We start from the raw sequence: 111768 nt of genomic DNA on the forward strand, positions 1-111768 counted from the left end.
TCTGTTACGCCGTATCTTTGCCGAAGGCGCGTTTTCGCAGGCCTTCGTGCCGATCCTGGCCGAATACAAAAGCCAGCAGGGCGACGAGGCGACACGCACGTTTATCGCCTATGTCTCCGGGCTGCTGACGCTGGTGCTGGCGGTGGTGACGGTACTGGGGATGTTGGCCGCGCCCTGGGTTATCTATCTCACCGCGCCGGGCTTTACCGATACGCCCGACAAGTTTGCCCTGACGTCGGCGCTGCTGCGCATCACATTCCCCTATATTCTGTTGATCTCGCTGGCGTCGCTGGTGGGGGCGATCCTCAATACCTGGAACCGCTTCTCGATCCCGGCCTTTGCGCCAACGCTGCTTAACGTCAGCATGATTGGCTTCGCGCTGTTCGCCGCGCCGTATTTCCACCCGCCGGTGCTGGCGCTGGCCTGGGCGGTGGTGGTAGGCGGCGTGCTGCAACTGGGCTACCAGCTGCCGCACCTGCGCAAGATCGGCATGCTGGTGCTGCCGCGCCTCAAATTGGGCGATGCCGGAGTCTGGCGGGTAATGCGTCAGATGGGGCCGGCGATCCTTGGGGTGTCGGTCAGCCAAATATCGCTGATCATCAACACTATCTTCGCATCGTTCCTGGTATCCGGCTCGGTGTCCTGGATGTACTACGCCGACCGCCTGATGGAATTTCCTTCTGGCGTGTTGGGTGTGGCATTAGGCACCATCCTGCTGCCGTCGCTGGCCAAAAGCTTCTCAAGCGGCAACCACGACGAGTATTCGCGCCTGATGGATTGGGGGCTGCGCCTGTGTTTTCTGCTGGCGTTGCCGAGCGCCATCGCGCTGGGCATTTTGGCCAAACCGTTGACCGTCTCGCTGTTCCAGTACGGCAAGTTCAGCGCCTTTGACGCGGCGATGACGCAACGCGCGCTGGTGGCTTACTCGGTGGGGCTGATGGGGCTGATCGTGGTTAAAGTGCTGGCGCCGGGCTTCTATTCGCGGCAGGACATCAAAACGCCGGTCAAGATCGCTATCATCACGCTGATCATGACGCAGGTGATGAACCTGGCGTTTATTGGTCCGCTGAAGCATGCCGGCCTGGCGCTGTCGATCGGCTTGGCGGCTTGCCTGAACGCCTCGCTGCTGTATTGGCAGCTGCGCAAGCAGAAGATTTTCCAGCCACAGCCGGGTTGGGCGCTGTTCCTCACTAAGCTGGTGATCGCCGTGCTGGCGATGTCGGCGGTGCTGATTGGCGTGATGTGGCTGATGCCGGCTTGGGATCAGGGCAATATGCTGGAACGTTTGCTGCGTTTGGCTGCGGTGGTGGTGGCCGGTGTGGTGGCCTACTTTGGCGTGCTGGCCGGGTTGGGCTTCCGCCCGCGTGATTTTGCGCGCCGCGTCGCCTGAGTCGAATGCAAGAACAAAAAAAGGTCGCCTTGGCGACCTTTTTACTTTCCGCGCGGTGCGGCTTACATGCGTTCGACGGTTTCGATGCCCAGCGTATCCAGGCCGGTTTTCAGCGTTTTAGAGGTCAGCAGCGCCAGCTTCAGGCGGCTCTGACGGGTTTCTTCGCTGTCGGCGTTCAGGATCTGGCAGTGCTCGTAGAAGCTGGAGAACAAGCCGGCCAGATCATACAGGTAGCTGCACATGACGTGAGGCGTGCCTTCACGTGCAACGGTGGTGAGCACCTCTTCGAACTGCAGCAAGCGGGTAGCCAGCGCAATTTCACGCTCTTCGGTCAGCGTCAGCGGCAGTGTCAGGCTGCTTTCGTCGATCCCGGCGCGCTTGAATACCGATGCCACACGGGTATAGGCGTATTGCATATAAGGCGCGGTATTGCCCTCGAAGGCCAGCATGTTGTCCCAGTCGAAGACATAGTCGGTGGTGCGGCTTTTCGACAGATCGGCGTATTTCACCGCGCCGATGCCGACCACGCGGGCCACGGTCTTCATTTCATCTTGCGGCATGTCCGGGTTTTTGCCGGCGATCAGCTGTTCGGCGCGTTCGATGGCTTCATCCAGCAGATCGGAGAGCTTCACCGTGCCGCCCGAGCGGGTTTTGAACGGCTTACCGTCTTTGCCCAGCATCATGCCGAACATGTGGTGCTCCAGCGAGACGGACTCCGGCACGTAACCGGCCTTGCGCACGATGGTCCAGGCCTGCATCAGGTGCTGATGCTGGCGGGAGTCAATGTAATACAGAACGCGGTTGGCGCCCAGAGTTTCGTAGCGATACTTGGCGCAGGCGATATCGGTGGTGGTGTAGAGGTAGCCGCCATCCTTTTTCTGGATGATGACGCCCATCGGGTCACCGTCCTTGTTCTGGTATTCGTCGAGGAACACCACGGTGGCGCCTTCGCTTTCCACCGCCAGCCCTTTGGCTTTCAGATCGGCGACGATGCCCGGCAGCATCGCGTTATACAGGCTTTCGCCCATCACGTCGTCTTCGGTCAGCGTGACGTTCAGGCGGTTATAGGTCAGCTGGTTTTGCGCCATGGTGATGTCGACCAGCTTGCGCCACATTTTCAGGCAGTACTGATCGCCGCCCTGCAGCTTCACGACGTAAGCGCGCGCGCGCTCGGCGAACTCGGCGTCTTCGTCGTAGTGTTTCTTGGCTTCGCGATAGAACTGTTCCAAATCGGACAGACCCATATCGCTGGCATTTTCGTTCTGCATTTTTTCCAGGTAGGCAATCAACATGCCGAACTGAGTGCCCCAGTCGCCGACATGGTTGGCGCGAATCACTTTATGGCCCAAAAACTCCTGGGTACGCGCCGCGGCGTCGCCGATGATGGTGGAGCGCAGGTGGCCGACGTGCATCTCTTTCGCCACGTTCGGCGCGGAATAGTCGATAACGATGGTTTGCGGTTCAACCGGCGCAATGCCCAGCTTCGGTGCGTTCAGCACCTGATCGGCCTGGCGGGCGACCCAATCGCTGTTCAGGAAAATGTTGATAAAGCCGGGACCGGCGATTTCCACTTTACCGGCGACGTCGCCGAGATCCAGCAGTTGCACCACTTTTTCCGCCAGCTGACGGGGCGGCATGCCCAGCTTTTTGGCGACTGACATCACGCCGTTGGCCTGGTAATCGCCAAACTGCGCCTTGGCGGAAGGGCGGACCTGCGCTTCGCAATCGGCTGGCGCGCCAGCGGCGATCAGCGCCTGGCTGACTTTATCTGAAAGAAGAACCTGAATATTCACCGGGTTACCTTAATGACGAACGAGGGGCTGAAGCCAGCCCCTGCGGGATTCAACGGTGGCGGGCGCGATGGGCGACCGCCACAAAACAGCCTGTAATTGTAACCGATCTGACGAAGCCCGTCAGCAGTTGGCGCGGCCGCTGCGATGAAACAGTTGTCGGGTGCGGCGCGTTGATTGCCGGAAGGTGAAAGCAGAATGACCTGAACAGAATGTACGAAGGGGAGAGTTGCGAAGCTAGCGTTTTTTATTGCGGCGACCGGCATCCAGCGTGTTGACGCTGCGTGATTTGAAATGACGGTAGATGGCGTATACGGCGATAATTATCAACACCAAGGATATCGTCAGCAATAACATAATGATCATCTCGAATTTAAATTTCCTCCAAAGTAGCGGAGTTGTCTTGGTGAATCAATTGTCTGGGGGTAAATTAAGATAATCCTTAGCTTCCCATCAATTAATGGGGTTTATTTTCTTTTTTTACAATAGGTTGTGCTTATGGTTTTATGTGACTTCGATAAGTGAATCAGGTTTGATTAAACCAGACTATTCAATCGACTTGACCAATGGAGTGCAGAGAGTTTTGTGCAAAATAACTTAAATCATAACGTCATGAAGAGAAGGTATAATGGCTTGCGAAAAATCTTATTTTTTATTTTTCTGTTGCTTTAATAAGCTGTCATCTTAATAAGAAACTGGTTTTTATTCTCCCCGTCCGCAACCAAAAGTCATTCTGAACCGCCGCCGAAAAACGTCGCCACGGTGGCGAGCGCTGCCGCCACCGTGTAAATTACGGCGTTTAACTTTGCGCTCCGTTGTTTTGAGGTTTCTATGACCACTCCCTTGCAGACCGTTGCCGAGCTTGACGATCTGACGCTCGATTTGCCGCGTTTCGAGCAGGCGCTGTATCAATTTGCCGCCAAATTGCGGCTTGATCTGGCCGCGTTCACCGCCGATCACATCTCCCTGCGCTGTCACCAGAATGCCACCGCTGAACGTTGGCGCCAGGGGCTGATGCAGTGCGGGACACTGCTATCCGAATCGATGATCAACGGGCGGCCTATCTGTCTGTTCGATTTGTCTCAGCCGCTGGCCGTAGGGCCGTGGCGGATAGACTGCATCGAGCTGCCGTATCCTGGGGAGAAGCGTTATCCGCACGAAGGCTGGGAACACGTCGAATTAGTGCTCAGTGGCGATCCTCAGACGCTGTACGCTCGGGCGTTGAGCCACCTTGCCGATGAGGCATTGTTGGCGCCGGGGATCAAGCTGAAGCAAAGCTCGCCAAAAGGCGAGGGCGAGCGGCTACCGAACCCGACGCTGGCCATCACCGACGGAACGGTCACGATCAAGTTTCATCCGTATTCCATTCGAGACATCGTCGCCAGCGAACAAGGTTAGCCAGGCAGCGCCGCACAGGCTCGCGCCATGCGATCGAGCGCTTCATCGAGCAGGGCCCATCGGCAACCAAAGTTAAGCCGCACAAAGCGCCGATCGCCGAAATCCAAACCGGCGCTTAATCCAACGCCCGCGCGCTCGAAGAACTGATGCGGATTGTCCACCGGCAACGCGCCGCAGTCGATCCAGGCCAAATAGGTGGCTTCAATCGGCAACAACTTCAATCCCGGCATGGCGTTGATGCGTTCTGTCACCCGATCGCGATTGGCGCGCAGATAAATCAACTGCTCGTCCAGCCAGGGTTGCCCATATTGATAGGCCGCCTGGGCGGCGACCAGCGCCAGCAGATTGACCTCCGGCACGATGCCGCTGCGCGCGCGTTTCAGCTTTTGTCGCAGCGCCTCATTAGGGACGATCGCCATCGAGGCGCCGAGCCCGGCGAGATTAAACGTCTTTGACGGTGACATCAGCGTCACGCTGCGTTGGGCCGCGTCTTCATTCAGGGTGGCGAAGGGGATATGGCGCGCGCCGGGCTCAAGCAGCAGTTCGCAGTGAATTTCATCCGAACAGACGATTAAATCGTGTTCGCGAGCGAACCGGTGGTGCTGCAACAGCTCCTCTCGGCGATACACGGTGCCACCGGGGTTCTGCGGGTTGCACAGCAACAGGAGTTTTTCGTTGCCGTTGAGCCGATCATGCATCGAGGAAAAATCCAGCCCCCAACGCTGGTTGACCGCTGTTAGCGATACCGAAAGGTGTTTACGCCCGGCGAATTTGGCCGCTTTGCGAAACGGCGGATAAATGAGCGAGGGGGCCAGCGTGCTCTGATGTTCTTCGGTGCAGGCTCGCACGCACAGGTTCAGGCCGCACACCAGGCCAGGCAGGAAAATGATCCATTCAGGCTTGATGTGCCAATCGTAGCGCTCTACCATGCGGCGGGTAAAAACCTCAATAAGATCAGGGGATGGGTGGGTGTAGCCGAATACGCCGTGTGCTACGCGGCGCTGCAAGGCTTCGATCACCGCCGGCGGTGAGGTGAAATCGCTGTCGGCGACCCAAAGCGGGATGATGTCGCTACCGCGATATTTATCCCACTTAACGCTGTCACTGTGACTGCGGTCTACCCATTGATCAAAATTGAATGCCATAGTGATAACCCTGAGCCGGTTTATGCCTATGCATGAGCCTACGTGAGAAATGAAGAAATGAACAATTGCCGCCGTATGTTGGCCGTTATCTGGGGGTGACAATGATAAAACTGGAAGTTTGTTGCTTTAGCGTCGACTGTGCGCTGACGGCCGAACGGGCGGGCGCCGATCGCATCGAGTTGTGCGCCAGCCAGAGCGAAGGGGGATTGACGCCGAGCTATGGCACGCTGCGTCTGGCGCGGGAGCGGGTTTCGATCCCGGTGCATCCGATCGTTCGCCCGCGCGGTGGCGATTTCTGTTACGGCGCGGTGGATTTCGAAGTGATCAAACAAGACATCGGCCAAATTCGCGAGATGGGGTTCCCCGGTGTGGTGGTTGGCATGCTGGACGACGAAGGGCACATCGATCTGCCGCGCATGCGCGAAGTGATGAGGCTGTGCGAAGGCATGGCGGTGACGTTCCATCGCGCGTTCGATATGTGCCAGAATCCGATGGTGGCGCTGGAGCAACTGACCGAGCTGGGTGTGGCGCGCATTCTGACCTCCGGCCAGCAGCAGAGCGCCGAACTTGGCCTGCCGTTGCTGCGCGATTTGCGCCAGGCCAGCCAAGGCCCGGTGATCATGGCGGGTGCCGGCGTGCGCCTCAGCAATCTGCATAAGTTTGTCGATATCGGCCTGCATGAACTGCACAGCTCTTCCGGCCATCTGGTGCCGTCGACCATGCGTTATCGCAAGGCGGGCGTCACCATGTGCTCCGATAACGAGTTTGACGAATTTAGCCATTATTGCGTGGATGGCGAAATGGTGGAGGCGATGAAAAACGCGCTGGCCTTGGTTGATCCTCTGGCGCAAAGCGCATAAACACGCAGTTAGCCGCGTTTGACAACCGGTTTCCGGGCCGTAAGACCCCTTTGCGTGTCACTGAGTCCTCGGCGATCACGCAAGTACCAGGCCCCGGCGTTTTGCCGGGGCTTTTTTTATGTTTTGTAAAGACCATTAGCCTGTTTCAACGCGGTATCTCGGTCGACCAACCCCCCATTTCTTCTTGCGAACGTCATGCCCTGCTGATAAGTTTGTGAATTAAAATCCTTTAAATATCATAATATTAAATGATTTTTTGATATGCATTGATGCAGTGAATTATTGGCGCCATGCCTCTCAATGCTGCGTCTGCATTTTCATGTCCGAACACGGCTTGGCTGATGGCCGGAACATCACAGCATCAATGAGGAGAGCCGTCAGCTCGACTGCAGAGCGCGTTGGCGGCGGACTTAACAAGGAGATAATGATAATGACCCGAACGGCACACTGTTGGACCGCTGCGCTTTTACTGACCTTGGCCCTGACCGGCTGCCAGACCGCCAAGCGGCCCGTTTCTACATTGAGTAAGCCGCCCAGCGCAGAAGAAGTTGCGGAGCAGGATAAGCGGCAGCGTGAGGCCGAGCGCATGCAGCAGTGCCAACGCGAACTGGATGCCATGCGCGGCATGGATAACGAGAAATATCAGAAATTCAAACGCGAGTTCGATACCTTGATGAGCGGTGCGGCGCAGTATGCCGGCGTGCGCCAGCGGATCAATACGGGCACGCAGGAAACCGTTGACGCCCTGTATCGTTATCGCACCAGCCGTCTGTGCGCAGACATCAGTTCTGCCATGATGACCGGTCTGGCTGAGCGCGGAGAACGCGCCCAATGATCCCTCGTGCGAGAAAGGCACTGCTGAGCCTGATGATATCGCTGGCGCTTGCGCCAACGCTGGCCGTGGCGGATGACGATGTGCCTGCATTATTGCAGTTTGCCGAGCGCTACCAGCAACAGGATGCACCGGCGGCTGACGCCGCAGTTACCTCGCCCCGGGAAATCCAAAAGCCGGCGTCCCGGCCGGTTCAACTTCGTGAAACGGCTGCGCAGAGAAAGCAACTGACGCAGTTGCAAAAGGCGCTGCGTGAGAAAGAGACTCGGCTGGAACAACAGCAAGCCGCTATTCAATCACTGCAGCAGGAGCTGACCGCGCTGCGCGTTGCGTCATCCCTGACGGTTGCCGATAAACCGGCACCGGCTCCCGATCTGAGCGCGTTGAGCGACTTCGCCAGCGGCGTGCGACAGGCGCTGAACCTGACGCCGCAGGAGCGCAAGGCTCAGGCGCAGATCGCCGAGGCGCAAGCCGCGTTGGCGCGGCAAAAGCAACAAACCGCGGAGCGAGATCGGCGCATTGCCTTGCTGGAACAACGGCTGGCGGCCTTGCCCAAACAGGCGGAAAACGTTCGGCAGCAGGTTTGGGAGGAGAAGCTGGCGGCGGCGCAAACCGCCAATGATAAAGCGCGTCAGCGTTATGAGCAGGACAAAAAAGCGGCCGCCGCTGAGCTGGAACGACAAAAGGTCGAGGCCGCCAAGTTGACGGATGAACTGCAGCGGCAGCTGACGCAGCTGCAGAAAGAACAGGGCGTCCAACGACAGCAGGGGGGGCAACAAGAGAAAAGCCTGAAGAGGGCGCTGGAACAACAAAAAGCCGAAGCCGCCAAGGCGGTGGGCGAGCTTCAACAGCGGCTGGCGCAGCTGCAGAAAGAGCGTGATGACCAACGTCGGCAGGCCGAGCAACAAGAGAAAAGCCTGCAGGCGTCGTTGGCAAAGCAGGCGATAGAAGCCGCCAAAGCGACGGAGGAACTGCAGCGGCAGTTGGCGCAACTGCAGGAAAAAAACAAAGCGCAAACCGAGCAGGCCAAAATGCTGGAACAACGTCTGGCGGCGGTGACGGCGGAAAGCGCGCAGGCAGCGCAGAAGAGGGATGAAGCGACGCAACGGGCGGATAAAACGGCAGCGGAGCTGGCTGCCGCCCATCAGGCTCAGCAAGCTTTGCAAGACGAACTGAGCGGGCTGAGATCGCGGGCCAAATGGTTGCCGGAAGTGAAAACGCTGAAGAAAAAACCGGAGCAACAGAGCTATGCTGCCGGCGTCGCCTTGGGGCGCGATATCCAAACGATGCTGGCTGAGCGTAAAAATTGGGGCATCACACCCGATAAAACCATGTTGCTGGCCGGCGTGATCGATACCTTCAACGGCCATTACCAGTTGAGCGATGCGCAGTTGACCCGCGCGCTGGCGGAGTCGGAAAAAGCGGTGAGTGACGCCAGAAACCAGGCGGCGAAGACGCAGACCAGCAAGGGTGAGGCGTTCGTTGCCGAGTTCAAAAAGAAGAAGGGCACGCAGAAATCGCCTTCCGGCTTCTGGTATCGCATCGATTATACGGGTGATGAAACCATTGCGGAAAACGCGCGGGTAGACATCGTGGTGAAAGAGAGCTTAACCGACGGCAGCGTGATTCAGGATATGGATCGCAGTGGAAAGGTGATGTCTCAGCCGCTCTCCGCCTATCCACCGTTGTTCCGCGAGGCGATCGGTCATCTGAAAAATCACGGTTCGCTGACGATGGTGGTGCCGCCGGCGTTGGCGTACGGTGAAACGGGCTATGCGCCGCAGATCCCGCCGAACGCGACGATGGTCTATGAGCTGCGGATTGTCGATGCCAGCAACGGGTAACTGGGGGCCGGCGCAGGCCGGCCCGATTAAGCGAGCGCTAGGGTTTTTTTGCAGTCAGCACGGCGCGCAGGGGCGCCGGATAGCCTTCCACCGTTTTGCTGCGATCGTTCGGATCGAGGAATTCGGCCAGTGATTCGCTGGTCATCCAGTCGGTGCGGCGCTGCTCTTCGAGACTGGTGACGCACATATCGGCAATCTTCACGTCGACGAAACCGCACTTCTCCAGCCAGCATTTCAGCGCCTCGGCGGAAGGAATGAAATACACGTTGCGCATCTGCGCATAACGATCGCCCGGCACCAGCACCTGGTGGCGATCGCCTTCCACCACCAGCGTTTCCAGCACCAGTTCGCCTTCAGCTACCAGCTGATTTTTCAGTTGATACAGATGATCGAGCGGCGAGCGGCGGTGATACAGCACCCCCATTGAGAACACGGTGTCGAACGCCGCCAAATCCGGCAATTGCTCGATGCCGAGCGGCAGCAGGTGGGCGCGCTGATCGCCGCCCAACAGCTTGCGCACCGCTTCGAACTGGCACAGGAACAGTTGCATCGGATCGATGCCTACGGCGAGATGTGCGCCGGCGCCGATCATGCGCCACAGGTGATAACCGCTACCGCAGCCGACATCGAGAATGGTGCGTCCGGCCAGCGGAGAAATGTGCGGCAGCACGCGATCCCATTTCCAGTCGGAATGCCATTCGGTATCGATATCGATGCCATACAGCGAGAACGGCCCTTTACGCCACGGCATCAGGGTGCGCAGCATTTTCTCGACGCCTTCAAGCTGGCCCGGCGACAGGCCGGGCTCCATCTCAGCGCGCACGCCGTGCAGCAGATCGAGACGGGTGGGGGTCAGCGTCGGCAAATGTTCCACCGAGTTGAACCACTGCTTGAATTTGCCGTGCAGCGATTCGCGTTGCCAGGCGCTCAGCTGTGCGGGCAGCGTATCCAGCCAGTGGCTGAGAGGGCTCTTGGCAATGCGCTGATAGAAATCACCGAATTCGATCATTGCGCATCCCCCGCTTTCAGGGCGATCAGTGAACCGAAGTTGAAGCACTGGAACCACACCTCAGCATGCTCGAATCCGGCCTGTTGCAGACGCGCTTTGTGCGCTTCCACTGAATCGGTCAGCATCACGTTTTCCAGCATGCTGCGTTTTTGGCTGATCTCCAGCTCGCTGTATCCGTTGGCGCGTTTGAAATCGTGGTGCATGTTGAACAGCAGCTCGCCGACTTCGGCGTCTTCAAAGCTGAATTTTTCCGACAACACCAGCGCACCGCCCGGGCGCAGGCCACGATAGATTTTCTCCAGCAGGCGCAGGCGATCGGCCGGCTCGAGGAACTGCAGCGTAAAGTTCAGTACCACCATCGAGGCGTCTTCGATGTCGATGTCGCGAATGTCGGCTTCGATGACGTCAACCGGCGTGTCGGCGCGGAAGGCGTCAATATGGCGGCGGCAACGTTCCACCATCGCCGGCGAATTGTCGACGGCGATGATAGTGCAACCGGGCACCTTGATATTTCGCCGCATTGACAGCGTCGCTGCGCCCAGCGAGCAGCCCAGGTCATACACCCGGCTGTCGGGGTGCACAAAGCGTTCGGCCAGCATGCCGATCATCGAGATGATGTTGGAATAGCCGGGAACCGAGCGTTGGATCATGTCGGGAAACACTTCGGCGACGCGTTCGTCGAAGGTCCAGTCGCCCAGTTTGGCGATGGGGGCGGAGAAAAGGGTATCGCGGTTTGGCATAGCGGCAAATCAGTTCAGAATTCGAAGCTGCGTAGTCTAACAGAAAAGCGCAAAAAAGCGGAGCGGAAGCAGGCGGCGCGGCCGCCTGATGATAAAACGGGATCAGTGCAGGCTGAAAATCAGATCCCAAGGCAGATAGAAGATATTTGCCAGAACCATCAACAACAAAGAGATATAGGTCGCGGCCATGCCGGAACGGCGCCAGCGAACCTCACGGTTGCGTAAACCGTAGTAATGCACCAGCCGCCCGGCCATCAGCATCAGGCCGCAGAGGTGAATCATCCAGATTTCCGCGCCGTTCATTTCCATGATCACCAGCAATACGGCAGCGATAGGAATGTATTCAACGGCGTTGCCATGCACGCGTATGGCGGTCTGCAATTCGTAGAAACCGCCGTCGCCGTAGGCTACGCGGTACTGCATCCTTAATCTGACTACGTCATAAGAGAGTTTGATCAACAACAATGCGCCGAGCACCACATAAAGCGCGCTTACCATTTTTAACTCCGTTCCCTAACCAAAACTGGCAGTCAGCATCATAGCCGTCATTGTATTCACTGTCGCGGGGAAATATTTGATGTTATTGGTCAGATTAATAGGTCAAAACAGTGCATCTTGTTCTGGCCAGTCTGGCGGCGCAGGCAAATCAGGGATCGCCAGGCGCAACTGCTGCCAAATTTTTTGCGCCTGCTGGGGCGAATCGCCGTTGTCCGGCGTATGAATAAACAGATAGGGCTGATGCTGTTGCTGCCACTGCGGCAGTTTTTGCTGCCAGGCTTCGAACCAGCGCAGGTTATCGGCCAACTGGTCACCGCCGATAAAGCGCACCAACGGTTGGTCGGCGGTGACCAGCGCGTGTACCGGCAGCTTCGGTTTTTTCTGCTGGGCATCGCGTACGGCAGCGGTGTTGGGGGCGGCGTAATGCACCGGGCGGCTGTCGAGGATCACCCGATTGATGCCGCGCTGGTGCAACCCCTGATTCAACGCGCGCTCTTCCTCGCCCTTGGCGAAAAACGCCGGATGACGCACTTCTACGCCGTAGGTGAATTCCTGCGGCAGGCTTTCGAAGAACTGCCACATGCGCGGCAGCTCATCGGGGCCGAAGGCGGCGGGCAGCTGCAGCCACAACTGGCCGATGCGCTGATGCACCGGGCTCAGACAGTGGTAAAACGCCTGCAGCTCGGCGGCGCAGTTGCGCAGGGCGGCCTTGTGGCTGATGTCCGACGGGAATTTGAAGCAGAAGCGAAAATCGTCGCCGGTCATGTCGCGCCAGCGCTGCACGATGTCCAGTTTCGGCAGCGCGTAGAAGGTGGTGTTGCCTTCCACGCAGTTGAAGTAGCGGCTGTAATCCGCCAAATCACGCAGCCCGATACGGTTCCAGGCTGCATGTTGCCACTGCGGCAGTCCGATGTAGATCACGGCGTCGTCTTCCTTTACTTGTGCTTGGATTATCAGGCTACAACTTAACGTTACCGGTCGAGCGCGGCAAGAATTTCGCCGGTGTCGCGCACCCGCGCCAAACGCGGGAAGATGTGTTCGAACGCGAAACGGTGCATTTCCGCGTTCTGCGCGCTGCAGACGTCTTCGGCGATCACCAGCTCATAGCCGTGTTCCCAGGCGGCGCGGGCGGTGGACTCCACGCCGATATTGGTGGATATGCCGCCCAAGACTACGGATTTGATGCCGCGACGGCGCAGCTGCAAGTCCAGATCGGTGCCGTAGAAGGCGCCCCATTGGCGCTTGGTGATCAAAATATCGTTATCGCAGACCGCCAGCGGCGCGGGGAACTCCCACCAGGTGGCCGGCAAACCGCCGGCGGGCGCGGGAGCCGGTTTATCCACCGGTTGTTTCAGCGCCTCGGCGAAGGAGTCTGACCAACCGACGCGCACCAACAGCACCGGCGCGCCCAGCATGCGAAAACGCGCGGCCAGCAGGGCGGCGTTCGCCACCACCTGGTCGGCGCCGTGCGGGCCGCCGGCGTAGGGCAGAATACCGTTTTGCAAATCGATCAGCACCAGAGCGGTGGTTTGGGCGTCAAGTTTCAGCATGGATTTCATCTCGTTGCGAAGTGGATAAAAACTGTTCGGCGCGTCGGACGAGCTGCGTTCGGCGCAAAACCGGGGGAGAATCAGGCTACGTGAAAAAACTGTCGCAGGTTAATGGGAAATTTGTTAACCGATGTGTTGATTCGGACAAAAACGCGCCATTTAGTGCAGTAACAATGCTGTGTTCGCACTTATCGGGCGGATGAATTTCCTTTATAATGACTCCCTTTTTTCAACACTCTTTAATCCAACGACCTATGCCGATTTATGAATATGCATGTGGTGCTTGCAACCATCGGTTAGAGAAATTGCAAAAATTTTCCGATGCGCCGCTGGCAGACTGCCCGGCGTGTGGGCAGCCCGCGTTGACCAAGTTGATCTCATCCTCCGGCTTCCAGCTTAAGGGCACCGGCTGGTATGCGACGGATTTTAAACCGGGTAACAAGTAGAATTTATCAGATAACAGCCGCGCGACAGGGGCGCAGTAGCCCGGCGCGGCATCGGCTGTGTAAAAGGATAGCGTATGCGTACTGAATATTGCGGGCAGTTGAATCTGTCCCACGTGGGCCAGGAAGTCACTCTGTGTGGTTGGGTCAATCGTCGTCGCGATCTGGGCGGCCTGATCTTTATTGATATGCGCGACCGCGAAGGCATCGTGCAGGTGTTCTTCGATCCGGACCAGAAAGTGGCGTTCGACAAGGCCTACGACCTGCGCAATGAGTTCTGCATCCAGATCGTCGGCACCGTGCGTGCGCGTCCGGACAGCCAGATCAATAAAGATATGGCCACCGGCGAAGTGGAAGTGTTTGCCCACGCGCTTGAGATCATCAACCGCTCCGAGCCGCTGCCGCTGGACTCCAACCAGGTCAACAGCGAAGAAGCGCGCCTGAAATACCGTTACCTCGATCTGCGTCGCCCGGAAATGGCCGAGCGTCTGAAGACTCGCGCCAAAATCACCAGCTTCGTGCGTCGCTTCATGGACAGCCACGGCTTCCTCGACATCGAAACGCCGATGCTGACCAAGGCGACGCCGGAAGGCGCCCGCGATTACCTGGTGCCGAGCCGCGTGCACAAGGGCAAATTCTACGCGCTGCCGCAGTCTCCGCAGCTGTTTAAACAGCTGCTGATGATGTCCGGCTTCGATCGTTACTACCAGATCGTCAAATGCTTCCGCGATGAAGATCTGCGTGCGGATCGTCAGCCTGAATTCACCCAGATCGACGTCGAAACCTCCTTCATGACCGCCGAGCAGGTGCGTGAAGTGATGGAGAAACTGGCGCGTGAACTGTGGCTGGACGTGAAGGGCGTGGATCTGGGCGATTTCCCGGTCATGACCTTCGCCGAAGCGATGCGTCGCTTTGGTTCCGACAAGCCGGACCTGCGTAACCCGCTGGAGCTGGTGGACGTGGCCGACCTGGTCAAGGACGTCGAGTTCAAAGTGTTCTCCGGCCCGGCCAACGACGCCAAAGGCCGCGTGGCGGCGATCCGCGTACCGGGCGGCGCACAGCTGACCCGCAAGCAGATCGATGAGTACGGCGCTTTCGTCAACATCTACGGCGCCAAAGGCCTGGCCTGGCTGAAGGTCAACGACCGCGCCGCCGGCATGGAAGGCGTGCAAAGCCCGATCGCCAAATTCCTCAGCGCGGAAGTGCTGGAAGCTGTCCTGGCGCGCACCGACGCGCAGACCGGCGACATCCTGTTCTTCGGCGCAGACAGTTTCAAGATTGTCACCGATGCGATGGGCGCGCTGCGCCTGAAGCTGGGACGCGATCTGGGGCTGACCCAACTCGACAGCTGGGCGCCGCTGTGGGTGGTCGACTTCCCGATGTTCGAAGAAGACGAAGAGGGCGGCCTGGCGGCGATGCACCACCCGTTCACCTCGCCGCGCGACATGAGCCCGGAAGAGCTGGCCGCCGCGCCGGTCAACGCTATCGCCAACGCTTATGACATGGTGATCAACGGTTACGAAGTGGGCGGCGGTTCGGTGCGTATTCACCGCAGCGAAATGCAGCAGACGGTATTCAGCATTCTGGGCATCGACGAACACGAACAGCGCGAGAAGTTCGGCTTCCTGCTGGACGCGCTGAAGTACGGCACGCCGCCGCACGCCGGCCTGGCCTTCGGCCTGGACCGTCTGGTGATGCTGCTGACCGGCACCGACAATATCCGCGACGTGATCGCCTTCCCGAAAACCACCGCGGCGGCCTGTCTGATGACCGACGCCCCGAGCTTCGCCAACCCGGCGTCGCTGCAGGAGCTGGCGATCAGTGTGGTAAAGAAAGCCGGTGCGGAACAAGAGAGCGAGTGATGAGTTACAAGCGCCCTGAATCTATCCTGGTAGTGATTTACGCGAAATCCAGTGGTCGGGTGCTGATGTTACAGCGGCGCGACGATACCGAGTTCTGGCAGTCGGTCACCGGCAGCCTGGAACAGGATGAGTCGCCGCCGCATGCCGCACGGCGTGAGGTCATGGAAGAAGTGGGCATCGATATCGAAGCAGAGCACCTGCCGTTGTTCGATTGCCAGCGCTGCGTGGAGTTTGAACTCTTTGTCCATTTGCGACATCGCTATGCGCCGGGAACCACGCGCAATAAAGAGCACTGGTTCTGTCTGGCGTTGCCCGAGGAGCGCGATCCGGTAATTACCGAGCATCACGCTTACCAATGGCTTGAGGCGGCCGAGGCCGTGAAGTTGACCAAGTCGTGGAGCAATCAGCAGGCGATTGAAGAGTTCGTGATCAATTCAGTCCAGTAGTTTTTTTCGGAGATTTTTTATGGCAGGTCATAGTAAGTGGGCCAACACAAAGCACCGTAAAGCGGCGCAGGACGCCAAGCGCGGTAAAATTTTCACCAAGATTATTCGTGAGCTGGTCACCGCCGCGAAGCTGGGCGGCGGCGATCCGGATTCCAACCCGCGTCTGCGCGCGGCGATGGACAAGGCGCTGTCGAACAACATGACGCGCGACACCATGAACCGCGCGATCGCGCGCGGCGTGGGCGGCGATGATGATACCAATATGGAAACCATCATCTATGAAGGTTACGGCCCTGGCGGCACCGCCGTCATGATCGAATGCCTGAGCGACAACCGCAACCGCACCGTGGCGGAAGTGCGTCACGCCTTTACCAAATGCGGCGGTAACCTGGGTACCGACGGTTCCGTGGCTTATCTGTTCACCAAGAAGGGCGTGATCACCTACGCACCGGGCCTGGATGAAGACAGCGTAATGGAAGCGGCGCTGGAAGCCGGTGCGGAAGACATCGTGACCTATGACGATGGCGCCATCGACGTGTTCACCGCCTGGGAAAGCCTGGGCGCGGTGAAAGACGCGCTGACCGCGGCGGGCTTCGAAGCTGAAGCGGCGGAAGTGTCGATGATCCCATCGACCAAGGCCGACATGGACGCGGAAACCGCGCCTAAGCTGCTGCGCCTGATCGATATGCTGGAAGACTGCGACGACGTGCAGGAAGTTTACCATAACGGTGAAATCTCCGACGAAGTGGCGGCGACGCTGTAATCCGGTAAAACGGGCGCCGCCGTTCGGCGGCGCCGTGCATGCAAGGTGGATGTAGATATGGCGATCATACTCGGTATCGATCCCGGCTCGCGCGTCACCGGCTATGGCCTTATCCGCCAGCAGGGGCGTCAGTTGAGCTATATCGCCAGCGGCTGCATCCGCACGGTGGTGGACGACATGCCGACGCGGCTGAAGCTGATTTACGCCGGCGTCAGCGAGATCATCACCCAGTTTCAGCCCGATTTCTTCGCCATCGAACAGGTATTTATGGCCAAGAACCCGGATTCGGCGCTCAAGCTCGGTCAGGCGCGCGGCGTTGCGATTGTCGCGGCGGTGAATCAGAATCTGGAAGTGTTCGAATATGCGGCGCGGCAGGTCAAACAAACCGTGGTCGGCACCGGCGCAGCCGAAAAGGCGCAGGTGCAGCACATGGTGCGTTCGCTGCTCAAACTCTCGGCCAACCCGCAGGCGGATGCCGCGGATGCCCTGGCCATCGCCATCACCCATTGCCATCTCAGCCAGAACGTGCTGCGGATGAGCGAAGGGCGGTTGAACCTGGCGCGCGGGCGTTTGCGCTGACGCGAAGCGATGATTGCTCAGGCTGGATATTCATCCAGCCTTTTTTATGTTATAAGCTTTACCAGCAACGGCATGGCAGGGCGCCATGCCCGGTCATTCTGCAGGAGGGTAAATGATAGGTCGTCTCAGAGGAAATATTCTGGAAAAGCAGCCACCGCTGGTGTTACTGGAGGCGAACGGTGTGGGTTATGAAGTGCACATGCCGATGACCTGCTTTTACGAGCTGCCGGAACTGGGGCAAGAGGCCATCGTGTTTACCCACTTCGTGGTGCGTGAAGATGCGCAGCTGCTGTACGGTTTCAACGACAAGCAGGAGCGCGCGCTGTTCCGCGAGCTGATCAAGGTCAACGGCGTCGGGCCGAAACTGGCGCTCGCCATCCTGTCAGGCATGTCCGCGCAGCAGTTCGTCAGTGCGGTGGAGCGCGAAGAGATCACCGCGCTGGTCAAGCTGCCGGGCGTAGGCAAGAAAACCGCCGAGCGCCTGGTGGTAGAGATGAAAGACCGCTTCAAAGGGCTGAACGGCGATCTGTTCAACAGCAGCAGCGAGATCAGCCTGCCGTCCGCCGCGGAGAAAGCGCCTGAGGCTGACGCGGAGGCCGAAGCGGTCTCGGCGCTGGTAGCGCTGGGCTATAAGCCGCAGGAAGCCAGCCGCATGGTCAGCAAAATTGCCAAGCCGGGTGCCGACTGCGAGACCCTGATCCGTGACGCGTTGCGCGCTGCTTTGTAAGGCCGCTAAGAGGTAGATAATGATTGAAGCCGATCGCCTGATCTCCGCCGAACCGATCAATGAGGAAGAAGTCCTCGATCGCGCCATTCGTCCCAAGCTGCTGACCGAATACGTGGGTCAGCCGCACGTACGCGAGCAGATGGAGATCTTCATCCAGGCGGCCAAGCAGCGCGGCGACGCGCTCGACCACCTGCTGATCTTCGGCCCGCCGGGGCTGGGGAAAACCACCCTGGCCAACATCGTGGCCAACGAAATGGGCGTGAATCTGCGCACCACTTCCGGCCCGGTGCTGGAGAAGGCGGGCGATCTGGCGGCGATGCTGACCAACCTCGAACCGCACGACGTGTTGTTCATCGACGAAATTCACCGTTTGTCACCGGTGGTGGAAGAAGTATTGTATCCGGCGATGGAAGACTATCAGCTGGATATCATGATCGGTGAAGGGCCGGCGGCGCGTTCGATTAAGCTCGATCTGCCGCCGTTCACGTTGGTGGGAGCCACCACCCGTGCCGGTTCGCTGACCTCGCCGTTGCGCGATCGCTTCGGCATTGTCCAGCGGCTGGAGTTTTATCAGGTGGCGGATCTGCAGCACATCGTCTCGCGCAGCGCCGGGTGCCTGGGGCTGGAGCTGTCCGACGAGGGCGCCCATGAAGTGGCCCGCCGCGCGCGCGGCACGCCGCGTATCGCCAACCGCCTGTTGCGCCGGGTGCGTGATTTCGCTGAAGTGCGCGCCAACGGCGTGATCAGCGGTTCGGTGGCGGCGCAGGCGCTTGATATGCTCAACGTCGATGCCGAAGGCTTCGACTATATGGATCGCAAACTGCTGCTGGCGATTATCGACAAGTTTACCGGCGGCCCGGTCGGGTTGGACAACCTGGCGGCGGCGATCGGTGAAGAGCGCGAAACCATCGAAGACGTGATTGAACCGTTCCTGATCCAGCAGGGCTTTATCCAGCGCACGCCGCGCGGCCGCCTGGCGACGCAGCATGCCTACCGGCACTTTGGTCTCGAACGCGAAGAGTAAATTTTTAATCCGCCAATAAGAAAGGGCCGCAGATGCGGCCCTTGTCATATCCCGGCTTTAATCAAGCCTGCTGTTTTTTAAACAGGCTCAGCGTGAACAGCACGGCGGCGCAGAGCACCACCGAAGGGCCGGCAGGCGTATCGTAAAACGCCGAGAAGGTCAGGCCACCGGTAACCGCCACCATCCCGAGCAGCACCGCGACGCCCGCCATCTGCTCCGGCGTGCGCGCGAAGCGGCGAGCGGTGGCTGCAGGGATGATCAGCAGCGAGGTGATGATCAGCGCGCCGACGAATTTCATCGCCAGACCGATGGTCAAGGCGGTGACCAGCATCAGCACGGTGCGTGCCCGCGCCAGATTGACGCCGTCGACGTGCGCCAGCTCAGGGCTGATGGTCATCGACAGCAGATCGCGCCACTGCCACCACAGCACCAACAGCACCACGGCGACGCCGCCGGCGATCATCACGATGTCGCTCAGCGTGACCGACAGCAGATCGCCGAACAGATAGGCCATCAGATCGACCCGCACGTTGGACATCAACGCCACCACCACCAGCCCCAGCGACAGGGCGCTGTGGGCCAGAATGCCGAGCAGCGTATCCACCGAGAGCTGCGGGCGACGTTCCAGCCACACCAGGGCCAAAGACAACAGCAGCGTAATGGCGATCACCGCATAGAAGGGATTGATGTCCAGCAGCAGACCAAAGGCGACGCCGAGCAGCGAGGCGTGCGCCAGGGTGTCGCCGAAGTAGGACATGCGGCGCCAGACCACGAAGGAACCCAGCGGCCCGGCGGCGCTAGCCAACAACACGCCGGCCAGCCAGCCGGGAAGTAACAGTTCAATCATGCTTCGCGGCTCCCGGTTTTCTTCAAGACAATTCTTCCCTGCAGATCGTGGCGGTGATTGTGATGGTGGCGATACACCGCCAGTTGCTCTGCGCCGCGGTTGCCGAACATGGCGATGAATTCAGGATGCATCGACACCACCTCCGGCGCGCCGGAGCAGCAGATGTGCTGATTGAGGCACAGTACTTCGTCGGTTTTCGCCATCACCAGATGCAGATCGTGCGACACCATCAGCACGGCGCAGCCCAGCTCTTTACGCAGCTGATCGATCAGATCGTACAGTGCCAGCTGGCCGTTGACGTCCACCCCTTGCGTGGGTTCGTCCAGCACCAGCAGCTGCGGTTTGTTCAGCAGCGCTCGCGCCAGCAGCACGCGCTGGTTTTCACCGCCGGAGAGCTTTTGCATTGGCTGGTCGAGCAGGTGGGCGGCGTGCACGCGCTTGAGCGCCGGCAAAATGTCGGCTTTCTTTACGCCAGGTTTAAGACGCATAAAACGGCTGACGGTCAGCGGCAGGGTGGCGTCGAGGTGCAGCTTTTGCGGCACATAGCCGATGCGCAGATCGGGCTCACACTCCAGCGTGCCGGCGGTCGGTTTGACCAATCCCAGCACCACGCGCACCAGCGTGGATTTGCCCGCGCCGTTCGGGCCAAGCAGCGTGAGAATACGGCCGGGTTGCAGGCTGAGGGAAATGTTCGACAGCACCTTGCGGCTGCCGAAGGCGACGGAGATATTTTTTAGCGTTATCAGTGTAGACATCTCGAGATTACAGGTTGCAGAACGAAGCGAATGTTATAATATCACGCCTTGTTGATGAAAACGATGGGATTACTGATGATGGCAAAGAAAAATAAATGGCTGCAGCGTACGCTGTTGGCCAGCGCACTGTTGATGGCCGGCCCGCTGAGCAGCGCTTCCGCTGCGGTGGTGACCTCGATTCGCCCATTAGGCTTTATCGCTTCGGCCATCGCCGACGGCGTGACGCCGACCGAAGTGTTGCTGCCGGACGGCGCTTCGCCGCACGATTTTGCGTTGCGTCCTTCGGATATCCAACGCTTGCGTTCCGCTGATCTGGTGCTATGGGTTGGGCCGGACATGGAAGCGTTCCTGAACAAGGCGCTGGTGCCTATCTCGGCGACCCGAAAGCTGGCTGTCAGCGAACTGCCGGCGGTGAAGCCGTTGCTGATGAAAGGCGAAGATGACGACGATCATGATCATGCAGGCGAAGCGCATAACCATGCCGATGACGATCATGGGCATCATCACGGCGAGTACAATATGCACGTTTGGCTGTCGCCGGAGATAGCAAAAGTGACCGCGATCGCGATTCACGACAGATTGTTGGAACTTATGCCGCAAAATAAGGACAAATTAGACGCAAACCTGCGCCAGTTCGAGAATCTGCTGACGCAAACTGACAAAAATGTTGGTAACATGCTTACGCCTGTGCAAGGTAAGGGTTATTTTGTTTTTCATGATGCTTACGGCTACTTTGAGAAACACTACGGTTTGAGTCCACTGGGCCATTTCACCGTCAATCCCGAAATTCAGCCTGGAGCACAGCGCCTACACCAAATTCGAACACAGTTGGTTGAGCAGAAAGCGGTATGCGTTTTTGCTGAGCCACAATTCAGGCCGGCCGTAATCAATGCCGTCGCCAAGGGTACCAAAGTGCGTTCCGGAACGCTGGACCCGCTGGGCACCGGCATCGCGCTGGGGAAGGACAGCTACGGGAAATTCCTGGCTCAGCTGTCAAACCAGTACGTGAGCTGCCTGAAGTAAAGCTTATGAGGATAATATCGAGTGCAGCAGATAGTCCGAACTATCGCTCTGGCGTATAACAACCTGCCACGGCCCCACCGCGTCATGCTGGGGTCGCTGACAGTCGTCACATTGGCCGTCGCTGTTTGGCGGCCTTTTGTTTACCACCCAGAACACAACCCCATCGCCAAGAGCGTCGAGTTAGAATCCAGCCAGATGCGGTCATTGCTCCCCGAAGCCAGTGAACCGATAGATGCCGACCAACCCACCCCCGATGACGAAATCCCGCAGGATGAGCTGGATCAGAAAGATGCCGGCGACGACGGCGTGCATGAATATGTGGTTTCCACCGGTGACACCCTTGGCAGCATTCTGACGCAGTACGGCATCGATATGTCGGATGTCACCTTGCTGGCTTCGCAAAACCGCGATCTGCGTAATCTGAAGATCGGCCAACAGCTGTCGTGGACCGTGAACGATGCGGGCGATCTGCAGCAGTTGACCTGGGAAGTTTCGCGCCGCGAAACCCGCACCTATGACCGCGTCGGCAATAGCTTCAAAGAGTCTAAAGAGGCGCAGCAGGGCGAATGGCGCAACAACGTGATCAGCGGCCGGGTCAACGGCAGCTTCGTCAGCAGCGCCGGCGACGCCGGGCTGAGCCGTAACGAAATCAATGCGGTGATCAAGGCGTTGCAGTGGCAGCTCGATTTCCGCAAGCTGCGCAAAGGCGACCAGTTCTCCGTGCTGATGTCGCGTGAGCATTTCGACGGTAAGAAATCGCAAAGCCAGCTGTTGGGCGTGCGTCTGCGCACCGGCGGCAAGGATTACTATGCGATCCGCGCCGAAGACGGCAAATTCTACGATCGCCAGGGCTCTGGCCTGGCGCGCGGCTTCATGCGTTTCCCGACCATGAAGCAGTTCCGCATCTCCTCCAACTTCAACCCGCGCCGCGTGAACCCGGTGACCGGCCGCGTGGCGCCGCACAAGGGCGTCGATTTCGCCATGCCGGTCGGCACGCCGGTGCTGGCGGTCGGCGACGGTGAAGTGGTGATCGCCAAGCGCAGCGGCGCAGCGGGCAACTATGTGGCGATCCGCCACGGTCGCCAGTACACCACGCGTTATATGCACCTGAAAAAACTGCTGGTGAAACCAGGGCAGAAGGTGAAACGCGGCGATCGCATTGCGCTCTCCGGCAACACCGGCCGCTCCACCGGGCCGCACCTGCACTTTGAACTGTGGACCGGCCAACAGGCGGTGAACCCGCTGACGGCCAAGCTGCCGCGTTCTGAAGGGCTGGGCGGCAAAGACCGCAGCGATTATCTGGCGCAGGTGAAGGAAGTGGTTCCTCAGCTGCAACTGGATTAACGTCCCCCTTTTTCCGGCGCTTCGGCGCCGCTAATTTCATCGGCCTGATTGCGGGCCGATGCTGTTTTATCTGGGCGGTTCGCGGTTGTTAATTGCAAAATCGGTGCTGGCAATTATGATTAGCCGAATCGCTAAGCCAAGAGCATGTGCATGCAAAACGAGAAGAAATCGAACGTAGAGTTCATCCCGCAGTTTCAAAAAGCCTTTTTATACCCGCGCTACTGGGGCGTGTGGTTGGGAACCGGCCTGATGGCCGGCGTTTCGCTGGTGCCTGCGCGTCTGCGCGATCCGGTGCTGGGGGCGGTCGGCAAACTGGCCGGCAAGCTGGCGAAAGGAGCGCGCCGTCGTGCCCGCATCAACCTGCTGTATTGCTTGCCGGAATTGCCGGAAAGCGACCGTGAGCACATCATCGACCAGATGTTTGCCTGCGCGCCGCAGTCGATGGTGCTGATGGCGGAATTGGCCTGTACCAAGCCCGAGAAAGTGCTCAAGCGCGTGCGTTGGCACGGTGAAGAGGTGTTGGACAAGATCCGGGCTGAAGGGCGCAACGTGATTTTTCTGGTGCCTCATGGCTGGGCGGTAGATGTGCCGGCGATGTTGATGGCCGCGCGCGGCCAACCGATGGCGGCGATGTTCCACAACCAGCGCAATCAGCTGATCGACTACCTGTGGAATGCCGTGCGTCGTAAATTCGGCGGCCGCATGCACGCGCGCAATGACGGCATCAAACCGTTTATCAGTTCGGTTCGGCAGGGATATTGGGGTTACTATCTGCCCGATCAGGATCACGGCGCTGAGCACAGTGAGTTTGTCGACTTCTTCGCCACCTATAAGGCGACGTTGCCGGCGGTCGGGCGGCTGATGAAGGTATGCCGTGCGGCGATCGTGCCGCTGTTCCCGGTGTACGACGGCAAAACCAGCATGCTGGATATCTATATTCGCGAGCCGATGGACGATCTGGCCGACGCTGATGACCCACGGATTGCCCGCCGTATGAATGAAGAAGTGGAAAACCTGGTGGGCCCGAATCCGGAGCAGTACACCTGGATCCTCAAACTGCTGAAGACGCGCAAGGAAGGGGAGATTGAACCCTACTCGCGCGACGATCTGTATCGTTAATCCTTTCTACCGCTAACGCCGGTCGGGCTACACCCCGGCCGGCGTCACTTCAGATGTGCACCATACAGCCGCGAGCCCGCAGGATCTCAATGACGTTGGGCGTGTGGGTGAAATCATTCCAGCGCAGATCCAGCTTGCGCAGCCGGCTCAGTTCGCCGAGACTTTCCGGCAGGTCGCTCAGGCGGTTGGCGCGCAGATCCAGGCTTCTCAGCGCCGTCAGCTCACCGATATTTTTCGGCAGGCGCGTCAGCTGATTGAAACGCAGGTTCAGCTCGCTCAACCGCGGCAGCCGGCAGAAGGCTTCCGGCAGTTCGGCGATGGCGTTGTTGGCCGCGTCGAGTATCTCAAGCTCGCCGAGCAAAGCCATTTCCGCCGGCAGCGTGGTCAGGGCATTTTTCATGATATGCAACTCGCGCAGCGCGCGCAGTTGCCCGATTTCGTCGGGCAGGCTGCGGATGCGATTGTTGTATAAACGCAGCTCCTGCAATGCCGCCAGCCTCGGTATTGCCTGCGGCAAGGCGGTCAGCTGGTTATCGGTCGCGTTGAGGTAAACCAACTGCTGTAGCTGCGCCAGCGAGTGCGGCAGATCGCTAAAGCCGTTGTCGCTCAGATAGAGGTATTTCAACCGGTGCAACTGCCCCAGTTCCTCGGGGAGTTCGCTTGCGCGATTGTGGCCAAAGTCGAACATCTCAAGCTGTTGCAACTGGCCAATCTCCGGCGGCAGGCGGTCGAGCTGATTGCAGGAGATGTTCAACACCTGTAGATTGCGGTGCCGGAAGAGGGGGGCGGGGATGGCCGCCAACTGATTATCATACAGGCTTACCTTGCGCAGCGCGTGGCCGGCTAACTGTGACGCGTCGAGCTGTGTCAGGCCGTGGCCATCGAGATCGAGCTCATCACCGCTCGCTGCGGGATTGCGTTGGTGGAGCATGGTGTTCTCCGTCGTTTATGGCGGTACCGGGGCAAAAAAAATGCCGGCCAACGTGAGCCGGCCGGCATGTCGTCTGCGGTGTGGATTACTCGACGCGCAGAATACGGCTGGTATTGGTGGTGCCGACGGTTTCCATCACGTCGCCCTGGGTGACGATCACCAGATCGCCGGAGACCAGGAAGCCTTTGTCGCGCAGGCGATTGACCGCTTCATTGGCGGCGATCACGCCGTCTTTGTGGCTGTCGAAATACACCGGTGTCACGCCGCGATACAGCGCAGTCAGGTTCAGCGTGTGCTCATGGCGCGACATGGCGAAGATCGGCAGGCCGGAGCTGATGCGCGACATCATCAGCGCAGTGCGGCCGGATTCGGTCATGGCGATCAGCGCGGTGACGCCTTTCAGGTGGTTGGCGGCATACATCGAAGACATGGCTATCGCCTCTTCGATGTTGTCGAACTGTACGTCCAGGCGGTGTTTGGAAACGTTGATGCTCGGGATCTTCTCGGCGCCCAGACAAACGCGCGCCATCGCCGCCACGGTTTCCGCCGGGTATTGGCCAGCGGCGGTTTCCGCCGACAGCATGACGGCGTCGGTGCCGTCCAGCACGGCGTTCGCCACGTCCATGACTTCGGCGCGGGTCGGCATCGGGTTGGTGATCATCGACTCCATCATCTGGGTCGCGGTGATCACCGCGCGGTTCAGAGTGCGGGCGCGGCGGATCAGTTTCTTCTGAATGCCGACCAGTTCCGGATCGCCGATTTCGACGCCCAGGTCGCCACGGGCAACCATCACCACGTCGGAGGCCAGAATAATGTCGTCCATCGCTTCGTCGGTGCAAACCGCTTCGGCGCGCTCAACCTTGGACACGATCTTGGCGTTGCAGCCCGCATCGCGCGCCAGGCGGCGGGCATAGTTCAGGTCTTCACCGGTACGCGGGAAGGAGACCGCCAGGTAGTCGACGCCAATCTTGGCGGCGGTCACGATGTCCGCCTTGTCTTTTTCGGTCAGGGCTTCGGCCGACAGGCCACCTCCGAGTTTGTTGATGCCCTTGTTGTTGGACAGCGGGCCGCCGACGGTCACTTCGGTAAACACTTTCATGCCCTGAACTTCGAGCACTTTCAGCTGAACGCGGCCGTCATCGAGCAGCAGGACGTCGCCCGGCACCACGTCGGCTGGCAGGCCTTTATAGTCGATACCGACTTTTTCTTTATCGCCTTCGCCTTTTGACAGGTTGGCGTCCAGCAGGAATTTATCGCCCACGTTGAGGAAGATTTTGCCTTCCTTGAAAGTGGAAACGCGAATTTTCGGCCCTTGCAGATCGCCGAGGATAGCGACGTGACGCCCCAGTTTGGCAGCGATTTCGCGCACTTTGTCAGCGCGAGCCTGGTGATCTTCCGGGCTGCCGTGGGAGAAGTTAAGCCGAACTACGTTGGCGCCGGCGGCAATGATCTTTTCCAGATTATTGTCGCGGTCTGTAGCCGGACCCAGGGTGGTAACGATTTTGGTTCTTCTGAGCCGTCTGGACATGTATTACTCCGTTGACTGGTGAAGCAAATATTGGTGTTGCGATAACGTCGGATAACGAAACCAGGCGTGAAATGTAATTTTACAACACTGATATTTCACCCGGGTTACCCGCATGAGCATGTTAACAGGGTACCGCCTCTGATGCCGTCATTCAAATGTCTGTTGAACGGCGATTTTTTCTTCGTCGGGTCACGAATCAAAACTGTTGGGAATGACCACGCCTTTATCAAAGCGCGATTCTTTGAGCGCTTCTTTGACCCGCTTCAAGTTATCTCTGAATTTAGCCCCTCGGCGCAAGGTAAATCCGGTGGCGAGCACGTCAATGAGCGTTAATTGCGCGATCCGCGACACCATCGGCATGTAAACGTCGGTGTCTTCGGGCACGTCGAGCAGCAGGGCCAGGGTCGCCGCCTGGGCGAGCGGGGTGTCGCGCGAGGTGATAGCCAGTACCGTGGCGTCGTTCTCCCGCGCCAGGTGGGCCATCTCCACCAGATTCTTGGTGCGGCCGGTGTGTGAGATCAGCACCACCACGTCGCCTTCGCCGGAGTTCATGCAGCTCATGCGCTGCATGACGATGTCATCGAAGTAGACCACCGGAATGTTGAAGCGGAAAAATTTGTTCATCGCATCGTGCGCCACCGCCGCGGAGGCGCCCAGCCCGAAGAAAGAGATCTTTTTTGCCTGGGTGAGCAGGTCAACCGCACGATTGATTGCGGCAATATCCAAATTTGCCTTTACTGTATCCAGGCTGGCCATTACCGATTCGAAGATCTTGCTGGTATAGGAATCGACGCTGTCATCTTCCTCAACGTTACGGTTTACGTAGGGCGTGCCGTTAGCCAGGCTTTGGGCGAGATGCAGTTTGAAATCGGGAAAGCCTTTGGTATCAAGGCGGCGGCAAAAGCGGTTGACGGTAGGTTCGCTGACGTCGGCCATGCGCGCCAGCGTGGCGATGCTGGAGTGAATGGCGGTCTGCGGGGAGGCCAGGATCACCTCGGCGACTTTCCTTTCAGATTTGCTCAGGCGTTCCAGATGGCTCTGGATTTTGTCCAGCGTATTCATATAACGAGAGTCACTCATGGTTTTATCCCTGTGGCTTTCAAGCAACAGCGTCGAATTTCGCCCGTGTTCGCCGTGCAAGCAGACGCCAAACGAGCGGCTGTAACCTGGAATCGATAGGGTATGTCGATTTCAAACAAAGGAGAAATCAATGCCGGTTTAGTGAAAATATACTACGTGCTGGTAACCGTTGGCAGTCTCGACACGGCGTATGCAGGGTTTTTTCACCAGAATATGACCTGTGTCTAACTTTCATAATGGTAACAGAGCGTCAAAAAAGACGAAAAATTACAGTTTTGCCCGTGGTGAGGGCGTTGGCGTAGATTGGCGCTTTCCACTGGAATCTTGAGGCCTTTTTTTCTGCTTTGCTCCGGGTTTGCTGGCCGTAGTCAAACAGAGTACATTAGTAATGTAAGAAAATTACAAATATCCTGCAACGAGGAGATGAACATGGCGGTAACCTCTACAGCCCAGGCGTGTGACCTGGTTATTTTCGGCGCGAAAGGTGATTTGGCGCGCCGTAAGCTGCTGCCTTCCCTGTACCAGTTAGAGAAAGCCGGACACATCCACCCGGATACGCGGATCATCGGCGTCGGCCGCGCGGAGTGGGATAAACAAGCCTATACCGAAGTGGTCAAGGAAGCGCTTGGCACCTTCATGAAGGAAAAACTGGATGATGAACTCTGGGCCACGCTAAGCGCGCGCCTGGACTTCTGCAACCTGGACGTCAACGACAGCAAGAACTTTACCAAATTGGGTAAAATGCTGGATCAGAAGCACCGCACCACCATCAACTACTTCGCCATGCCGCCAAGCACCTTTGGCGCCATCTGCAAAGGGCTGGGCGAAGCCAAGCTGAACCATGAGCCGGCGCGCGTGGTGATGGAGAAACCGTTGGGCACCGATCTGGCGTCCTCCCGCGTGATCAACGATCAGGTGGCGGAGTTCTTCAATGAGTCCCAGGTCTACCGCATCGACCACTACCTCGGCAAAGAGACGGTGCTGAACCTGTTGGCGCTGCGTTTTGCCAACTCGCTGTTCGCATCCAACTGGGATAACCGCACCATCGATTCGGTGCAGATCACCGTGGCGGAAGAGGTGGGCATTGAAGGGCGCTGGGGCTATTTCGACCAGGCCGGCCAGATGCGCGACATGATCCAAAACCACCTGCTGCAGATCCTGACCATGATCGCCATGTCGCCGCCGGCGGATCTGACGACCGACCGCATCCGCGACGAGAAGGTCAAGGTGCTGCGCTCACTGCGCCGCATCGATCAGACCAATGTCCGGGAAACCACCGTGCGCGGTCAGTACACCGCCGGCTTCGTCCAGGGCAAGAAAGTGCCGGGTTATCTGGAAGAGGAAGGGGCGAACAAGAGCAGCAGCACCGAAACCTTCGTCTCTATCCGCGTGGATATCGACAACTGGCAGTGGGCCGGAGTGCCGTTCTACCTGCGTACCGGTAAACGTCTGCCGACCAAATGTTCGGAAGTGGTGGTGTACTTCAAAAACCCGCCGCTGAACCTGTTCAGCGATTCTTACCAGCAGTTGCCGCAGAACAAGCTGACCATCCGTCTGCAGCCGGATGAAGGCATCGAAATTCAGGTGCTGAACAAGGTGCCGGGGCTGGATCACAAGCACCGTCTGCAGACCACCAAGCTGGACCTGAGCTTCTCGGAAACCTTCAACCAGGAGCACGTGGCGGACGCCTACGAGCGCCTGCTGCTGGAGACCATGCGCGGCATTCAGGCGCTGTTCGTGCGCCGCGATGAAGTGGAAGAAGCCTGGAAGTGGGTCGACTCCATCATGGACGCATGGAAAGCCGACAACGAGGCGCCTAAGCCTTATCAGGCGGGCACCTGGGGGCCGGTGGCCTCGGTGGCGATGATCACCCGTGACGGCCGCTCCTGGAACGAGTTCGAATAATACGTAATGCCGGCGGCCTGTCTGCCGGCTTTTTTTTGCCTGCGATCTGCGCGTGGGCCACATCACTTACGGTACGGCCGGACGTCCGCGCATGCGGAGCCCTGTGGCAGGGGCGTGCCATTGTTAACCGCGAGTAATGGAGAAATAACGATGAAAAACTGGAAAACCAGCGCCGAGCAGATCCTGACGGCGGGGCCGGTGGTGCCTGTTATCGTGATCAACAAGCTGGAGCAGGCGGTGCCGCTGGCGAAAGCGCTGGTTGCCGGCGGCGTGCGGGTATTGGAGGTGACGTTGCGCACCGCCTGCGGGCTGGAGTCTATCCGCGCTATCGCCAAAGAGGTGCCGGAGGCGATCATTGGCGCCGGTACGGTGATCAACCCGCAGCAACTGCGGCAGGTGACCGAAGCGGGGGCGCAGTTCGCCATCAGCCCGGGGCTGACCGAAGCCTTGCTGCAGGCGGCGACGGCGGGGTCAATCCCGTTGATCCCGGGCATCAGCACCGTATCTGAACTGATGCTGGGCATGGATTACGGCCTGCGCGAATTCAAATTCTTCCCGGCGGAAGCCAACGGCGGCGTGAAGGCGCTGCAGGCGATCGGCGGCCCGTTCCCGCAGGTGCGCTTTTGCCCGACCGGCGGCATTACGCCGAACAATTACCGCGATTATCTGGCGCTGAAAAGCGTGCTTTGCATCGGCGGTTCCTGGCTGGTGCCGGCGGACGCGCTCGAAAAAGGCGACTATGCGCGCATCACTGAACTGGCGCGCAGCGCCGTCAGCGGAGCCGCGTTGTAACCCGCACCAGGCCTGGGGTTGGCGCTTATTTGCGCACCCGCGAATACCGCAAGGCTCAACGCTCCGTTGGGCCTTTTTTAATTTTTATCGTGATTAACTTTCTTATTTTTAACCCGTTTTTTTCTGCTTTTTTATGAAAACGGCAGTTTGCTTTCTTATTTTGGCTGTGGTAAAAATATCTCAGTTGAAAATTTTACTTTTATGAGGATATTGGGCAAATCGCACGGTGTGCGGCTGATAATAGAGAACTATTATGATGACTATTAACGGAACTACCCTCAGAACCTCTACGTGCCAACTCTTCCTGTCTGCGATCCTTGCCAGTGAGCATCACTGGTGCAGCGAACTATAGCGTCTTTCTCCCTTAACCGGTGCTGGTAGCGGGCTTACGCCTTCGCTCTACCGTTCAGCCGGGCAAACATTCTTTTTGCGTTTGGGTCAGTTTATCCCCAGGGATCTCTGCGTCTTGCGCGCCGTACTGCGGCCGTTCGACGAGATAAATCGGGATAAATATGCCTTGGCGCGCGTTATTCGCCGTTTGGGAGAAAAATTATGATTTATTGGATCTTTTTAGGTTTGGCCATCATGACCGAGATCATCGGCACCTTGTCGATGAAATACGCCAGTGTCAATGGCGGCATGATCGGGCATATCGTGATGTACGTGATGATCACCGCGTCTTATGTGTTGCTGTCGGTGGCGGTAAAACGCGTGGCGTTGGGCGTGGCTTATGCGCTGTGGGAAGGCATCGGCATTCTGTTCATTACCCTGTTCAGCGTGCTGTGGTTCGACGAGCCCATTTCGGCGCTGAAGGTACTGGGTCTGGCTACGCTGATCGCCGGCATCATGCTGGTGAAATCCGGCACTCGCAAAGAGCGAAAACAGGTCAGCCCGCGAGGTGACAACCATGCAACAGTTTGAGTTGTACCACATTGGGTTCCTGGGATTGGCCATCGTGCTGGAAATCATCGCCAACATCTTCCTGAAGATGTCGGACGGTTTCCGTAAAATTTGGCTGGGATTGCTGTCGCTGCTGTCGGTGCTCGGTGCGTTCAGCGCCCTGGCGCAGGCGGTGAAGGGCATCGATCTGTCAATCGCTTACGCGTTGTGGGGCGGTTTCGGCATCGCCGCCACCATCGCCGCAGGCTGGATCATGTTCGGCCAGCGGTTGAACGCCAAAGGCTGGATTGGCCTGGCGCTGCTGTTGACGGGGATGGTGATCCTCAAACTGTCCTGATAGCGGGCAATAAAAAACCGCAGGCGTTGCCGTCTGCGGTTTTTTTTCGTCTGCGCGTGGCTTACAGCGCGGCGATGATTTTGATTTCCACCTTGTACTTCGGATTCATCAGCTGCGCCTGCACGGTGCAGCGTACCGGCGCGCTGCCGGCAACGACCCAGGCGTCCCAGGCGGCGTTCATCGCGGCGAAGTCGGCGGTATTGGCCAGGAAAATGGTGGCATCCAGAATACGGCTTTTGTCCGAGCCTACGCGCGCCAGCAGCACGTCGATGGCGGCGAGGGCGTTGGCGGTCTGCGCGGTCGCGTCATCATCCAGGTTCTCCGGCACGCTGGTGTAGTAAACGGTTTCGTTGTGCACCACGGCTTCGGACCAGCGCTGATCGGGATCAATTCTTTCGATATTCATTTGCTTATCTCCATATCATAGTCCCGTTAAGGGTAGCACAGCCGGTGATGAAAAAGCGCGGCGATAAAGTGGGTGGTAGCCGGGCGGCAGGCTTGGCATAATCACCGCTGAATGACACCGGCAGAGAGACAGCGTGACAGACGATTTTGCAACAGACGGCGCATTGGCGCAGGCTATCAAGGGATTCAAACCGCGTGAGCCGCAGCGGCAGATGGCGCAAGCCGTCACCGAGGCGATCAATTTCAAGCAGGAACTGGTGGTGGAAGCCGGCACCGGCACCGGCAAAACCTTCGCTTATCTGGCGCCGGCGCTGCGCGCCGATCGCAAAGTGATCATCTCGACCGGTTCGAAAGCGTTGCAGGATCAGCTGTATGCGCGCGATCTGCCCACCGTCGCCAAGGCGTTGAAGTACAAAGGCAAGCTGGCGCTGCTGAAGGGGCGCTCCAACTACCTGTGCCTGGAACGGCTGGAGCAGCAGTCGATGGCCGGCGGCGAACTGGCGGGGCAGACGTTGATCGATTTGGTGCAGCTGCGCAAGTGGTCGTCACAGACCAAAGAAGGCGACATCAGCACCTGCAGCGAAGTGGCGGAAGACAGTTTCGTTTGGCCATTGGTGACCAGCACCAATGACAACTGCCTGGGCAGCGATTGCCCGCTGTATCAGGATTGCTTCGTGGTCAAGGCGCGCCGCCGTGCGATGGATGCGGATGTGGTGGTGGTGAACCATCACCTGTTCCTGGCGGATATGGTGGTGAAAGAGGGTGGTTTCGCCGAGCTGATCCCGGAAGCCGAGGTGATGATTTTCGACGAGGCGCACCAAATCCCCGACATTGCCAGCCAGTATTTCGGCCAGCAGCTCACCAGCCGCCAGCTGTTGGATCTGGCGAAGGATATCACCATCGCCTACCGCACCGAGGTGCGCGATGCCGCTCAACTGCAAAAAAGCGCCGACCGTCTCAGCCTGAGTACGCAAGATTTTCGCCTGAATCTGGGAGAGCCGGGGTTCCGCGGCAATCTGCGTGACGTGCTCGGCGAACCCAACGTGCAGCGCGCTCTGTTGCTGCTCGATGATGCGCTGGAGCTGTGTTATGACGTGATGAAGCTGTCGCTGGGGCGTTCGGCGCTGTTGGACGCCGCCTTTGAGCGCGCCACGCTGTACCGCGCGCGCCTCAAACGCCTCAAGGCGGTGACGGAACCGGGCTACAGCTATTGGTATGAGTGCAATTCGCGCCACTTCGTGCTGGCGCTGACGCCGTTGACGGTGGCCGACCGGTTCCGTGAAATGCTGGACGAGAAGCCGGGCAGCTGGATCTTTACCTCGGCCACGCTGTCGGTCAACGATCAGCTGGGCCACTTCACCGAACGGCTGGGGCTGACCAAGGCCAAAACGCTGCTGCTGCCGAGCCCGTTCGACTATGCCAAACAGGCGTTGCTGTGCGTGCCGCGCTTTTTGCCTTCGCCGAATCAGCCCGGCGGGGCGCGCCAGCTGGCGCGCATGCTGCGGCCATTAATCGAAGCCAACAACGGCCGCTGCTTCTTCTTATGCACCTCGCACCAGATGATGCGCGAGTTGGCGGAAGAGTTCCGCGCCACGATGACGCTGCCGGTGCTGTTGCAAGGGGAAACCAGCAAAGGGCAACTGCTCGCGCAGTTCGTTGCCGCCGGTAACGCGCTGCTGGTGGCGACCAGCAGCTTTTGGGAAGGGGTGGACGTGCGTGGCGATGCGCTGTCCTGCGTCATCATCGATAAGCTGCCGTTCACTTCACCGGACGATCCGCTGCTGAAGGCGCGCATTGAAGATTGCCGCCTGCGCGGCGGCGACCCGTTCAATGACGTGCAGTTGCCGGATGCGGTCATCACCCTGAAACAGGGCGTCGGCCGTTTGATCCGCGACACCGACGATCGCGGCGTGCTGGTGATTTGCGATAACCGTCTGGTGATGCGTCCTTACGGCGAGGTGTTCCTCAATAGCCTGCCGCCCACGCCGCGTACCCGCGATCTGAAGCAGGCCATCGCCTTCCTGCAGGCCGCCGATGCGTCGGCCACGTGAAAGATGAAGGGCTTACGGGGCTGTGCTACAATGCGCGCCCTGTATGAAAAACCCAGTTTTATTCCCGCCAGAGGTTGGCATGTCCACGCGAATTTTAGCGATCGATACCGCGACGGAAGCCTGTTCCGTCGCCGTCTGGAATCAAGGCGAAACCCACGCCCTGTTTGAGCTGTGCCCACGTGAGCATACGCAACGAATTTTACCTATGGTGCAGCAGGTGCTGGCGGAAACCGGTCTGGCGCTCAACCAGCTCGATGCGCTGGCCTTCGGTCGCGGCCCCGGCAGCTTTACCGGGGTGCGCATCGGTATCGGCATCGCTCAAGGCCTGGCGCTGGGCGCCGATCTGCCGATGATAGGCGTTTCCACGCTGCAAACCATGGCGCAGGGCGCCTGGCGCGTCAGCGGCGCGGAGCGCGTGCTGGCGGCGATCGATGCGCGCATGGGTGAAGTTTACTGGGGGCAGTTCGAGCGCCAGGCGGACGGCAGCTGGTTGGAAAGCGAAGGCGAGGCCGTGCTGTCGCCGGCGCAGGCGCTGGAGCGTGCGCAGCGCCTGCAGGGCGAATGGGCCCATGTTGGCACCGGGTGGCAAACCTACCCCGACTTGGTCAAGGGTTCCGCGTTGAGCCTACGTGACGGCCAAATGCTGTTGCCGCAGGCGCAAGACATGCTGCCGCTGGCGCTGCAAGCCTGGCAAGAAGGGCTGGCGGTAGCGGTGGAAAACGCCGAGCCGACCTATCTGCGCAATGAAGTCACCTGGAAAAAACTGCCGGGCCGCGACTGATCGCGGCGTATTGTGCTGATGTTGATGCCGGGCGATGAGGGGCTGCAACTTGAACGATGAAACGCGGTCAAAGTTACAGCCATTTCAGGAGATTGCGACCATGTTAATCCGCACTGCAAGTAAAAAGCTGTCGCTGCTGGCCGTCGCCTGCGGCGCGCTGGTTTTATCCGGGTGCGTCACCGTACCGGATGCGATCAAAGGCTCCAGCCCTTCGCCGGTGACTCAGCTTTCCTCGGTACAAAATGCACCCAACCTGTTTACCGGCGCGGAAGCCCGTTTCGGCGGCACCGTGGTAAACGTCGCCAACGAACAAGGGCGCACGGTGCTGGAGATTGCGGCGGTGCCGCTCGACAGCGGTGCGCGGCCGATACTGGGCGAACCGTCGCGCGGCCGCTTGCTGGCCACGGTAAACGGCTTCCTCGAACCGGTCGATTTCAAAGGCCAGCTGGTGACCGTCGTCGGCGCCATTACCGGCCTGAAAGAGGGGCGAATCGGCATGACGCCGTATCGCTTCGTGACGATGAACGTGACCGGTTTCAAACGCTGGCATCTGGTGCAGCAGGTGGTGATGCCGCCTGCGCCAATGGGCCCCTGGGGCTGGCGCGGAGGTCCGTGGGGACCCGGTTGGGGCGCAGGCTATGGCTGGTATAACCCTGGCCCGGCACAGGTGCAAACCATCGTAACCGAGTAGCATACGCTTGATGTGAACACATTTGACAGGGCGGCTCAGGCCGCCCTTTTGTTTTTTGGGATAAGGAATATCCGACAATTAGTGACGTACATCGCAACCTGAATAATGTTTAAAACCCGAACTGGTCTGCTGAGTTAAAATATTGTTATGGTTAGGCTGCGAGTTTGAGGGCTGCGATGATAATTAGTAATGATTTCAGGAGTAATACCTTGGATAAGGTCTGGTTAAAACGGTATCCGGCAGATGTGCCCGCAGAGATTGATGCCGATCGCTATTCGTCGTTGATCGAAATGTTTGAGCATGCCGTGCAGCGCTATGCCGATCAGCCCGCCTTTATCAATATGGGCGAGGTGATGACCTTCCGCAAACTGGAAGAACGCAGCCGGGCTTTCGCGGCTTACCTGCAAAATGAACTGGGCCTGAAGAAGGGCGACCGCGTCGCGCTGATGATGCCTAACCTGTTGCAATACCCCATCGCCCTGTTCGGCATTCTGCGCGCCGGCATGGTGGTGGTCAACGTCAACCCGTTGTATACCCCGCGAGAGCTGGAACACCAGTTGAACGACAGCGGCGCCAGCGCCATCGTCATCGTCTCCAACTTTGCCCATACGCTGGAAAAAGTGGTGTTCAACACTCAGGTCAAGCACGTGATCCTGACGCGCATGGGCGATCAGCTGTCGGCCGCCAAAGGCACGCTGGTCAACTTCGTGGTTAAATACGTCAAGCGCCTGGTGCCCAAATACAACCTGCCGGATGCCATTTCATTCCGCAGCGCGCTGCAGCGCGGCCGCCGTCTGCAATATGTAAAACCGGACATCATTAATGCCGATTTGGCCTTCCTGCAATACACGGGCGGCACCACCGGGGTGGCGAAGGGCGCGATGCTGACGCACCGCAATATGCAGGCCAACCTCGAGCAGGCCAAAGCCGCCTATTCGCCGCTGTTCCGCGAAGGGCAGGAACTGGTGGTGACGGCGTTGCCGCTGTATCACATTTTCGCGCTGACGGTGAACTGCCTGCTGTTTATCGATCTGGGCGGGCGCAATTTGCTGATCACCAACCCGCGCGATATTCCGGGGCTGGTGAAGGAGTTGGGTAAATACCCGTTCACCGCCATGAGCGGGGTGAATACCTTGTTCAATGCGTTGCTGAACAATGAAGAGTTCCACAAGCTCGATTTCTCTACGCTGCGTTTCTCGGTCGGCGGCGGCATGTCGGTGCAAAAAGCGGTGGCCGAGAAGTGGGAAAAAACTACCGGTAAACACCTGCTGGAAGGCTATGGCCTGACGGAGTGCGCGCCGCTGGTGGCCGGTAACCCTTACGATCTGAAACACTACAGCGGCAGCATCGGCCTGCCGGTGCCGTCGACGGACATTCGGTTGGTGGACGACAATGGCCACGATGTGCCGCCGGGCGAACCGGGCGAACTGTGGGTCAAAGGGCCGCAAGTTATGTTAGGCTATTGGCAGCGCCCGGAAGCCACCGACGAAGTGCTGAAAGACGGCTGGTTGGCGACCGGTGATGTGGTGACCGTGGACGAGCAGGGGTTTGTGCGCATCGTCGATCGCAAGAAAGACATGATCCTGGTCTCCGGTTTCAACGTTTACCCGAACGAGATCGAGGATGTGGTCAGCCAGCATCCGAAAGTGCTGGAATGTGCGGCGATCGGCGTGCCCAGCGAGGCCTCTGGCGAAACGGTGAAGATCTGCGTGGTGAAGAAAGACGCCTCGCTGACCAAGGAAGAGCTGTTGACCCATTGCCGTCGGCACCTGACCGGGTATAAAGTGCCTAAAATTGTTGAGTTCCGCGATGAACTGCCGAAGTCTAACGTCGGCAAGATTTTGCGGCGAGAACTGCGCGATGAGCTAAAAACGCCGAAGCCGGCCGATGCCGCCTAGGCGTCGCTCTCGCGCCTGACTATCAACAACGCCGGTGAATGCCGGCGTTGTTGTGTTTGAATCCTACAAGAGAATGATGTTTTGAATTATCAGTTGATCACTACCGATGCCGGATTGCAGCAGGTCTGCGAGCAGGCGAGAAAGCATGCCCAGATTGCGCTGGACACCGAGTTTGTCAGAACGCGCACCTACTATCCGCAGTTGGGCCTGATCCAGCTCTACGACGGTGAACAACTCTCCCTTATCGATCCTCTGCCGATCAAGCAATGGCAGCCGTTTGTCGACCTGCTGGCCGACACCGCCGTGGTGAAGTTCCTGCATGCCGGCAGTGAAGATCTCGAAGTGTTTCTCAACGCCTTTAAAACGCTGCCGACGCCGATGGTCGATACCCAGATCCTGGCGGCCTTTACTGGCCGGCCGCTCTCCTGCGGCTTCGCGACGCTGGTGGCGGAGTACATGAAGGTTGAGCTGGACAAGAGCGAGTCGCGCACCGACTGGCTGGCGCGCCCGCTGACCGAAAGGCAATGCGTGTACGCGGCCGCCGACGTGTTCTATCTGCTGCCGATGGCTAAACAGCTGGTGCAGGAGACCGAAGAGGCCGGTTGGACCGCGGCGGCCAATAACGAGTGCCTGCTGCTGTGTCAACGCCGTAGCGAGGCGCTGGCGCCGGAAGTCGCCTACCGCGAAATCAGCAATGCCTGGCAGCTGCGCCCGCGTCAGCTGGGGTGTTTGCAGAAGTTGGCGGAATGGCGGCTGCGCCAGGCGCGTGAGCGCGATCTGGCGGTGAACTTCGTGGTGCGTGAGGAGAACCTGTGGCAGGTGGCGCGCTATATGCCGTCTTCGCTGGGAGAACTGGATTCTCTGGGGCTGAGCGGGCCGGAGATCCGTTATCACGGCAAAACGCTGCTGGCGCTGGTGGCGGAGGCCGAAGCGCTGGAAGAGTCCGAGTTGCCGGCGCCGTTGGCCAACCTTATCGATCAGCCGGGCTACAAGAAGGTGTTCAAAGACATCAAGGCGGCGATCGCTACCGTCAGCGAGCAAAGCGGGTTGAGCAGCGAGCTGTTGGCATCCCGTCGCCAAATTAACCAATTGCTGAACTGGCATTGGAAACTGAAGGACGGCGAAAGTCGCCCTGAATTAATCAGCGGCTGGCGCGGCGATTTATTAATGGCGCCGTTGCAGGACATCCTGAAAGATTATTAATCGCTGATTATCACCTGGGCAGGGTAGGGAAACTCTGCTCGGGTGAATATAGGCAGGAAATAATGCGTTGAAGGTAAATCTGGCCAGAATTTACTTTAAACGAGGCGGCGGCCAAGTTAATTGGGAATAGTCCCAAAGGGAAAAATCGCTTTTTTGCTACCGATAAAGCTTAATAACTGGATGCACATACAGTTACCCCCTGCATAAAATATACAGGGGGTAATTAATGCGTCGCAATCATTTAGCTGCTTCTTCCGATTCCGGCAATGTCACGTTAAGTTCAAGTACCGAAATATCGTCCCCTTTCTGCTCGAACTGCACGTGCAGCATTTCAGGATCGATCTGAATGTATTTGCAAATAACCGCCAGAATATCGCGTTTCAGATCAGGCAGATACGGGGGCTCACTGTCCCCGCGGCGACGCTCTGCGACGATAATCTGCAGCCGTTCCTTGGCTATATTGGCTGTCTGTTTTTTGCGGGACAGAAAGAAGTCTAATAAGGCCATGGTTTATCCCCCAAAAAGGCGTTTCAGGAAACCCTTCTTCTCTTCTTCAATGAAGCGGAATGGGCGTTCTTCCCCCAACAAGCGGCAAACGGTATCGTCATACGCCTTACCGGCGTCTGACTCGGCATCCAGAATGACAGGCTCACCCTGGTTGGAAGCGCGCAGCACGGACTGGTCTTCCGGGATCACGCCCACCAGCGGAATGCGCAGGATTTCCAGCACGTCTTCCATGCTCAGCATGTCGCCACGGCTGACGCGGCCCGGGTTATAACGGGTCAGCAGCAGGTGTTCCTTGATAGGCGATTCGCCTTTCTCGGCGCGGCGTGATTTGGAAGAGAGAATGCCCAGGATACGGTCGGAGTCGCGTACCGAAGACACTTCCGGGTTGGTGGTGATGATAGCTTCGTCGGCGAAATACAGCGCCATCAGCGCACCGGTTTCGATACCGGCCGGTGAGTCGCAGACCACGAAGTCAAAATCCATCTCGCCGAGATCGTTGAGGATTTTTTCAACGCCTTCGCGGGTCAACGCGTCTTTGTCGCGTGTCTGCGAAGCCGGCAGGATATAGAGGTTTTCAGTGCGTTTGTCTTTGATCAACGCCTGATTCAGCGTGGCATCGCCCTGAATCACGTTCACGAAATCATAAACTACCCGACGTTCGCAGCCCATGATCAGGTCAAGATTACGCAGACCGATATCGAAATCGATCACGACGGTTTTCTTGCCTTTCTGGGCCAGGCCGGTAGCGATGGCCGCGCTCGAAGTGGTCTTGCCAACGCCCCCTTTACCCGATGTAACAACAATAATGCGTGCCATGAAATGGATTCCTTGTCAAAAGGGCTTAATTTAAAGGTTGTATGGTTAAAGCGTTATCCAACAGGCTGAGTCGTACGGCCTGCCCGACGTAATCGGACGGGATTTGGTCGCTCAACCAGTACTGCCCTGCGATAGAGACTAGCTCAGTCGCCAGGTGGGTGCAAAAAATCTGACATTGCGTGTCGCCTGACGCTCCTGCCAGTGCGCGACCGCGCATCATGCCGTAGACATGAATATTGCCGTCGGCAATCAGTTCGGCGCCGGCGCTGACGCTGCTGGTCACGATAAGATCGCTGTTGCGGGCGTAAATCTGTTGGCCGGAACGGACAGGCGTACTGATGATGCGCGTTTTGGCGGGGGCGTTATCCGCCACCACGGGCGCTGGCGCAGGCTCCGGCGCCGCCATTTTCTGGCCTTTGCCTTCGCTCAGCAGCGGCAGCCCGGCGCGGGCTATCGCGCGCTTTTGACGCTCATCTCTGCAACCGCTGATACCCACAACGCGCAGACCTGCCGCCGCGACAGCCTGTTGAAGTTCTTTCCAGTTCGCATCGCCTTCCAGCGTTGCGACGTTGATAACAACAGGAGCGTTTTTCAGAAAAGCGGGCGCTTGCTCAACTTTTTCCTGTAACGCCTGGCGTATTACCTCGGGCTGCGAATTATGCAAATGAACAACCGATAGGGTAAAACTGCTGCCTTTTAGCTCAATTGGCGATTGTGACATCTATCCTGACTCAGTCTCAGCAACTTTAAATCCCCGGAATACCACTCGGGGTGCGATATTCCGATGTACTATAAGCATGTTATAGTCAGAGTTATATCCAGGCAAGACGCTCCCTCAATTAAATAGAGTTAAAAAAATGCTTTGTGTGATCTATAGAAGCCCGAAACGCGATCAAACTTATCTTTATGTCGAAAAAAAAGACGATTTCTCTCGTGTGCCGGAAGAGCTGATGAAAAGTTTCGGCGTGCCGCAATTCGCCATGATGCTGTCGCTCGATGAGCGCAAGAAATTGGCCTCGGCGGATATCGAAAAGGTGAAGCAGGCGTTGAAAGACGAAGGCTATTATCTGCAGTTCCCGCCGCCGGTTGAAAACCTGCTTAATCAGCATCTGGCGGGCGATAAGGCCTGAGACAGTCGCCACGGCCAGGGGAGGCGCGATGACACGTTCGGCAAGAAAGACCGTATTGGCCGCCTGGTTGGCGCTGGGCGGAGTGCTGATGCCCGGCGCATCGCAGGCGGCGCAGGAGACGACGCTGGCGGCGAGCGGCCGCGATCCGGCGCAGTTCCCGGCGTATGTCGATCAACTTAAGCGCCGGGCGCGGGAACAGGGCATCAGTCAGGCGACTCTTGATCGCGCGTTTGCGCAAATCCACTTCGTCGATCGAGTGATCAAGGCCGATCGCAATCAGCCGGAGCAGAAGATCACCCTGGACGATTACCTGCGGCGGGTGATGTCGCCCGCCAAGGTGCGCCAGGGGCGAGAACGGTATCGGCAGCGCCATGCGCAATGGTTGCGGGCCAGCGAGCGCTATCGGGTGCCAGGGCGTTATATCATCGCGCTGTGGGGGATGGAGAGCGCCTACGGCAAGATTCAGGGGCGGGAAGACGTGGTGTCTGCGCTGGCGACCTTGGCGTTTGAAGGGCGCCGTGAAGCTTTTTTCAGCCAGGAACTGATGGCGGCGCTGCAGATAGTCGAGCAGGGGCACGTCGGCGATACGCCGCTGAAAGGCTCCTGGGCCGGCGCGATGGGGCAATGCCAGTTTATGCCGAGCTCCTTCTTGCGCTACGCGGCGGATGGCGACGGCGACGGGCGCATCGATATCTGGAACAACATTGACGACGTTTTCGCGTCTACAGCCAGCTATCTGTCCAAAGAGGGCTGGCAGCCCGGCATCGGTTGGGGGCGCGAGGTCAAACTGCCCGCCGGCTTCAATCCGACCGAACTGGGCCTGAAAGACGCGCAGGCGCGCAGCGTCAACGACTGGCAGAAACGCGGCGTGCGCCGTGCGGATGGCAGTGCGTTGCCGCATGCCGTGCAGCGCGGTTGGATTATCGCGCCGGATGATCTGCAGGGGCGGACGTTCCTGGTCTATGATAATTTCCGCACCCTCATGCACTGGAATCGCTCTTACTATTTCGCCCTCGCCGTGGGTATGATGGCAGACGCGATCGGGCATTGATCCGGCACACCAATAATCGGCTTGGCGCGCCAAGCCTCTACAGTTTGGGAGAAGCGGTATGTATCAACATAGAGACTGGCAGGGTTCGCTGCTCGATTTCCCGGTGAACAAGGTGGTCTGCGTCGGCAGCAACTACGCCGATCACATCAAGGAAATGGGCAGCGCGGCGTCCGTCGAACCGGTGGTGTTTATCAAACCGGAAACGGCGTTGTGCGATATTCGCCAGCCGGTGGCCATCCCCAAAGAGTTCGGTGCGGTGCATCATGAAGTGGAGCTGGCGGTATTGATCGGCACACCGTTGAAACAGGCCAACGAAGATCGCGTTGCGCGGGCGATCGCCGGTTATGGCGTGGCGCTCGATCTGACGCTGCGCGATCTGCAAGCGGGCTTTAAAAAGGCCGGCCAGCCGTGGGAAAAGGCCAAGGCCTTCGACGGTTCCTGCCCGATGTCGGGATTTATCCCGGTGGCGGAATTCTGCGATCCGCAAAACGCCGAGCTGTCGTTGACCGTCAACGATCAATTGCGCCAGCAGGGCAATACGCGCGACATGATCACGCCAATCCTGCCGCTTATCAGCTACATGAGCCGCTTCTTCACGCTGCGCGCCGGCGACATCATCCTGACCGGCACGCCGCAGGGCGTGGGCCCGATGGCCTCCGGCGACATGTTGAAAATCAGCCTGAACGGCAAAACGCTCAGCACCCGGGTGATCTGACCTCTCTTCGCCGCCGGCATCGTCGGCGGCGAAGCTTGCATCTTGCGGCTAATATGTCTATATAGTCCCCCCTCGAACCTGTGCGCAGGTGACTTATCCATTTACCGAAACCGGACGCTAACATGTCACAACTCGCTTTTTGGCAACAGAAAACGCTGGCGGAAATGTCAGAACAAGAGTGGGAATCGCTGTGCGACGGGTGCGGGCAATGCTGTTTGAATAAGCTGATCGACGAAGATACCGACGAGATTTATTTTACCAACGTAGCCTGCAACCAGCTCAACATCAAATCCTGCCAATGCCGTAACTATGAGCGGCGCTTCGAGCTGGAAGAAGACTGCATCAAACTGACGCGCGAGAACCTCACTACCTTCGATTGGCTGCCGCCGACCTGCGCCTATCGCCTGATCGGCGAAGGCAAGCCGCTGTTTCCCTGGCACCCGCTGATCAGCGGCTCCAAAGCGGCGATGCACGGCGAGCGCATCACGGTGCGGCATATTGCGGTGCGCGAGAGCGAAGTGGTGGACTGGCAGGATCATATCCTCAACAAGCCGGACTGGGCCAGATAACGCGGATGCCTTGACAGATGTTGCTCGGCAACACGAGTTTTAATGCCAGAGGGCGGCGTGTTAAGACATCCCGCCCTCTTGGCTATTGAGCTCACGCGCATGAGACTCTTGCTTCACGCTTTTTTGTCGCGGCGATGCCAGTTAGCCAGATTTTTCAGCGGCTGCTTCACATACGGGCTGGCCTTGATCAGGCTGAACAGCAGTTTATTCACCGCCGTACCCACTTTGTCCATTGGCCGGTCGACATCGAGAAACAGCACAGCGCGCAGCTCGTCGGTATCATTGCGAACTTCGTGTTCGTAGGAATCATCAAACAAAATCACCTTGCCTTCATCCCAGTGCAGAATTTGGTCGTCAACGCGGATCCAGAGCTTGTCCCGATCCTTTGGCACGATCAATCCCAGATGCGCACGCACGACGGCTCGAGTCGGGCCTTTGTGAGGCACGATGTGATAGTGCGGTTTAAGAATCGAAAACATGGCGGTGCGCATGCCGGGGATCTCGCTGACCGCCTCTGCTGTGCGCGGGCAGATGGCGCAGTTTTCATCAACCCGTTGCCCGTAGACAAACAGCCCGAAGGTTTTCCAGTTATCGCCTTTAGAGATGCGTTTCTGATCCGGTGATATTTGGTGGAACGCTGGGATATCCTCCGGGTGTTCCAGCAACCGATCCAACTCTTCGCGAATGGCCGGCCAACGGGTTTCCAGCGCCGTCACCCAATGGAATTCATGATTGCCGATCCGCGGCGTGGTGGAGATGAGCGAATGGCGAGTCTGAAATTCGCCGTTCCAGCGCAGGAATTTTTTCCCGGCTTTGAGCAGCATGCGCCGCAGGAAGGGGCGCTGAGACGAAGGGGGCAATGTGGTATCCGGCATAGTATCGTGTCCTTGATGTCATATGATGTGCTGTAGTCAGCCAAAACCTGGCTCACAGGAAGAAAGGGCGAAAGTCAACACGTCATTCAGCATAGGGAAAGCATCGCGAACGATTTTAATCTTTAGTGCGCGAATGGCGTTGATGCTTGGTGCCGGATAGAGAGAAATTCCAACAATTTATTTAACGAGGGTAAGGGCTTGCGTGAGGGGGGAAGAGGGGAAAAAAGCCCCTGCAAAGATGAGGGGCAAGACACACAACAACACCAGGGAAATCGGTAGTACTCACTTTGCCGATACTATAAGGATTTTATGGGTAAACTTCACCAAAATATTGTGCTCTGAATGTGACAAAGGTGCAGTCGTTCATAAGTAACGGTAATTTATTGATGCTCGAAGGCTGAAAGGTATGTGCCAGAGCGGCCTGTTTTTAGTCGCCGATATGGCAGAAGTTTAATGTTATGTAAATTACGCCCTTAGCCGTGCCGGGATGCTTCTTTTTAAACGATAAGTTGGGTAATTTGGCCGCTCTCCCGCAAGTTCGAGAGTATAACAATGAAAATGATCCGCCTGTTTGCCGTAGCTGGAGCGCTGATCGTGCTCGTTTACTTCCTTACACATACCTGAGGTGGCTTTATCTCGGAATGTGACAGCAATACCTAAAAAAACGGCGCCTTCCGGCGCCGTTTTTTGTTTGTCTGCCGATCAGCGGCCGAACAGGTCGCGGCGGCGTGGGCGAACAAACTGCGCGACCAGCACAATCAGCGCCACCAACAGATAGGCACCGAAGATGCCGACCAACCATTGCGGCATTTCCAACGTCAGGAATTGCCATTGACGCACGGAGCAGTCACCGGAAGCGTGAAACACCGCCGGCAGCCATTTGTCCAGCGGCAGCCAGGACGGGAAGCTGACGAAGAAATCGCAGGTATTGAATGGCGAAGGATGCAACTGGATCATGGTGTGCTTCCACGCCAGCTGTACGCCTTCCCAGGCGCTGTAGATCCACAGCAAGATCGCCGCGTAGCGCAGCGGAGTTTTCGGCGCGATGGCGCCCACCAGCGAGGCGCCGAGGATGCCGAACAGCGCGCAACGCTCGTAAATGCACATTACGCACGGCTGCAGCAGCATAACGTGCTGGAAATAGAGCGCGACCAGTTCCAACACCAACGCTGTCAGGGCCATCAGCAGCCAGGCGCCGCGTCCTTGTGAACAGCGGTTAAAGAATTGCAACATATCTAGATTCTTCCATGCAGTAAGCAATTGAACCGGCAGTGTAAACCAATTCCTCTTCGCTGCCAGCCACCTGGGCCGGATTCAGCGTAAAAATAGTCGGTTCACCCTGCCGGCGCCGTCTCAGTGGCCGACGGCGTCGATGGACGGCAGCGTCAGCCAATGCCACTGCGTCAACAGCTCGGTCGCCGGTTCCAAGGTGAACTGGACGCACAGCAGGCCAACTACCGTCAGCACCACCGTATAAGGCAGGGCCATCCATACCATGCGGCCATACGACAAACGCACCAGCGGCGCCAATGCCGACGTCAGCAGGAACAGAAACGCCGCCTGTCCGTTAGGGGTGGCGACCGATGGCAGGTTGGTACCGGTATTGATGGCGACCGCCAGCAGCTCGAACTGCTTCAGCCCGATCGCGCCGGTTTCCAGCGCGGTGCGCGCCTCGTTGATGTAAACCGTGCCGACGAAGACGTTGTCGGAAACCGACGACAGCAGGCCGTTGAACAGGTAGAACAGCGAAAGCTGAGAGGCGGGCTCGGCGCGCAGCACAAACTGGATCACCGGGCTGAACAGGTGCTGCTCGATGATGACCGCGACCACGGTGAAAAACACCGTCAGCAGCGCGGTGAACGGCAGCGCTTCCTGGAACGCTTTGCCGATGGCGTGCTCGTCGTTCACGCCGCACAGGGAGGTGGCGAGGACGATCACCGACAGGCCAATCAGCCCCACTTCAGCCAGGTGGAAGGCCAGCGCCAGCACCAGCCAAACGCCGATCAGCGCCTGCATCACCAGTTTGAGCCGTTCTTGTTTGCTACGGCCCGCAGTGGCCTTGCGGTCATACTCTTTCAGCACGTCGCGCACCGCTTCCGGTAGCTGCGCGCCGTAGCCAAACAGGTGAAAACGTTCTACCAGCCAACACACCAGCAGGCCGCACACCAACACCGGCAGCGTGACCGGCGCCATACGCAGGAAGAAATCGATAAAACCCCAGCCCGCGTTTTTGGCGATGATCAGGTTTTGCGGCTCGCCCACCATGGTCATGACCCCGCCGAGCGCGGTGCCGACGCCGGCGTGCATCAGCAGGCTGCGCAGAAAGGCGCGGAATTGCTCCAGCGTCTGTTTGCGCTCTTCGCCGGTAAAATCGCTGTCATCGCCAATGTCGCCGTCAGGGCGGTTTGACGTCACGTTGTGATAGATGGAATAGAAGCCGGTGGCCACGCTGATCACTACCGCCACGACCGTCAGCGCGTCGAGGAAGGCGGAAAGGAAGGCGGCGGCCAGGCAGAACGCCAGCGACAGCAGGGTTTTCGAACGGATGTTGAGCAGCAGCTTGGTGAACACAAACAGCAGCAGCTGCTTCATAAAGTAGATGCCGGCCACCATAAAGATCAGCAGCAGCAACACGTCCAGATTATGTTCGATTTCCTGCGAAACCTGCACCGGGCTGGTCATGCCGATGGCCACGGCCTCGAGCGCCAGCAGGCCGCCCGGCAGCAGCGGGTAGCATTTCAGCGCCATCGCGAGGGTAAAGATGAACTCGGCCACCAGCAGCCAACCCGCGATAAACGGGCTGGCGAAAAAGAACACCAGGGGGTTGATCGCCAGAAAAATGAGAATGGTCAGTTTGTACCAGTCGGGAGATTGCCCCAGAAAATTTTTGAGCAGGGCGCTACGCAGGGTTGTTTCCATTGTGCTCTATGCATCCTTCAATCAGTCGTAGCACGTACCCTAACAATGCGGTGGGGGCGTGCGCAACCTGAGCTTGTTTTACCATGGGAAAATTCCTCCGACCGGTATTTTTGCTCGTTTTTTGCCACGTTATGCACACTTTCGTTTATTGTTTTTCGCTCACGCTATGTCATGTCAGCACGATCTGGTATGATGAGCTGATTACTTTTACTGATTTTATCGTCGCAACGGAACGTCAAACACATGGTCATAAAGGCGCAGAGTCCTGCCGGTTTCGCGGAAGAGTACATTATTGAGAGTATTTGGAATAATCGCTTCCCCCCTGGCTCTATTTTGCCCGCGGAGCGTGAGCTTTCGGAGTTGATTGGCGTCACGCGCACCACGTTACGTGAAGTGTTGCAACGTCTGGCCCGCGATGGCTGGTTGACCATTCAGCATGGCAAACCGACCAAAGTGAACAATTTTTGGGAAACGTCCGGCCTCAATATCCTTGAGACGGTGGCTCGTCTCGATCACAAAAGCGTCCCTCAGCTGATCGATAACCTGCTGTCCGTGCGCACCAATATCGCTTCGATCTTTATTCGCGCCGCGGTGCGCAATCATCCGGAGCAGGCCCAGGAAGTGTTGGCGAAGGCCGCCGAGGTTGAAGATCAGGCGGACGCTTTCAATCTGCTCGATTACGAGATCTTCCGCGGTCTGGCGTTCGCTTCCGGCAATCCGATCTACGGCCTGATCTTCAACGGTCTGAAAGGGCTGTACACCCGCGTGGGCCGTTACTACTTCTCCAACCCGGAAGCGCGCAAGCTGGCGCTGACCTTCTACAGCAAGCTGTCCACGCTGTGCCATGAGAAGCTGTACGACCAGGTGATGGACACCGTGCGCAACTACGGTAAGGACAGCGGGGCGATTTGGCAGAGCATGCAGGGCACCATGCCGAGCGATCTGACCGAAGCGCGCCGTTAATCGCGAGTCAATGAAAAAGAAAGGGCGCCATTTTGGCGCCCTTTGTCGTTGCGGCGGTTACAGCGGCGTAGGCCGCGGCGGGCAGCGATCGAGCAACTCTACACTGCCGTCTTCATTTTGCTGCTCGAGGATCACGTCGAAGCCCCACAGGCGATGCAGGTGCTTCAACACGTCGCGGCGGCTCTTATCCAGTGGCGCGCGTTCCTGCGGGATGTAACGCAATGTCAGCGAGCGGTCACCGCGCAGATCCACGTTCCAGATCTGAATGTTCGGCTCATGGTTGCTCAGGTTGTATTGCGCCGACAGCTCCTGGCGGATCGCCCGGTAACCGGCTTCGTTATGGATCGCGGCAATCTCCAGATAGTTGTTGCGATCGTCGTCCAGCACGGTGAACAACCGGAAATCACGCATCACTTTGGGTGACAGGAACTGGCTGATAAAGCTCTCGTCCTTGAAGTCGCGCATGGCGAAGTGCAATGTCTCCAGCCAGTCTTTTCCGGCGATGTCCGGGAACCAGTAGCGGTCTTCTTCGGTCGGCGATTGGCAGATGCGCTTGATGTCCTGGAACATGGCGAAGCCCAGCGCATAAGGGTTGATGCCGTTATAGTACGGGCTGTTGTACGGCGGCTGATACACCACGTTGGTGTGGCTGTGCAAAAACTCCAGCATAAACCGCTCTGTCACTCGGCCCTCGTCGTACAGATGGTTGAGGATGGTGTAATGCCAGAAGGTGGCCCAACCCTCGTTCATCACCTGAGTCTGCTTTTGCGGGTAGAAATACTGGCTGACTTTGCGCACGATGCGCAACACCTCACGCTGCCAGGGTTCCAACAGCGGTGCATTCTTTTCGATAAAATAGAGGATATTTTCCTGCGGTTCGCTCGGATACCGGCGCGCCTGCTCCGGCGACTCTTCACGTTCGACGCGTGGCAAGGTCTTCCATAACGTATTCACCTGGCTTTGCAGATACTCTTCGCGGCTTTTCTGGCGCGCTTTCTCTTCCACCAGGGAGATTTTCTGCGGGCGCTTGTACCTGTCGACCCCATAGTTCATCAGCGCGTGGCAGGAGTCCAGCAGTCGCTCCACTTCATCGACGCCGTAGCGCTCTTCGCATTGGCTGATGTAGTGGCGGGCGAACAGCAGATAATCGACGATGGAGCTGGCGTCGGTCCAGCTGCGGAACAGATAGTTATTCTTGAAGAACGAGTTGTGGCCATAGCAGGCGTGCGCCATCACCAGCGCCTGCATGGTGATGGTGTTTTCCTCCATCAGGTAGGCGATGCAGGGATTGGAGTTGATGACGATTTCATACGCCAGCCCTTGCTGGCCCTGTTTGTAGCGCTGTTCGGTTTCGATGAACTTCTTGCCGAAGGACCAATGGGTATAGTTGATCGGCATGCCGACGCTCGAATAGGCGTCCATCATCTGCTCGGAGGTGATCACCTCGATCTGATGGGGGTAAGTGTCGAGTCGGTAATGCTTGGCGACGCGGTCAATCTGCTCCAAATACACCTGCAGCAGTTCGAACGTCCAGTCCGGTCCATCGCTCAGACGTTTATCATCCTTAACCTTTTCATGTGTTGAAGTAGTCATCAGCGCACCCTCATTATTCACGGGTCTTGCTCAAACGGCAGACCCTGTAACAAGCATAGTTCAAGTCATAATTAACCATTGCAAATCAGTGAAATAAAAATGCCGGTACGCAAAGGAGCGAACGGCGGTCGATCCGGCGCCCGTCCCGGCAGAAGGCGGCGCGGCACCGCATTCCCTCTTCGAGTATAACCCTGCGGCAGGGGGGCGCAACACAATGCCTGTTGCACGACAAGGATTGAAAATTGTTATGTTATATTGTAACTTTTAATTTTCATGGTAACGGACAAGGAGCGCATTTTGGCGAGGCATTTTGGCAAACTGGCGGTGGCGCTAGCCGCGCTGTTTATCAGCGGGCAGGCGTGCGCCCATGGGCATCATTCACACGGCAAGCCGCTGACGGAGGTGGAAAAAAAGGCGGAGGCGGGTGTATTCGACGATAAGGACGTCAAAGATCGCAACCTGGCGGATTGGGAGGGGGTGTGGCAATCCGTGTATCCCTATCTGCTCAATGGGGATCTTGACCCGGTGTTCAAGAAGAAAGCGGCACAGGACAAGCGCAAGACCTTCGCCGAAGTGAAGGCGTATTACCGCAAAGGGTACGCCACCGATGTAGATACCATCGGCATTGAAAACGGCGTCATGGAATTTCACCGCGGTGACCAATCCAGCGCCTGTCAGTATAAGTACGCCGGGCATAAGATCCTGACGTATGTTTCCGGTAAAAAGGGCGTGCGTTATCTGTTTGAATGCCAGGATGCCGGCAGCCTGGCGCCGAAATTCGTGCAGTTCAGCGATCACATTATCGGCCCGCGCAAATCGGCGCATTTCCATATCTTTATGGGCAACACGTCGCAGGAAGCGTTGCTGAAAGAGATGGATAACTGGCCGACTTACTACCCATTCCAACTGCAAACCAAAGAAGTCGTGGATGAGATGCTGCATCATTGATGCTGCTCGCTCCCGCAACCACAAGCCCGCCTGTGTGGGCTTGTGCTCAGTCAAACGGTCTGATTTGCAGGTAATCGTCCGTCACTTCCATTTCAAATAGCGTTTTATCTGCCAACAAGGTCGCACGCATTCGTTCCCGGGCTTGCCGGTAGCGTTCATCCAATTGAATATCACCGGCGCTTTCCCATGCGACTCGGCTTGGCCATTGCGCATAGCCGATAAACTGCCCGCCCATATCCCGATGCAGGCGCGAGCCGAGGCTGCCGCGCTGCAGATAGATGCCTTGGGTCAACGCTAGCCAAGCCTGGCGAAAGGCGTGTTCGTGTCCGGGTTTGACTGAAAACTGGTAAATGGCGATGAACATAAGGCGTTCTCCACAATAGCGATAGTGTGAACTTTAGGCGCTGCTTCTGGCTTTAACGTTCATATCGTGCTACAGCGTTCAACATAAGCGGGCGGGCTAAGGGCTCGGGTGTTTTATTCCAGTAGTGAAAGCAAGGTTAACGGCAGCTGAAATTTTGCGCGATTTTTCTGCTGCGGAGGGAGGAGGCTCTCTTTGTTTGTTATGTTGGTATTTTTTATTTTGTTGGGTTTTTATTCTGTTTAATTGTTGGCTGGTATTTTTATATTCTGTTAAATCAATGTTACTTATCACGCCTTTTTTGAGTGCTATCATTGATAGCGTTGATGTCAATTCAGTGGCGGTATGACGCCATAATCCCCTCTAAACCGCATCTTATCGCTATTTGCAGACGGCTATTGCAAATGCATGGCTCATCGACGATAAATTAATTGTGAATATTGTCACGTTTGATGACGAAGTTGTTGGACGGATTTTTTCACTGAGTTAATTTCCTGTGAGCAGAAGATTATGCTTTGTGAAGCCTTGAGCTGGAGTCAGCGATGCGAGTGGTAATTTTAGGTAGTGGAGTGGTGGGCGTAGCCAGTGCCTGGTATTTGGCGAAGGCGGGGCATGAGGTGACGGTGATCGATCGTCAGCCAGGCCCCGCACTGGAAACCAGCGCGGCGAACGCCGGGCAGATTTCACCGGGTTATGCCGCACCTTGGGCGGCACCGGGCGTGCCGCTGAAGGCCATCAAGTGGATGTTCCAGCGCCATGCGCCGTTGGCCATCCGCCTCGACGGCAGCAGCTTCCAACTGAGCTGGATGTGGCAGATGTTGAAGAACTGCAACACCGAACACTACATGACCAACAAAGGCCGCATGGTGCGTCTGGCGGAATACAGCCGCGATTGTATCAAGGCGCTGCGTCAGGAAACCGGCATCCAGTACGAAGGTCGCCAGGGCGGCACGCTGCAGCTGTTCCGCACTCAACAACAGTTCGAAAACGCCGCGAAAGACATTGCGGTATTGGAAGATGCCGGCGTGCCTTACAGATTGCTGGAAGCCGGCCAACTCGGCAGCGTCGAGCCGGCGCTAGCGCAGGTGGCGCACAAGCTGACCGGCGGCCTGCAGTTGCCGAACGACGAAACCGGCGATTGCCAGCTGTTTACGCAACAGTTGGCGAAGATGGCAGAGCAGGCGGGCGTCACTTTCCTGTTCAACCGCAGCGTCGATCGTCTGCTGGTGGAGGGCGACAAGATCGCCGGCGTGCAGTGCGGCGAGGAAGTGTTCAAGGCCGACAGCTATGTGGTGGCGTTCGGCTCGTACTCCACGGCGCTGCTGCGCGGCCTGGTGTCCATTCCGGTTTACCCGCTGAAGGGCTATTCGTTGACCATTCCTATCACCGACGAAGCGGCGGCGCCGTTCTCTACGGTATTGGATGAGACGTATAAAATCGCCATCACACGCTTCGACCAGCGCATTCGCGTTGGCGGCATGGCGGAGATCGTCGGTTTCAATACGCAGCTGGAGCAAAAACGGCGCGAAACGCTGGAAATGGTGGTGCGCGATCTCTACCCGAACGGCGGCCGAGTGGAAGAGGCGACGTTCTGGACCGGCCTGCGGCCGATGACGCCGGACGGCACGCCAATTGTCGGCCGCACCTCGCTGAAGAACCTGTATCTCAATACCGGACATGGCACGTTGGGCTGGACGATGGCCTGTGGCTCCGGGCAGTTGTTGTCCGATCTGATGTCCGGCATTACGCCGGCGATCCCTTCCGATGACCTGGCGGTGGCGCGTTACAGCGCCGGGTTTCGTCAGCAACACGCGGTTCCGCTGAACGACGTGCATCCCGCACGTTAATCGTCGACGCTGTCATAGACTTTCCCGGCCACGCGCAGGCGCGCGTGGCCGCCGTACGCTGCCCCAAGGAGAAGCGATGCCCCGTCCCATAACCGCCACGATGCATCTCGGCGCGATTGAAAATAACCTGCAGGTGGTGCGCCGTTTCGCCCCCGGCGCCAAAATCTGGGCGGTGGTCAAGGCTAACGCCTATGGCCACGGCATCAAACACGTTTGGCGCAGCATGGCGCAAACCGACGGCTTCGCCATGCTGGATCTGGCCGAAGCGGTGCTGCTGCGCGAGTCGGGTTGGCAAGGGCCTATCCTGTTGTTGGAAGGCTTCTTCCAGCCGCAGGATCTGGCGTTGCTCGACCGTTATCGCCTGACGACGGCGGTGCACAGCGACTGGCAGCTGGCGGCGATCGCCGACGCCACGCTGAACGCGCCGCTCAATGTCTATCTGAAAGTGAACAGTGGCATGAATCGGCTAGGTTTCGCACCCGAGCGGCTGCATGAGGTGTGGCGCAGGGCGCAGGCGGTAGCCAACATTGCCGAGCTTACGCTGATGAGCCACTTCGCCACCGCCGACGGCCCTGAAGGCGTGACCCGGCAAATGGCTACCATCGAGGCGGCGGCTACCGATATACCGCTGCCGCGCTGCCTGGCCAACTCGGCCGCCACGCTGTGGCACCCTTCGACCCACGGCAGCTGGGTCCGTCCTGGGATCGTTCTCTATGGCGCTTCGCCGAGCGGTTGCTGGAATGACGTTGCGGCGACGGGGCTGCAGCCGGCGATGACGCTGAGCAGTGAAATCATCGGCATTCAGCAGCTGAAGTCTGGCGATCGTGTGGGTTACGGTGGCCGTTACAGCGCCGCAGGCGCACAGCGTATCGGTGTGGTGGCCTGCGGTTACGCCGACGGCTATCCGCGTCATGCGCCGACCGGTACGCCGGTATGGGTTGACGGCGTGCTGACGCGCACCCTGGGAACGGTATCGATGGATATGCTGGCGGTGGATCTGACACCCTGTCCGCAAGTCGAACTGGGCGCCGAAGTGGAGCTGTGGGGGAAACGTCTGCCGGTGGATGAGGTGGCCACGGCGGCAGGGACGTTAGGCTATGAGCTGCTGTCGGCTTTAGCGGCGCGAGTGCCGGTCGCCACCGAAGCCTGAGCCGGGGCTCAGGCGACTTTTCTGATCTGCCCTTTAATCTGCTTGCTGAGCCGCCGCGCGTGCAGCGCCAGCAGGCAGCCCGCCAGCATCACCAGCGCCAGCGACAGCTTGGGTTGCAGCGGCAACGCCATCGCCACCAGACCCAGCGCGGCGCCGCCCGCCATCTGCACGAAACCGACCAGCGCGGACGCGACGCCGGCCTCATTGGAGTAGGGTTCCAACGCGTAGCTGGTGGCCGGGCCCATCACGAATGCCAATCCGGCGCAGGCGCTGGCGACTGGCAGCATATACGCCAGCCAGTGCGCTTGCGCCGTCGCGGGCAGCAGCATGACGCCCAGCAGCAGACCCAGACAGCCCAGCCCCATCAAAATGCCGCCGGTCGCCAGACAAACCGGGCGGCCGACCTTGTGGATGATGCGGTTGGCGAAGAAGCTGACCAGCATGATCCAGAAACCGTTGGCGCCGAACACCAGCGAGAATTGCAGCGGTGTCAGGCCAGCGGTGCCCATCAGCACGTTCGGTGCCAGAGAAACGTAGGTCAGCGCCATGCCCATCGCCCCGGAGTTCACCACCGCAAAGGAGAGAAAACGCCGTTCGCTGAGGATGCGCGCGTATTGACGCACCGGCAACCCCTTGACCGGCACGGTGTCGGCAGGGCGAGTTTCCGGCAGGCGCAGCGCGATGAGCGCCAACACCAGCAGCGCGTAGCCGACCAGGAACCAGAAGGGAGCGCGCCAGCCGAAGGCTTCGGCGAGCAGGCCGCCGAGCAGCGGCGCCAGCGCCGGGATGATGTTCAGCGTGCCGTTAAGAAAGCCGAAAGCGCGGGCGGCGTCGTCGCCATTCAGGCGATCGCGCACGCCGCTGAAGGCGACGACGGCGGTGCAGCAAACCGCCACCCCTTGCAGCAGACGCGAAGCGATGAAAATCGTCGGGCTGGTGGCCAGCGCCGCCATCGCGGCGCCGATCATGTAGAGGATAATGCCGGCCAGCGCCACCGGTTTGCGGCCATAGTTGTCCACCAGTGGGCCGGCAATGACCTGGCCGAGGCCAAGCACCAGAATAAATAGCGATATGGTGGATTGGATCAGCGCTTCGCTGCTGCCCAGACCGACGGCAATAGCGGGAATAGTCGGCAGATAAAGATCGATGCCTAATGGGCCGAGCAGCACCAGGCTGAGAAGCATAAACAGAAACTTTTGCATAACAGGAAAGGCACGTCCGAGTGACAAAGAGGGCTAGAGTAGAGACTCTGGCGGCAAATGAAAAGGGGCAAAGCGGGTCAGCGCTGCGCCCCCTGGCGGTAATAGAGCGCCGAGACGGTATCGGCCACATAACGGGCCTGGTGGCGAGCATCATCCAGCGCCCGATGCGGCATACCTTCGAACGGGCGGGCCTTTTTCGGGTTAAAGCCGTGCAGTTCCGCCAACGTGATCACCGTGCGCACGTCCTGGGTATCCCAGAATTTCCACGGGCAGGGCATTTCCAGTTGCTGGAAGGCGTGTTCTAGGATCGCGCAGTCGAACTCTTTGCCGTTGCCCCAGACTTTCACCGTGTCGGTGCTGTTCATATGGATGAAGCGGCTAAGGCTGCTCAGCACGCGCTTCAGGCTCTCGGTGCCGCCGAAGGCCTGCTTGCGCGCTTCATCGGACTGTTTCGCCCACCAGGCGACCGTGTCAAGGCTGATGGTTCGGCCCGGTTGGTCTTTCTGGCTGCTGACGGCGGCTTCGAATTCGGCGCCCAGTTCCCCGGTTCGGGGATCGAAAAACACCGCCGCAACCACCAGAATGACGGCGCTGGGTTTTATATCCAGGGTTTCAATGTCTAACATCAGATGGTGCATCGGCGTTTCCGGTGGTGGGCGTGGTGGCTTAATGTTACTACAGAACGTGTGCCGATGCGGCCGGTGCGCACATGAAATCCTTTTAAAGCGCCTCGTTCAGGTTATGATGCTCGTGATACTCTTGTCAGGTTGGTCGCTATCGGTGAGAACGCTTATCTTTATTCTGTGCATGGCCGGCTACTTGCTGTTGCTGGGCTACCTTAGCATGTTCGTCACGGACAAGATCTGTGAGAAGGCGGGTAACTACACCAAAATATGCCGTGTCGTAGACATTTCCGAACCTCATATTCCCAAATAGCCCCAGTTTATCCCAGATAGTCGGTGGTAATCAGCGGCGTCAGGATGGCCGCCAGCGCGGTGAGCGCTCCCCATTGCCGCCAGCCCAGCCGCGCCAGCCAGTCATGCCGCTGCGGCGGCGTGGCCAGTTGCCCGACGGCCACGGCGCCGGTCAGCAGCAGCGTCAGAATCAGCAGCACCAGGCAACGGCTCACCAGCGTGAACTCAACATGCAGCACATTGGCGTAATACAGGCGCATCAGAATAAAATAGCTCAGCAAGATCCAGGCGAAAACGACGTTCTTCTTGAGCACCTGCTGCAGCATCAACGCGAGAAACAGGCTGTGAAACAGCGACAACAGCGGAGCCTCGATCGGGTGCCGAACGCAGACGTTGTAGACCGCCATATAAATATTGAAAACCAGCAGGATATAGATCACATAAATGTACCAGCCGTAGATGACCTTGAGCTTTTTCGGGTTCGGCGGCAGGGAGAGTGCGTCCGGTTTCATTAATGCCTCCTGATGATGCCATGTAAACGCTGTGGTTGAAGACGGCGCGGCGACATCGTAATTTAAAATCCACAGGGTATATATCACCCGAGCGCTAAATGACAATTAAACGCGGGATCGGCTTTATTTCCGCGTTGGCCTGGAACTCTTTAGCGCCCGCGGGGTCGATTGGCGTACGAATGCCTGGCGGTTTTTGCACTATGATGATAGATATAATTTATTGATATGAAAGATTATAAAAACACTTCGGGCACAAAAATCCTGCTGCTGTTCAGCCTGGCGTTTTATACGCTGTTGCCACCGTTGCTGACAGCGGCCGTGTTCAACCGTTTCAATCTTAATCCGTTCGCGATCGTCAAATTTTTTCACTTCAACCCGTTTTTGGCCGATCGGGGCATACCCGGTTATCAGACTTTCTTCTACTTGCTGATGCTGTGGTTGGGGTTGAATGCTTTGCTCTGGCTGCTGGTGTGGGGGGCGGGGCGATTGTATCAGCGCTGGCGATCGCCGCGCGGCTGATAGTTTCCCAAAGGGGAAAAGTTGCGTAGGGAAATGACTTTACATTCAATAATGAGACGTATTATCATTTGATTCGCCGGTGAGGGGAAAAGGGTTGTCTCCTTCTGTGCCCCCCGATCCGGCACGACATTGCTCACATTGCTTCCAATTTTCATGCCAGCCTTGCGCTGGCACTTTTTTATCCCACGCCAAAAACCATGACGCCGGTGGTCAGCCTCTTTTCATTAACATGACTGTTTAAAAGCCACCGCGCGACATTGGGGCGTTAGAACAGCGAAAACAGCAACACCACCGGCAGGCTCAACGGCCAGGTTAACCCGATGGTCAGTGCGCTGATGCAGCGAATTTTGACGGTGTCCCGGCTAACCAGGTAGGTGAAAACCATAGAAACTAACAGACCAATAAAATAACAGTATTGCGTTGCAACCCACAGCGGCGACATGAAACCCGATCCCAGTTGTATTTTTACGCGCGAATTCTAGGAGCTTGGCCGGGGATAATCAATGACCAAAGGCCCTTTATTCAAACCTTTATCCATAAGTATGCATAATTTATTTCTATAAAGAACGTAGGGTTATTAGCGGCTTTGCGTTTATTGCCAAAAGAAATCAACAGCATAGTTACCGGTAACATTTTGCGTCAGGCAAGTCTTCCTTCTGGGGTGAACTCCGCTGAGCAGTAAAAGAGTCGGTGAAGGGGGGAAACGCGGTGGGGTTATGACTCATAAAAACTAATGATGTATTTGCGAACAGCAAGTCTAAGGTGAGGTGGCGTCGGGTTTTGACGGTACGTGAACCCTTCAGGTGCCGGTTTTAGCGCATCAGTCGCGATGCGCCGCTTGCCCGCCTGGGAGGGGGATGGTTGTCGTTACGGGGTTAATGAATGTTAAGACCGTAGACGAACAGCCACGAAAACAGCAGCGCCAGCAGGCATGCCATAAAAACGATGGAGATCATTTCCTTCACAACTTCATTCCTTTTCCCGGTGGACCAAATTTACTTCTCTTTGTTTTTGCGCGAAATTTTAGATCGGTATGGGTAAAAATCCTAGTTTTAATCCTTTTTTTTCCCGGCCTTGCGGCGTAAGCCGCTTCGATAAGCCGTGGCGGCGGTGGAAAATCGGGGGCGTTAACTCGTCGTCGCTATTGCTGAACGCCATGAGTCTGACTATATAAAATAGGGACCGCGTGGCGTCGAAGGCAGCCAGACCCGCCCCTTAAGGGGCCGTTCATCTGCCTGCGGCGTTTTCCTATGAGATGAAGGAGTCGGCAATGAGCACAAAACCAACTATCGTGCTGGTACACGGATTCTGGGGCGGCGCCGCGCACTGGAGTAAGGTCATCATCGAGTTGTCGCGCAGGGGATATACGGCGATTCATGCGGTGGAAATGCCGTTGACGTCGCTGGCTGAGGATGCGGAACGTACGCGCAAGATGGTCGCGCAGCAAGCGGGGCCGGTATTGTTGGTCGGGCACTCTTACGGCGGTGCCGTGATCACGGAAATGGGCAACCAGCCTAACGTGGTTGGCCTGGTCTACATCGCCGCATTTGCGCCGGATGCCGGTGAAAGTGCCGGCGGTATTACGCAAGCGCATCCTCCTGCGGCAGTCGAGAATCTGGCCCCGGACAGCGACGGTTATCTGTGGATTAAAACCGACAAGTTTCACGAAAGCTTTTGCCAGGATCTGACCGGCGACGAGGCGTTGGTGATGGCGGTGGCGCAGAAGGCTCCGCTGGCTGATACCTTTGGCAACACCATCGGCGAACCCGCCTGGAAACATAAGCCGTCATGGTATCAACTTTCCAGCGACGATCGCATGATAGCGCCGGAGAATCAGCGGCGCATGGCGCAGTGGCTGCAGGCTAAGAAAGTGATGGTGCTGAATGCCAGCCATGCCTCGCTGGTTTCCCATGCCGATGAGGTGGCGAGTTTGATTGACGAAGCGGCCGGTTTGAAATAAAGCAGGGGCAGGAAGGTTCTCCGGACTAAAAGGTGACATCCTGCGGCAGATTATCCCTTCGCTGCCTATTACGCCGGACGAAAGCGCCGGCGTAATAGGCGCTAATTAGGGATAGGCGCTGATGTCGCTATAACAGCATCATCAACACGACGGCGGCGGCAATAATGGCGTAGAGGTCTGCCTTACGCATATCGCCTTAGCGCCCGTTAACGCCGATCATTTCTATTGCCGCGCGATGCAGCCGCTGAAAATAATCATCGGGCTGCTTTTCTATCTCCTGGATAAGGCTGGCGAGCAGGTTCTGTTTGGTTATCGGCTTGTTGGCGGTCAACACCAGCAGCACGTTTTTGCCGAGCAGGCAACATATTTGCTTATGGTATTCATCAACATCGTGCTTGTTGAGGCCATAGAGGGTGTAGTCGATCATGATGTCTAACCTGCTGACAGGTAAATGCCCGCCGCAGCGGGCTGAGAAGCCATAGAAAAATAAAATGAGGCAAATTTCGCTTAGGAAGAGACTTAAGCGATGGGGTAACGATAACTGAATGGGAATATTCCTATCAAGCCGTGCGGGGGCAGAGGCGGATGTTTAGGAATAACCTCAGAAGAACAAATAATAGAGAGGACCGTTCTGGGGAATCTGACTTATTATTGTTGTTGTCATTGTTTAAAAAATAAACATTGGTTTTGCAAATATATAATGCGAAAAAGAAACAGCCGGAAAACGGCGCTTTCCGGCTGTGGTGACATTCACGCGGCGTTATTCACACGGTCTGCTTACGGAACAGTTCGCGGAATACCGGATAGATATCGTCCGGTTCGCGGATATGCTGCATGGCGAAGTTGTCGAATTTCGCCTGCAGATCCTCGTATTCGCGCCACAGCGTTTGGTGAGCGCGGCGAGTGATTTCTATGTAGCTGTAATAACGCACCATCGGCAGGATCTTTTTCGCCAACAGCTCATGACACAGCGGTGAATCGTCGGCCCAGTTGTCGCCGTCCGACGCTTGCGCGGCATAGATATTCCATTGCGCCGGGTCATAACGCTCTTCGACTACGTCATTCATTAACTTCAGCGCGCTGGAAACGATGGTGCCACCGGTTTCCTGCGAATAGAAGAACTCCTGTTCGTCCACCTCTTTCGCCTGGGTGTGATGGCGAATGTAGACCACCTCGACGTTTTTGTAGGTTCGGCTCAGGAACAAATAGAGCAGAATGTAAAAACGCTTGGCCATGTCTTTGGTCGCCTGGTCCATCGAGCCGGACACGTCCATCAGGCAGAACATCACCGCCTGGCTGGAGGGCTCCGGCCGGCGCTCATAGTTTTTGTAGCGCAGGTCGAAGGTATCGATAAACGGCACGCTTTCGATTTTCTTGCGCAGTTCGGCAATTTCCTTGCGCAGCCGCTCCTCTTCCAGCAATTGCACCGGCTCGGTATTTTCCAACTGGTTCAGCGCATCTTCCAGCTCGTGCAACGCGCGTCTTTTACCGGCGGTCATGGCGGTACGTCGCGCCAGCGAGTTCTGCAGCGAACGCACGACGCTGATGTTGGCCGGCACGCCATTGGCGGTATAGCCGGCACGATGGGTTTTGAACTCGGTCAACTGCTTGTACTGATTCTTTTTCAGATTGGGCAGGGCGAGATCCTCGAACAAAAGATCGAGGTACTCGTCTTTGGAGATTTGGAAGACGAATTCATCCTGGCCTTCACCATCCTGGCTGGCGTTGCCCTGGCCGCCGCCACCGCCTGCGCCGCCCTGAGGCCGCTCAACGCGATCGTTCTGCACGAAGTGGTCATTGCCAGGGTGAACGCGATGGCGTGTGCCGCCGCGCCCCTGATGAAACATCGGTTCGTTGATATCGTCAGTGGGGATGGAAACCGACTCCCCGCTGTCTACGTCGGTGACCGAACGCTTGTTGATGGCTTCGGCAATCGACTGTTTGATTTGCGACTTGTAACGGCGCAAGAAGCGCTGGCGGTTCACCATGCTCTTGTTTTTGCCGTTCAGCCGCCGGTCAATGAAATAGGCCATACTTCCCCCAAACGACGTTGCCAACTCTTCATGTCCCGGTCGCGACAGCGCAATGTGTTAGCCCCTCCTTGGGCTGCGCTGCAACGTCCATGACTGTGGACATGGCCCTGATAATGCCGCTTACCTGAGGCGTTATGAGGATTTTCTGACCCGCAGATACCATTCACACAACAGGCGCACCTGCTTGCGGGTATAGCCTTTCTCCATCATGCGGTCGACGAAGTCGTCGTGTTTTTTCTGCTCGTCCGTCGACGTTTTGGCGTTAAACGAAATCACCGGCAACAGCTCTTCGGTATTGGAGAACATTTTCTTCTCGATCACGGTGCGCAGCTTCTCGTAGCTGGTCCAGTTCGGATTGCGGCCGTTGTTGTTGGCGCGGGCGCGCAGCACGAAGTTCACGATTTCGTTACGGAAATCTTTCGGGTTGCTGATACCGGCCGGTTTTTCAATTTTCTCCAGTTCGGCGTTCAAAGACTCGCGGTCGAACAGCTGACCGGTGTCGGGGTCGCGATACTCCTGATCCTGGATCCAGAAGTCCGCGTAGGTCACGTAACGGTCAAAAATGTTCTGTCCGTATTCCGAGTAGGATTCCAGATAGGCGGTCTGGATCTCTTTGCCGATAAACTCGGCGTATTTCGGGATCAGATAGCCTTTCAGATGTTCGAGGTATTTCTCGGCCAAATCCTGCGGGAACTGTTCGCGCTCGATCTGTTGCTCCAGCACATAGAACAGGTGTACCGGGTTGGCCGCCACCTCGGCGTGATCGAAGTTGAATACCCGCGAGAGGATTTTAAAGGCGAAACGGGTGGAGAGGCCGTTCATGCCTTCGTCAACCCCGGCGTAGTCGCGGTACTCTTGATAGGACTTGGCTTTCGGATCGGTATCCTTGAGGCTTTCGCCGTCATACACGCGCATTTTCGAGTAAATGCTCGAGTTTTCCGGCTCTTTCAGCCGCGACAGCACGCTAAAGCGCGCCAGCGTTTCGAGGGTGCCCGGCGCGCAGGGCGCGTGAGTCAGCTCGCTGTGGTCCAGCAGCTTGTCGTAAATCTTGATCTCTTCCGACACGCGCAGGCAGTAAGGCACCTTGACGATGTACACGCGGTCGAGGAATGCTTCGTTGTTCTTGTTGTTGCGGAAGGTCACCCACTCGGATTCGTTGGAGTGCGCCAGAATAATGCCGCTGAACGGCAGGGCGGAGATGCCTTCGGTGCCGTTGTAGTTGCCTTCCTGGGTTGCGGTCAGCAGCGGATGCAGCACCTTGATCGGCGCTTTGAACATCTCGACGAATTCCATAATCCCCTGGTTGGCGCGGCACAGGGCGCCGGAATAGCCGTAGGCGTCCGGGTCGTTCTGCGCGTGGTTCTCCAGTTTACGGATGTCCACTTTACCGACCAGCGCGGAGATGTCCTGGTTGTTCTCATCGCCCGGCTCGGTTTTGGCGATGGCGATCTGTTCCAGAATGGAAGGGCGCACTTTCACGACTTTAAACTTGGTGATGTCGCCGCCGAACTCATGCAGGCGCTTCGCCGCCCACGGCGACATGATGGTGCCGAGATAGCGACTTGGGATGTTGAACTCTTTTTCCAGGATCGTGGCATCTTCCTGCGGATTAAACAGGCACAGCGGATGGTCGTTGACCGGGCTGCGTTCGCCGTTGGCGCTGAGTGTGTAGATGGGCACGCGCTGCATCAACGCTTTAAGGCGTTCTGCCAGTGAGGACTTGCCGCCGCCCACCGGGCCCAGCAGGTAAAGGATCTGTTTCTTCTCTTCCAGGCCCTGCGCGGCGTGTTTCAGGTAAGAGACGATCTGTTCGATGGCCTCTTCCATGCCGTAGAATTCTTCGAAGGCCGGATAGCGTGCGATCACGCGGTTGGAGAACAGGCGCGACAGGCGTGATTCTAGCGCAGTGTCGACCATCACAGGTTCACCGATAGCCATCAGCAGACGTTCGGCCGCGTTGGCATAGGCACTGCGATCTTGCCGGCAAATGGTAAGAAATTCCTGCAGTGTGAACTCTTCGTCCTTGGCAGCTTCGTAGCGCTGGCGATAGTGGTCAAATATGTTCATGATGCCCGTCCTTTCGTTATTAGCACAGGTTAAAGAGAGCGTGTGATAGTGTTCTGGCTCCCGAAAGATGAGAATACGCCTGAGTACAGCAACCCGTATGCCAACTTGGTGCGCTTATTATCGCGAGTTGCGCTGTATGCCACTGGGCCCAGGATAAATTCACCTTCTGATTTAAGCTTAGTTTGCTTGCCGGAAAATTTCCTGCCGCAGAAAAAGCTTTTTTTAAGTCATATCAATGACTCAGTTATTACCGTGGAAGCCAAATGCCTTGTCTGGCGCGGCCTGCGGGATAAAACGTCATCGTTCCGCCATGATTAATTCATAATTCCGCTATAAGTTATTCGATCTTGGTCGTTTTCCTTTGTAAAGATTAGGCACGCAACTAAATTTTCACATAAACTATCGCGGCTATTAACCCTGTAATTTATGGAAAAAGAACCAGTGAAGATTTCAAAACTCAAAACGCTAGCAATTATCGCTTCCGCAATGGTTTGTGCGCAAAGTGCTCAGGCAGGGACCTGGTCACTCGGTGCTGCCGCGCTGGTTAGTCCGGACGCGTATCGCGGTTATCAGGACCGCGTTTATCCGGTGCCCGTCATCGACTATGAAGGTGACGACTTCTACTTCCGTACTCTGACCGCCGGTTACTACCTGTGGAAAGATCAAGAAAACCAGCTGAGCATCATGGGTTACTACACGCCATGGGGCTACCGTCCGGGCGACAGCGACGACGATCGCATGAAGCGCCTCGACAAGCGTCGCGGCACGCTGATGGCCGGCCTGGCCTATTCGCACAACGCGGAATGGGGCACCCTTCGTACCACTTTCACCGGCGACACGCTGAACAACAGCAACGGGCTGGTGGGCGATGTCGCTTATCTGTACAAGTTTGATCTGGACGCGCTGACGCTGGTCCCGGGCGTGGGCGTGATGTGGAACAGCAAGAACCAGAACAAATATTACTACGGCGTCAGCGCCAATGAATCACGCCGCAGCGGCCTGGACAGCTACACTCCTGGCGATAGCTGGGCCCCGTATCTCGAATTGAGCGCCAATTATCAGATCAACAAAAGCTGGAACGCCTTCTTCGTCGGCCGCTATGTGAAGTTGTCGGATGAAGTAAAAGACAGCCCGATGGTGGATAAATCTTACACCGGTTTGTTGATGACGGGTGTGAGCTACACCTTCTAATCACGCATTGCACGGTTATCGTGCATGGCGTGCATCAAAAAGGGGCGATGGCGCCCCTTTTGCACATCAGTGGTGCGCTTCCGCGCACGGTTCCTCAGGCCTTCTTACGGCTGCGGAAGGTGACTCCCAAACGGGCGGGTTGCTCGCCGGCAGCGACCAGCGGTTTGCTGACGCGCCCTGTCTCGATGCAGACCATGGTCTTGTAACCGTCGTTCGGCATATCCCCCATGCTGCAGGAGAGTTCCACGCCGGGGTTCCAGGCGATGACGTCGCTCATATGATGGTGGTGAACCTCGATGGTGCGAGCGAGCGCCGGATCGCGGATCTGGCTGAAAGCTTCCGGGCGGGTATAGACGCGGTCGGTTTGGCCGACGAAGGTCACTTCGCCCGTCTGGTGCGCCTCTGCGCCGCCTGCCACCTTGTCGATATAAGGCTCGCCCAGACCCGCCACGCTGACCCGATCGATGTCGCCGACCTGGAAGTAACTGTGCAGCGCGGCCGTGGCTTGATAATCGCCGTGCGATTCCAGCTCGATTTCGCACTCTTCACCCAGCTTGAAGCGAGCAATCAGCGTGAAGGCGTGCGGCCACAGTTTGCGGGTCTGCTCATTGTCTTTCAGCGTGAAGGTCAGGATGACGCCGTTGTCATCTTCATCGTGCGCCGTCAGACTCCAGGGCTGGTTGCGGGCAAAGCCGTGGGAGGGTTGCGCCACCGGGCCGAACCACGGCCAGCAGATCGGCACGCCGCCGCGGATGGCCTTGCCTTTGGCGAAAGGCGTATTGTTGCTGAGCCAAATCACCGGCTGCTCCCCGCTAGGTTGCCAGGCCAGCAAATGCGCGCCTTGCAGCGCGACCGCAGCGCGCACTTTCGGGTGCGACACCACAACCACGCCCAACTCATCGAGTTGCCGCTGGCTGATATAAGGAGAAATCTGTTCGGAAACGGGCAGGGTGAAAATTTTCTCGTTCATTTCATGACCTATTGTTTGCCGGAGATACAAAGAAACCTATAGCTTTCGGGTCACGGCCAGGCGGCAAGCACAGGAACCCTCAGGAGCTTACCGAAGTAAGTGGCTGGGGTGAGCGTGTGCAGCCAACAACGCGGTGACTCGAAAGATGACGGGTAAAAAAAGGGCGACAAAAATGTCGCCCTCATTATCAGCTTAACATCATGCCATTACTTGGAGATGTGAGCGATCAGATCCAGAACCTTGTTGGAATAGCCGGTTTCGTTGTCGTACCAGGAAACCAGTTTCACGAAGTTGTCGTTCAGTGCGATACCGGCTTTGGCATCGAACACGGAAGTCAGCACTTCGCCGTTGAAATCGGTGGAAACCACGTCGTCTTCAACATAGCCCAGAACGCCTTTCATAGAGCCTTCAGCGGCGTCTTTGATGGCTTTCTTGATTTCTTCGTAGGTAGCCGGTTTTTCCAGACGCACGGTCAGGTCAACAACGGACACGTTAGGCGTCGGTACGCGGAACGCCATGCCGGTCAGTTTGCCTTTCAGCTCTGGCAGAACCACGCCAACCGCTTTCGCTGCGCCGGTAGAAGAAGGGATGATGTTCTGGGATGCGCCGCGGCCGCCGCGCCAGTCTTTGTGAGACGGGCCATCAACGGTTTTCTGAGTCGCGGTGGTGGCGTGAACGGTGGTCATCAGGCCTTCAACGATACCGAAGTTGTCGTTGATGACTTTAGCCAGTGGCGCCAGGCAGTTGGTGGTGCAAGAGGCGTTGGACACGATGTCCTGGCCGGCATATTTGTCAAAGTTGGCGCCGCGAACGAACATTGGGGTCGCATCTTTGGATGGGCCAGTCAGAACCACTTTTTTAGCGCCGGCGGTGATGTGTTTACGTGCGGTTTCGTCGGTCAGGAAGATACCGGTCGCTTCAGCAACCACATCAACGCCCACTTCGTTCCACTTCAGGTTAGCCGGGTCTTTCTCTGCGGTAACACGGATGGTTTTGCCGTTAACAACCAGGTGGCCGTCTTTAACTTCTACCGTACCGTTGAAACGGCCGTGAGTAGAGTCATACTTCAGCATGTAAGCCATGTACTCTGCGTCCAACAGGTCGTTGATTGCAACGATCTCGATGTCAGAACGCTCTTGAGCAGCACGGAAAACAATGCGACCGATACGGCCAAAACCGTTGATACCTACTTTGATAGTCATATATTCCACCAGCTATTTGTTAGTGAATAAAAGGTTGGTTGTAAAATTACAAAAACCTTACCCAGCGTCAAGCGGAATCGTGTCAATACTTGCGGCAAGTCAAACCGGAGGGGTGGTTTTGCACGCTTATTGCACAGTCCATTTGCGCTCGGCCTCATCCGTTATATGGGGACAAGCCGCCAAGTATAAAGTCAGCATACGCAAGATGTGTGATCGTTATCACATATCATCGTGACGTGGCCTTTATGGGCTACAGTTTAGGCCAAAAACCCCTGCAGCGGTGTTAATTTTTTGTTATTATTAATCATTGTTTTCGTTGACATTATCCACATTCAGAGATAAGCACAAATGGCTAAAGAGACAACCCCCGGTCATCCGGTCACGGAACTGAATGAAATCCAACGTTATGTGACGCAACAGCGTGGCACCGAAGCGCCGTTCAGCGGCAAATTGCTGCACAACAAGCGCGAGGGCGTGTACCATTGCCTGTGCTGTAACCAGCCGCTGTTCTATTCCGAAACCAAATACGATTCAGGCTGCGGCTGGCCGAGCTTTTATGAGCCGGTTTCCGCCGATGCAATCCGTTATCTTGATGATAATTCACATAATATGCATCGTGTTGAAATCCGCTGCGGCCACTGCGACGCGCACCTGGGGCACGTTTTCCCCGATGGCCCGCAGCCGACTGGCGACCGCTACTGCGTCAACTCCGCCTCGCTGAGTTTCACCGATGGCGAAAATGGCGACCAAACGGCCGGTTAAGTGGTAATTTAACCAACAAAATCGATTCAGCTAATTATTCATCCGTAAGCGAGAAAGGCTCTGATGGACGTGAAAGAACTGATTGCGGCGATGACGCCCGAGATATACCAGCGCCTGGTACAGGCGGTTGAGCTGGGCAAATGGCCGGACGGCGTGGCGCTGACGCCGGAGCAGAAAGAAAACAGCCTGCAGGCGGTGATGCTGTGGCAGTCGATGAACAACGTCGATCCGCAGCACATGAGCATTGGCACCGACGGGCAGATCGTGATGAAGAGCAAGCAAGAGCTGAAACAGCAGTTCGTTGCCGAGCCGCTGGTCAAACTCAAACCGCAGTAAAGCTCCTCCCCTAAAGCGGGGCGATGTCGCCATCGCCCCGTCGATTTACCGTTTCTCGCCCTTTATGTTCAGCGATTCCGCCAACTGCTGCGCCAGCCGGTTGTTATCGTCCGCGCCGTATTCCCAGAACATCGCACCGCCCAATCCCTGGCTTTTGATGTACTCGGCCTTGATGGCCACCGAACGCGGGTTCTCGTAGGAGATAGCGAACAGCGGTTTGCCTTCGGCGGATTGCAGCGTCAGGTATGGCACTTTGGCATCGTCATCCCAGTGCTCGCGGAAACGCCGCTGCGGATCGTTGAGCAATTTGTTGACGATATCGTGGTATTTAAAATAAGTGTCTTTGCTGAGATCCAGCCCCAGTGCGTTGAACAGAGCGGTTTCTCGCGCACTGAAATAAGGCTGCGTCACCGGATGTTTGGCGGCGTCCGGCTTGTCCCAGTCGATGCCCGGCTCGGTCGCTCGTTTCGGCACCCGGCCGTAGAAACCGATACCCAGGTTCATCTGCGCCGGTTTTAATCCGGCGGCAAGATAATGTTTTACCACGGAATCGGCGCTGTAGCGGTCGGCGGCCGCCACGGTTGGCCAACGCGTTGAATCGTACAGGTTGGCATTGAAGTACTGCGTGCCGTAAGCCATATCGTAGGTCATCAGATTGATGTAGTTGAGGTAAGGGGCAATACTTTTCACATCGACCCATTCCTGCGGGCTTTTGACGTTGGCCCCGACGGCGATGGTTAACAGCTTGCCTTTACCCAGCGCCTGATGAAGCTCTCTCAGCAGCAGGGTGAAGTTGTCGCGGTCTGCCGGTTGGCTTTCCACCAAACCCCAGGCGCCGTTTACCGGGTATTCCCAGTCCAGATCGATCCCATCCAGCCGGTACTGTGCGATCGCCTGCAGCGCGGAGCGAATGAATATCGCGCGGTTTTCCGCGGTGGCGGCGGCGCCGGAGAAACCGCGTGCACCCCAGCCGCCGACCGACAACAGCACTTTCAGCTCGGGGTTCTGTTTGCGCAGCACCGGCAGCCGTTGCAAATCGGCCGTGACTTTCGGCGACAGGTAGATCTGGTGGCGGCGAGCGGGGTCTTTCAGCGCCGCATTGGTTTCGTCTTTCTCGTCGTTGTAAATCAGGCCGAACGAATAGTTGAGGTGGGTGATTTGCGTCACGTCCAGCTTGTCGATGTCGCCACCGGGGCCGGCTGTGATGTCGCCGCCGCCGTTGAAGTAGCCGACGGAGAGATAGGCCGCCTGGGCCGTGCTTGCGCCGGCCATAGCCAATTGCACCGCCGCCAGCAAAGGCAGCAGTTTTCGGGTTATTTTCATGTCAGTCTCCTTGTGGTCGGCAAGGCCGACCGTACCGCCAGGGGCGGGCACAATAAAGCCGGGCTCAGCGGGCCCCGGATGCGTATAACCGATTGACGCCAAAAGCGTCGCAGTCATAACAGCAAAAGCGCCTGCCGGTCACAAGCCGTTGGGGAAGAAGAAAGGCGGTATTGTGAGCAGCGTCGATAATTTCGCCGCCGCGCAGAGAGGGCGCCGGTGGCGCCCGAGCGGATTTAGTTGGCGAGAAACTGTGACAGGGTAACTAGCTGCGCGCCGGCGCGCGCCATGTCCTGCAGCGCTCGCTCACTGTCGTCCGGTTGCAGATTCACGCCGCGGCAGCCGTCGACGATCACCTGCGTCGGGTAGCCGGCAGCCAGTGCATCCAGCACGCTGAACTTCACGCAGTAGTCGGTCGCCAGGCCCATGATCGCCAGCCGCTGGACGCCCTGCGATTGCAGCCAGCCGTGGAGTTCGGTTTGCGCACGGTGGCCGTTATCGAAGAACGCGCTGTAGCTGTCGATGTTCGTATCTTGCCCTTTGCGAAAGACGGCATTGATGTGTTGCCGCTGTAACTGGGGATGAAAATCGGCGCCGTGGCTCCCTTGCACGCAGTGCACCGGCCACCACACCTGCGGCAGGCCTTCCAGCTCACCGAGGGTGCCGACCTGCGCATCGGAGTTCACCGCAAAGCTGCGGTGATTGGCGGGATGCCAGTCCTGGCTGGCCACCACCGGCTCGCCCCGCGCCAGGCAGGCGGCGATCGCCTGATTGGCGACCGGGATGACGGCGTCGCCCTCCGTGACCGCCAGCGCGCCGCCGGGGCAGAAGTCGTTTTGCAGATCGATCAACAACAGGGCCGTTTTCATCGCCGCTCCAGAGTTCAGTAGGTTAACTGTTGATGCTCAGCTCGCCGCGCAGATCTTGCTGCATCAGGGCGCGGATTTGTTCCGGCGTCAGCGGCTGGCTCAACAGATAGTGCAGCTTGGTCAGGGCGGCTTCCACCGTCATGTCGAAACCGCTGATCACCCCGGCGTGCGCCAGCGCGTTGCCGGTGGCGTAGCCTTCCATATTGACGCGCCCGGAGATGCACTGCGTCAGGTTGACCACCACGATGCCGCGTTCAGAGGCCGCACGCAACTCGTCGATCAGTTCGGCCTTTTGCGGCGCGTTGCCGACGCCGTAGGAGCGCAGGATCAGCGCCTTGACCGGCTGCAGCAGGAAATTGCGCACCACCGCGCCGGAAATGCCCGGATAGATGGTGACCACGCCGATCGGCTGCGGCGTGATGTCATGCACCTGCAACGCGCCGTTGCAAGCCGGGCTGTCGATGCCTTGCTGGCGGCGAATGTGGATGCCGGCTTCCAGCAGCGGCGGCAAATTCGGGGAGGCGAAGGCGTCGAAGCCGTCGGCGTGCGCTTTGGTGGTGCGGTTGCCGCGGAACAGCTTGTTGTTGAAGAACAGGCTGACTTCGTTCACCGGATGGTTGGCCGCCAGATACAGCGCGTTGAGCAGGTTGGTTTGGCCATCGGAGCGCAGCTCCGCCAGCGGGATCTGCGAGCCGGTGACGATCACCGGTTTGGCCAGGTTTTCCAGCATGAAGGAAAGCGCAGAGGCGGTGAACGCCATGGTGTCGGTGCCGTGCAGGATCACGAAGCCGTCGTAGCGATCGTAGTTCTGCTTGATGTCGTCGGCGATGTGCTGCCAGTCTTCCGGCGTCATGTCTGAAGAGTCAATCAATGGCGCGTATTCATGAATGGTGAAATCCGGCATCTCCGGCCGATGGAATTCGGGCATCAGGGCCAGCTGGCGCTGCAGGTGGCCGGAAACCGGGATGTAGCCGTGATCGGAACGCTGCATGCCGATGGTGCCGCCGGTGTAGGCGACGTAAATGGATTTCTTTTGCATGGTTATGATTTTAACAAAGATAAGATGGACTGAATTATAGGGACATGGCGGCAGAAAAAAAGCCCGGCGGTGGCCGGGCTGCAGAATTATTTGTTAGCGGACTTCTCCGCAGGTGAGACAGATCGCATAACGGTTTTGCGGATCGTTCAGGTTATTGAACAAGCCCGGTTGTTCTTTCACCGCGTTGGCGACCGAGGCCAGCGGGGCGGGCAGCATGGCCTGAATCGCGGCCGGCAGCATGGCGTGAATGGAAACGCCAAACTGGCTGAGCACCATATCGCTCAGGCTTGGGGTATCGACGAACCAGTCGAGCTGCCACTGCTGCAGCTTTGCCAGCTCGGCGGCTTTCTTCACCGCGTCGTCGAAATCGCCCAACTGATCGACCAGGCCGTTGGCCTTGGCGTCGCTGCCGAGCCACACGTGGCCCTGGGCGATTTGATCGACCTGCTGCGGGGTCATCTTGCGTGATTTGGCGACCAGATCGAGGAAGTTCTTATACCCGTTTTCGATGTTCAGCTGCATCATCTGCGAGAACTCCTGCGGCAGCGCCTTGGTGACCGCGATATCGGCCAGCGGCGAGGTCGCCACGCCGTCGGTGTGCACACCCAGCGTATCCAGGGTTTTCTCGTAGGTATTGATGATGCCGAAAATGCCGATCGAACCGGTCAGGGTGCTCGGGCTGGCGATGATATAGTCGGCCGGCGTCGAGACCCAGTAGCCGCCCGACGCGGCCATGCCGCCCATCGACACCACCACCGGTTTGCCGGCGGCGCGCACGGCGGCCAGCTCGGAGCGGATCACTTCGGACGCGCTGACGCTGCCGCCTGGGCTGTTGACGCGGAACACCACGGCCTTGACGGCCGGATCCAGACGCGCCTGGCGCAGCTCGGCGGCGGTGGTGTCACCCCCGACGTTGCCCGGCGTCTGCGGGCCGTCCATGATGGCGCCGTTGGCGAACACCACGGCGATCTTGCCGCCCTGGTTGGCGTCCGGCTTCGGCTGATAGTCATAGATGCTGATGGCGTTGAAATCGTTCACCTGTTTGTCCCAGCCGAAGGTCTTGACCAGCTGATTTTCGATCGCGGTGCGCGACGCCAGTTCATCCACCAGCTTATTGTCCAGCGCATAGCGGGCGGTGTCGCCACCGGCCGCCTGCAGGCCGCTCAGCACGCCGGCGGCGCCCGGGAACAGCTGCTGCGGCGTCAGTTGGCGGTTGGCGGCCACGGTCTCCAGGTAGTTCTGCCACAGGCCGCCGATCCAACGGCTGTCCGCTTCGCGCGCCGCCGGGGACATATCGTCGCGGATCAGCGGTTCGACCGCCGATTTATAGGTGCCGACGCGGAAGATATTGGTGGTGACCTTGAGCATGTCCAGCAACGACTTGTAGTACAGGTTGTTGGTGGCGAAACCGTGCAGATCGACCGCGCCCTGCGGTGACAGGAAGACCTTGTTGGCGTAGCTGGCCAGGTAGTATTGCGTTTGGTTGTAGCTGTCACCGATGGCGAAGATCGGTTTGCCGCTGTCGCGGAACTCGCGCAGCGCTTTGCCGATATAGCGCAGCGACGGCTGATCGGCGCCGACGAAATCATTTAGCTGCAACACCATGCCGGTAATGTTTTTGTCGTCTTTGGCCTTGCGGATGCTGTCGACTACGTCGAACAGCGAGTTCTCCTGCAGGCGGCTGCTGGAGGCGCCCAACAGTTCACGGCCCCATTGCCGCACCCGGTTGTTTACCGAAGGCTGATCGACCACCACGCCGCTTAAATCGACCAGCAGCGCGCCGCGCGCCGGGGCCGTCGAGGTGGAGGAACTTTGGAAGGACAGATAGATGCCAACCCCAACCAGGATCAGCAGGACCAGGAACAGGTTAAGGATCAGTTCCCTGATAAAATTCAGCAGACGCCATGTCCACCGGAAAATGCCGGCAATAATTTGCCACAATGTGCGCATGTGCTCTCCAACAAGAGTCGAGAATGTTCCGCTATCCTAATGAGCGGCCGGGTAAATGTCAGCTTTAAATCGTGGCACACAGACGCTATCGCCGAGGCTGTAACTCGTCGTTTAGCTATGTTAACGTGGCCGGAATGAAAATTGTTATCAGGAGTTTACGATGGATGCTCTGGATCTTTTATTGAATCGCCGCTCGGCTTCGCGCCTGGCGGAACCGGCGCCGGCGGGGGAAGTGCGCCAAAATATCATCAACGCGGGACTGCGTGCGCCCGATCACGGCGCGCTGCAGCCATGGCGTTTCGTGATGATCGAAAATCAGGGCCTGGAGCGTTTCAGCCAGCTGCTGCAGGCGGCGGCGAAGCAGGATCAACTGGACGAAGCGGCGATTGAAAAAGCCACCAAGGCGCCGTTCCGCGCGCCGCTGATCATCACCGTCATCGCGCATTGCACTGAAGAAACCAAGGTGCCGCGCTGGGAGCAGGTGGTTTCCGCCGGTTGCGCCGTGCAGGCGATGCAGATGGCGGCGTTGGCGCAGGGTTTTAACGGCATCTGGCGCACCGGCGCCTGGACCGAGCATGCGCTGGTGCGCGAAGCCTTCGGCTGCCGCGAGCAGGATGAGATCGTCGGTTTCCTCTACCTGGGCACGCCGCAGTTGAAGGCCGCCACCAAAGTGACGCCGCCAGACAGCACGCCTTTCGTCAGCTATTTCTAAGTTTTTCCAACGGGGCGCGGCGAAAATGCGCCAAACCCCGCAAAATTGCATGGTTTCTGAGCAGGCCGCTCGCTTATCCGCGGCGCGCTCTTATCAATCCCCTCGGCAAGCGCTACCCTATGTTATCTTGAGTGCCGTTACCGAAGGGAGTGGACTATGACATCGCCAGCGATCCGTTTAACCCAGTACAGCCATGGCGCTGGCTGCGGCTGCAAAATCTCACCGAAAGTTCTCGAAACCATCTTGCACAGCGAGCGGGAAAAATTTGTCGATCCGCGTCTGTTGGTCGGCAATGAAACCCGCGACGACGCGGCGGTGTATGACATCGGCAACGGCGTCGGCATCATCAGCACTACCGACTTCTTCATGCCGATCGTCGACGATCCGTTCGATTTCGGCCGCATCGCCGCCGCTAACGCCATCAGCGACGTCTACGCCATGGGCGGTAAACCGATCATGGCGATCGCCATTCTCGGCTGGCCAATCGCCAAACTGCCGCCTGAGGTGGCGCAGCAGGTGATCGACGGCGGGCGTTTCGCCTGCCAACAGGCAGGGATCGCGCTGGCCGGCGGCCATTCCATCGACGCGCCGGAACCTATCTTCGGCCTGGCGGTCACCGGCGTGGTCAATACCGAGCGAGTGAAAAAAAACAGCGCCGCACAGGCCGGCGCGCAACTCTATCTGACCAAGCCGCTGGGTATTGGCGTGCTGACGACAGCCGAGAAGCAAAGCAAGCTGCGCCCTGAGCATCAAGGGCTGGCGACGGACGTGATGTGCCGCCTTAACAAGCCGGGCGCCGACTTTGCCGAGGTGGCGGGCGTCACGGCGATGACCGATATCACCGGCTTCGGCTTGCTGGGTCACTTGAGCGAGGTATGCCAGGGTTCCGGTCTGCAGGCGACGGTCTGGTTCGATCGGGTGCCGAAGCTGCCGCACGTCGAGGCGTATATCGCCGAGGGCTGCGTGCCGGGCGGCACCGGGCGCAACTTCGACAGCTATGGCCATCTGGTGGGCGAGATGAGCGATTTGCAGCGCCAACTGCTGTGCGATCCGCAAACCTCCGGCGGTTTGCTGTTGGCGGTATTGCCGCAGGCGCAGGCGCAGGTGCTGGCGATTGCCGAGCAGCACGGCATCACGCTCAATCCTATCGGTGAGCTGCATGCCGCACAGGCAGGTAAACCGCTGATCGAGGTTGTGTAGTGTCCAAGATGCAAGGCAGGCCGGACAGCGCCGATTATCAACGCATTTTTCTGCAGGACGTGCCGCTGATTGACGTGCGCGCGCCGATCGAGTTTCAGCAAGGCGCCTTCGCTCAGGCGGTGAACCTACCGCTGATGGTCGACAGCGAGCGGCAGGCGGTGGGCACCTGCTATAAGCAGCATGGTCAGCAAGCGGCGATCGCGCTCGGCCACAGCCTGGTGAACGGCAAACTGCGCGAACAGCGCACCGCCGCCTGGCTGGCGGCCTGTGCGCAGCGACCCGAAGGCTATATTTACTGCTTCCGCGGCGGGTTGCGCTCGCAGCTGGTGCAGCAATGGCTGCATGAGGCCGGCGTCGAGTACCCGCGTATCACTGGCGGTTATAAGGCGCTGCGCAATTATCTGCTCGGCGTGTTGGCGCAAAGCGCGGCATTGCCGATGACCCTGGTGGGCGGCAATACCGGCAGCGGCAAGACGTTGCTGGTCAACGAACTGGCCGACGGCGTCGATCTGGAAGGCGCGGCGCGCCATCGTGGTTCATCTTTTGGCCGAACGCTGGCGGGGCAAAGCTCACAGATCGATTTTGAGAATCGTCTGGCTGTGTTATTGCTGAAAAAACAGCATGGTGGCAGCCGCCGTTGGGTGCTGGAAGACGAAGGGCGGATCATCGGCAGCAACAATCTGCCGTTGCCGTTGTTCAACGGCATGCAGCAGGCGCCGGTGGCGGTGATCGACGATCCGTTCGATATTCGTCTGGCGCGCCTGCAGGCCGAATATATCGACGGGATGCGCGAACAGTTCGAACAGGCCTATGGCATGGAAGAGGGCTGGCGACAGTACGACGACTATCTGCACCACGGCCTGTTCGCCATACGCCGCCGCCTGGGGCTGGAACGCTTCCAGCAACTGACGCAGCGGCTGGAAGCGGCGCTGCGGGCTCAGCGGCTCAGCGGCCAGGGCGAGGCGCACCGTGAGTGGTTGGCGCCCCTGTTGCAGCAGTACTACGATCCGATGTATTGCTATCAGTTGGAAAAGAAAGCCCAGCGGATTGTCTTCCGCGGGAACTATGCAGAAGTAAGAGAATTCTTGATGACGTTCAGCCAGAAAAACGGTGATTAATGCGACTGTTCATAGCCGAGAAACCGAGTTTGGCGCGCGCCATTGCCGACGTCTTGCCCAAGCCGCATCGCCGCGGCGACGGGTATATCGCCTGCGGCAACAACGACGTGGTGACCTGGTGCGTCGGCCACCTGTTGGAACAGGCTCAGCCTGACGCTTATGACAGCCGCTATGCGCGCTGGTCGTTGGCGGATCTGCCGATCATCCCCGAAAAATGGCGGTTGCAGCCGCGGCCGTCGGTCAGCAAACAGCTCAACGCCATCAAAAAGTTGCTGCTTGAAGCCGATGAAGTGGTTCACGCCGGCGACCCGGATCGCGAAGGGCAACTGCTGGTGGATGAGGTGCTGGACTACCTGGATTTGACGGCGGAAAAGCGCCAGAAGGTGCGCCGCTGTCTGATCAACGATCTCAACCCGCAGGCGGTGGAGCGCGCGGTTGAACGCCTGCGCGACAACCGTGATTTCATTCCGTTGTGCGTGTCTGCGCTGGCGCGTTCGCGCGCCGACTGGCTGTACGGCATCAATATGACCCGTGCCTACACGCTGCTGGGCCGCAACGCCGGATACGACGGCGTGCTGTCGGTAGGCAGGGTGCAGACGCCGGTGCTCGGATTGGTGGTACGGCGTGATGAAGAGATCGAAAACTTTGTGCCAAAAGACTTCTTTGAGGTCAAGGCGCACATCGTCACGCCGAAAGAAGAACGCTTCGTGGCGCTGTGGCAGCCCAGTGAGTCCTGTGAGCCTTATCAGGACGAAGAGGGGCGTTTGCTGCACCGGCCGTTGGCGGAGCATGTGGTCAAGCGCATCGAAGGCCAGCCGGCACTGGTCACGTCTTATAACGATAAACGGGAATCCGATACTGCGCCGCTGCCGTTTTCGCTCTCCACGCTGCAAATCGAAGCGGCCCGGCGTTATAACCTCAGCGCGCAACAGGTGCTGGACGTTTGCCAGCGGCTGTACGAAACCCACAAGTTGATTACCTATCCGCGTTCCGACTGTCGCTACCTGCCGGAAGAGCATTTCGCCGGCCGCCACGCGGTGCTGAACGCCATCAGCGTGCACCAGCCTGAGCTGTATCCGCAGCCGGTGATCGACAGCGATCGCCGCAACCGTTGCTGGGACGATAAAAAGGTCGATGCGCACCACGCCATCATTCCCACCGCCCGCACCGGCAAGATTAATCTGACGCAGGATGAACGGAACGTGTATGGGCTGGTGGCGCGCCAGTATCTGATGCAGTTCTGTCCGGATGCGGTATTCCGCAAATGCGTGATCGAGCTGGATATCGCCGGCGGCAAATTTATCGCCAAGGCGCGATTCCTGGCGGAAGCCGGCTGGCGTACGCTGCTGGGCAGTAAGGAGCGCGACGAGGAAAACGAAGGTGCCCCGCTGCCGGTGGTGGCTAAAGATGATGAGTTGTTGTGCGAGCGCGGTGAAGTGGTGGAGCGCCAGACGCAGCCGCCGCGGCCGTTTACTGACGCCAGCCTGTTGTCGGCCATGACCGGCATCGCGCGGTTCGTACAAGATAAAGCGCTAAAGAAAATCCTGCGGGCGACCGATGGTTTAGGTACGGAAGCGACGCGAGCGGGGATCATCGAATTGCTGTTCAAGCGGGCGTTTCTGTACAAGAAGGGACGCTATATTCACTCCAGCGAAACCGGGCGCGCATTGATTCACTCGCTGCCGGATCTTGCTGCACGCCCTGATATGACGGCCAACTGGGAAGCCACGCTGACGCAAATCAGCGAGAAATCCTGCCGCTATCAGGACTTTATGCAGCCGTTGGTCGGCACGCTGCAAGAGCTGATTTATCAGGCCAAGCAGAGCCGGGCGAGCATGGCGTTTCGTGGATTGCCGCCGCCGCCCTCCAGCGGCGGCAAAAAACGCAGGAAAAGCGCCGGCAAGGCGCAGGAGAAGAGTGAATGAAGCGTGGACTCACTGGTGTATTGGCTGCCGCGGCCCTGATGTTTTCCGGCCTGGCCGCCGCCAATCGCGGCGATGTGGACGTGGTGCTACCGGTTTCGCCGGAGATCTGGGGCGCGGCAAAAGGCGGCGTCAACCCGCCGCCGGCGCAGCCCTGCAACCGCTGTTGCGTCTACCAGAATCAGAACTATTCCGAAGGTGCGGTGCTTAAAGTGGAAGGGGAAGTGCTACAGTGCGTGCGTGAGCCTAACACCATCGGCACCAACCCCTTGATTTGGGTGCGATTGAAGAAGTGACGATGTAACCTATCGCCGCGTTCAGCGTGAATCGCCTTGCGCGGCGATATACTCCGCCAGCAGTGGAACGTCAGCGGGTGCCAGAGCGTATTCCTGCGCCTGTTGCGGCGTGACCCAGACCAGCGCCGAGTGGCAGCGCTGTTGCAGTTCACCGGAGAACTCCGCGACTTGCCAGGCGTGCAGCCGGATGAGGCGTTCGCCTTGCTGCCACTGATTGCTGCCCACATAGTTGCCGATACGGGCGCAAATCCCCAATTCTTCATCCAGCTCGCGCGCCAGCGCCTCTGGCTGGCTTTCGCCGGCTTCAACCTTGCCGCCGGGAAACTCCCACAGACCGGCCTGATCGCTGCCTGCGCCGCGCTGGGCCAGCAAAATGCGGCCATTTTGTTCCAGAATGGCGGCTACCACGTCGATAATTTTCATTGGCTTCACAGAGTAAAACCCCGGCGAGCGCCGGGGTGATGGGGTTACAGCGTAAATTCCGCCCAGACCGGCGCATGGTCGGAAGGTTTCTCCATGCTGCGGGTTTGGTAATCGATGCCGGTGGCGATGCAGCGCGAAGCCAGCGGGGTGCTGGCCAGCATCAGATCGATACGCAGGCCGCGGTTGTCATCGAACCCTTTGGAGCGGTAGTCGAACCATGAGAACTCGTCGTTGCGCCCCGGGTTGGCGTGGCGGTAGGTATCGACCAGGCCCCAGTTCAGCAGGCGATCCATCCATTCGCGCTCTTCCGGCAGGAAGGAGCATTTACCGGTGCGCAGCCAGCGTTTGCGGTTGTCTTCGCCGATGCCGATATCGTAATCGCTGGGGCTGATATTCATGTCGCCCATGATCAGCACCGGGGATTCCGCCGACAGCTGCTGCTCCAGGTAGTTTTGCAGATCCTGATAAAAGCGTGTTTTAGCCGGGAATTTGATCGGATGGTCGCGGCTTTCACCTTGCGGGAAGTAGCCGTTGATCACCGTCAGCGTGCCCTGCGGCGTAGCCAGATCGGCCATGATGATGCGACGCTGCGCGTCTTCTTCATCGGTTGGGAAACCGCGGCGTACGGCCAGGGGCTCCGCTTTGGTCAGCAGCGCCACGCCGTAATGGCCTTTTTGCCCGTGATAGAACACGTGATAGCCGTGCTGGCTGACTTCTTCCAATGGGAACATGTCATCGTGAACTTTGGTTTCCTGCAGACCGATCACGTCGGGCTGGTGCTGTTCGATAATTGCCGCCAGCTGATGCGGACGCGCGCGCAGTCCATTGATATTAAAAGAGACAAACTTCATGAGCGGTGCCGTTTTCACGAGAAAAATGTGCTGTGATAGTAGCAGAGTTTGGCGGGAAATGTAACGCAGACAGCGGCGGGACCGCTGACTGCGCAGCGGGTTTATTTCGCCCAGCGGTCGTAATTTTTAGGTTGATAGTCGTCAAACTGTTGCAGCAGCGTCTGTGCCGATTCGCTGATGTGCAGGGTGCCGAGATAGTCGTGACGCATAAAGCCCTGATCGGCGACGTGCTTGAGGAACTGGCTCAGCGGGCGGTAGAATCCGTTGACGTTCAGCAGGCCGACCGGCTTGTTGTGATAGCCGATTTGCCCCCAGGTCCAGATTTCAAACAGCTCTTCCAGCGTGCCGATGCCGCCGGGCAGGGCGATAAAACTGTCCGCCAGCGCCGCCATACGGGCTTTGCGCGTATGCATGTCTGGCACCACTTCCAATTCAGTCAGGCCACGATGCGCCGTTTCCGCTTCAACCAGGCGCTCGGGGATAATGCCGACCGCTTCACCGCCTGCGGCCAACACCGCGTCCGCCACGATCCCCATCAATCCTTTTTTGCCGCCGCCGTAGATTAAACGGCGCCCCTGTGCGGCCAGCAGTTGCCCCAGTTGACGAGCCTGCTCGGCATAAGCGGGATTGACGCCTTCGCTGGCGCCACAAAAAACGCAAATATTGTTTCGCATCCACCTGTTCCTTACTGCACTAAAGAAGCCAGTGGTATAGCGAATTGTCGGCCGGAGTTCAAGTTACGGCTGGGAGAGAGGAACAAAACGGCTGGATGAAAGCGGTTAATAAGGGGAGATAACTTGATTTATTGATATGAGAACATTGGATGCACGTGTTGGATGCGATGTACTTTAAGTGGGTTTGGGATTTTCTGCAAGAGATGGTGGTGGGGGAAGGATTCGAACCTTCGAAGTCAGTGACGGCAGATTTACAGTCTGCTCCCTTTGGCCGCTCGGGAACCCCACCATGGTATTCATGGATTTGCTGATTTTTTAAGGAATCGGCTAAATTCCTATTGTGCACTTCTAAGGATTACCGCGCTAAAGCGCGTTGTCTCGCTGCGCTCGGCTCGAACCTTGTCGAAGCTTCTCATCCTCCCCCTCGATGTTTAATGATATTTCAGCTTTCGCTTCAAGTTCATCAACAAAGAGAAGATGGTGGTGGGGGAAGGATTCGAACCTTCGAAGTCAGTGACGGCAGATTTACAGTCTGCTCCCTTTGGCCGCTCGGGAACCCCACCATATACATGGCTATTTAACTGGCCTTGCTTGCGAGAGCGCTGTCTCGGTAAGCGGGGCGCATCATATCAAATGAAGCGGATGTGTAAAGTATTGAAATGCAGAAAATGAATCGTTTGCCGTTTTTTTATTCTTGGCGGTGCATCCCTGAACGAAATGCACCGATTTATTGAACGATTACAGAATAACGGTGCGGTTGCCGTAGACGAAGACGCGCTGCGCCAGCACCTGATACAGGGCGCGGCTGAGCACATTTTTCTCCACGTCGCGGCCGGCGCGCATCATATCCTCGGCGGAATAGGTGTGATCGACGTGGATCACGTCCTGCATGATGATCGGGCCTTCGTCGAGATTGTCGTTAACGTAGTGGGCGGTGGCGCCGATGATTTTTACCCCGCGCTCGTAGGCCTGGTGATAAGGCCGCGCGCCGATAAACGCCGGCAGGAACGAATGGTGAATGTTGATTACCTGATTCGGATAATGTTGCACGAAGGCCGGAGTCAGCACGCGCATATATTTGGCCAGCACCACGTAATCCGGCTGATATTGATCGATCTTGGCCGTCATTTCGCGGTCGTGCTGTTCGCGCGTCAAGCCTTCGTGGCTCACCAGATGGAAAGGAATATCGAAACGCTCCACCAGCGATTGCAGCGTGTCGTGGTTGCCGATTACGGCGGCGATCTCAACGTCGAGGCCGCCATAGGCGCTTTTCATCAACAGATCGCCCAGGCAGTGCGCCTCTTTGGTGACCAGCACCACGATGCGCCGGCGCCCGGTGCTGTGCAGTTCACGCAGCGAACCTTCCGGCAGGGCGCTGTCCAGATCGGCCAGCAGCGTGTTGTCGTTGAAAATGCCTTCCAACTCGGTGCGCATGAAGAAACGCCCGGTGCGGTGATCGACGAACTCATTGTTCTGGACGATATTGAGTTCGTGCTTGTAACAGATGTTGGTGATCTTGGCGATCAGCCCTTTGGCGTCCGGGCAGATGGTGCGTAACACTTTCCGTTGTACATTTTGGTGCGGCATGGGTTTGAGGATCCTGTCTGATACTGAACGGCCTGTCTGCGCAGGCGTAAACGTGAAGCGCCGGCCGGCTAGCGCCCGCAGCACTTCTTGTATTTTTTCCCTGAGCCACAGGGACACATCGCATTTCGGCCGGGCTGGGGTTTGGTGCCGTCGATATAATACCAACGTTGATCGCGACGAAGGAAGCGCGAGCGCTCATGCATCGCCTGCGGTTCGCCGCTTTCGCCATCGGTGAAACGGGCGATGAATTCGACGAAGCCTTCATCCGGCTCATGACCGGCTTTCTCTTCCACGATCGTCAGGCCCAGCCACTCGGTATTCTTAAAGCTGTCGACGATTGCATTGCGCCACGCTTCGGCGCCACAGTCGGGGTGCCAGGTGGCGATCAAATAGTCGACGTTATGATTCACGTAGGCGGTGAAGCGTGAACGCATCAGTTGGCCGGGCGTCGGCGCCGGCTGACTGCCGCTGATAAAAGGGGCGCAGCACGCGTTATACGCCAGTCCGCTGCCGCATGGGCATGATTCGGGCAAAATGACTCCTGATAAAACGAGGCTGAAAATGAATTTAGCGCATATGTTACCTAACAATATTCGTCAGTGACAATCTACCCTGAAAGCAGGGAACACCGTTTACCGAGAGGATGGCGCTATGCGGCAAATCAAGATCGGACTGGCGCTGGGAGCGGGCTCGGCTAAAGGCTGGGCGCACATCGGCGTGATTAATGCGTTAAAGAAGCTGGGGATTGAGGTCGATATCGTTGCCGGCTGCTCTGTCGGCGCGTTGGTGGGCGCCGCGTTCGCCAGCCATCGCCTGCCGGCGATGGAGCAGTGGGTGCGATCGTTCAGCTATTGGGACGTGATTCGCCTGATGGATTTTTCCTGGCAGCGCGGCGGCCTGTTGCGCGGCGAGCGGGTGTTTAACGCCGTCGGACAGCTACTGAAGATCAATGATATCGCCGATTGTACGTTGAAGTTCGGTGCCGTGACGACCAATCTCAGCACCGGGCGTGAGCTGTGGCTGACCGAAGGCGATATTCATCAGGCGATACGCGCTTCCTGCAGCATGCCAGGCCTGTTGGCGCCGGTATGGGCCGACGGCTATTGGCTGGTGGATGGCGCGGTGGTCAATCCGGTGCCGGTGTCGCTTTGCCGCGCCATGGGCGCCGATATCGTCATCGCGGTCGATCTGCAGCATGACGCGCACCTGATGCAGCAGGACCTGTTCTCGATACGTATCGAGGAAGAAAGCCCCAACGATGCGCCTGCGGCTACCTGGCGCGGGCGTCTGCGGGAACGCGTCGGCAGAATGCGTAAGCGCAAACCGGCGACGGCGCCGACGGCGATGGAGATTATGAGCACATCGATTCAAATGCTGGAAAATCGCCTCAAGCGCAACCGGATGGCGAGCGATCCGCCGGATGTCTTGATCCAGCCTTTTTGCCCGCAAATCTCAACGCTGGATTTCCACCGCGCCGATGAAGCGATCGAGGCGGGGTTGCTGGCGGTTGAAAAACAACTGGATCGGTTGTTGCCGTTGATAAAAAATAGATAATTCTCGGTTCTTGGTTGGCAATGCGCAGTTGGTCTGTTTCAGACGAGCATAAGTGACCTTTTTGAGCCACTATTACACTATGGAAAGGGACGAGGCTCGGCTGATGGCATTACCACTCACTCACAAGCGCATCTTGATCGTTGAGGACGAACAGGTTTTTCGTTCCGTGCTGGTCGGTTATCTGACCTCGCTGGGCGCTGAAACCGGCGAGGCGACCAACGGTTTACAGGCGCTGAGTGCCGTCGATGACTTCAAGCCGGATCTGATTCTGTGCGATCTCGCGATGCCGGAAATGGGCGGTATCGAATTTGTTGAACATCTGCGTTTGCAGGGGCTGCAGATCCCGGTGCTGGTGATCTCGGCCACCGACAAGATGGCCGACATCGCCAAGGTGCTGCGGTTGGGCGTGCAGGATGTACTGCTCAAGCCGCTGACCGATCTCAATCGCCTGCGTGAAGCGGTGCTGGCATGTTTATACCCCAATATGTTCACCTCCCAGGCGATTGAAGAGGTTGAACTGTTTCAGGACTGGGATGCGTTGAGCAAAAATCCTTCCGAAGCCGTCAAACTGCTTAAGCAACTGCAGCCGCCGGTACAGCAGACCATTGCGCATTGCCGGATCAACTATCGGCAGTTAACCACCGGCGAAAATCCCGGCCTGGTGCTGGATATCGCCGCCTTGTCAGAAAAGGATCTGGCATTCTATTGTCTGGACGTCACGCGCGCCGGCGATAATGGCGTATTGGCGGCATTGCTGTTGCGCGCATTATTTAATGGGCTGCTGCAGGACCATCTGGCTAATCAACAGCATCGTTTGCCGCAAATGTCGGCATTGTTAAAGCAGGTTAATCAATTATTGCGGCAGGGGAAATTAGACGGTCAATTCCCTCTGTTGTTGGGATATTATCACGCCGAAAATAAAAACCTGATTCTGGTTTCCGCCGGGCTGCATGCCAACGTCAATACCGGTGACAATCAAATCCAGCTGAGCAACGGCGTGCCACTGGGGACGCTGGGGGCTACCTACATGAATCAGATCAGCCAGCGTTGTACCGCCTGGCAATGTCAGGTATGGGGCAGCGGTGGCCGATTGCGACTGATGCTCAGCGCTGAATAGCAGGCAGCGATCGGCGCGATCTTAAGCTATTTACTTATCTGTAATTAAACCGTTTATTTATTCTCCGGATTATCCGAACGGGTAATAGTCCTAAATGTTTTCTATTTGTGTTCTGGTTAATGCTCGGCGCGCATAAGCTGGTATACTCCGAAGGTTTTTTTATATCGAGCCCAAGCTCATAAAATGAGCGCTTTAGCTTTAAGAGAGGAAATAATGCCTGCTGTAAATCGCAAAGTCAGAAAAGCCGTGATCCCGGTTGCAGGCTTGGGTACGCGGATGTTGCCGGCCACCAAAGCCATTCCGAAAGAAATGCTGCCGCTGGTTGATAAACCTCTGATCCAATACGTCGTCAATGAGTGCATTGCGGCGGGGATTAACGAGATTGTGCTGGTCACCCACTCCTCCAAGAACTCGATCGAAAACCATTTTGATACCAGTTTCGAACTCGAAGCGATGCTGGAAAAACGCGTCAAGCGCCAATTGCTGGACGAAGTGCAGTCGATCTGCCCGAAAGGCGTTACCGTGATGCAGGTTCGTCAGGGTAATGCCAAAGGCCTGGGGCACGCGATTATGTGTGCCTACCCGATGGTAGGCGATGAACCGGTCGCGGTGGTGCTTCCGGATGTGATCCTCGACGAATACAGCGCCGATCCGAAAAAAGACAATCTGCACGAAATGCTGCAGCGCTTCGAAGCCACCGGCGTCAGCCAGATCATGGTTGAACCCGTGCCGCATAAGGATGTCGGAAACTACGGCGTAGCCGACTGTAAGGGCGTTGATTTGCAACCGGGCGAAAGCGCGCCGATGGTCAGCGTGGTTGAGAAACCGTCGCCGGATAAAGCCCCTTCCAACCTGGCGATTGTCGGTCGTTACGTGTTGTCCGCCGATATTTGGCCGCTGTTGGCGAAAACGCCTCCAGGTGCCGGCGATGAAATTCAGCTGACTGACAGCATCGAAATGCTGATGCAGCAGGAAACGGTGGAAGCGTATCACCTGAAAGGCGTGAGCCATGACTGCGGTAACAAACTGGGTTACATGCAGGCCTTCGTGGAGTACGGCATGCGTCATGCCAGCCTGGGCAAAGAGTTTTCTCAGTGGCTGCAGCAGGTTGTTGCCGCTGACAAGAAGTGATTTGATCTTTCGTCTTAATTTGAAAAACTAGGATTTTCACATGAAAGTAACAGTTTTTGGTATTGGTTATGTGGGGCTGGTACAGGCCGCCGTGCTGGCTGAAGTTGGCCATGACGTTATGTGCATCGATGTTGACGAGCGAAAAGTCGAGAACCTGAAAAAAGGGAATATCCCGATTTTTGAACCGGGCCTGACGCCGCTGGTGCAGCAAAACTATGAGGCCGGGCGCCTGCATTTCACCACCGATGCCAAAGTGGGCGTGGCGCACGGGAATATCCAGTTTATCGCCGTCGGTACGCCGCCGGATGAGGACGGTTCCGCCGATCTGAAATATGTCACCGCGGTGGCGCGCACCATCGCCGAGCACATGACCGATCGCAAAGTGGTGATCGACAAATCTACCGTGCCGGTCGGCACGGCGGACAAAGTGCGTCAGGTGATGGCGGAAACGCTGGCAAAACGCGGCAGCAACGTGCCGTTCGACGTGGTGTCCAACCCTGAATTCCTGAAGGAAGGCGCTGCGGTGGCTGACTGCATGCGCCCTGAGCGCATCGTGATCGGTACCGATAATAAAGAGGTGATCGAGCCTATTCGCGAGCTGTACGAGCCGTTTAACCGCAATCACGATCGTATGATCATGATGGATATCCGCAGCGCGGAGCTGACCAAATATGCCGCCAACTGCATGCTGGCGACCAAAATCAGCTTTATGAACGAAATGTCCAACCTGGCGGAAATGTTGGGCGCGGATATCGAGAAAGTGCGTCAGGGCATCGGTTCCGATTCACGCATCGGTTATCACTTCATCTACCCTGGCTGTGGCTACGGCGGTTCTTGCTTCCCGAAAGATGTTCAGGCGCTGATCCGCACGGCGGAGCAGATCGGTTACCAACCGAAGCTGTTGCAGGCGGTAGAGCAGGTCAACTACCAACAAAAAGACAAGCTGAACAGCTTTATCAAAGACTATTTCGGCAGCGATTTGAAGGGCAAAACCTTCGCACTGTGGGGCCTGGCGTTCAAGCCGAATACCGATGACATGCGTGAAGCGTCCAGCCGTGTGCTGATGGAGCAGCTGTGGGCTGCCGGCGCCACCGTCCAGGCCTACGATCCGGAAGCGATGAACGAAGTTCAGCGCATCTATGGCCAGCGCGAAGACTTGAAGCTGATGGGTACCAAAGAGGCTGCGTTGCATGGCGCCGATGCTCTGGTGATCTGCACCGAATGGCAGAATTTCCGCGCACCGGACTTCGATGTGATCAAGAGTGCGTTGAAACAGCCGGTGATCTTCGATGGACGTAACCTGTACGATCCTGAGCGTTTGGCGAATCGCGGCTTTACCTACTATGCGATTGGCCGCGGTGCCTCGATTAAACCGGTTATTTAAGGAGTGGGCATGAAATTCCTGGTTACAGGCGCCGCAGGGTTTATTGGTTATCACGTTGCAGAGCGTTTGTTGACCGCCGGGCATCAGGTTATCGGCATCGATAACCTGAATGACTATTATGACGTGGGCCTGAAAATGGCCCGTCTGGACAGGCTGGCGGATAAGCCGGGATTCCGCTTCATCAAGCTGGATTTGGCCGATCGTGAGGGCATGGCGGCATTGTTCGCCGAGCATCAGTTCCAACGAGTCATTCATTTGGGTGCCCAAGCCGGCGTGCGTTATTCGCTGGTCAACCCGTTGGCTTATGCGGACGCTAACCTGATCGGTCATTTGAACGTTCTGGAAGGCTGCCGTCATAATAAGGTCGAGCATTTACTTTACGCTTCCTCCAGCTCTGTTTATGGCCTCAATCGCAAGTTGCCGTTTGCTACCGAAGATTCTGTCGACCACCCTGTGTCACTGTATGCGGCAACCAAAAAAGCCAATGAGCTGATGTCACACAGTTACGCTCATTTATACGGTCTCCCGACGACGGGGCTACGCTTCTTTACCGTATATGGTCCCTGGGGGCGTCCGGATATGGCGCTGTTCAAGTTTACCAAGGCCATATTGGCGGGGGAGAGCATCGATGTATATAACCACGGTGAAATGCACCGTGACTTTACTTACATTGATGATATCACCGAGGCGATTGTGCGGCTGCAGGCGGTTATTCCGCAGGCAGATCCGTCATGGACCGTTGAACAGGGATCGCCGGCGACCAGTTCCGCGCCGTATCATGTTTATAATATCGGCAATAACACCCCCGTTAAACTGATGGAATATATCACGGCGTTGGAGCAGGCTTTGGGGGTAACTGCCCGCAAGAATATGCTGCCTATGCAACCTGGCGACGTGATGGATACCAGCGCGGATACCGCAGAGCTTTATCGTGACATTGGTTTTAAGCCGGAAACCAGCGTTGAAGAGGGTGTGAAGCGCTTTGTTGATTGGTATAAGGCATTCTACCAGGTTCAATAATTGAACGAGGGTATATGCGACAAAGGGGCCTTAGGGCCCTTTTTTTTCGCTGGAACCCCATGCAAGGAACAAAATGCGAATTAGGATATTTACTAAAAGGAAAGGGATGAGGCAGGATCACGTCGATAAGCTTTAAAATGAAAAGGCCCCCCGCAGGGAGCCTTTCAGATACGGGCCGAATCGCTATTACAGCAGGAAATCGTCCAGAGATTTACCTTGCTCTTCGATAGCTTTCTTAATCACCGCAGGAGTACGGCCTTGGCCGGTCCAGGTTTTCAATTCGCCGTTTTCGTCTTTATATTGGTATTTAGCAGGACGTGCTGCGCGTTTTGCTTTACCGGCAGCTTTGTTGGCAGCCATGGTTTGCAGCAGTTCATTCGGATCGATACCGTCAGCAATCAGCATTTCGCGGTATTGCTGCAGTTTACGGGTGCGTTCTTCGATTTCTGCTTGAGCCTGGCTGTCTTCTTCGCGACGTTCGTTCACAACAACTTCCAGTTTCTCGAGCATTTCTTCCAGCGTTTCCAGTGTGCATTCTCTTGCCTGGGCGCGCAGAGTGCGGATGTTGTTCAAAATCTTTAATGCTTCGCTCATTGTCCTAGTCTCAAATTATATTGGTGGGGGGCGTCTCGATAATAATAGAGCGCTATTTTCTTTTCTGCAATAGCCAAATTGACTTGAATACTCAAATTTACCTTTTAAAAAACCGTTAATCGGATCTGTCCGACTAATATAGGAAGGGCTGTTAACTATTACCCTTGTCGCACTTAAGTCAAAATTTCAACAGGCATGCTTTAAAAGGCGCGTGTCGCAAGGCTTTCATCGATAAGTTATCGCCGTAATTTATATCAATATTACAATGGGTTCTGTGGGCTTAATCACGTCATGGCTAGGCAGACATTGTAAACAATAGGGGTATATAGGTAAAGATTGCGTCAGGAAACGTCGGGGACAGCGAAGGTGATTAAATGCCCTGTATTGGCCCCGAGTATAATAGACTGGCGCGCCGTTGCGGTTGCGGCACCCGCCGCGGTGAAACCGTGATTATGCATTAATGGGCAAATGATCGCGGTTAACCATTAGCAAGAATTAATAGTGATGACAGGCATACATTATCCTGTAAATAGCTGTAAAAAGAACGGGCCGACAGAACGATATGTTTCGCTTGAAAGCGCATTATTACGGCGAACGCAATATTCGTTCGCTTTGGGCTGAGCCTGGGGGGCGGCTTATGGTACACTTACCGTCCTAATCGACATTTGAATATTTCTTATACCATCGGAGTTGCGGGGCCATGGCTCAACTTTATTTTTATTACTCTGCAATGAATGCCGGCAAGTCCACCGCGCTGCTACAGTCTTCATATAACTATCAAGAACGTGGTATGCGCACGCTGGTGTTCACTGCGGAGATCGATCACCGCTTTGGCGTAGGTAAGGTCAGCTCGCGCATCGGTTTATCCTCGCAGGCCCAGCTCTATAACAACGACTCGATGCTGTACGCCATGATTCAGCAAGAGCATCAACAGCAGCCGGTGCATTGTGTGCTGCTGGATGAAAGCCAGTTCCTGACCAAGGCGCAGGTTGAGCAATTGTGCGATGTGGTGGACCAACTGGACATTCCCGTATTGTGCTACGGCCTGCGTACCGATTTTCTCGGTGAGCTGTTTACCGGCAGCCAATATTTGCTGGCCTGGGCCGATAAGCTGGTGGAATTGAAAACCATCTGTCACTGTGGGCGCAAAGCCAATATGGTGTTGCGTTTGGATGAAAACGGCCAGGCGATGCACGCCGGTGAGCAGGTGGTGATTGGCGGTAACGAGAGCTATGTCTCCGTCTGCCGCAAGCATTATAAAGAGGCGATTCACTCCCTGGAATAGGGGAGAAAACGCCGCCAAAGCCCGCTGAGGCGTTTTGGCGGCGTGAGTCGAAATGCAGCGCCTCTGGCGCAATAAAAAACCCGCCGTTTGGCGGGTTTTTTTATCGGTTTACGAAACCGTTATTTCTTGGGCTTCTTTACCGCGGCTTTGGCTGCAGCCGGAGCTGTCGCTTCCTCGTCGACCGCTTCGCTGAATTCGCGGCCGTAGAAGGTATCCAGCATGATTTGCTTCAGTTCGGCAATCAGCGGATAGCGCGGGTTGGCGCCGGTGCATTGGTCGTCGAACGCGTCTTCCGACAGCTTGTCAACTTTCGCCAGGAAGTCCGCCTCCTGCACACCCGCCTCGCGGATGGAAGTCGGGATGCCCAACTCGGTTTTCAACTCGTCCAGCCAGGCCAGCAGTTTCTCAATCTTCTGCGCGGTGCGGTCGCCCGGCGCGCTCAGGCCGAGATGGTCGGCGATTTCAGCGTAGCGGCGGCGCGCCTGAGGGCGATCGTACTGGCTGAAGGCCGTCTGCTTGGTCGGGTTGTCGTTCGCATTGTAGCGAATGACGTTGGAAATCAGCATCGCGTTGGCCAGGCCGTGCGGAATGTGGAACTCCGAACCCAGCTTGTGCGCCATGGAGTGGCAAACCCCGAGGAAGGCGTTGGCGAAAGCGATACCGGCGATGGTGGCGGCGTTGTGCACGCGTTCACGGGCAACCGGGTTTTTCGCGCCTTCTTTATAGCTGGCCGGCAGATACTCTTTCAACAGTTTCAACGCCTGCAGCGCCTGGCCATCGGAGTATTCGTTCGCCAGCACCGAGACGTAGGCTTCCAGCGCGTGGGTGACCGCATCCAGACCGCCGAAGGCGCACAGGGATTTCGGCATGTTCATCACCAGGTTGGCGTCGACAATCGCCATGTCCGGAGTCAGCGCATAGTCGGCCAGCGGGTATTTCTGCCCGGTAGTGTCGTCGGTGACGACGGCGAACGGCGTGACTTCCGAACCGGTGCCTGAGGTGGTGGTGATGGCGATCATTTTCGCTTTCACGCCCATTTTCGGGAACTTGTAGATACGCTTGCGGATGTCCATGAAGCGCAGCGCCAGATCCTCGAAGTGGGTTTCAGGATGTTCGTACAGCACCCACATGATTTTCGCGGCGTCCATCGGCGAACCGCCGCCCAGCGCGATGATGACGTCCGGTTTGAAGGAGTTCATCTGCTCGGCGCCTTTACGCACGATGCTCAGCGTCGGATCGGCTTCCACTTCAAAGAACACTTCGGTTTCGATGCCGTGAGACTTCAGAACCTTGGTGATCTGGTCGGCATAGCCGTTGTTGAACAGGAAACGGTCGGTCACGATGAAGGCGCGTTTCGCCCCGTCGGTCGCCACTTCTTCCAGCGCGATAGGCAGCGAGCCACGGCGGAAGTAGATCGATTTCGGAAGTTTATGCCACAACATGTTTTCTGCTCGCTTCGCTACAGTTTTCTTGTTGATCAGGTGTTTAGGTCCGACGTTTTCAGAGATGGAGTTACCACCCCAGGAACCGCAACCCAGCGTCAGCGAAGGCGCGAGTTTGAAGTTGTACAGGTCGCCGATACCGCCCTGAGAAGCCGGGGTGTTGATCAGAATGCGAGCCGTTTTCATTTTATCGCCGAAGTAGGCGATGCGAGCCGTTTGGTTATCCTGGTCGGTGTACAGGCAGGATGTGTGGCCGATACCGCCCATGGCGACCAGTTTTTCGGCTTTGGCGACGGCGTCTTCGAAGTCTTTGGCGCGGTACATCGCCAGGGTAGGCGACAGTTTTTCATGCGCGAAAGGTTCGGACTCGTCGACCAGCTTCACTTCACCGATCAGCACTTTGGTGTTGGTCGGCACTTTGATGCCTGCCATTTCGGCGATTTTCGGTGCGGATTGCCCGACGATGGCCGCGTTCAGGCCGCCGTTTTTCAGGATGATGTCCTGCACCGCTTTCAGTTCTTTGCCCTGCAGCAGATAGCCGCCGTGGGAAGCGAAACGTTCGCGTACCGCATCATAGATAGCGTCAACGACGATGACCGACTGTTCGGAAGCGCAGATAACGCCGCTGTCGAAGGTTTTGGACATCAGGATAGAGGCGACCACGCGTTTGATATCTGCGGTTTCGTCTACCACGACCGGCGTATTGCCGGCGCCGACGCCGATAGCCGGTTTGCCGGAGCTGTAGGCGGCTTTCACCATGCCCGGGCCACCGGTGGCGAGGATCAGGTTGATGTCAGGGTGGTGCATCAGCTGGTTGGACAGCTCGACGGTAGGCTGGTCGATCCAACCGATGATGTCTTTTGGCGCGCCGGCGGCGATAGCGGCTTGCAGCACGATATCGGCGGCTTTGTTGGTGGCATTCTTCGCACGCGGGTGCGGCGAGAAGATGATGCCGTTACGGGTTTTCAGGCTGATCAGCGCTTTGAAGATCGCGGTAGAAGTTGGGTTGGTGGTAGGAACGATACCGCAAATCAGGCCGATAGGTTCGGCGATAGTGATGGTACCGAAAGTGTCATCTTCAGACAGGATGCCACAGGTTTTTTCATCTTTATAGGCGTTGTAGATGTACTCGGAAGCGAAGTGGTTTTTGATCACTTTGTCTTCGACGATACCCATTCCGGATTCTTCCACGGCCATTTTGGCCAACGGGATACGGGCATCAGCAGCGGCGAGGGCGGCAGCGCGGAAGATTTTATCCACTTGCTCTTGAGTGAAGTTGGCATATTCGCGCTGGGCTTTTTTGACACGTGCGACAAGCTCGTTCAGTTCAGCGACATTCGTTACAGCCATAATGCTCTCCTGATAATGTTAAACTCTTTCAGTAAATAAGCCGTGCGAGCCACTAGTATAGTCATAACGGGAATAAACGGTGATTCGAATACCGGGGCTTTCCCGCGTTATTTCTTCGCATGCTGCTGATTTGCTTAAAGAGCTTTACCCTACGCCAACCGGAGGGGCAGGCAGTGAAGAGAACGGAACCGGCTGGATTGCCACCGACTTTGTTCTACTCCCTGACTACGACTAAGAGCTTACCCACTGTTGGGTAGTTGATTTGTGATCTAAATCATGAAAAGTGCAAGCTGACACCTTTCAGCTTGGCGGTGTTGAGAGTGATTATCAATAACTGTGATCGATGACTCTTTTTTCAACATAAAAAATCAAAAGGCCATACATCACTTTAACAAAGGGCATTTGTTTTGTTGCCTAACTTGCTGGCAGTTAAAAATGCTGCTTTCGCCGGATGGATTACCCGCGGCAATTCCATTACATTAGCGCGCATAGGCAGCACACCTTTTATAGCACTTAACGCGGAGCCATCTGTGGGCCAATCTCTGTTGGATCTTTCCGGCTTTATCAAGTTCTTTGTCGGTCTGTTTGCGCTGGTCAACCCGGTGGGCATCTTGCCGGTGTTTATCAGCATGACGAGCTACCAGGCGGAAGCAGGGCGCAATAAAACCAACCTGACCGCCAACCTGTCGGTCGCCATTATTCTGTGGACATCGCTGTTCCTGGGCGAAGGGATCTTGCGGATGTTCGGCATCTCCATCGATTCGTTCCGCATCGCCGGCGGTATTCTGGTGGTGACCATCGCCATGTCGATGATCAGCGGCAAGCTGGGAGAAGACAAACAGAACAAACAGGAAAAATCGGAGAGCGCGATCCGCGAGAGCATCGGCGTGGTGCCGTTAGCGCTGCCGCTGATGGCGGGGCCGGGGGCGATCAGTTCCACCATCGTGTGGAGTTCCCGTTATCACAACTGGCAAAGCCTGCTCGGCTTTACGGTCGCGATCGCCTTGTTCGCCTTTTGCTGCTGGTTGTTGTTCCGCGCCGCGCCGCTGTTGGTGCGTTTGCTTGGGCAGACCGGCATCAACGTGATCACCCGTATCATGGGTCTGTTGCTGATGGCGCTCGGGATCGAGTTTATCGTTACCGGTATTAAGGCGATATTCCCCGGCCTGTTGTAATACCCTTTGTTTAGCCGCGCACCTTTCGCCTTGGCGCGGCTAAAATTAATTTTAAAGTTTAAATTATTTATTGGTTCGCATTATTATAGTGCACAGGATGAATAAAATTTATGCGGTTGCACTCTTATGTTGCATAAATCTCATGTTGCTGTGCAAAAAAAACGCTAAGCGTTATTTCAGACACTTTTCCTCCCCCATTTCCGCGCGTTTTGCCCCCACTCAACGGTAAAGCTGTTGTTAAATTAATCACATCATTCTGTGGGGCTTGTCTCACTTTCATCCAGGTGTTATTAGTGATTAACCGACCATAGGCAGGTGTTTGTTCTTTGAATGTCTGGATTGTTAACTGAATGTTTCTTTGTGCGGTAATGAGATTGCGTTGATGGTTTCAAATGAAATGATTTTGTCTTTTTTTTCTTTAAAATCATAGCGATAATTTTGTTTCTCCGCGTCCCCGAGCTTGGGGGCCGGATCGGGCTTCGTGCGATAAAAGAGAATTGCTTAACATTTTCGTAAAATTTATTGGCTATGGAATTTGGCTTCTGCTAATTTCCGAGCAACTTTCCCGTGGTCAATTAACTGAAATGCGCCATAAAAACGGGAATGATTTTTGCTGGTATCCGTTTATTTAGAATTCTTATAAACACTTCACAAACTTCGATAAGCGATGCTTGTCGGTGAAAAGGAGCCTCGATTATGCAGCAAACCCTGAAGCGCACTTCTTTGACCTTGTTGATTAGCGGCGCGCTGAGCGTCGGCGCCATAAATAGCAGTTTGGCGGCGGAAGTGCCGGCCGGCGTTCAGTTGGCGCAGCAGCAGAATATTGTGATCAACAACGGCAGCGAAGTGGCTTCATTGGATCCGCATAAGGTCGAGGGCGTACCGGAAAGCAATATCATTCTTAACCTGCTGGAAGGGCTGGTGAGCACCGACGCCAACGGGCATGTGGTGCCGGCGGCGGCGGCGAGCTGGGAAAACCAGAATTATCAGCAATGGACCTTCCACTTGCGCCCCGGCGCGGTGTGGAGCGACGGCAGTCCGGTGACCGCGCAAGACTTCGTCTACAGCTGGCAGCGTCTGGCCGATCCGAAAATCGCCTCGCCCTATGCCAGCTACCTGCAATACACCAAAGTCGACAATATCGACGACATCCTGACCGGCAAGAAGCCTCCGCAGACCCTCGGCGTCAAGGCGCTGGACGACCAGACGCTGCAGGTGACGCTGAGCGAGCCGGTGCCATATTTCATCAGCATGCTGAGCCACACGTCGCTCAAACCGGTGAAACGCGCGGTAGTGGAGAAATTCGGCGATAAATGGACGTTGCCCGCCAACTACGTCGGCAACGGCGCTTACCGCCTGAAAGAGTGGGTGGTGAACGAGCGCATCGTATTGGAGCGCAGCCCGAGCTACTGGAACAACAAGCAGACGGTGATCAATCAGGCGACCTTCTTGCCGATCGCTTCCGAAGTCAGCGACGTCAACCGCTTCCGCAGCGGCGAGATCGACATCACCAACAGCGCGATCCCGCCGTACCTGTACGTCAAAATGAAGCGCGAAGTGCCCGAGCAACTGCACGTTAACCCTTATCTGTGCACTTTCTATTACGAACTCAATAACCAGCGGGCGCCGTTCACCGATCCGCGGGTGCGTGCGGCGGTGAAGATGACGCTGGATCGCGACATCATCGCCAACAAGATCATGGGCCAGGGGCAGATCCCGGCCTACAGTTTCACGCCGACCTTTACGGAAGGCGCCAACTTTACGCCGCCCGCGTGGGCCGGCTGGAGCCAGGAACAGCGCAACGCCGAAGCCAAGAAACTGCTGGCGGAAGCGGGTTACAGCGACGCCAAGCCGCTGAAGTTCTCGCTGCTGTACAACACCTCCGATCAAAACAAACAGCAGGCGATCGCCGCCGCGTCGATGTGGAAAAAGAACCTCGGCGCCGACGTCACGCTGCGCAATCAGGAGTGGAAGACCTCGCTGGAAAGCCGCCATCAGGGGCAATACGACGTGGCGCGCGCCACCTGGTGCGGGGATTACAACGAGCCCAGCGCGTTCCTGAACCTGGTGCTGTCCAACAGCAGCATCAATACCGTGTTTTATAAGAGCCCGGCGTTCGACGCCATCATGGCCGCCACGCTGAAGGCGCCGGATGAGGCCGCGCGCGCCGCGCTCTATCAGCAGGCAGAAGCGCAGCTGGACAAAGACTCCGCGTTGATCCCGGTGTATTACCGCGTCAGCGCGCGGTTGATTAAGCCGACGGTAGGCGGGTTCACCGGCAAAGATCCGCTGGACTATACCGACGTTAAAAATCTGTACATTATCAAGCAGTAAAAGGGGTATTCCTCCCGCTAGCTCGCGGAGGAATATAGGGAAGGCCGGCCGCCGCATTCGTTCCGCGGCGGCGGGAAACAGAGTCCGCTTACGGGCAACGCAGGTTCCACGAAGAGCCTGTGATAATAAAAACTGGAGTCGATAAGTATGACCAACATCACGAAGAAAACGCTCATTGCCGCCGGCGTCATCGCCGCGCTGGGCATCACAGCAACCACCTCCGCCTTTGCCGCCGACGTTCCTGCAGGCGTGCAACTGGCCGACAAGCAAGAAATCGTCAAAAACAACGGTTCCGAAGTGCAGTCGCTTGACCCGCATAAAATCGAGGGCGTGCCGGAAAACAACGTGACCCGCGATCTGATGGAAGGCCTGGCGAACAACAGCCCGGACGGCTCCATCGTGCCGGGCGTCGCGGAAAGCTGGGATAACAAGGATTTCAAAGTCTGGACCTTCCACCTGCGCAAAGACGCCAAATGGTCCAACGGCAAGCCGGTGACGGCGCAAGATTTCGTCTACAGCTGGCAGCGCGTAGTGGATCCGAAAACCGCGTCGCCTTACGCCAGCTACCTGCAGTACGCCCATGTGGAAAACGTTGATGACATCATCGCCGGCAAAAAAGACAAGTCGACGCTGGGCGTGAAGGCCATCGACGACCACACCTTCCAGGTGACCCTGAGCGAGCCGGTGCCTTATCTGGTTGAAATGACCCCGCACTACGCCATGAAGCCGGTTTACAAAGACGCGGTGGAGAAATTCGGCGAGAAGTGGACGCTGCCGGCCAACTACGTCAGCAACGGCGCTTACAAACTGAAAGACTGGATTGTCAACGAACGCATCGTACTGGAACGCAACCCGGAATATTGGGATAACGCCAAAACCATCATCAATAAAGTGACGTTCCTGCCTATTTCGTCGGAAGTGACCGACGTTAACCGCTACCGCACCGGTGAAATCGACATGACCTACAACAACATGCCGATCGAACTGTTCCAGAAGCTGAAGAAAGAGATCCCGAAAGAGGTGCACGTCGATCCTTATCTGTGCACCTATTACTACGAAATCAACAACCAGAAGGCGCCGTTCACCGATGCGCGCGTGCGTGAAGCGCTGAAGCTGGGCATGGATCGCGACATCATCGTCAACAAGGTGAAAAATCAGGGCGATCTGCCGGCCTACAGCTTTACGCCGCCATACACCGACGGCGCCAAGCTGACCGCGCCGGAGTGGTTCGGCTGGACGCAGGAAAAACGCAACGAAGTGGCGAAGAAACTGCTGGCCGACGCCGGCTACGGCCCGGGTAAACCGCTGACCTTCTCCCTGTTGTACAACACGTCAGACCTGCACAAGAAGCTGGCGATCGCCGCCGCCTCCATCTGGAAGAAAAATCTGGGCGTGGACGTGAAGCTGGTGAACCAGGAGTGGAAAACCTTCCTGGATACCCGCCATCAGGGCACCTATGACGTGGCGCGCGCCGGCTGGTGCGCCGACTACAACGAACCGAGTTCGTTCCTGAACATGATGCTGTCCGACAGCAGCAGTAACACCCCGCACTACAAGAGCGCCGAGTTCGACAAGCTGATGGCCAACGTGTTGACCGCGAAGAGCAAAGACGAGCGCGCCGAACTGTATCAGAAAGCGGAAGTTCAGCTGGATAAAGATTCCGCCATCGTTCCGCTGTATTACTACGTGAACGCCCGTTTGGTGAAACCTTACGTTGGTGGCTACACCGGCAAAGACCCGCTTGATAACGTGTACGACAAAAACCTGTACATCATCAAGCATTGATACGGTAAGAGCCGGCGGCGCAGGCCGCCGGCCCATGTTGAGAATAATAAGCCGTCATCAGGCTGTCGCACAGGGTTAGGGCAATGCTTAAATTTATACTTCGTCGCTTGTTGGAAGCGATCCCGACACTATTTATCCTTATCACCATCTCATTCTTCATGATGCGCCTGGCGCCCGGCAGTCCATTTACCGGGGAACGCGCATTGCCGCCGGAAGTCATGGCGAATATCGAAGCCAAATATCATTTGAACGACCCGATCTGGAAACAGTACGGTCATTATCTGGCGCAGCTTGCGCAGGGAGACTTCGGCCCGTCCTTTAAATACAAGGATTATTCGGTCAACGATTTGGTGGCCAGCTCTTTCCCGGTCTCCGCCAAGCTCGGCCTGGCCGCGTTTCTGCTGGCGGTGGTGCTGGGCGTGAGCGCCGGTGTGATCGCCGCGCTGAACCAGAACACCAAATGGGACTATACGGTGATGGGGTTCGCCATGACCGGGGTGGTGATACCCAGTTTCGTGGTGGCGCCGCTGTTGGTGCTGATCTTCGCCATCACGTTGAAATGGTTGCCGGGCGGCGGCTGGAACGGTGGTGCGCCTAAGTTCATCATCTTGCCGATGGTGGCGTTGTCGCTGGCCTATATCGCCAGCATCGCCCGTATCACGCGCGGCTCGATGATTGAAGTGCTGCACTCCAACTTCATCCGCACCGCGCGCGCCAAAGGCTTGCCGATGCGTCGCATCATTTTCCGCCACGCGCTGAAGCCGGCGCTGTTGCCGGTGCTGTCCTACATGGGCCCGGCGTTCGTCGGGATCATCACCGGTTCGATGGTGATCGAAACCATCTACGGTCTGCCGGGGATCGGCCAGCTGTTCGTTAACGGCGCGCTGAACCGCGACTACTCCCTGGTGTTGAGCCTGACCATTCTGGTGGGCGCTCTGACCATTCTGTTCAACGCGATCGTCGATGTGCTGTATGCGGTCATCGATCCGAAAATCCGTTATTAATCTGGAGCACGCGAATGATGTTGACTAAAAAGAACAGCGAAGCTCTGGAACACTTCAGCGAGAAGCTGGAAGTGGAAGGGCGCAGCCTGTGGCAAGACGCGCGTCGGCGTTTTATGCACAACCGCGCGGCGGTAAGCAGCCTGTTCATACTGGCGCTGATCACACTGTTTGTGGTGCTGGCGCCGATGCTGTCGCAATTCGCCTACGACGATACCGATTGGGCGATGATGTCCGCCGCACCCAGCGTTGAATCGGGGCACTATTTCGGCACCGATTCCTCCGGGCGCGATCTGCTGGTGCGCGTGGCGATCGGCGGGCGCATCTCGCTGATGGTCGGCGTGGCGGCGGCGCTGGTGGCGGTGATCGTCGGCACCCTGTACGGCGCGATGTCCGGCTATCTGGGCGGCAAGATCGACTCGGTGATGATGCGCCTGCTGGAGATCCTCAACTCCTTCCCGTTCATGTTCTTCGTGATCCTGCTGGTGACCTTCTTCGGCCAGAATATCCTGCTTATCTTCGTGGCGATCGGCATGGTGTCGTGGCTGGACATGGCGCGTATCGTGCGCGGCCAAACCCTCGGTCTGAAGCGCAAGGAGTTCATCGAAGCGGCGCTGGTGTGCGGCGTCTCCACGCGCAACATCGTGCTGCGGCATATCGTGCCGAACGTGCTCGGCGTGGTGGTGGTGTATGCCTCGTTGCTGGTGCCGAGCATGATCCTGTTCGAATCCTTCCTCAGCTTCCTGGGGCTGGGCACGCAGGAGCCGCTGAGCAGCTGGGGCGCATTGCTCAGCGACGGCGCCAACTCAATGGAAGTTTCACCGTGGTTGCTGCTGTTCCCGGCGGGTTTCCTGGTAGTCACTCTGTTTTGTTTCAACTTTATCGGCGATGGCCTGCGTGACGCCCTCGACCCGAAAGATCGTTAAGGAGTGCCACCATGAGCACCATTGAACATCCACAACTGCAAACCGCCGTCGGCGTTAAAGCGTCGCCGCTGCTGGACGTGAAAGATCTGCGCGTCACGTTCTCCACCCCGGACGGCGACGTGACGGCGGTGAACGATCTGAACTTCGATCTGCGCGCCGGTGAAACGCTGGGCATCGTCGGCGAATCCGGCTCCGGCAAATCGCAGACCGCGTTCGCCCTGATGGGGTTGCTGGCCAGCAATGGCCGCATCGGCGGTTCGGCCAAATTCAACGGCCGCGAAATCCTCAACCTGCCGGAAAACCAGCTCAACAAGCTGCGGGCCGAAGAAATCTCGATGATCTTCCAGGACCCGATGACCTCGCTCAACCCGTATATGCGCGTTGGCGAACAGCTGATGGAAGTGCTGATGCTGCATAAGAAAATGAGCAAAAGCGAAGCCTTTGAAGAGTCGGTACGCATGCTTGACGCGGTGAAAATGCCGGAAGCGCGCAAGCGCATGCGCATGTATCCGCACGAGTTTTCCGGCGGTATGCGCCAGCGCGTGATGATCGCCATGGCGCTGCTGTGCCGGCCGAAGCTGCTGATCGCCGACGAGCCGACTACTGCGCTGGACGTGACCGTTCAGGCGCAGATCATGACGCTGCTCAACGAGCTCAAGCGTGAGTTCAACACCGCCATCATCATGATCACCCACGATCTGGGCGTGGTGGCCGGCATCTGCAACAAGGTGCTGGTGATGTACGCCGGCCGCACCATGGAATACGGCAGCGCGCGCGAGGTGTTCTACCAGCCGAGCCACCCGTATTCCATCGGTCTGTTGAACGCGGTGCCGCGCCTCGACGCCGAAGGCGAAGCGTTGCTGACCATTCCCGGCAACCCGCCGAACCTGCTGCGGCTGCCGAAAGGCTGCCCGTTCCAGCCGCGCTGCCCGTACGCCATGGAACAGTGCGCGAGCGCTCCGCCATTGGAGCAATTTGGGGAAGGGCGCCTGCGCGCCTGCTTTAAACCGGTGGAGGCGTTGGTATGACAGCGGTAACCGACAAGAAAGTGCTGCTCGAAGTGGCCGATCTGAAAGTGCACTTCGACATTCATGACGACAAGCAGTGGTTCTGGCAGCCGCCGAAAACCCTGAAGGCGGTCGATGGCGTTACGCTGCGGCTGTTCGAGGGGGAAACCCTGGGCGTGGTCGGCGAATCCGGCTGCGGCAAATCCACCTTCGCGCGCGCCATCATCGGCCTGGTGAAGGCCACCAGCGGGCGCGTCGCTTGGCTGGGTAAAGATCTGCTGGGCATGAACGACGCCGACTGGCGCAAAACCCGCAGCGATATCCAGATGATCTTCCAGGATCCGCTGGCCTCGCTCAACCCGCGCATGACCATCGGCGAAATCATCGCCGAGCCGCTGCGCACCTACTACCCGAAAATGCCGCGTCAGGAAGTGAAGGACAAGGTTAAGGCGATGATGCTGAAGGTCGGCCTGCTGCCTAACCTGATCAACCGTTATCCGCACGAGTTCTCCGGCGGCCAATGCCAGCGCATCGGCATCGCGCGCGCGCTGATCCTCGAACCGAAGCTGGTGATCTGCGACGAGCCGGTTTCCGCGTTGGACGTGTCGATTCAGGCGCAGGTGGTAAACCTGTTGCAGCAGCTGCAGCGCGAAATGGGGCTGTCATTGATCTTTATCGCCCACGATTTGGCGGTGGTGAAGCACATTTCCGATCGCGTGCTGGTGATGTACCTGGGCCATGCGGTAGAGCTGGGCACCTATGACGAGGTGTACCACAATCCGCAGCACCCATACACCAAGGCGCTGATGTCGGCGGTGCCGATCCCGGATCCGGACAAGGAGAAGGAAAAGCAGATCCAGCTGTTGGAAGGGGAGCTGCCTTCGCCGATCAATCCGCCGTCCGGCTGCGTGTTCCGCACTCGCTGCCCGATCGCCGGGCCGGAGTGCGCCAAGACGCGTCCGCTGCTGGAGGGCAGTTTCCGTCATGCGGTTTCGTGCCTGAAGGTCGATCCGCTGTAATGCGCCGCTAGCCGGCAACAAAAAGCCCCGCTGAATAAGCGGGGCTTTTTTTATCCGATGCGCTGGCGGCGAATCACTCTTTCCACAGAATGTGGCACAGCTTGTGGTCTTTCTCGCGGCAGATCAGCACGCGGGCGAACACGTCGTTGATCGGCTCGCCGTCGCTGTCCGCCAGACCGATCACCACTTCGGCGAAGAAGTCCGGGTTCAGGTCGTAATCCACGTGCTCGCTCCAGTCTTCGGAGGGGTCGTACAGTTCTGCGCCGCCGCGCTCTTCAAACTGCAGATTGAACAGCAGAATATCCGCCGGATCCAGATTGTCGCCGGCCAATTCGAGGAAGATGTCGTAGGCCTGTTCCAGCGTTTCGTCTTCGGTAAGGCGGTTATTCAAATCCATAAAAAAATCCTGATAACAAATGATTTGGCGTTATTAAAGCACGCTCGCCGCGGCTTTTACAGCAACGGGCTGAAAAAGTAGAACAGGCGCTCGACCAGGCGATGCCAGAATGGCCGCTTCAGCCACTCTTTGGCGTTCAGCAGCTTGGAGCGGGCGATGTAATCTTCCTGCACGCAGGCCAGATCGCTGCCGAAGCCGTCGTCATCGATCACCAGGGTGATCTCGAAGTTCAGCCACAGGCTGCGCATATCCAGATTGACGGTGCCGACTAGGCTGAGCTGGCCGTCGACCAGCACGCTTTTGGTGTGCAGCAGGCCGCCTTCGAACTGATAGATTTTCACGCCGGCTTCCAGCAGCTCGGAGAAGAACGCCCGGCTGGCCCAGCGCACCATCATCGAATCGTTGTCGCGCGGCACGATGATGCTGACCTCGACGCCGCGCAGAGCGGCGGTGCAGATGGCGTGCAGCAGATCGTCGCTCGGCACGAAGTACGGCGTGGTCATGATCAGCTGCTCGCGCGCGGAATAGACCGCGGTCAACAGCGCCTGGTGGATCATCTCCTCGGGGAAGCCGGGGCCGGAGGCGATCACCTGAATGGTATGGCCGCTTTCCTGCTCGAACGGCATGATGTTGACGTCCGGCGGCGGCGGCAGAATGCGCTTGCCGGTTTCAATCTCCCAGTCGCAGGCATAGACGATGCCCATCGTAGTGGCCACCGGGCCTTCCATGCGCGCCATCAGATCGATCCATTGGCCGACGCCCGCATCCTGCTTGAAATAGCGCGGGTCGACCATGTTCATGCTGCCGGTATAGGCGATGTAGTTGTCGATCAGCACCACCTTGCGGTGCTGGCGCAGATCCATGCGGCGCAGGAATACGCGCAGCAGGTTAACCTTCAGCGCTTCGACCACTTCGATGCCTGCGTTGCGCATCATCGCTGGGTAGGGGCTGCGGAAAAATGGCAGGCTGCCGGCGGAGTCCAGCATCAGGCGGCAGTGCACGCCGCGCCGCGCGGCGGCCATCAGCGATTCGGCCACCTGATCGACCAGGCCGCCGGGCTGCCAGATATAGAACACCATTTCGATGTTGTGGCGCGCCAGCTCGATGTCGCGGATCAGCGCTTTCAACGTGTCGTCGGTAGTGGTGAGCAACTGCAGCTGGTTGCCCTTGACGCCGTCGATGCCCTGGCGGCGGTTGCACAGCTGGAACAACGGTTCGGCGACTTCGCTGTATTCGGTGGCGAAGATGCGGCGGCTCTCTTTCAATTCCTTCAGCCAGCGCGCGGTCGACGGCCACATGGCCTTGGCGCGCTCGGCCCGGCGCTTGCCCAGGTGCAGTTCGCCGAACGATAAATAGGCGACGATGCCGAACAGCGGCAGAATATAGATAACCAGCAGCCAGGCCATGGCAGAGGGAACCGCACGGCGTTTCATCAAAATGCGCATCGTCACGCCGGCGATCAGCAGCCAGTAGCCGAACACCATGAGCCAACTGATTACGGTATAAAATGTTGTCATAAAGGCGAAAAATCCCGTTCGCAAACCACCAATGATGAGTGTACGCACAGATCGGGCAAGGCGAAACCTTTTATCGGCGCTTATGTTACATAAATATGATGAAGTTAAGGCACTTGCCGAAATTGAAAGGGCGGCTTTTGCCCGCGTGGCGTTCGCTGTGCCGCCGATAACGGCGGCTTGGATCGCGGGCGGAAAGGGCTATAATGCCCGCGGTTGGCATTAGACGAACGAGTGACGGAATTATGAGACGCAGTAGAAATGAAGTGGGCCGCTGGCGCATGTTGCGGCAGAGCCAACGTCGGCGGCATCGCTGGCTGGAACGCCAGTCGTGCAGCAATCGCCATATTATCCGGGTGCGGCGGCGCCTGGACGATCAGCATCGGCGCGCGCTGCTGTTTGCGGTATCCTGCGAGTGGTAAAACGAAAACAGTCCCGTGAGGGACTGTTTTGTTATGGCGTCTGAGTTATTTGCCCAAATAGGCGTTGAGCATCCAGACCTGTTTTTCCTGCTCTTTGATGTAATCGCTCATCAACGACGCGGTGCCTTCGTCGCCAGCGTCTGCCGCCACCGTCAGCAGCTCACGCTGCTGTTGCAGCAAGATTGAATACCCTTCCAACAGGCCGCGCAGCGTACCCTTATCATCTGTCACGTTGGTGTGTTCCTTGATGTCGGCGGTTTTCAGATAATCGCTGAAAGCGTGACGCGGCTGCGAGCCCAACGTCAGAATACGTTCCGCCAGCTCATCCACCTTGGTCAGCAGATCGTTATATGTCTCTTCGAATTTCGCGTGCAGTTCAAAGAACTGCGGGCCGGTAATGTTCCAATGATAGCCGCGCACGTTCATATACAGCACCTGATAGTTTGCCAACAGCGCATTCAACGCTTCGGCGAGTTTTGCCGATTGTTTACTGTCAAGGCCGATATGGGTTTTTGCTGCTTTCTTTGCCGTTGCCATAATAATCTTCTCCTGATTATTTGTTCCGATAGTAGACAGAATCAATTTCCATAGCTGTTACAGTAACCGGATTTATCGCAGGGTTAAATACGATAACAGGCATTATTGCCATCGCTCAAACCGATGACGGTAAATCCGTCGAGCAAATTGCCGAATCAGTTTACGCAGGTTCCGCAGGCGAAAAAAGTCGCTTTTCTCGGTTACTTGCGCAGCGCCAGTTTTACCACACCTGCGCCCAGCGCCATTAACAGCGCGGCGGCGATCAGTACCGAAATAAAGGCGCGATCAAAGGCCAGACGCGCCAGCTGCGTCAACTGCTGCGCGCGATCGGCCGCCATTCCGGCCGCCAGGCGCAACGCTTCGTCGATGCTGTCATAGGCTAAATCGCTGACCGGCAGCGCCGCCGGCAGAGCCAAGCTGTGACTGTAGACCGCCGTCATCAGCCCGCCGAGCAACGTCACGCCCAGCACGCCGCCCAGCTCGTAGGAGACGTCTTCGATAGATGCCGCCATGCCGGATTTCTCCTCCGGCGCGTTCAGCATGATGGCGGTGGAAGCGGCGGTGATCACGCCGCCGAGGCCGAAGCCCACCAACGCCAGGCTCGCCAGCTGCGGCGCTATGCCGCTCTGATAGAACAGGGCGAGGCCGGCGATGCCGAAGGCGGTCAGGGCGAAACCGCCGAGAATGATGCTGCGCTCACCGTAGCGCGGCAGCAGCAAACCGGCCATTGGCCCCGCCAGCGCCGAGGCCAGCGGGATCGGCAAGATGAACAGCGCCGCCTGCAGCGGACTGAGGCCGAGCACCAGTTGCAAGCGTTGGCTGAGCACCAGCTCGACGCCGATCAGCGCCACCATCGACAGCAATGCCACGCCGATGCCGCCGGCGAACAGCCGGTTGCGGAACAGGGAGAAATCGATCATCGGGTGGGCGCTGCGCTGCTGACGACGCACGAACAGCGCAAGGAATAGGGTGCCGATCAGGGCCGCTGCGAGCAAGGCGCTGACGTCAGGCGCCGGCTTGCTCAATTCCTTCAGCGCATAGATAGCGCCGACCAGGCCTATCATGATCTGCACCGAGCCGATGATATCGGCGGGGCGCGGGTTATCGCCGCCGCAGCGCGGGATCAGTTTCCATGCCAGCGGCCAGACCAGCAACACCACCGGCACATTGATCAGGAACACCGAGCCCCACCAGAAATACTCCAACAGCAGGCCGCCGACCACCGGGCCGATGGCCGCGCCGCCGGAGGCCACCGACGCCCAGATGCCGATCGCCAGCGCGCGTTCGCGTTCGTCGGTAAAGACGTGGCGTACGATGGACAGCGTGGCGGGCATCATCATTGCCGCGCCAACGGCGAGGAATACCCGCGCGGCGATCAGCCACTCGGCGGTAGGCGAGAAAGCGGCGCACAGCGACGCGACGGCAAACACCGGCAGCCCGGCGAGAAACAGCCGTTTATGGCCGATGCGATCGCTCAGCATGCCGGCGCCAGGCAACAGACCGGCCACCACCAATGGGTAGGCGTTGACGATCCAGAGTTTTTGCGAGGCGCTGGCATCCAGCGCCTGGGTTAAACGCGGCAGGGCGGTATATAACACCGTCATATCGATGACGATCAGGAACAGGGCGCTGGCGACCATTGTCAGGATTAACCAGCGGTTCTTGGCGTACATAAGTCATAATCCAGTTAACGTGGGCGGCGCGAAGGCGCCGCCATTGTGGTAACCCTCCGGCGATGCCGGGTGGTATACTGGCGATAATATATATCCATACGTTCGTATTGAAAAGAAGGGTTTCTTAATGGGACGTCAACGCAGCATCGATCGCGACAAGGTTTTGGACACCGCCGAAGAGATCGTCGCCACCCAGGGCGCCGCCGGCCTGACCATCGACGCCGTCGCCAAAGCGATGGGGATCTCCAAGGGCGGGGTGCAGTACTGTTTCGGCAGCAAAGACGCCCTGATTGACGCCATGTTCGATCGCTGGGGCAGTGCCTACGAGACGCTGTTCGCCGCTATCGCCGGTGACGATCCTTCGCCGCAGACCGGCGTGCGCGCGCATATGCTGGCGACGCAAAGCTCGGATCAGACCGCCAGCGCCAAGGCCGCCGGGCTGATGGCGACGCTGATTCAAACGCCGGAGCATCTGGCGAGCACGCGCGAATGGTATCGCAGCCGCATCGCCGGTTTGGATTTGACGACGGAAGAAGGCAAGCGCGCGCGCCTGGCGTTTCTCGCCACCGAAGGCGCCTTTATGCTGCGTTACTTTGGTTTGATGGATATCGACCAAGCGGAATGGGAAACGATGTTCACCGATATGCAGGCGTTGATTTTAACTGAGGGTGCCTATCGCACTGATAGCTAGTAAAGCCCGCAGTGAAAGGCGTATGTTTATCGCACAAGATATTCCCTCGAAGAACTTTTTAGCCAGCCACTCCGTGCTGGCTTTTTTTTGTTCGCAGGCAAGCGCCCCTGCGGGGCCCCCTGAAGGCAGGGGGCGGGAGAATTATTTACGGGCGTCCAACAGCGCTTGGGCGTTCTCTGCGGTAACGACGGTCCACGGAATGTAGTAATGCTTCTGCGTGCCGCCCTCCCATTTCAGATCCTTGGCGTACTGCTTCCAGATGTCCGACTGCGGTTGATAGCTTTCACCTTTCACGGCGCGCAGCGCGACGTCGATGGAACCCTGCATCTGGCCTTTGGCATCTTGCAGAATAGAGACCATTTCACCGGCCTGCACCGCATGAATCGCGTCAGAGACGCCGTCAACGCCGGCAATCGCGAAGTCCTTCACATTCAGGCCGGCGCCTTTGATCGCTTCGATAGCGCCCAGCGCCATCTCGTCGTTCTGGCCAATCACGCCGTTGATTTTACCCCGGTGTTTCTGCAGCCAGTTTTCCATCAGCGGCTGCGCTTCCGCGCGTGACCAGTTGGCCGTTTTGCGCTCAAGTACCGTGACCTGGCCGGCGCCGCACTCGGCAATCGCTTTATCATTGCCTTTGCCGCGCTGGATCTCGCCGCTGCCGCCTTTCGGGCCTTCGATAATCACCACGTTCACCTTCCGGCTCTTGCAGTCGAGTTTGTCCAGGACGGCTTTGGCTTCCAGGTATCCCCCCAACTCGTCATTAGACACCACTTCAGACGTCATCGCGTCCGTGTTCAGGCGCGCGTTGGTGACCACCACCGGGATTTTGGCTTCGTTGGCATTGGTGACGATATCGATATTGGCCTCAAAATCCATCGGGTTGACGATAATGGCATCGGCGCGCGTCTGGATAGCGGTGGCGGCCTGATCGTTTTGCACCGATGCATCATAACGCCCATCGTAGAAAGTCAGTACGGCTTCGCCGCTTTTCACCGCCGGGTGTTCCTTGCCGAACCTTTCCATCAATTGCACGAACTCGGCTTTGTTGCCGTACATCAATACCGCGATTTTTACCGGGGCGGCCTGAGCCGCCGACAGGCTACCGAGCATCATGGCAGAGGCAAACAACGCTATCTTGGTCTTATTCATGGTTTTCTCCTGGTAGAGTTGGGTCTGATGTTATTAATCGCGCTGTTGCTTACGCGATGGGTCGAGCAATACGGCAAGAACGATCAATGCGCCTTTGATAATTTGTTGGTAATACGATTGCACGCCGAGCAGATCGAGGCCGTTATTCATCACCCCGATAATCAGCACGCCGAAGAAAGTGCCGACCAGCGTACCGACGCCGCCGGCCATGCTGGTGCCGCCGATCACCACCGCCGCGATGGCGTCCAGCTCATACCCTGCGCCGGCGTTGGTCTGCGCCGAACCGGTGCGTGCCGTAAGGATCAGGCCGGCGATGCCGGCCAGCGCGCCGCACAGCGTATACACCAGTATTTTGATGCGGGTGACGTTAATCCCCGAGGTGCGCGCGCTTTTCGGGTTGCCGCCGACGGCGTAGATGTAACGCCCGAAGAGGGTTTTATTCAGCACCAGCCAGGCGAGGGCGAACAGCACGATGAAGATGATGACGGGCACCGGAACGCCGCCGACATAGCCATTGCCTAACCAGCGGAAATCGCTGTTCAATTGCGATACCGGATTGCCGTTGGTGGTTAACATGGTTAACCCGCGCGCCGCGGAGAGCATGCCCATGGTGACGATAAACGGCTGCAACCGGTAACGAGCCAACACGGTGCCGTTCACCAGGCCGCAGACGATGCCGATGCCCAGCGCCACGATCAGCGGCGCCATGACGGCGGTCGCGGTGTCGCCGATAGCCAATCCGCTGTTGTTGGTGGCGAAACGGGCGGCGACGATCCCGCTTAACGCCAGCACCGAGCCGACGGAGAGATCGACGCCGGCCGTAATGATGACGAAGGTCATGCCGATCGCCAGAATACCGTTGATCGAGACCTGACGCAGGACGATCAGGGTGTTTTCATTGCTGAGAAAATAATTGCTGCTCCAGGCCCCCTGGGCGACCTGATATTCGCCAATCAGCGCCACGATCAGGCACAGCGCGAAGAAGGCGATGATAATGCCGTATTTGTGCATACGGCGTTTATTGCGGGTGAAAAATGAAATTCCTGGTGATAAGGAGTGGGCGCTGCTCATTTTTTTTCTCTCTCTGTTAAACCGCAAGTTTCATCAGTGCTGCCTGGCTCGCATCGGCCGCCGAAAGCTCGCCGGCCAACTGCCCGTCACGAAACACCAATATGCGATCGCTCATGCCGATAATTTCCGAAAGCTCGGAGGAAACCATGATGATCCCCTTGTTTTGCAAGGCGAACTCCGACATAAATCGGTAGATCTCTTTCTTGGCGCCGACGTCGATGCCGCGCGTCGGCTCGTCGAGCAACAACACCTCCGGATCCAGCAGCGCCCAGCGGCCCAGCACCACTTTTTGCTGGTTGCCGCCGCTCAGGTTGCCCACGGGCTGTTCGCCATCGTGGGTTTTAACGTTGAAGCGCTGGATCATGTCGCGGGTTCGCGCTTGCTCCCGTTTTTCGCTGACGAACCCCATTCGGCTGATGCCGGCAAAAGAGGCGATATTGATGTTTTCACTGACGGAACGGCACAGCACCAGGCCGGTTTCCTTGCGATCTTCCGTCACGTAGGCAATGCCGCTGTCGATGGCCTCTCGCGGGGAATGGCGGTTAAGCGTCTTGTCGCCCAAGCGGATCGTGCCGCTGTCGGCATGCTGAATGCCGAAGATAAGATCGAGAAACTCGCTGCGGCCCGATCCCACCAGGCCGTAGATGCCCAGGATCTCACCGTGCTTCAGTTGCAGGCTGATATCCTTTATCTTGCTGCGCCAACACAGGCCGTTGACCTCCAGCAAGACCTCTTCGCCGGGCTGGTTGAATTTGGCGAACTCGCTGTCGTACTCGCCGCCGATAATGTGTTCGATCAGCTGCTCACGGGTAATGTCAGCGATATAGCCTTCATGGATATAGGCGCCGTCGCGGAAAATGGTGTAGCTGTCCGCGATTTGGAATATCTCTGACAAACGGTGAGAGACGTAAATAATGCCTTTACCTTTCGCCGCCAGTTGCTGAAGCGTCTGAAAGATTTTTTGCGCATCCTCCTCGCCAATCGCCGAGGTGGGTTCATCCATGATGATGATGTCGGCATTGGCATGCGACAGCGCCTTGGCGATCTCGACCAACTGCTGCTCGGCGACGCTCAGGTTGCGCATTTTCTCTCGGGCGTCGATCTTGAAATCGAGTTCCTTGAGCAAGCTGGTGGTGCGCTGGTTGAGCGTCGCGAAATCGACGAACCCCAGGCGTATCGGCTCACGGCCCAGCCAAATGTTTTCGGCCACCGTCAGATCCGGGATCGCGCTCAGCTCCTGCTGCACGATGGCGATGCCGGCGTTGAGGGCTTCCCGGGGATGATGAAATTCACAGCGTTGGCCATTGATAAAAATGTCGCCGCCATCGGGTTGAATAAAGCCCATCAGAATGCTGAGAAAGGTGGATTTTCCCGCGCCGTTGCCGCCGCACAGGGCATGGATGGATCCACGCCGCAGGCAAAACTCCGCATTCTTGAGCGCCACGACCGGGCCAAAAGCTTTCCTGACGCCGCTGACCTCCAGCAGGTAGGCGGGCGCTTGCGTCTGGGGATCTCGCGTCACAGTTGCACCTCCGGATAGGTCTGCTGCAAGCGTTGCAGGTACCGTTGATAAAGCGTCTCGTATTGCGCCTGTCTGCCGGCATGTGGCCGTGTGCGCGTGGTTTCATCCAGCGCAACGAAACGCCGGCACAGTTCGGCCAGCAACGCGCCGGCGTTCCGCTGCGGATCGTCGGCCAACGTCGTCGCCCACATCGCCTGAATGGCGCCGCCCAGCGCGGCGGTCTCTTTGGCTTTCAGACAGACTACCGGGCACCCCATCACGTCCGCGACGATTTGTCGCCAGGCGGCGCTGCGGGCGCCGCCGCCGGTGAGGCGGATCTCGCGCGCTTCAATGCCCTGACGGCGAAACAGCTCGATGCCATAGCGCAGGCCATAGGTGGCGCTTTCGACCACCGCCAGGCAGAGATTGGCGCGGGTAAAATTGTCGCTATCGAGGTTATGCAGACTGGCGCGCGCGTGGGGCAACGGCGGAACGCGTTCGCCATTGAAGAACGGCAGCATCTCGACACCGCCTGCGCCGGGCGAGGCCTGCGCCAATAAACCGTTAAAGCCGGCAAGGTCTTCGTCCAGCAGCGTTTGTACTGCAGTGGTGGCCGAGGTGACATTCATTGTGCAAATCAATGGCAGCCACCCATTGGTGCTGGAGCAGAAGCCGGCAATCATGTCCGATTCCGCCGTGACGGGGGCGGCAGACCAGGCGAATAGCGTGCCGGAGGTGCCCAGGCTCAGGGTGAGGGTGCCGGCCTCGATGTTGCCGGAACCGATGGCCGCCATCATGTTGTCGCCGCCGCCGGTCGATACCCGCACCGTTGGGCCGAGGCCGAGTTTTTCCGCGGCGGCGGAGCGCACCGTGCCGATGCAGCATTCCGCGCTTTTGAGCGGCGGCAGGGCCTGCCACAGGCGGCCGCTGTCGTCGATGAGATCGACCGCGGATTTGCTCCAACGACGGGTGCGCACATCGAACAATCCGGTGCCGGAAGCGTCGCCATATTCCGCTACGCGCTCCCCGGTCAGCCAGAAATTCAAGTAGTCATGGGGCAACAACACGGTGTGCAGTTTTGCCCAGAGCGCCGGATGGTGTGTCTTGAACCAAAGGATTTTTGACG

The 111768-nt window shown here is 57.6% G+C and carries 108 protein-coding genes and 2 tRNA genes (2 of these 110 cut by a window edge); 58 read left to right on the forward strand and 52 right to left on the reverse strand.

Annotated features, from left to right (window positions below):
• On the forward strand, positions 1-1390 hold the 3' portion of the coding sequence (gene murJ, locus ACMGGK_RS09475) for a murein biosynthesis integral membrane protein MurJ (RefSeq protein ID WP_028127483.1). The gene continues 146 nt to the left of window position 1, outside the view; only the last 1390 of its 1536 coding nucleotides appear in the window; its start codon lies off the left edge, out of view; its stop codon occupies positions 1388-1390.
• A 62-nt stretch (positions 1391-1452) separates the two neighbouring features.
• Here murJ and argS read toward each other — a convergent pair whose 3' ends face one another.
• A complete protein-coding gene (gene argS / locus ACMGGK_RS09480; RefSeq protein ID WP_016927425.1) occupies positions 1453-3183 on the reverse strand; it encodes an arginine--tRNA ligase in 1731 nt (576 codons plus the stop codon).
• 828 nt (positions 3184-4011) lie between these two features.
• On the opposite strand from argS, the gene ACMGGK_RS09485 reads away from it, so the two are divergent.
• Positions 4012-4578, forward strand: coding sequence for a VOC family protein (locus tag ACMGGK_RS09485; RefSeq protein WP_016927427.1), 567 nt, complete (start codon positions 4012-4014; stop codon positions 4576-4578).
• Here the strand turns inward: ACMGGK_RS09485 and ACMGGK_RS09490 are convergent.
• On the reverse strand, positions 4575-5723 hold the full coding sequence (locus tag ACMGGK_RS09490) for a MalY/PatB family protein (RefSeq protein WP_016927428.1): 1149 nt from the start codon (positions 5721-5723) through the stop codon (positions 4575-4577). The two genes, ACMGGK_RS09485 and ACMGGK_RS09490, sit on opposite strands and share 4 nt — an antisense overlap.
• A gap of 101 nt (positions 5724-5824) precedes the next feature.
• Here ACMGGK_RS09490 and cutC point away from each other — a divergent pair, with 101 nt between their 5' ends.
• The 3 genes from cutC (at position 5825) to ACMGGK_RS09505 (ending at position 9259) form a co-directional block, all read left to right on the forward strand.
• Entirely contained in the window at positions 5825-6583 is a 759-nt protein-coding gene (gene cutC, locus ACMGGK_RS09495; RefSeq protein WP_049299189.1) for a copper homeostasis protein CutC, read from the forward strand.
• A 430-nt stretch (positions 6584-7013) separates the two neighbouring features.
• Complete coding sequence (locus ACMGGK_RS09500; protein ID WP_028127482.1) at positions 7014-7418, forward strand: hypothetical protein; 405 nt, start codon at positions 7014-7016, stop codon at positions 7416-7418.
• Entirely contained in the window at positions 7415-9259 is a 1845-nt protein-coding gene (locus tag ACMGGK_RS09505; RefSeq protein WP_420276849.1) for an FKBP-type peptidyl-prolyl cis-trans isomerase N-terminal domain-containing protein, read from the forward strand. Before ACMGGK_RS09500 ends, ACMGGK_RS09505 begins: the two co-directional genes overlap by 4 nt.
• Before the next feature lie 37 nt (positions 9260-9296).
• Here ACMGGK_RS09505 and cmoB read toward each other — a convergent pair whose 3' ends face one another.
• The 5 genes from cmoB to ACMGGK_RS09530 form a co-directional block, all read right to left on the reverse strand.
• A complete protein-coding gene (cmoB, locus tag ACMGGK_RS09510) occupies positions 9297-10268 on the reverse strand; it encodes a tRNA 5-methoxyuridine(34)/uridine 5-oxyacetic acid(34) synthase CmoB (protein ID WP_033640100.1) in 972 nt (323 codons plus the stop codon).
• Positions 10265-11008, reverse strand: a complete 744-nt coding sequence (gene cmoA, locus ACMGGK_RS09515) for a carboxy-S-adenosyl-L-methionine synthase CmoA (protein ID WP_033640101.1) — start codon at positions 11006-11008, stop codon at positions 10265-10267. Before cmoA ends, cmoB begins: the two co-directional genes overlap by 4 nt.
• Before the next feature lie 102 nt (positions 11009-11110).
• Positions 11111-11506, reverse strand: a complete 396-nt coding sequence (locus ACMGGK_RS09520; RefSeq protein WP_004932387.1) for an MAPEG family protein — start codon at positions 11504-11506, stop codon at positions 11111-11113.
• Positions 11507-11608: 102 nt separating this feature from the next.
• Positions 11609-12424 carry a DUF72 domain-containing protein gene (locus tag ACMGGK_RS09525; protein ID WP_143778342.1) on the reverse strand — a complete coding sequence of 272 codons (816 nt, stop codon included), beginning with the start codon at positions 12422-12424 and terminating at the stop codon, positions 11609-11611.
• A 53-nt stretch (positions 12425-12477) separates the two neighbouring features.
• Positions 12478-13056, reverse strand: coding sequence for a hydrolase (locus ACMGGK_RS09530; protein WP_033634190.1), 579 nt, complete (start codon positions 13054-13056; stop codon positions 12478-12480).
• Positions 13057-13310: 254 nt separating this feature from the next.
• Here ACMGGK_RS09530 and ACMGGK_RS09535 point away from each other — a divergent pair, with 254 nt between their 5' ends.
• The 7 genes from ACMGGK_RS09535 to ruvB all read left to right on the forward strand — a co-directional run bounded on the left by ACMGGK_RS09535 (position 13311) and on the right by ruvB (position 18900).
• The gene (locus ACMGGK_RS09535; protein ID WP_033632845.1) at positions 13311-13502 is read left to right on the forward strand and encodes an FmdB family zinc ribbon protein; all 192 of its coding nucleotides are present in this window, start codon (positions 13311-13313) and stop codon (positions 13500-13502) included.
• A 74-nt stretch (positions 13503-13576) separates the two neighbouring features.
• Positions 13577-15361, forward strand: a complete 1785-nt coding sequence (aspS, locus tag ACMGGK_RS09540; RefSeq protein WP_016927435.1) for an aspartate--tRNA ligase — start codon at positions 13577-13579, stop codon at positions 15359-15361.
• Positions 15361-15807 (forward strand): dihydroneopterin triphosphate diphosphatase, encoded by a 447-nt coding sequence (gene nudB / locus ACMGGK_RS09545; protein WP_004932373.1) that lies wholly within the window; start codon positions 15361-15363, stop codon positions 15805-15807. Before aspS ends, nudB begins: the two co-directional genes overlap by 1 nt.
• Before the next feature lie 19 nt (positions 15808-15826).
• Positions 15827-16570 (forward strand): YebC/PmpR family DNA-binding transcriptional regulator, encoded by a 744-nt coding sequence (locus tag ACMGGK_RS09550; RefSeq protein ID WP_004932370.1) that lies wholly within the window; start codon positions 15827-15829, stop codon positions 16568-16570.
• Between the two features lie 57 nt (positions 16571-16627).
• Positions 16628-17149, forward strand: coding sequence for a crossover junction endodeoxyribonuclease RuvC (gene ruvC, locus ACMGGK_RS09555; protein WP_004932367.1), 522 nt, complete (start codon positions 16628-16630; stop codon positions 17147-17149).
• A 112-nt stretch (positions 17150-17261) separates the two neighbouring features.
• Positions 17262-17876: a Holliday junction branch migration protein RuvA gene (ruvA, locus tag ACMGGK_RS09560; RefSeq protein WP_016927436.1), complete on the forward strand. Its 615-nt coding sequence runs from the start codon at positions 17262-17264 to the stop codon at positions 17874-17876.
• A 19-nt stretch (positions 17877-17895) separates the two neighbouring features.
• Positions 17896-18900: a Holliday junction branch migration DNA helicase RuvB gene (gene ruvB, locus ACMGGK_RS09565; protein WP_016927437.1), complete on the forward strand. Its 1005-nt coding sequence runs from the start codon at positions 17896-17898 to the stop codon at positions 18898-18900.
• A 61-nt stretch (positions 18901-18961) separates the two neighbouring features.
• Here the strand turns inward: ruvB and znuB are convergent, their stop codons facing one another.
• Positions 18962-19747 (reverse strand): zinc ABC transporter permease subunit ZnuB, encoded by a 786-nt coding sequence (gene znuB, locus ACMGGK_RS09570; RefSeq protein WP_049299179.1) that lies wholly within the window; start codon positions 19745-19747, stop codon positions 18962-18964.
• A complete protein-coding gene (gene znuC, locus ACMGGK_RS09575; protein WP_420276850.1) occupies positions 19744-20502 on the reverse strand; it encodes a zinc ABC transporter ATP-binding protein ZnuC in 759 nt (252 codons plus the stop codon). The genes znuB and znuC overlap by 4 nt, the downstream gene beginning before the upstream one ends.
• Before the next feature lie 78 nt (positions 20503-20580).
• Here znuC and znuA point away from each other — a divergent pair, with 78 nt between their 5' ends.
• The 3 genes from znuA to lpxM all read left to right on the forward strand — a co-directional run bounded on the left by znuA (position 20581) and on the right by lpxM (position 23988).
• Positions 20581-21525: a zinc ABC transporter substrate-binding protein ZnuA gene (gene znuA / locus ACMGGK_RS09580; RefSeq protein ID WP_097103089.1), complete on the forward strand. Its 945-nt coding sequence runs from the start codon at positions 20581-20583 to the stop codon at positions 21523-21525.
• Positions 21526-21546: 21 nt separating this feature from the next.
• The gene (mepM, locus tag ACMGGK_RS09585; protein WP_028127477.1) at positions 21547-22869 is read left to right on the forward strand and encodes a murein DD-endopeptidase MepM; all 1323 of its coding nucleotides are present in this window, start codon (positions 21547-21549) and stop codon (positions 22867-22869) included.
• A gap of 150 nt (positions 22870-23019) precedes the next feature.
• Positions 23020-23988: a lauroyl-Kdo(2)-lipid IV(A) myristoyltransferase gene (lpxM, locus tag ACMGGK_RS09590; RefSeq protein WP_016927441.1), complete on the forward strand. Its 969-nt coding sequence runs from the start codon at positions 23020-23022 to the stop codon at positions 23986-23988.
• Positions 23989-24037: 49 nt separating this feature from the next.
• Here lpxM and ACMGGK_RS09595 read toward each other — a convergent pair whose 3' ends face one another.
• From ACMGGK_RS09595 to ACMGGK_RS09605, 3 genes are all read right to left on the reverse strand, one after another.
• Complete coding sequence (locus tag ACMGGK_RS09595) at positions 24038-24919, reverse strand: leucine-rich repeat domain-containing protein (RefSeq protein ID WP_049299180.1); 882 nt, start codon at positions 24917-24919, stop codon at positions 24038-24040.
• Between the two features lie 85 nt (positions 24920-25004).
• Positions 25005-26447 carry a pyruvate kinase gene (gene pyk, locus ACMGGK_RS09600; RefSeq protein WP_004932339.1) on the reverse strand — a complete coding sequence of 481 codons (1443 nt, stop codon included), beginning with the start codon at positions 26445-26447 and terminating at the stop codon, positions 25005-25007.
• Between the two features lie 189 nt (positions 26448-26636).
• Complete coding sequence (locus ACMGGK_RS09605; RefSeq protein ID WP_016927443.1) at positions 26637-27509, reverse strand: MurR/RpiR family transcriptional regulator; 873 nt, start codon at positions 27507-27509, stop codon at positions 26637-26639.
• Between the two features lie 447 nt (positions 27510-27956).
• Between ACMGGK_RS09605 and zwf the strand changes: the two genes are divergently transcribed.
• From zwf to mdtI, 4 genes are all read left to right on the forward strand, one after another.
• Positions 27957-29432, forward strand: a complete 1476-nt coding sequence (gene zwf, locus ACMGGK_RS09610; protein WP_028127476.1) for a glucose-6-phosphate dehydrogenase — start codon at positions 27957-27959, stop codon at positions 29430-29432.
• Positions 29433-29582: 150 nt separating this feature from the next.
• Complete coding sequence (locus ACMGGK_RS09615) at positions 29583-30224, forward strand: bifunctional 4-hydroxy-2-oxoglutarate aldolase/2-dehydro-3-deoxy-phosphogluconate aldolase (protein WP_197789173.1); 642 nt, start codon at positions 29583-29585, stop codon at positions 30222-30224.
• Positions 30225-30776: 552 nt separating this feature from the next.
• The gene (mdtJ, locus tag ACMGGK_RS09620; protein WP_004932327.1) at positions 30777-31145 is read left to right on the forward strand and encodes a multidrug/spermidine efflux SMR transporter subunit MdtJ; all 369 of its coding nucleotides are present in this window, start codon (positions 30777-30779) and stop codon (positions 31143-31145) included.
• Complete coding sequence (gene mdtI / locus ACMGGK_RS09625; protein WP_016927446.1) at positions 31132-31461, forward strand: multidrug/spermidine efflux SMR transporter subunit MdtI; 330 nt, start codon at positions 31132-31134, stop codon at positions 31459-31461. Before mdtJ ends, mdtI begins: the two co-directional genes overlap by 14 nt.
• A gap of 61 nt (positions 31462-31522) precedes the next feature.
• Here mdtI and ACMGGK_RS09630 read toward each other — a convergent pair whose 3' ends face one another.
• Complete coding sequence (locus tag ACMGGK_RS09630) at positions 31523-31867, reverse strand: RidA family protein (RefSeq protein ID WP_015378124.1); 345 nt, start codon at positions 31865-31867, stop codon at positions 31523-31525.
• A gap of 133 nt (positions 31868-32000) precedes the next feature.
• On the opposite strand from ACMGGK_RS09630, the gene ACMGGK_RS09635 reads away from it, so the two are divergent.
• From ACMGGK_RS09635 to rnd, 5 genes are all read left to right on the forward strand, one after another.
• Positions 32001-33917 (forward strand): ATP-dependent DNA helicase, encoded by a 1917-nt coding sequence (locus tag ACMGGK_RS09635; protein WP_028127475.1) that lies wholly within the window; start codon positions 32001-32003, stop codon positions 33915-33917.
• 79 nt (positions 33918-33996) lie between these two features.
• Positions 33997-34698, forward strand: coding sequence for a tRNA (adenosine(37)-N6)-threonylcarbamoyltransferase complex dimerization subunit type 1 TsaB (gene tsaB / locus ACMGGK_RS09640; RefSeq protein ID WP_049299182.1), 702 nt, complete (start codon positions 33997-33999; stop codon positions 34696-34698).
• A 100-nt stretch (positions 34699-34798) separates the two neighbouring features.
• Positions 34799-35389: a Slp family lipoprotein gene (locus tag ACMGGK_RS09645; RefSeq protein ID WP_016927449.1), complete on the forward strand. Its 591-nt coding sequence runs from the start codon at positions 34799-34801 to the stop codon at positions 35387-35389.
• Positions 35390-35598: 209 nt separating this feature from the next.
• On the forward strand, positions 35599-37287 hold the full coding sequence (fadD, locus tag ACMGGK_RS09650; protein WP_016927450.1) for a long-chain-fatty-acid--CoA ligase FadD: 1689 nt from the start codon (positions 35599-35601) through the stop codon (positions 37285-37287).
• An 81-nt stretch (positions 37288-37368) separates the two neighbouring features.
• Positions 37369-38490 (forward strand): ribonuclease D, encoded by a 1122-nt coding sequence (gene rnd / locus ACMGGK_RS09655; protein ID WP_016927451.1) that lies wholly within the window; start codon positions 37369-37371, stop codon positions 38488-38490.
• Between the two features lie 237 nt (positions 38491-38727).
• Here rnd and minE read toward each other — a convergent pair whose 3' ends face one another.
• From minE to minC, 3 genes are read right to left on the reverse strand one after another with little or no spacing between them, the layout of a single operon-like run.
• Positions 38728-38997 (reverse strand): cell division topological specificity factor MinE, encoded by a 270-nt coding sequence (gene minE, locus ACMGGK_RS09660; protein ID WP_004932303.1) that lies wholly within the window; start codon positions 38995-38997, stop codon positions 38728-38730.
• 3 nt (positions 38998-39000) lie between these two features.
• Entirely contained in the window at positions 39001-39813 is an 813-nt protein-coding gene (minD, locus tag ACMGGK_RS09665; protein WP_016927452.1) for a septum site-determining protein MinD, read from the reverse strand.
• 25 nt (positions 39814-39838) lie between these two features.
• Positions 39839-40534, reverse strand: coding sequence for a septum site-determining protein MinC (gene minC, locus ACMGGK_RS09670; protein ID WP_420276851.1), 696 nt, complete (start codon positions 40532-40534; stop codon positions 39839-39841).
• Between the two features lie 136 nt (positions 40535-40670).
• On the opposite strand from minC, the gene ACMGGK_RS09675 reads away from it, so the two are divergent.
• The 4 genes from ACMGGK_RS09675 to ACMGGK_RS09690 all read left to right on the forward strand — a co-directional run bounded on the left by ACMGGK_RS09675 (position 40671) and on the right by ACMGGK_RS09690 (position 43278).
• Entirely contained in the window at positions 40671-40943 is a 273-nt protein-coding gene (locus ACMGGK_RS09675) for a YcgL domain-containing protein (protein WP_004932294.1), read from the forward strand.
• 28 nt (positions 40944-40971) lie between these two features.
• A complete protein-coding gene (locus ACMGGK_RS09680) occupies positions 40972-41994 on the forward strand; it encodes a lytic murein transglycosylase (RefSeq protein ID WP_049299183.1) in 1023 nt (340 codons plus the stop codon).
• A 58-nt stretch (positions 41995-42052) separates the two neighbouring features.
• The gene (locus ACMGGK_RS09685) at positions 42053-42709 is read left to right on the forward strand and encodes a fumarylacetoacetate hydrolase family protein (protein WP_049299184.1); all 657 of its coding nucleotides are present in this window, start codon (positions 42053-42055) and stop codon (positions 42707-42709) included.
• Between the two features lie 122 nt (positions 42710-42831).
• Complete coding sequence (locus ACMGGK_RS09690) at positions 42832-43278, forward strand: YcgN family cysteine cluster protein (protein WP_004932284.1); 447 nt, start codon at positions 42832-42834, stop codon at positions 43276-43278.
• A 113-nt stretch (positions 43279-43391) separates the two neighbouring features.
• Here the strand turns inward: ACMGGK_RS09690 and ACMGGK_RS09695 are convergent, their stop codons facing one another.
• From ACMGGK_RS09695 to nhaB, 3 genes are all read right to left on the reverse strand, one after another.
• Positions 43392-44153: an aspartyl/asparaginyl beta-hydroxylase domain-containing protein gene (locus ACMGGK_RS09695; protein ID WP_420276852.1), complete on the reverse strand. Its 762-nt coding sequence runs from the start codon at positions 44151-44153 to the stop codon at positions 43392-43394.
• A gap of 702 nt (positions 44154-44855) precedes the next feature.
• Positions 44856-45386, reverse strand: a complete 531-nt coding sequence (gene dsbB / locus ACMGGK_RS09700) for a disulfide bond formation protein DsbB (RefSeq protein ID WP_033640107.1) — start codon at positions 45384-45386, stop codon at positions 44856-44858.
• Positions 45387-45506: 120 nt separating this feature from the next.
• Positions 45507-47072, reverse strand: a complete 1566-nt coding sequence (gene nhaB / locus ACMGGK_RS09705) for a sodium/proton antiporter NhaB (protein WP_049298923.1) — start codon at positions 47070-47072, stop codon at positions 45507-45509.
• 243 nt (positions 47073-47315) lie between these two features.
• Here nhaB and fadR point away from each other — a divergent pair, with 243 nt between their 5' ends.
• Positions 47316-48035 carry a fatty acid metabolism transcriptional regulator FadR gene (gene fadR / locus ACMGGK_RS09710; protein WP_025303107.1) on the forward strand — a complete coding sequence of 240 codons (720 nt, stop codon included), beginning with the start codon at positions 47316-47318 and terminating at the stop codon, positions 48033-48035.
• Positions 48036-48092: 57 nt separating this feature from the next.
• Here the strand turns inward: fadR and ACMGGK_RS09715 are convergent, their stop codons facing one another.
• Positions 48093-49628: a SpoVR family protein gene (locus tag ACMGGK_RS09715; RefSeq protein ID WP_016927460.1), complete on the reverse strand. Its 1536-nt coding sequence runs from the start codon at positions 49626-49628 to the stop codon at positions 48093-48095.
• Between the two features lie 297 nt (positions 49629-49925).
• On the opposite strand from ACMGGK_RS09715, the gene zinT reads away from it, so the two are divergent.
• A complete protein-coding gene (gene zinT / locus ACMGGK_RS09720; protein WP_016927461.1) occupies positions 49926-50576 on the forward strand; it encodes a metal-binding protein ZinT in 651 nt (216 codons plus the stop codon).
• A gap of 46 nt (positions 50577-50622) precedes the next feature.
• On the opposite strand, the gene ACMGGK_RS09725 is transcribed toward zinT, so the two are convergent.
• Together ACMGGK_RS09725 and ACMGGK_RS09730 are read right to left on the reverse strand one after the other, a co-directional pair.
• Positions 50623-50940, reverse strand: coding sequence for an antibiotic biosynthesis monooxygenase family protein (locus tag ACMGGK_RS09725; RefSeq protein WP_016927462.1), 318 nt, complete (start codon positions 50938-50940; stop codon positions 50623-50625).
• Positions 50941-51036: 96 nt separating this feature from the next.
• Entirely contained in the window at positions 51037-51252 is a 216-nt protein-coding gene (locus tag ACMGGK_RS09730; RefSeq protein WP_420276853.1) for a hypothetical protein, read from the reverse strand.
• Between the two features lie 227 nt (positions 51253-51479).
• Here ACMGGK_RS09730 and ACMGGK_RS09735 point away from each other — a divergent pair, with 227 nt between their 5' ends.
• Entirely contained in the window at positions 51480-52784 is a 1305-nt protein-coding gene (locus ACMGGK_RS09735) for a D-amino acid dehydrogenase (protein WP_028127472.1), read from the forward strand.
• 76 nt (positions 52785-52860) lie between these two features.
• On the forward strand, positions 52861-53934 hold the full coding sequence (dadX, locus tag ACMGGK_RS09740) for a catabolic alanine racemase DadX (RefSeq protein ID WP_049298921.1): 1074 nt from the start codon (positions 52861-52863) through the stop codon (positions 53932-53934).
• An 8-nt stretch (positions 53935-53942) separates the two neighbouring features.
• Here dadX and ACMGGK_RS09745 read toward each other — a convergent pair whose 3' ends face one another.
• From ACMGGK_RS09745 to ACMGGK_RS09755, 3 genes are all read right to left on the reverse strand, one after another.
• Positions 53943-55136, reverse strand: coding sequence for a multidrug effflux MFS transporter (locus tag ACMGGK_RS09745; RefSeq protein ID WP_016927465.1), 1194 nt, complete (start codon positions 55134-55136; stop codon positions 53943-53945).
• Between the two features lie 77 nt (positions 55137-55213).
• Positions 55214-55774: a 3'-5' exonuclease gene (locus ACMGGK_RS09750; protein WP_004932251.1), complete on the reverse strand. Its 561-nt coding sequence runs from the start codon at positions 55772-55774 to the stop codon at positions 55214-55216.
• 305 nt (positions 55775-56079) lie between these two features.
• The gene (locus ACMGGK_RS09755; protein ID WP_033640110.1) at positions 56080-56562 is read right to left on the reverse strand and encodes a hypothetical protein; all 483 of its coding nucleotides are present in this window, start codon (positions 56560-56562) and stop codon (positions 56080-56082) included.
• 225 nt (positions 56563-56787) lie between these two features.
• Here ACMGGK_RS09755 and ACMGGK_RS09760 point away from each other — a divergent pair, with 225 nt between their 5' ends.
• Positions 56788-57081 (forward strand): hypothetical protein, encoded by a 294-nt coding sequence (locus ACMGGK_RS09760; RefSeq protein WP_016927468.1) that lies wholly within the window; start codon positions 56788-56790, stop codon positions 57079-57081.
• Positions 57082-57346: 265 nt separating this feature from the next.
• Here ACMGGK_RS09760 and ACMGGK_RS09765 read toward each other — a convergent pair whose 3' ends face one another.
• Positions 57347-57523, reverse strand: coding sequence for a GhoT/OrtT family toxin (locus tag ACMGGK_RS09765; RefSeq protein ID WP_015378105.1), 177 nt, complete (start codon positions 57521-57523; stop codon positions 57347-57349).
• Positions 57524-58351: 828 nt separating this feature from the next.
• Here ACMGGK_RS09765 and ACMGGK_RS09770 point away from each other — a divergent pair.
• On the forward strand, positions 58352-59041 hold the full coding sequence (locus tag ACMGGK_RS09770; protein ID WP_420276854.1) for an alpha/beta hydrolase: 690 nt from the start codon (positions 58352-58354) through the stop codon (positions 59039-59041).
• A 196-nt stretch (positions 59042-59237) separates the two neighbouring features.
• On the opposite strand, the gene ACMGGK_RS09775 is transcribed toward ACMGGK_RS09770, so the two are convergent.
• From ACMGGK_RS09775 to yeaG, 3 genes are all read right to left on the reverse strand, one after another.
• A complete protein-coding gene (locus tag ACMGGK_RS09775; protein WP_004932237.1) occupies positions 59238-59468 on the reverse strand; it encodes a hypothetical protein in 231 nt (76 codons plus the stop codon).
• Between the two features lie 337 nt (positions 59469-59805).
• On the reverse strand, positions 59806-61074 hold the full coding sequence (locus ACMGGK_RS09780; RefSeq protein ID WP_016927471.1) for a YeaH/YhbH family protein: 1269 nt from the start codon (positions 61072-61074) through the stop codon (positions 59806-59808).
• A gap of 132 nt (positions 61075-61206) precedes the next feature.
• On the reverse strand, positions 61207-63141 hold the full coding sequence (yeaG, locus tag ACMGGK_RS09785) for a protein kinase YeaG (protein ID WP_016927472.1): 1935 nt from the start codon (positions 63139-63141) through the stop codon (positions 61207-61209).
• Between the two features lie 42 nt (positions 63142-63183).
• Here yeaG and ACMGGK_RS09790 point away from each other — a divergent pair, with 42 nt between their 5' ends.
• Together ACMGGK_RS09790 and ACMGGK_RS09795 are read left to right on the forward strand one after the other, a co-directional pair.
• Positions 63184-63459, forward strand: a complete 276-nt coding sequence (locus tag ACMGGK_RS09790) for a hypothetical protein (RefSeq protein WP_153297016.1) — start codon at positions 63184-63186, stop codon at positions 63457-63459.
• Positions 63460-63567: 108 nt separating this feature from the next.
• Complete coding sequence (locus tag ACMGGK_RS09795) at positions 63568-64332, forward strand: MipA/OmpV family protein (RefSeq protein ID WP_015378103.1); 765 nt, start codon at positions 63568-63570, stop codon at positions 64330-64332.
• Positions 64333-64426: 94 nt separating this feature from the next.
• Here the strand turns inward: ACMGGK_RS09795 and ACMGGK_RS09800 are convergent, their stop codons facing one another.
• Both ACMGGK_RS09800 and gapA read right to left on the reverse strand, forming a co-directional pair.
• Entirely contained in the window at positions 64427-65302 is an 876-nt protein-coding gene (locus ACMGGK_RS09800; RefSeq protein ID WP_016927473.1) for a D-hexose-6-phosphate mutarotase, read from the reverse strand.
• A gap of 206 nt (positions 65303-65508) precedes the next feature.
• Complete coding sequence (gene gapA / locus ACMGGK_RS09805) at positions 65509-66504, reverse strand: glyceraldehyde-3-phosphate dehydrogenase (protein ID WP_016927474.1); 996 nt, start codon at positions 66502-66504, stop codon at positions 65509-65511.
• Between the two features lie 348 nt (positions 66505-66852).
• Between gapA and msrB the strand changes: the two genes are divergently transcribed.
• Together msrB and ACMGGK_RS09815 are read left to right on the forward strand one after the other, a co-directional pair.
• A complete protein-coding gene (gene msrB, locus ACMGGK_RS09810) occupies positions 66853-67266 on the forward strand; it encodes a peptide-methionine (R)-S-oxide reductase MsrB (RefSeq protein WP_004932219.1) in 414 nt (137 codons plus the stop codon).
• Positions 67267-67329: 63 nt separating this feature from the next.
• Positions 67330-67602 (forward strand): YeaC family protein, encoded by a 273-nt coding sequence (locus ACMGGK_RS09815; protein ID WP_049298917.1) that lies wholly within the window; start codon positions 67330-67332, stop codon positions 67600-67602.
• 45 nt (positions 67603-67647) lie between these two features.
• Here the strand turns inward: ACMGGK_RS09815 and ACMGGK_RS09820 are convergent, their stop codons facing one another.
• The 4 genes from ACMGGK_RS09820 to sppA form a co-directional block, all read right to left on the reverse strand.
• Positions 67648-68925 (reverse strand): glycoside hydrolase family 18 protein, encoded by a 1278-nt coding sequence (locus ACMGGK_RS09820; protein ID WP_016927475.1) that lies wholly within the window; start codon positions 68923-68925, stop codon positions 67648-67650.
• Between the two features lie 233 nt (positions 68926-69158).
• Positions 69159-69791 (reverse strand): bifunctional nicotinamidase/pyrazinamidase, encoded by a 633-nt coding sequence (pncA, locus tag ACMGGK_RS09825; RefSeq protein ID WP_060444678.1) that lies wholly within the window; start codon positions 69789-69791, stop codon positions 69159-69161.
• Between the two features lie 22 nt (positions 69792-69813).
• A complete protein-coding gene (ansA, locus tag ACMGGK_RS09830) occupies positions 69814-70830 on the reverse strand; it encodes an asparaginase (RefSeq protein WP_420276855.1) in 1017 nt (338 codons plus the stop codon).
• A gap of 93 nt (positions 70831-70923) precedes the next feature.
• Complete coding sequence (sppA, locus tag ACMGGK_RS09835) at positions 70924-72780, reverse strand: signal peptide peptidase SppA (RefSeq protein ID WP_274864065.1); 1857 nt, start codon at positions 72778-72780, stop codon at positions 70924-70926.
• Between the two features lie 160 nt (positions 72781-72940).
• On the opposite strand from sppA, the gene ACMGGK_RS09840 reads away from it, so the two are divergent.
• The 5 genes from ACMGGK_RS09840 (at position 72941) to ACMGGK_RS09860 (ending at position 78028) form a co-directional block, all read left to right on the forward strand.
• On the forward strand, positions 72941-73492 hold the full coding sequence (locus ACMGGK_RS09840) for an NAD(P)H nitroreductase (RefSeq protein ID WP_004932204.1): 552 nt from the start codon (positions 72941-72943) through the stop codon (positions 73490-73492).
• Positions 73493-73648: 156 nt separating this feature from the next.
• Positions 73649-74692, forward strand: coding sequence for a selenide, water dikinase SelD (gene selD, locus ACMGGK_RS09845; RefSeq protein ID WP_049298911.1), 1044 nt, complete (start codon positions 73649-73651; stop codon positions 74690-74692).
• 8 nt (positions 74693-74700) lie between these two features.
• On the forward strand, positions 74701-75810 hold the full coding sequence (gene mnmH, locus ACMGGK_RS09850; protein WP_049298924.1) for a tRNA 2-selenouridine(34) synthase MnmH: 1110 nt from the start codon (positions 74701-74703) through the stop codon (positions 75808-75810).
• Entirely contained in the window at positions 75810-77735 is a 1926-nt protein-coding gene (locus tag ACMGGK_RS09855; protein WP_049298910.1) for a DNA topoisomerase III, read from the forward strand. Before mnmH ends, ACMGGK_RS09855 begins: the two co-directional genes overlap by 1 nt.
• Positions 77732-78028, forward strand: a complete 297-nt coding sequence (locus tag ACMGGK_RS09860; RefSeq protein ID WP_143778206.1) for a YnjH family protein — start codon at positions 77732-77734, stop codon at positions 78026-78028. The genes ACMGGK_RS09855 and ACMGGK_RS09860 overlap by 4 nt, the downstream gene beginning before the upstream one ends.
• Before the next feature lie 21 nt (positions 78029-78049).
• Here the strand turns inward: ACMGGK_RS09860 and ACMGGK_RS09865 are convergent, their stop codons facing one another.
• From ACMGGK_RS09865 to ACMGGK_RS09895, 7 genes are all read right to left on the reverse strand, one after another.
• The gene (locus ACMGGK_RS09865; RefSeq protein ID WP_016927483.1) at positions 78050-78451 is read right to left on the reverse strand and encodes a pyrimidine (deoxy)nucleoside triphosphate diphosphatase; all 402 of its coding nucleotides are present in this window, start codon (positions 78449-78451) and stop codon (positions 78050-78052) included.
• Between the two features lie 44 nt (positions 78452-78495).
• Complete coding sequence (gene xthA, locus ACMGGK_RS09870; protein ID WP_420276856.1) at positions 78496-79302, reverse strand: exodeoxyribonuclease III; 807 nt, start codon at positions 79300-79302, stop codon at positions 78496-78498.
• A gap of 101 nt (positions 79303-79403) precedes the next feature.
• Positions 79404-79976: a TIGR00730 family Rossman fold protein gene (locus ACMGGK_RS09875; protein ID WP_193842839.1), complete on the reverse strand. Its 573-nt coding sequence runs from the start codon at positions 79974-79976 to the stop codon at positions 79404-79406.
• Positions 79977-80180: 204 nt separating this feature from the next.
• A tRNA-Tyr gene (locus tag ACMGGK_RS09880) sits at positions 80181-80265 on the reverse strand.
• A 189-nt stretch (positions 80266-80454) separates the two neighbouring features.
• Positions 80455-80539, reverse strand: a tRNA-Tyr gene (locus ACMGGK_RS09885).
• Positions 80540-80714: 175 nt separating this feature from the next.
• Complete coding sequence (gene purU, locus ACMGGK_RS09890; RefSeq protein WP_016927485.1) at positions 80715-81563, reverse strand: formyltetrahydrofolate deformylase; 849 nt, start codon at positions 81561-81563, stop codon at positions 80715-80717.
• A 68-nt stretch (positions 81564-81631) separates the two neighbouring features.
• On the reverse strand, positions 81632-82096 hold the full coding sequence (locus ACMGGK_RS09895; RefSeq protein WP_016927486.1) for a YchJ family protein: 465 nt from the start codon (positions 82094-82096) through the stop codon (positions 81632-81634).
• A gap of 118 nt (positions 82097-82214) precedes the next feature.
• Between ACMGGK_RS09895 and rssA the strand changes: the two genes are divergently transcribed.
• From rssA to ACMGGK_RS09920, 5 genes are all read left to right on the forward strand, one after another.
• Positions 82215-83117: a patatin-like phospholipase RssA gene (gene rssA, locus ACMGGK_RS09900; RefSeq protein ID WP_420276857.1), complete on the forward strand. Its 903-nt coding sequence runs from the start codon at positions 82215-82217 to the stop codon at positions 83115-83117.
• Positions 83118-83220: 103 nt separating this feature from the next.
• Complete coding sequence (gene rssB / locus ACMGGK_RS09905) at positions 83221-84234, forward strand: two-component system response regulator RssB (protein ID WP_004932178.1); 1014 nt, start codon at positions 83221-83223, stop codon at positions 84232-84234.
• A gap of 213 nt (positions 84235-84447) precedes the next feature.
• Positions 84448-85365, forward strand: a complete 918-nt coding sequence (gene galU, locus ACMGGK_RS09910) for a UTP--glucose-1-phosphate uridylyltransferase GalU (protein ID WP_015378094.1) — start codon at positions 84448-84450, stop codon at positions 85363-85365.
• Between the two features lie 40 nt (positions 85366-85405).
• On the forward strand, positions 85406-86749 hold the full coding sequence (locus ACMGGK_RS09915) for a UDP-glucose dehydrogenase family protein (RefSeq protein WP_420276858.1): 1344 nt from the start codon (positions 85406-85408) through the stop codon (positions 86747-86749).
• Positions 86750-86758: 9 nt separating this feature from the next.
• Positions 86759-87769, forward strand: coding sequence for an NAD-dependent epimerase (locus ACMGGK_RS09920; protein WP_016927491.1), 1011 nt, complete (start codon positions 86759-86761; stop codon positions 87767-87769).
• A gap of 186 nt (positions 87770-87955) precedes the next feature.
• Here ACMGGK_RS09920 and hns read toward each other — a convergent pair whose 3' ends face one another.
• Positions 87956-88363, reverse strand: a complete 408-nt coding sequence (gene hns, locus ACMGGK_RS09925; RefSeq protein WP_004932170.1) for a histone-like nucleoid-structuring protein H-NS — start codon at positions 88361-88363, stop codon at positions 87956-87958.
• A gap of 700 nt (positions 88364-89063) precedes the next feature.
• Here hns and ACMGGK_RS09930 point away from each other — a divergent pair.
• Positions 89064-89648 (forward strand): thymidine kinase, encoded by a 585-nt coding sequence (locus ACMGGK_RS09930; RefSeq protein ID WP_015378091.1) that lies wholly within the window; start codon positions 89064-89066, stop codon positions 89646-89648.
• Between the two features lie 119 nt (positions 89649-89767).
• Here the strand turns inward: ACMGGK_RS09930 and adhE are convergent, their stop codons facing one another.
• The gene (adhE, locus tag ACMGGK_RS09935; RefSeq protein WP_420276859.1) at positions 89768-92440 is read right to left on the reverse strand and encodes a bifunctional acetaldehyde-CoA/alcohol dehydrogenase; all 2673 of its coding nucleotides are present in this window, start codon (positions 92438-92440) and stop codon (positions 89768-89770) included.
• A gap of 530 nt (positions 92441-92970) precedes the next feature.
• Here adhE and ACMGGK_RS09940 point away from each other — a divergent pair.
• The 7 genes from ACMGGK_RS09940 (at position 92971) to oppF (ending at position 101687) form a co-directional block, all read left to right on the forward strand.
• Positions 92971-93615 carry a YchE family NAAT transporter gene (locus tag ACMGGK_RS09940; protein WP_015378089.1) on the forward strand — a complete coding sequence of 215 codons (645 nt, stop codon included), beginning with the start codon at positions 92971-92973 and terminating at the stop codon, positions 93613-93615.
• Positions 93616-94311: 696 nt separating this feature from the next.
• Positions 94312-95949, forward strand: coding sequence for an ABC transporter substrate-binding protein (locus tag ACMGGK_RS09945; RefSeq protein ID WP_016927493.1), 1638 nt, complete (start codon positions 94312-94314; stop codon positions 95947-95949).
• Between the two features lie 147 nt (positions 95950-96096).
• Positions 96097-97734, forward strand: a complete 1638-nt coding sequence (oppA, locus tag ACMGGK_RS09950; protein ID WP_016927494.1) for an oligopeptide ABC transporter substrate-binding protein OppA — start codon at positions 96097-96099, stop codon at positions 97732-97734.
• Positions 97735-97817: 83 nt separating this feature from the next.
• The gene (oppB, locus tag ACMGGK_RS09955; RefSeq protein WP_004932150.1) at positions 97818-98738 is read left to right on the forward strand and encodes an oligopeptide ABC transporter permease OppB; all 921 of its coding nucleotides are present in this window, start codon (positions 97818-97820) and stop codon (positions 98736-98738) included.
• 14 nt (positions 98739-98752) lie between these two features.
• Complete coding sequence (oppC, locus tag ACMGGK_RS09960) at positions 98753-99661, forward strand: oligopeptide ABC transporter permease OppC (protein WP_004932149.1); 909 nt, start codon at positions 98753-98755, stop codon at positions 99659-99661.
• 11 nt (positions 99662-99672) lie between these two features.
• A complete protein-coding gene (locus ACMGGK_RS09965; RefSeq protein WP_016927496.1) occupies positions 99673-100689 on the forward strand; it encodes an ABC transporter ATP-binding protein in 1017 nt (338 codons plus the stop codon).
• Positions 100686-101687 carry a murein tripeptide/oligopeptide ABC transporter ATP binding protein OppF gene (gene oppF, locus ACMGGK_RS09970; RefSeq protein ID WP_004932143.1) on the forward strand — a complete coding sequence of 334 codons (1002 nt, stop codon included), beginning with the start codon at positions 100686-100688 and terminating at the stop codon, positions 101685-101687. The genes ACMGGK_RS09965 and oppF overlap by 4 nt, the downstream gene beginning before the upstream one ends.
• A gap of 73 nt (positions 101688-101760) precedes the next feature.
• Here oppF and ACMGGK_RS09975 read toward each other — a convergent pair whose 3' ends face one another.
• Together ACMGGK_RS09975 and cls are read right to left on the reverse strand one after the other, a co-directional pair.
• Positions 101761-102084, reverse strand: a complete 324-nt coding sequence (locus ACMGGK_RS09975) for an HI1450 family dsDNA-mimic protein (protein ID WP_004932139.1) — start codon at positions 102082-102084, stop codon at positions 101761-101763.
• A gap of 56 nt (positions 102085-102140) precedes the next feature.
• Positions 102141-103601, reverse strand: a complete 1461-nt coding sequence (gene cls / locus ACMGGK_RS09980) for a cardiolipin synthase (RefSeq protein ID WP_004932137.1) — start codon at positions 103599-103601, stop codon at positions 102141-102143.
• Positions 103602-103843: 242 nt separating this feature from the next.
• On the opposite strand from cls, the gene ACMGGK_RS09985 reads away from it, so the two are divergent.
• A complete protein-coding gene (locus ACMGGK_RS09985) occupies positions 103844-104020 on the forward strand; it encodes a YciY family protein (RefSeq protein ID WP_025159792.1) in 177 nt (58 codons plus the stop codon).
• Positions 104021-104065: 45 nt separating this feature from the next.
• Here the strand turns inward: ACMGGK_RS09985 and ACMGGK_RS09990 are convergent, their stop codons facing one another.
• Both ACMGGK_RS09990 and smfY read right to left on the reverse strand, forming a co-directional pair.
• Positions 104066-104557, reverse strand: coding sequence for a Dps family protein (locus tag ACMGGK_RS09990; protein WP_004932132.1), 492 nt, complete (start codon positions 104555-104557; stop codon positions 104066-104068).
• A gap of 200 nt (positions 104558-104757) precedes the next feature.
• On the reverse strand, positions 104758-106230 hold the full coding sequence (gene smfY / locus ACMGGK_RS09995) for a multidrug efflux MFS transporter SmfY (protein WP_079449795.1): 1473 nt from the start codon (positions 106228-106230) through the stop codon (positions 104758-104760).
• Positions 106231-106357: 127 nt separating this feature from the next.
• Here smfY and ACMGGK_RS10000 point away from each other — a divergent pair, with 127 nt between their 5' ends.
• Positions 106358-106921 carry a TetR/AcrR family transcriptional regulator gene (locus tag ACMGGK_RS10000; protein WP_025303067.1) on the forward strand — a complete coding sequence of 188 codons (564 nt, stop codon included), beginning with the start codon at positions 106358-106360 and terminating at the stop codon, positions 106919-106921.
• 141 nt (positions 106922-107062) lie between these two features.
• Here ACMGGK_RS10000 and ACMGGK_RS10005 read toward each other — a convergent pair whose 3' ends face one another.
• From ACMGGK_RS10005 to xylB, 4 genes are all read right to left on the reverse strand, one after another.
• Positions 107063-108070: a substrate-binding domain-containing protein gene (locus ACMGGK_RS10005; RefSeq protein WP_016927500.1), complete on the reverse strand. Its 1008-nt coding sequence runs from the start codon at positions 108068-108070 to the stop codon at positions 107063-107065.
• 33 nt (positions 108071-108103) lie between these two features.
• Positions 108104-109081, reverse strand: coding sequence for an ABC transporter permease (locus tag ACMGGK_RS10010; RefSeq protein WP_016927501.1), 978 nt, complete (start codon positions 109079-109081; stop codon positions 108104-108106).
• Positions 109082-109157: 76 nt separating this feature from the next.
• Positions 109158-110663, reverse strand: coding sequence for a sugar ABC transporter ATP-binding protein (locus ACMGGK_RS10015; protein ID WP_420276860.1), 1506 nt, complete (start codon positions 110661-110663; stop codon positions 109158-109160).
• On the reverse strand, positions 110660-111768 hold the 3' portion of the coding sequence (xylB, locus tag ACMGGK_RS10020; RefSeq protein WP_016927503.1) for a xylulokinase. The gene runs 409 nt beyond the window's last position; the window shows 1109 of its 1518 coding nt (coding positions 410-1518); its start codon lies off the right edge, out of view; its stop codon occupies positions 110660-110662. Before xylB ends, ACMGGK_RS10015 begins: the two co-directional genes overlap by 4 nt.

It is taken from the genome of Serratia sp. BNK-33-b, assembly GCF_048684565.1.
GTDB classification, from domain to species: domain Bacteria; phylum Pseudomonadota; class Gammaproteobacteria; order Enterobacterales; family Enterobacteriaceae; genus Serratia; species Serratia marcescens.

Excerpts from the sequence above, each read along its gene's own strand:
- ACMGGK_RS09505 (WP_420276849.1), top strand. The coding sequence starts at position 7,415 with ATGATCCCTCGTGCGAGAAAGGCACTGCTGAGCCTGATGATATCGCTG.
- ACMGGK_RS09615 (WP_197789173.1), top strand. The coding sequence starts at position 29,583 with ATGAAAAACTGGAAAACCAGCGCCGAGCAGATCCTGACGGCGGGGCCG.
- ACMGGK_RS09820 (WP_016927475.1), bottom strand. The coding sequence starts at position 68,925 with ATGAAAATAACCCGAAAACTGCTGCCTTTGCTGGCGGCGGTGCAATTG.
- hns (WP_004932170.1), bottom strand. The coding sequence starts at position 88,363 with ATGAGCGAAGCATTAAAGATTTTGAACAACATCCGCACTCTGCGCGCC.
- ACMGGK_RS09965 (WP_016927496.1), top strand. The coding sequence starts at position 99,673 with ATGAGCACCATTGAACATCCACAACTGCAAACCGCCGTCGGCGTTAAA.
- nhaB (WP_049298923.1), bottom strand. The coding sequence starts at position 47,072 with ATGGAAACAACCCTGCGTAGCGCCCTGCTCAAAAATTTTCTGGGGCAA.
- ACMGGK_RS09630 (WP_015378124.1), bottom strand. The coding sequence starts at position 31,867 with ATGAATATCGAAAGAATTGATCCCGATCAGCGCTGGTCCGAAGCCGTG.
- lpxM (WP_016927441.1), top strand. The coding sequence starts at position 23,020 with ATGCAAAACGAGAAGAAATCGAACGTAGAGTTCATCCCGCAGTTTCAA.
- selD (WP_049298911.1), top strand. The coding sequence starts at position 73,649 with ATGACATCGCCAGCGATCCGTTTAACCCAGTACAGCCATGGCGCTGGC.
- ACMGGK_RS09735 (WP_028127472.1), top strand. The coding sequence starts at position 51,480 with ATGCGAGTGGTAATTTTAGGTAGTGGAGTGGTGGGCGTAGCCAGTGCC.
- ACMGGK_RS09490 (WP_016927428.1), bottom strand. The coding sequence starts at position 5,723 with ATGGCATTCAATTTTGATCAATGGGTAGACCGCAGTCACAGTGACAGC.
- msrB (WP_004932219.1), top strand. The coding sequence starts at position 66,853 with ATGGCTAAAGAGACAACCCCCGGTCATCCGGTCACGGAACTGAATGAA.
- minE (WP_004932303.1), bottom strand. The coding sequence starts at position 38,997 with ATGGCCTTATTAGACTTCTTTCTGTCCCGCAAAAAACAGACAGCCAAT.
- ACMGGK_RS09760 (WP_016927468.1), top strand. The coding sequence starts at position 56,788 with ATGAAAGATTATAAAAACACTTCGGGCACAAAAATCCTGCTGCTGTTC.
- ACMGGK_RS09730 (WP_420276853.1), bottom strand. The coding sequence starts at position 51,252 with ATGATAGCACTCAAAAAAGGCGTGATAAGTAACATTGATTTAACAGAA.
- ACMGGK_RS09770 (WP_420276854.1), top strand. The coding sequence starts at position 58,352 with ATGAGCACAAAACCAACTATCGTGCTGGTACACGGATTCTGGGGCGGC.
- ruvB (WP_016927437.1), top strand. The coding sequence starts at position 17,896 with ATGATTGAAGCCGATCGCCTGATCTCCGCCGAACCGATCAATGAGGAA.
- dsbB (WP_033640107.1), bottom strand. The coding sequence starts at position 45,386 with ATGTTGCAATTCTTTAACCGCTGTTCACAAGGACGCGGCGCCTGGCTG.
- ruvA (WP_016927436.1), top strand. The coding sequence starts at position 17,262 with ATGATAGGTCGTCTCAGAGGAAATATTCTGGAAAAGCAGCCACCGCTG.
- ACMGGK_RS09755 (WP_033640110.1), bottom strand. The coding sequence starts at position 56,562 with ATGAAACCGGACGCACTCTCCCTGCCGCCGAACCCGAAAAAGCTCAAG.
- ACMGGK_RS09990 (WP_004932132.1), bottom strand. The coding sequence starts at position 104,557 with ATGGCAACGGCAAAGAAAGCAGCAAAAACCCATATCGGCCTTGACAGT.
- ACMGGK_RS09690 (WP_004932284.1), top strand. The coding sequence starts at position 42,832 with ATGTCACAACTCGCTTTTTGGCAACAGAAAACGCTGGCGGAAATGTCA.
- minC (WP_420276851.1), bottom strand. The coding sequence starts at position 40,534 with ATGTCACAATCGCCAATTGAGCTAAAAGGCAGCAGTTTTACCCTATCG.
- ACMGGK_RS09500 (WP_028127482.1), top strand. The coding sequence starts at position 7,014 with ATGACCCGAACGGCACACTGTTGGACCGCTGCGCTTTTACTGACCTTG.
- ACMGGK_RS09945 (WP_016927493.1), top strand. The coding sequence starts at position 94,312 with ATGCAGCAAACCCTGAAGCGCACTTCTTTGACCTTGTTGATTAGCGGC.
- smfY (WP_079449795.1), bottom strand. The coding sequence starts at position 106,230 with ATGTACGCCAAGAACCGCTGGTTAATCCTGACAATGGTCGCCAGCGCC.
- ACMGGK_RS09865 (WP_016927483.1), bottom strand. The coding sequence starts at position 78,451 with ATGAAAATTATCGACGTGGTAGCCGCCATTCTGGAACAAAATGGCCGC.
- ACMGGK_RS09685 (WP_049299184.1), top strand. The coding sequence starts at position 42,053 with ATGTATCAACATAGAGACTGGCAGGGTTCGCTGCTCGATTTCCCGGTG.
- xthA (WP_420276856.1), bottom strand. The coding sequence starts at position 79,302 with ATGAAGTTTGTCTCTTTTAATATCAATGGACTGCGCGCGCGTCCGCAT.
- rssA (WP_420276857.1), top strand. The coding sequence starts at position 82,215 with ATGCGGCAAATCAAGATCGGACTGGCGCTGGGAGCGGGCTCGGCTAAA.
- mdtJ (WP_004932327.1), top strand. The coding sequence starts at position 30,777 with ATGATTTATTGGATCTTTTTAGGTTTGGCCATCATGACCGAGATCATC.
- ACMGGK_RS09860 (WP_143778206.1), top strand. The coding sequence starts at position 77,732 with ATGAAGCGTGGACTCACTGGTGTATTGGCTGCCGCGGCCCTGATGTTT.
- ACMGGK_RS09485 (WP_016927427.1), top strand. The coding sequence starts at position 4,012 with ATGACCACTCCCTTGCAGACCGTTGCCGAGCTTGACGATCTGACGCTC.
- ACMGGK_RS09605 (WP_016927443.1), bottom strand. The coding sequence starts at position 27,509 with ATGAATACGCTGGACAAAATCCAGAGCCATCTGGAACGCCTGAGCAAA.
- mnmH (WP_049298924.1), top strand. The coding sequence starts at position 74,701 with ATGCAAGGCAGGCCGGACAGCGCCGATTATCAACGCATTTTTCTGCAG.
- ACMGGK_RS09535 (WP_033632845.1), top strand. The coding sequence starts at position 13,311 with ATGCCGATTTATGAATATGCATGTGGTGCTTGCAACCATCGGTTAGAG.
- cmoA (WP_033640101.1), bottom strand. The coding sequence starts at position 11,008 with ATGCCAAACCGCGATACCCTTTTCTCCGCCCCCATCGCCAAACTGGGC.
- galU (WP_015378094.1), top strand. The coding sequence starts at position 84,448 with ATGCCTGCTGTAAATCGCAAAGTCAGAAAAGCCGTGATCCCGGTTGCA.
- pyk (WP_004932339.1), bottom strand. The coding sequence starts at position 26,447 with ATGTCCAGACGGCTCAGAAGAACCAAAATCGTTACCACCCTGGGTCCG.
- ACMGGK_RS09520 (WP_004932387.1), bottom strand. The coding sequence starts at position 11,506 with ATGGTAAGCGCGCTTTATGTGGTGCTCGGCGCATTGTTGTTGATCAAA.
- ACMGGK_RS10005 (WP_016927500.1), bottom strand. The coding sequence starts at position 108,070 with ATGAATAAGACCAAGATAGCGTTGTTTGCCTCTGCCATGATGCTCGGT.
- pncA (WP_060444678.1), bottom strand. The coding sequence starts at position 69,791 with ATGAAAACGGCCCTGTTGTTGATCGATCTGCAAAACGACTTCTGCCCC.
- ACMGGK_RS09680 (WP_049299183.1), top strand. The coding sequence starts at position 40,972 with ATGACACGTTCGGCAAGAAAGACCGTATTGGCCGCCTGGTTGGCGCTG.
- ACMGGK_RS10010 (WP_016927501.1), bottom strand. The coding sequence starts at position 109,081 with ATGCACAAATACGGCATTATCATCGCCTTCTTCGCGCTGTGCCTGATC.
- ACMGGK_RS09915 (WP_420276858.1), top strand. The coding sequence starts at position 85,406 with ATGAAAGTAACAGTTTTTGGTATTGGTTATGTGGGGCTGGTACAGGCC.
- ACMGGK_RS09695 (WP_420276852.1), bottom strand. The coding sequence starts at position 44,153 with ATGCCGGATACCACATTGCCCCCTTCGTCTCAGCGCCCCTTCCTGCGG.
- ACMGGK_RS09985 (WP_025159792.1), top strand. The coding sequence starts at position 103,844 with ATGAGACGCAGTAGAAATGAAGTGGGCCGCTGGCGCATGTTGCGGCAG.
- purU (WP_016927485.1), bottom strand. The coding sequence starts at position 81,563 with ATGCCGCACCAAAATGTACAACGGAAAGTGTTACGCACCATCTGCCCG.
- ACMGGK_RS09795 (WP_015378103.1), top strand. The coding sequence starts at position 63,568 with ATGGAAAAAGAACCAGTGAAGATTTCAAAACTCAAAACGCTAGCAATT.
- fadR (WP_025303107.1), top strand. The coding sequence starts at position 47,316 with ATGGTCATAAAGGCGCAGAGTCCTGCCGGTTTCGCGGAAGAGTACATT.
- ruvC (WP_004932367.1), top strand. The coding sequence starts at position 16,628 with ATGGCGATCATACTCGGTATCGATCCCGGCTCGCGCGTCACCGGCTAT.
- gapA (WP_016927474.1), bottom strand. The coding sequence starts at position 66,504 with ATGACTATCAAAGTAGGTATCAACGGTTTTGGCCGTATCGGTCGCATT.
- znuC (WP_420276850.1), bottom strand. The coding sequence starts at position 20,502 with ATGTCTACACTGATAACGCTAAAAAATATCTCCGTCGCCTTCGGCAGC.
- yeaG (WP_016927472.1), bottom strand. The coding sequence starts at position 63,141 with ATGAACATATTTGACCACTATCGCCAGCGCTACGAAGCTGCCAAGGAC.
- ACMGGK_RS09550 (WP_004932370.1), top strand. The coding sequence starts at position 15,827 with ATGGCAGGTCATAGTAAGTGGGCCAACACAAAGCACCGTAAAGCGGCG.
- ACMGGK_RS09775 (WP_004932237.1), bottom strand. The coding sequence starts at position 59,468 with ATGATCGACTACACCCTCTATGGCCTCAACAAGCACGATGTTGATGAA.
- cls (WP_004932137.1), bottom strand. The coding sequence starts at position 103,601 with ATGACAACATTTTATACCGTAATCAGTTGGCTCATGGTGTTCGGCTAC.
- rssB (WP_004932178.1), top strand. The coding sequence starts at position 83,221 with ATGGCATTACCACTCACTCACAAGCGCATCTTGATCGTTGAGGACGAA.
- minD (WP_016927452.1), bottom strand. The coding sequence starts at position 39,813 with ATGGCACGCATTATTGTTGTTACATCGGGTAAAGGGGGCGTTGGCAAG.
- dadX (WP_049298921.1), top strand. The coding sequence starts at position 52,861 with ATGCCCCGTCCCATAACCGCCACGATGCATCTCGGCGCGATTGAAAAT.
- adhE (WP_420276859.1), bottom strand. The coding sequence starts at position 92,440 with ATGGCTGTAACGAATGTCGCTGAACTGAACGAGCTTGTCGCACGTGTC.
- ACMGGK_RS09840 (WP_004932204.1), top strand. The coding sequence starts at position 72,941 with ATGGATGCTCTGGATCTTTTATTGAATCGCCGCTCGGCTTCGCGCCTG.
- ACMGGK_RS09745 (WP_016927465.1), bottom strand. The coding sequence starts at position 55,136 with ATGCAAAAGTTTCTGTTTATGCTTCTCAGCCTGGTGCTGCTCGGCCCA.
- ACMGGK_RS09765 (WP_015378105.1), bottom strand. The coding sequence starts at position 57,523 with ATGTCGCCGCTGTGGGTTGCAACGCAATACTGTTATTTTATTGGTCTG.
- aspS (WP_016927435.1), top strand. The coding sequence starts at position 13,577 with ATGCGTACTGAATATTGCGGGCAGTTGAATCTGTCCCACGTGGGCCAG.
- ACMGGK_RS09800 (WP_016927473.1), bottom strand. The coding sequence starts at position 65,302 with ATGAACGAGAAAATTTTCACCCTGCCCGTTTCCGAACAGATTTCTCCT.
- ACMGGK_RS09815 (WP_049298917.1), top strand. The coding sequence starts at position 67,330 with ATGGACGTGAAAGAACTGATTGCGGCGATGACGCCCGAGATATACCAG.
- ACMGGK_RS09675 (WP_004932294.1), top strand. The coding sequence starts at position 40,671 with ATGCTTTGTGTGATCTATAGAAGCCCGAAACGCGATCAAACTTATCTT.
- ACMGGK_RS09750 (WP_004932251.1), bottom strand. The coding sequence starts at position 55,774 with ATGCACCATCTGATGTTAGACATTGAAACCCTGGATATAAAACCCAGC.
- ACMGGK_RS09715 (WP_016927460.1), bottom strand. The coding sequence starts at position 49,628 with ATGACTACTTCAACACATGAAAAGGTTAAGGATGATAAACGTCTGAGC.
- tsaB (WP_049299182.1), top strand. The coding sequence starts at position 33,997 with ATGTCCACGCGAATTTTAGCGATCGATACCGCGACGGAAGCCTGTTCC.
- oppF (WP_004932143.1), top strand. The coding sequence starts at position 100,686 with ATGACAGCGGTAACCGACAAGAAAGTGCTGCTCGAAGTGGCCGATCTG.
- ACMGGK_RS09930 (WP_015378091.1), top strand. The coding sequence starts at position 89,064 with ATGGCTCAACTTTATTTTTATTACTCTGCAATGAATGCCGGCAAGTCC.
- ACMGGK_RS09530 (WP_033634190.1), bottom strand. The coding sequence starts at position 13,056 with ATGCTGAAACTTGACGCCCAAACCACCGCTCTGGTGCTGATCGATTTG.
- oppC (WP_004932149.1), top strand. The coding sequence starts at position 98,753 with ATGATGTTGACTAAAAAGAACAGCGAAGCTCTGGAACACTTCAGCGAG.
- znuA (WP_097103089.1), top strand. The coding sequence starts at position 20,581 with ATGGCAAAGAAAAATAAATGGCTGCAGCGTACGCTGTTGGCCAGCGCA.
- zwf (WP_028127476.1), top strand. The coding sequence starts at position 27,957 with ATGGCGGTAACCTCTACAGCCCAGGCGTGTGACCTGGTTATTTTCGGC.
- ACMGGK_RS09725 (WP_016927462.1), bottom strand. The coding sequence starts at position 50,940 with ATGTTCATCGCCATTTACCAGTTTTCAGTCAAACCCGGACACGAACAC.
- znuB (WP_049299179.1), bottom strand. The coding sequence starts at position 19,747 with ATGATTGAACTGTTACTTCCCGGCTGGCTGGCCGGCGTGTTGTTGGCT.
- ACMGGK_RS09855 (WP_049298910.1), top strand. The coding sequence starts at position 75,810 with ATGCGACTGTTCATAGCCGAGAAACCGAGTTTGGCGCGCGCCATTGCC.
- nudB (WP_004932373.1), top strand. The coding sequence starts at position 15,361 with ATGAGTTACAAGCGCCCTGAATCTATCCTGGTAGTGATTTACGCGAAA.
- cutC (WP_049299189.1), top strand. The coding sequence starts at position 5,825 with ATGATAAAACTGGAAGTTTGTTGCTTTAGCGTCGACTGTGCGCTGACG.
- ansA (WP_420276855.1), bottom strand. The coding sequence starts at position 70,830 with ATGCAAAAGAAATCCATTTACGTCGCCTACACCGGCGGCACCATCGGC.
- ACMGGK_RS09645 (WP_016927449.1), top strand. The coding sequence starts at position 34,799 with ATGTTAATCCGCACTGCAAGTAAAAAGCTGTCGCTGCTGGCCGTCGCC.
- sppA (WP_274864065.1), bottom strand. The coding sequence starts at position 72,780 with ATGCGCACATTGTGGCAAATTATTGCCGGCATTTTCCGGTGGACATGG.
- oppA (WP_016927494.1), top strand. The coding sequence starts at position 96,097 with ATGACCAACATCACGAAGAAAACGCTCATTGCCGCCGGCGTCATCGCC.
- ACMGGK_RS09780 (WP_016927471.1), bottom strand. The coding sequence starts at position 61,074 with ATGGCCTATTTCATTGACCGGCGGCTGAACGGCAAAAACAAGAGCATG.
- oppB (WP_004932150.1), top strand. The coding sequence starts at position 97,818 with ATGCTTAAATTTATACTTCGTCGCTTGTTGGAAGCGATCCCGACACTA.
- cmoB (WP_033640100.1), bottom strand. The coding sequence starts at position 10,268 with ATGATCGAATTCGGTGATTTCTATCAGCGCATTGCCAAGAGCCCTCTC.
- ACMGGK_RS10000 (WP_025303067.1), top strand. The coding sequence starts at position 106,358 with ATGGGACGTCAACGCAGCATCGATCGCGACAAGGTTTTGGACACCGCC.
- ACMGGK_RS09920 (WP_016927491.1), top strand. The coding sequence starts at position 86,759 with ATGAAATTCCTGGTTACAGGCGCCGCAGGGTTTATTGGTTATCACGTT.
- ACMGGK_RS09875 (WP_193842839.1), bottom strand. The coding sequence starts at position 79,976 with ATGCGAAACAATATTTGCGTTTTTTGTGGCGCCAGCGAAGGCGTCAAT.
- ACMGGK_RS09975 (WP_004932139.1), bottom strand. The coding sequence starts at position 102,084 with ATGGATTTGAATAACCGCCTTACCGAAGACGAAACGCTGGAACAGGCC.
- mdtI (WP_016927446.1), top strand. The coding sequence starts at position 31,132 with ATGCAACAGTTTGAGTTGTACCACATTGGGTTCCTGGGATTGGCCATC.
- ACMGGK_RS09595 (WP_049299180.1), bottom strand. The coding sequence starts at position 24,919 with ATGCTCCACCAACGCAATCCCGCAGCGAGCGGTGATGAGCTCGATCTC.